Origin of the sequence: Sulfitobacter indolifex, from assembly GCF_022788655.1 — a bacterium.
In the GTDB taxonomy this organism is placed as follows: Bacteria; Pseudomonadota; Alphaproteobacteria; order Rhodobacterales; family Rhodobacteraceae; genus Sulfitobacter; species Sulfitobacter indolifex.
This window is the reverse complement of record NZ_CP084951.1, coordinates 1-113,684: the sequence shown is the minus strand read 5'-3', so window position 1 is coordinate 113,684 and position 113,684 is coordinate 1. Positions and strand designations below refer to the sequence as shown.

Annotated in this window: 105 protein-coding genes; 63 read left to right on the top strand and 42 right to left on the bottom strand. The window is 58.7% G+C overall.

What is annotated here, in order from left to right; translation table 11 throughout:
* Positions 1-33: 33 nt before the first annotated feature.
* Both ahcY and DSM14862_RS00515 read right to left on the bottom strand, forming a co-directional pair.
* Positions 34-1,425: an adenosylhomocysteinase gene (gene ahcY, locus DSM14862_RS00520; protein ID WP_007118437.1), complete on the bottom strand. Its 1,392-nt coding sequence runs from the start codon at positions 1,423-1,425 to the stop codon at positions 34-36.
* Between the two features lie 85 nt (positions 1,426-1,510).
* On the bottom strand, positions 1,511-1,813 hold the full coding sequence (locus tag DSM14862_RS00515) for an S-adenosyl-L-homocysteine hydrolase (protein WP_113075680.1): 303 nt from the start codon (positions 1,811-1,813) through the stop codon (positions 1,511-1,513).
* A 78-nt stretch (positions 1,814-1,891) separates the two neighbouring features.
* Here DSM14862_RS00515 and DSM14862_RS00510 point away from each other — a divergent pair, with 78 nt between their 5' ends.
* Together DSM14862_RS00510 and DSM14862_RS00505 are read left to right on the top strand one after the other, a co-directional pair.
* Positions 1,892-2,488: an HD domain-containing protein gene (locus DSM14862_RS00510; protein WP_007118435.1), complete on the top strand. Its 597-nt coding sequence runs from the start codon at positions 1,892-1,894 to the stop codon at positions 2,486-2,488.
* A complete protein-coding gene (locus DSM14862_RS00505) occupies positions 2,485-2,964 on the top strand; it encodes a GNAT family N-acetyltransferase (RefSeq protein WP_007118434.1) in 480 nt (159 codons plus the stop codon). The genes DSM14862_RS00510 and DSM14862_RS00505 overlap by 4 nt, the downstream gene beginning before the upstream one ends.
* Here DSM14862_RS00505 and DSM14862_RS00500 read toward each other — a convergent pair.
* Both DSM14862_RS00500 and DSM14862_RS00495 read right to left on the bottom strand, forming a co-directional pair.
* The gene (locus tag DSM14862_RS00500; protein ID WP_007118433.1) at positions 2,961-3,509 is read right to left on the bottom strand and encodes an ActR/PrrA/RegA family redox response regulator transcription factor; all 549 of its coding nucleotides are present in this window, start codon (positions 3,507-3,509) and stop codon (positions 2,961-2,963) included. The two genes, DSM14862_RS00505 and DSM14862_RS00500, sit on opposite strands and share 4 nt — an antisense overlap.
* 52 nt (positions 3,510-3,561) lie before the next feature.
* On the bottom strand, positions 3,562-4,176 hold the full coding sequence (locus tag DSM14862_RS00495) for an SCO family protein (protein WP_007118432.1): 615 nt from the start codon (positions 4,174-4,176) through the stop codon (positions 3,562-3,564).
* A 99-nt stretch (positions 4,177-4,275) separates the two neighbouring features.
* On the opposite strand from DSM14862_RS00495, the gene regB reads away from it, so the two are divergent.
* The 8 genes from regB (at position 4,276) to trxA (ending at position 16,152) form a co-directional block, all read left to right on the top strand.
* Positions 4,276-5,667: a sensor histidine kinase RegB gene (regB, locus tag DSM14862_RS00490; protein ID WP_007118431.1), complete on the top strand. Its 1,392-nt coding sequence runs from the start codon at positions 4,276-4,278 to the stop codon at positions 5,665-5,667.
* A 207-nt stretch (positions 5,668-5,874) separates the two neighbouring features.
* Positions 5,875-7,281, top strand: a complete 1,407-nt coding sequence (locus tag DSM14862_RS00485; RefSeq protein ID WP_007118430.1) for a PAS-domain containing protein — start codon at positions 5,875-5,877, stop codon at positions 7,279-7,281.
* A gap of 56 nt (positions 7,282-7,337) precedes the next feature.
* Positions 7,338-7,811 carry a tRNA (adenosine(37)-N6)-threonylcarbamoyltransferase complex ATPase subunit type 1 TsaE gene (gene tsaE, locus DSM14862_RS00480; RefSeq protein WP_007118429.1) on the top strand — a complete coding sequence of 158 codons (474 nt, stop codon included), beginning with the start codon at positions 7,338-7,340 and terminating at the stop codon, positions 7,809-7,811.
* On the top strand, positions 7,808-8,812 hold the full coding sequence (locus tag DSM14862_RS00475) for an aminoglycoside phosphotransferase family protein (protein WP_007118428.1): 1,005 nt from the start codon (positions 7,808-7,810) through the stop codon (positions 8,810-8,812). The genes tsaE and DSM14862_RS00475 overlap by 4 nt, the downstream gene beginning before the upstream one ends.
* Entirely contained in the window at positions 8,785-9,477 is a 693-nt protein-coding gene (locus DSM14862_RS00470) for a nucleotidyltransferase family protein (protein ID WP_007118427.1), read from the top strand. The genes DSM14862_RS00475 and DSM14862_RS00470 overlap by 28 nt, the downstream gene beginning before the upstream one ends.
* Complete coding sequence (gene addB, locus DSM14862_RS00465; protein ID WP_007118426.1) at positions 9,470-12,427, top strand: double-strand break repair protein AddB; 2,958 nt, start codon at positions 9,470-9,472, stop codon at positions 12,425-12,427. Before DSM14862_RS00470 ends, addB begins: the two co-directional genes overlap by 8 nt.
* Positions 12,424-15,795 carry a double-strand break repair helicase AddA gene (addA, locus tag DSM14862_RS00460; RefSeq protein WP_007118425.1) on the top strand — a complete coding sequence of 1,124 codons (3,372 nt, stop codon included), beginning with the start codon at positions 12,424-12,426 and terminating at the stop codon, positions 15,793-15,795. Before addB ends, addA begins: the two co-directional genes overlap by 4 nt.
* Positions 15,796-15,831: 36 nt before the next feature.
* Positions 15,832-16,152: a thioredoxin gene (gene trxA, locus DSM14862_RS00455; protein ID WP_007118424.1), complete on the top strand. Its 321-nt coding sequence runs from the start codon at positions 15,832-15,834 to the stop codon at positions 16,150-16,152.
* A 67-nt stretch (positions 16,153-16,219) separates the two neighbouring features.
* Here the strand turns inward: trxA and DSM14862_RS00450 are convergent, their stop codons facing one another.
* Complete coding sequence (locus DSM14862_RS00450) at positions 16,220-16,657, bottom strand: hypothetical protein (protein WP_050770327.1); 438 nt, start codon at positions 16,655-16,657, stop codon at positions 16,220-16,222.
* 566 nt (positions 16,658-17,223) lie between these two features.
* On the opposite strand from DSM14862_RS00450, the gene hslV reads away from it, so the two are divergent.
* Genes hslV through DSM14862_RS00435 form a run of 3 tightly spaced genes read left to right on the top strand, consistent with a single transcriptional unit; the run spans position 17,224 to position 20,343 of the window.
* Positions 17,224-17,784 carry an ATP-dependent protease subunit HslV gene (gene hslV, locus DSM14862_RS00445; RefSeq protein WP_007118421.1) on the top strand — a complete coding sequence of 187 codons (561 nt, stop codon included), beginning with the start codon at positions 17,224-17,226 and terminating at the stop codon, positions 17,782-17,784.
* Positions 17,781-19,088: an ATP-dependent protease ATPase subunit HslU gene (gene hslU / locus DSM14862_RS00440; RefSeq protein ID WP_007118420.1), complete on the top strand. Its 1,308-nt coding sequence runs from the start codon at positions 17,781-17,783 to the stop codon at positions 19,086-19,088. The genes hslV and hslU overlap by 4 nt, the downstream gene beginning before the upstream one ends.
* 37 nt (positions 19,089-19,125) lie before the next feature.
* Positions 19,126-20,343: an MFS transporter gene (locus DSM14862_RS00435; RefSeq protein ID WP_007118419.1), complete on the top strand. Its 1,218-nt coding sequence runs from the start codon at positions 19,126-19,128 to the stop codon at positions 20,341-20,343.
* Here DSM14862_RS00435 and DSM14862_RS00430 read toward each other — a convergent pair.
* Genes DSM14862_RS00430 through DSM14862_RS00420 form a run of 3 tightly spaced genes read right to left on the bottom strand, consistent with a single transcriptional unit; the run spans position 20,340 to position 22,614 of the window.
* On the bottom strand, positions 20,340-20,924 hold the full coding sequence (locus DSM14862_RS00430; protein ID WP_007118418.1) for a Smr/MutS family protein: 585 nt from the start codon (positions 20,922-20,924) through the stop codon (positions 20,340-20,342). The two genes, DSM14862_RS00435 and DSM14862_RS00430, sit on opposite strands and share 4 nt — an antisense overlap.
* Positions 20,921-21,913 (bottom strand): murein transglycosylase A, encoded by a 993-nt coding sequence (mltA, locus tag DSM14862_RS00425; protein WP_050770325.1) that lies wholly within the window; start codon positions 21,911-21,913, stop codon positions 20,921-20,923. Before mltA ends, DSM14862_RS00430 begins: the two co-directional genes overlap by 4 nt.
* Positions 21,914-21,954: 41 nt before the next feature.
* Entirely contained in the window at positions 21,955-22,614 is a 660-nt protein-coding gene (locus tag DSM14862_RS00420; RefSeq protein ID WP_007118416.1) for a Tim44/TimA family putative adaptor protein, read from the bottom strand.
* 103 nt (positions 22,615-22,717) lie between these two features.
* Here DSM14862_RS00420 and DSM14862_RS00415 point away from each other — a divergent pair, with 103 nt between their 5' ends.
* Both DSM14862_RS00415 and secB read left to right on the top strand, forming a co-directional pair.
* Positions 22,718-23,218: an FxsA family protein gene (locus DSM14862_RS00415; protein ID WP_007118415.1), complete on the top strand. Its 501-nt coding sequence runs from the start codon at positions 22,718-22,720 to the stop codon at positions 23,216-23,218.
* Positions 23,219-23,283: 65 nt separating this feature from the next.
* Complete coding sequence (gene secB / locus DSM14862_RS00410; RefSeq protein ID WP_007118414.1) at positions 23,284-23,766, top strand: protein-export chaperone SecB; 483 nt, start codon at positions 23,284-23,286, stop codon at positions 23,764-23,766.
* A gap of 3 nt (positions 23,767-23,769) precedes the next feature.
* On the opposite strand, the gene dnaQ is transcribed toward secB, so the two are convergent.
* Genes dnaQ through DSM14862_RS00390 form a run of 4 tightly spaced genes read right to left on the bottom strand, consistent with a single transcriptional unit; the run spans position 23,770 to position 26,471 of the window.
* Positions 23,770-24,459: a DNA polymerase III subunit epsilon gene (gene dnaQ / locus DSM14862_RS00405; protein WP_007118413.1), complete on the bottom strand. Its 690-nt coding sequence runs from the start codon at positions 24,457-24,459 to the stop codon at positions 23,770-23,772.
* Entirely contained in the window at positions 24,452-25,042 is a 591-nt protein-coding gene (gene coaE / locus DSM14862_RS00400; RefSeq protein WP_007118412.1) for a dephospho-CoA kinase, read from the bottom strand. Before coaE ends, dnaQ begins: the two co-directional genes overlap by 8 nt.
* A complete protein-coding gene (locus DSM14862_RS00395) occupies positions 25,042-25,875 on the bottom strand; it encodes a shikimate dehydrogenase (protein ID WP_007118411.1) in 834 nt (277 codons plus the stop codon). The genes coaE and DSM14862_RS00395 overlap by 1 nt, the downstream gene beginning before the upstream one ends.
* Entirely contained in the window at positions 25,872-26,471 is a 600-nt protein-coding gene (locus DSM14862_RS00390; protein WP_007118410.1) for a Maf family protein, read from the bottom strand. The genes DSM14862_RS00395 and DSM14862_RS00390 overlap by 4 nt, the downstream gene beginning before the upstream one ends.
* A 406-nt stretch (positions 26,472-26,877) precedes the next feature.
* On the opposite strand from DSM14862_RS00390, the gene DSM14862_RS00385 reads away from it, so the two are divergent.
* From DSM14862_RS00385 to DSM14862_RS00355, 7 genes are all read left to right on the top strand, one after another.
* Positions 26,878-27,327, top strand: coding sequence for a CopD family protein (locus DSM14862_RS00385; RefSeq protein WP_007118409.1), 450 nt, complete (start codon positions 26,878-26,880; stop codon positions 27,325-27,327).
* Between the two features lie 124 nt (positions 27,328-27,451).
* A complete protein-coding gene (gene rho / locus DSM14862_RS00380; RefSeq protein WP_007118408.1) occupies positions 27,452-28,723 on the top strand; it encodes a transcription termination factor Rho in 1,272 nt (423 codons plus the stop codon).
* Between the two features lie 32 nt (positions 28,724-28,755).
* Positions 28,756-30,042, top strand: a complete 1,287-nt coding sequence (gene mnmE / locus DSM14862_RS00375) for a tRNA uridine-5-carboxymethylaminomethyl(34) synthesis GTPase MnmE (protein ID WP_007118407.1) — start codon at positions 28,756-28,758, stop codon at positions 30,040-30,042.
* A gap of 13 nt (positions 30,043-30,055) precedes the next feature.
* Complete coding sequence (mnmG, locus tag DSM14862_RS00370) at positions 30,056-31,918, top strand: tRNA uridine-5-carboxymethylaminomethyl(34) synthesis enzyme MnmG (protein WP_007118406.1); 1,863 nt, start codon at positions 30,056-30,058, stop codon at positions 31,916-31,918.
* On the top strand, positions 31,915-32,520 hold the full coding sequence (gene rsmG / locus DSM14862_RS00365) for a 16S rRNA (guanine(527)-N(7))-methyltransferase RsmG (protein ID WP_007118405.1): 606 nt from the start codon (positions 31,915-31,917) through the stop codon (positions 32,518-32,520). Before mnmG ends, rsmG begins: the two co-directional genes overlap by 4 nt.
* Positions 32,513-33,310: a ParA family protein gene (locus DSM14862_RS00360; protein ID WP_040700354.1), complete on the top strand. Its 798-nt coding sequence runs from the start codon at positions 32,513-32,515 to the stop codon at positions 33,308-33,310. Before rsmG ends, DSM14862_RS00360 begins: the two co-directional genes overlap by 8 nt.
* Before the next feature lie 12 nt (positions 33,311-33,322).
* The gene (locus tag DSM14862_RS00355) at positions 33,323-34,222 is read left to right on the top strand and encodes a ParB/RepB/Spo0J family partition protein (protein WP_007118403.1); all 900 of its coding nucleotides are present in this window, start codon (positions 33,323-33,325) and stop codon (positions 34,220-34,222) included.
* Here DSM14862_RS00355 and hemW read toward each other — a convergent pair.
* Genes hemW through rph form a run of 3 tightly spaced genes read right to left on the bottom strand, consistent with a single transcriptional unit; the run spans position 34,219 to position 36,687 of the window.
* Positions 34,219-35,373: a radical SAM family heme chaperone HemW gene (gene hemW / locus DSM14862_RS00350; RefSeq protein ID WP_040700352.1), complete on the bottom strand. Its 1,155-nt coding sequence runs from the start codon at positions 35,371-35,373 to the stop codon at positions 34,219-34,221. The two genes, DSM14862_RS00355 and hemW, sit on opposite strands and share 4 nt — an antisense overlap.
* Positions 35,366-35,977 carry an RdgB/HAM1 family non-canonical purine NTP pyrophosphatase gene (gene rdgB / locus DSM14862_RS00345; protein ID WP_007118401.1) on the bottom strand — a complete coding sequence of 204 codons (612 nt, stop codon included), beginning with the start codon at positions 35,975-35,977 and terminating at the stop codon, positions 35,366-35,368. The genes hemW and rdgB overlap by 8 nt, the downstream gene beginning before the upstream one ends.
* Positions 35,974-36,687 (bottom strand): ribonuclease PH, encoded by a 714-nt coding sequence (gene rph, locus DSM14862_RS00340; RefSeq protein ID WP_007118400.1) that lies wholly within the window; start codon positions 36,685-36,687, stop codon positions 35,974-35,976. The genes rdgB and rph overlap by 4 nt, the downstream gene beginning before the upstream one ends.
* 110 nt (positions 36,688-36,797) lie before the next feature.
* Between rph and hrcA the strand changes: the two genes are divergently transcribed.
* Both hrcA and DSM14862_RS00330 read left to right on the top strand, forming a co-directional pair.
* On the top strand, positions 36,798-37,862 hold the full coding sequence (gene hrcA, locus DSM14862_RS00335) for a heat-inducible transcriptional repressor HrcA (RefSeq protein ID WP_007118399.1): 1,065 nt from the start codon (positions 36,798-36,800) through the stop codon (positions 37,860-37,862).
* A 9-nt stretch (positions 37,863-37,871) separates the two neighbouring features.
* Positions 37,872-38,435, top strand: coding sequence for a nucleotide exchange factor GrpE (locus DSM14862_RS00330; protein WP_007118398.1), 564 nt, complete (start codon positions 37,872-37,874; stop codon positions 38,433-38,435).
* 31 nt (positions 38,436-38,466) lie between these two features.
* Here DSM14862_RS00330 and mutS read toward each other — a convergent pair whose 3' ends face one another.
* Positions 38,467-41,088: a DNA mismatch repair protein MutS gene (gene mutS / locus DSM14862_RS00325; protein ID WP_007118397.1), complete on the bottom strand. Its 2,622-nt coding sequence runs from the start codon at positions 41,086-41,088 to the stop codon at positions 38,467-38,469.
* A 193-nt stretch (positions 41,089-41,281) separates the two neighbouring features.
* Between mutS and DSM14862_RS00320 the strand changes: the two genes are divergently transcribed.
* Entirely contained in the window at positions 41,282-43,540 is a 2,259-nt protein-coding gene (locus tag DSM14862_RS00320; protein ID WP_007118396.1) for an NADP-dependent malic enzyme, read from the top strand.
* Positions 43,540-44,415 (top strand): ribokinase, encoded by an 876-nt coding sequence (locus DSM14862_RS00315; RefSeq protein ID WP_007118395.1) that lies wholly within the window; start codon positions 43,540-43,542, stop codon positions 44,413-44,415. Before DSM14862_RS00320 ends, DSM14862_RS00315 begins: the two co-directional genes overlap by 1 nt.
* Before the next feature lie 16 nt (positions 44,416-44,431).
* On the opposite strand, the gene msrA is transcribed toward DSM14862_RS00315, so the two are convergent.
* A complete protein-coding gene (gene msrA / locus DSM14862_RS00310; protein WP_007118394.1) occupies positions 44,432-45,097 on the bottom strand; it encodes a peptide-methionine (S)-S-oxide reductase MsrA in 666 nt (221 codons plus the stop codon).
* A 313-nt stretch (positions 45,098-45,410) separates the two neighbouring features.
* Here msrA and DSM14862_RS00305 point away from each other — a divergent pair, with 313 nt between their 5' ends.
* Positions 45,411-45,824, top strand: coding sequence for a DUF7282 domain-containing protein (locus DSM14862_RS00305; RefSeq protein WP_007118393.1), 414 nt, complete (start codon positions 45,411-45,413; stop codon positions 45,822-45,824).
* A 146-nt stretch (positions 45,825-45,970) separates the two neighbouring features.
* Here DSM14862_RS00305 and DSM14862_RS00300 read toward each other — a convergent pair whose 3' ends face one another.
* A complete protein-coding gene (locus DSM14862_RS00300) occupies positions 45,971-47,197 on the bottom strand; it encodes an argininosuccinate synthase (RefSeq protein WP_007118392.1) in 1,227 nt (408 codons plus the stop codon).
* A 124-nt stretch (positions 47,198-47,321) separates the two neighbouring features.
* Here DSM14862_RS00300 and ilvA point away from each other — a divergent pair, with 124 nt between their 5' ends.
* Positions 47,322-48,554, top strand: a complete 1,233-nt coding sequence (gene ilvA, locus DSM14862_RS00295; protein ID WP_007118391.1) for a threonine ammonia-lyase IlvA — start codon at positions 47,322-47,324, stop codon at positions 48,552-48,554.
* 154 nt (positions 48,555-48,708) lie between these two features.
* Positions 48,709-49,977 (top strand): PP2C family protein-serine/threonine phosphatase, encoded by a 1,269-nt coding sequence (locus DSM14862_RS00290; protein WP_007118390.1) that lies wholly within the window; start codon positions 48,709-48,711, stop codon positions 49,975-49,977.
* Here the strand turns inward: DSM14862_RS00290 and DSM14862_RS00285 are convergent.
* Positions 49,974-50,411 (bottom strand): NUDIX domain-containing protein, encoded by a 438-nt coding sequence (locus DSM14862_RS00285; RefSeq protein WP_040700348.1) that lies wholly within the window; start codon positions 50,409-50,411, stop codon positions 49,974-49,976. The genes DSM14862_RS00290 and DSM14862_RS00285 overlap by 4 nt on opposite strands.
* Positions 50,412-50,487: 76 nt before the next feature.
* Between DSM14862_RS00285 and hslO the strand changes: the two genes are divergently transcribed.
* The 7 genes from hslO (at position 50,488) to DSM14862_RS00250 (ending at position 58,923) form a co-directional block, all read left to right on the top strand.
* The gene (hslO, locus tag DSM14862_RS00280; RefSeq protein WP_007118388.1) at positions 50,488-51,462 is read left to right on the top strand and encodes an Hsp33 family molecular chaperone HslO; all 975 of its coding nucleotides are present in this window, start codon (positions 50,488-50,490) and stop codon (positions 51,460-51,462) included.
* Position 51,463: 1 nt separating this feature from the next.
* Positions 51,464-52,060, top strand: a complete 597-nt coding sequence (locus tag DSM14862_RS00275; protein WP_007118387.1) for a CoA pyrophosphatase — start codon at positions 51,464-51,466, stop codon at positions 52,058-52,060.
* The gene (locus DSM14862_RS00270; protein ID WP_113075656.1) at positions 52,036-53,217 is read left to right on the top strand and encodes a CCA tRNA nucleotidyltransferase; all 1,182 of its coding nucleotides are present in this window, start codon (positions 52,036-52,038) and stop codon (positions 53,215-53,217) included. Before DSM14862_RS00275 ends, DSM14862_RS00270 begins: the two co-directional genes overlap by 25 nt.
* A gap of 166 nt (positions 53,218-53,383) precedes the next feature.
* Positions 53,384-55,222 (top strand): ABC transporter ATP-binding protein, encoded by a 1,839-nt coding sequence (locus tag DSM14862_RS00265; protein ID WP_007118385.1) that lies wholly within the window; start codon positions 53,384-53,386, stop codon positions 55,220-55,222.
* Positions 55,219-57,051: an ABC transporter ATP-binding protein gene (locus DSM14862_RS00260; protein WP_040700343.1), complete on the top strand. Its 1,833-nt coding sequence runs from the start codon at positions 55,219-55,221 to the stop codon at positions 57,049-57,051. The genes DSM14862_RS00265 and DSM14862_RS00260 overlap by 4 nt, the downstream gene beginning before the upstream one ends.
* Positions 57,052-57,088: 37 nt before the next feature.
* Positions 57,089-58,312, top strand: a complete 1,224-nt coding sequence (locus DSM14862_RS00255; RefSeq protein WP_007118383.1) for a class I SAM-dependent RNA methyltransferase — start codon at positions 57,089-57,091, stop codon at positions 58,310-58,312.
* Positions 58,313-58,425: 113 nt separating this feature from the next.
* The gene (locus tag DSM14862_RS00250; RefSeq protein WP_040700341.1) at positions 58,426-58,923 is read left to right on the top strand and encodes a L,D-transpeptidase family protein; all 498 of its coding nucleotides are present in this window, start codon (positions 58,426-58,428) and stop codon (positions 58,921-58,923) included.
* A gap of 67 nt (positions 58,924-58,990) precedes the next feature.
* Here DSM14862_RS00250 and dalA read toward each other — a convergent pair whose 3' ends face one another.
* Entirely contained in the window at positions 58,991-59,488 is a 498-nt protein-coding gene (gene dalA, locus DSM14862_RS00245) for a divisome-associated lipoprotein DalA (protein WP_007118381.1), read from the bottom strand.
* Positions 59,489-59,655: 167 nt separating this feature from the next.
* Between dalA and DSM14862_RS00240 the strand changes: the two genes are divergently transcribed.
* Together DSM14862_RS00240 and DSM14862_RS00235 are read left to right on the top strand one after the other, a co-directional pair.
* Positions 59,656-60,267 (top strand): L,D-transpeptidase, encoded by a 612-nt coding sequence (locus DSM14862_RS00240; RefSeq protein WP_040700339.1) that lies wholly within the window; start codon positions 59,656-59,658, stop codon positions 60,265-60,267.
* Positions 60,268-60,408: 141 nt separating this feature from the next.
* The gene (locus DSM14862_RS00235) at positions 60,409-60,591 is read left to right on the top strand and encodes a hypothetical protein (RefSeq protein WP_040700758.1); all 183 of its coding nucleotides are present in this window, start codon (positions 60,409-60,411) and stop codon (positions 60,589-60,591) included.
* Positions 60,592-60,695: 104 nt separating this feature from the next.
* Here the strand turns inward: DSM14862_RS00235 and hemH are convergent, their stop codons facing one another.
* Together hemH and DSM14862_RS00225 are read right to left on the bottom strand one after the other, a co-directional pair.
* Positions 60,696-61,754: a ferrochelatase gene (gene hemH, locus DSM14862_RS00230; protein ID WP_007118378.1), complete on the bottom strand. Its 1,059-nt coding sequence runs from the start codon at positions 61,752-61,754 to the stop codon at positions 60,696-60,698.
* A 52-nt stretch (positions 61,755-61,806) separates the two neighbouring features.
* The gene (locus tag DSM14862_RS00225) at positions 61,807-62,673 is read right to left on the bottom strand and encodes a methyltransferase domain-containing protein (protein WP_007118377.1); all 867 of its coding nucleotides are present in this window, start codon (positions 62,671-62,673) and stop codon (positions 61,807-61,809) included.
* On the opposite strand from DSM14862_RS00225, the gene DSM14862_RS00220 reads away from it, so the two are divergent.
* The 4 genes from DSM14862_RS00220 to DSM14862_RS00205 are packed head-to-tail and all read left to right on the top strand — an operon-like array spanning position 62,640 to position 64,948.
* Complete coding sequence (locus DSM14862_RS00220; RefSeq protein WP_040700337.1) at positions 62,640-63,371, top strand: ComF family protein; 732 nt, start codon at positions 62,640-62,642, stop codon at positions 63,369-63,371. The two genes, DSM14862_RS00225 and DSM14862_RS00220, sit on opposite strands and share 34 nt — an antisense overlap.
* 37 nt (positions 63,372-63,408) lie before the next feature.
* A complete protein-coding gene (gene grxC / locus DSM14862_RS00215) occupies positions 63,409-63,669 on the top strand; it encodes a glutaredoxin 3 (protein WP_007118375.1) in 261 nt (86 codons plus the stop codon).
* Complete coding sequence (locus DSM14862_RS00210; protein ID WP_007118374.1) at positions 63,666-64,496, top strand: carbon-nitrogen hydrolase family protein; 831 nt, start codon at positions 63,666-63,668, stop codon at positions 64,494-64,496. Before grxC ends, DSM14862_RS00210 begins: the two co-directional genes overlap by 4 nt.
* An 11-nt stretch (positions 64,497-64,507) precedes the next feature.
* Positions 64,508-64,948, top strand: coding sequence for a MarR family winged helix-turn-helix transcriptional regulator (locus DSM14862_RS00205; protein ID WP_007118373.1), 441 nt, complete (start codon positions 64,508-64,510; stop codon positions 64,946-64,948).
* Here the strand turns inward: DSM14862_RS00205 and ubiG are convergent.
* Positions 64,923-65,693 carry a bifunctional 2-polyprenyl-6-hydroxyphenol methylase/3-demethylubiquinol 3-O-methyltransferase UbiG gene (gene ubiG, locus DSM14862_RS00200; RefSeq protein WP_007118372.1) on the bottom strand — a complete coding sequence of 257 codons (771 nt, stop codon included), beginning with the start codon at positions 65,691-65,693 and terminating at the stop codon, positions 64,923-64,925. The genes DSM14862_RS00205 and ubiG overlap by 26 nt on opposite strands.
* A gap of 48 nt (positions 65,694-65,741) precedes the next feature.
* On the opposite strand from ubiG, the gene pip reads away from it, so the two are divergent.
* The 6 genes from pip (at position 65,742) to infB (ending at position 73,051) form a co-directional block, all read left to right on the top strand.
* On the top strand, positions 65,742-66,713 hold the full coding sequence (gene pip / locus DSM14862_RS00195) for a prolyl aminopeptidase (RefSeq protein ID WP_007118371.1): 972 nt from the start codon (positions 65,742-65,744) through the stop codon (positions 66,711-66,713).
* A complete protein-coding gene (locus DSM14862_RS00190) occupies positions 66,710-67,573 on the top strand; it encodes an ABC transporter substrate-binding protein (protein WP_007118370.1) in 864 nt (287 codons plus the stop codon). The genes pip and DSM14862_RS00190 overlap by 4 nt, the downstream gene beginning before the upstream one ends.
* Positions 67,574-67,725: 152 nt before the next feature.
* Entirely contained in the window at positions 67,726-68,304 is a 579-nt protein-coding gene (rimP, locus tag DSM14862_RS00185; RefSeq protein ID WP_007118369.1) for a ribosome maturation factor RimP, read from the top strand.
* Positions 68,304-69,932 carry a transcription termination factor NusA gene (gene nusA / locus DSM14862_RS00180; protein ID WP_007118368.1) on the top strand — a complete coding sequence of 543 codons (1,629 nt, stop codon included), beginning with the start codon at positions 68,304-68,306 and terminating at the stop codon, positions 69,930-69,932. Before rimP ends, nusA begins: the two co-directional genes overlap by 1 nt.
* A 20-nt stretch (positions 69,933-69,952) precedes the next feature.
* Positions 69,953-70,573: an RNA-binding protein gene (locus DSM14862_RS00175; RefSeq protein ID WP_007118367.1), complete on the top strand. Its 621-nt coding sequence runs from the start codon at positions 69,953-69,955 to the stop codon at positions 70,571-70,573.
* 9 nt (positions 70,574-70,582) lie between these two features.
* Entirely contained in the window at positions 70,583-73,051 is a 2,469-nt protein-coding gene (infB, locus tag DSM14862_RS00170; protein ID WP_007118366.1) for a translation initiation factor IF-2, read from the top strand.
* A gap of 9 nt (positions 73,052-73,060) precedes the next feature.
* Here the strand turns inward: infB and DSM14862_RS00165 are convergent, their stop codons facing one another.
* The 6 genes from DSM14862_RS00165 to DSM14862_RS00145 all read right to left on the bottom strand — a co-directional run bounded on the left by DSM14862_RS00165 (position 73,061) and on the right by DSM14862_RS00145 (position 77,582).
* Complete coding sequence (locus DSM14862_RS00165; RefSeq protein ID WP_007118365.1) at positions 73,061-73,867, bottom strand: metallophosphoesterase family protein; 807 nt, start codon at positions 73,865-73,867, stop codon at positions 73,061-73,063.
* Positions 73,864-74,781, bottom strand: a complete 918-nt coding sequence (locus DSM14862_RS00160; protein WP_007118364.1) for a diacylglycerol/lipid kinase family protein — start codon at positions 74,779-74,781, stop codon at positions 73,864-73,866. Before DSM14862_RS00160 ends, DSM14862_RS00165 begins: the two co-directional genes overlap by 4 nt.
* Before the next feature lie 81 nt (positions 74,782-74,862).
* Positions 74,863-74,985 (bottom strand): hypothetical protein, encoded by a 123-nt coding sequence (locus tag DSM14862_RS21780; protein ID WP_007118363.1) that lies wholly within the window; start codon positions 74,983-74,985, stop codon positions 74,863-74,865.
* Between the two features lie 115 nt (positions 74,986-75,100).
* Complete coding sequence (gene mutT, locus DSM14862_RS00155) at positions 75,101-75,499, bottom strand: 8-oxo-dGTP diphosphatase MutT (protein WP_007118362.1); 399 nt, start codon at positions 75,497-75,499, stop codon at positions 75,101-75,103.
* A gap of 4 nt (positions 75,500-75,503) precedes the next feature.
* Complete coding sequence (argJ, locus tag DSM14862_RS00150; RefSeq protein WP_007118361.1) at positions 75,504-76,730, bottom strand: bifunctional glutamate N-acetyltransferase/amino-acid acetyltransferase ArgJ; 1,227 nt, start codon at positions 76,728-76,730, stop codon at positions 75,504-75,506.
* A 3-nt stretch (positions 76,731-76,733) separates the two neighbouring features.
* Positions 76,734-77,582: a peptidylprolyl isomerase gene (locus DSM14862_RS00145; RefSeq protein WP_007118360.1), complete on the bottom strand. Its 849-nt coding sequence runs from the start codon at positions 77,580-77,582 to the stop codon at positions 76,734-76,736.
* A gap of 174 nt (positions 77,583-77,756) precedes the next feature.
* Between DSM14862_RS00145 and secA the strand changes: the two genes are divergently transcribed.
* The 3 genes from secA (at position 77,757) to DSM14862_RS00130 (ending at position 83,112) form a co-directional block, all read left to right on the top strand.
* On the top strand, positions 77,757-80,459 hold the full coding sequence (gene secA, locus DSM14862_RS00140; protein ID WP_007118359.1) for a preprotein translocase subunit SecA: 2,703 nt from the start codon (positions 77,757-77,759) through the stop codon (positions 80,457-80,459).
* 102 nt (positions 80,460-80,561) lie between these two features.
* On the top strand, positions 80,562-81,533 hold the full coding sequence (locus DSM14862_RS00135; protein WP_007118358.1) for a hypothetical protein: 972 nt from the start codon (positions 80,562-80,564) through the stop codon (positions 81,531-81,533).
* A 19-nt stretch (positions 81,534-81,552) separates the two neighbouring features.
* Positions 81,553-83,112: a phosphate ABC transporter substrate-binding/OmpA family protein gene (locus DSM14862_RS00130; protein WP_007118357.1), complete on the top strand. Its 1,560-nt coding sequence runs from the start codon at positions 81,553-81,555 to the stop codon at positions 83,110-83,112.
* A gap of 19 nt (positions 83,113-83,131) precedes the next feature.
* Here the strand turns inward: DSM14862_RS00130 and radC are convergent, their stop codons facing one another.
* The 3 genes from radC to dnaK all read right to left on the bottom strand — a co-directional run bounded on the left by radC (position 83,132) and on the right by dnaK (position 87,160).
* The gene (gene radC, locus DSM14862_RS00125) at positions 83,132-83,893 is read right to left on the bottom strand and encodes a RadC family protein (RefSeq protein WP_040700333.1); all 762 of its coding nucleotides are present in this window, start codon (positions 83,891-83,893) and stop codon (positions 83,132-83,134) included.
* Between the two features lie 115 nt (positions 83,894-84,008).
* The gene (dnaJ, locus tag DSM14862_RS00120) at positions 84,009-85,160 is read right to left on the bottom strand and encodes a molecular chaperone DnaJ (RefSeq protein WP_007118355.1); all 1,152 of its coding nucleotides are present in this window, start codon (positions 85,158-85,160) and stop codon (positions 84,009-84,011) included.
* A gap of 80 nt (positions 85,161-85,240) precedes the next feature.
* Positions 85,241-87,160 carry a molecular chaperone DnaK gene (gene dnaK, locus DSM14862_RS00115; RefSeq protein ID WP_007118354.1) on the bottom strand — a complete coding sequence of 640 codons (1,920 nt, stop codon included), beginning with the start codon at positions 87,158-87,160 and terminating at the stop codon, positions 85,241-85,243.
* 207 nt (positions 87,161-87,367) lie between these two features.
* On the opposite strand from dnaK, the gene DSM14862_RS00110 reads away from it, so the two are divergent.
* The gene (locus DSM14862_RS00110; RefSeq protein WP_007118353.1) at positions 87,368-87,970 is read left to right on the top strand and encodes an alpha-ketoglutarate-dependent dioxygenase AlkB family protein; all 603 of its coding nucleotides are present in this window, start codon (positions 87,368-87,370) and stop codon (positions 87,968-87,970) included.
* A 51-nt stretch (positions 87,971-88,021) separates the two neighbouring features.
* Here DSM14862_RS00110 and DSM14862_RS00105 read toward each other — a convergent pair whose 3' ends face one another.
* Entirely contained in the window at positions 88,022-88,630 is a 609-nt protein-coding gene (locus DSM14862_RS00105) for a COG3650 family protein (protein ID WP_007118352.1), read from the bottom strand.
* Positions 88,627-89,451: an ABC transporter permease gene (locus tag DSM14862_RS00100; RefSeq protein ID WP_007118351.1), complete on the bottom strand. Its 825-nt coding sequence runs from the start codon at positions 89,449-89,451 to the stop codon at positions 88,627-88,629. Before DSM14862_RS00100 ends, DSM14862_RS00105 begins: the two co-directional genes overlap by 4 nt.
* A 116-nt stretch (positions 89,452-89,567) precedes the next feature.
* On the opposite strand from DSM14862_RS00100, the gene cysQ reads away from it, so the two are divergent.
* The 11 genes from cysQ (at position 89,568) to DSM14862_RS00045 (ending at position 102,836) form a co-directional block, all read left to right on the top strand.
* Positions 89,568-90,365 carry a 3'(2'),5'-bisphosphate nucleotidase CysQ gene (cysQ, locus tag DSM14862_RS00095; RefSeq protein ID WP_007118350.1) on the top strand — a complete coding sequence of 266 codons (798 nt, stop codon included), beginning with the start codon at positions 89,568-89,570 and terminating at the stop codon, positions 90,363-90,365.
* The gene (locus tag DSM14862_RS00090; protein WP_007118349.1) at positions 90,365-91,165 is read left to right on the top strand and encodes a 3-deoxy-manno-octulosonate cytidylyltransferase; all 801 of its coding nucleotides are present in this window, start codon (positions 90,365-90,367) and stop codon (positions 91,163-91,165) included. Before cysQ ends, DSM14862_RS00090 begins: the two co-directional genes overlap by 1 nt.
* Positions 91,162-92,448 carry a glycosyltransferase family 2 protein gene (locus DSM14862_RS00085; RefSeq protein ID WP_007118348.1) on the top strand — a complete coding sequence of 429 codons (1,287 nt, stop codon included), beginning with the start codon at positions 91,162-91,164 and terminating at the stop codon, positions 92,446-92,448. Before DSM14862_RS00090 ends, DSM14862_RS00085 begins: the two co-directional genes overlap by 4 nt.
* Before the next feature lie 68 nt (positions 92,449-92,516).
* Positions 92,517-93,410 carry a UTP--glucose-1-phosphate uridylyltransferase GalU gene (gene galU / locus DSM14862_RS00080; RefSeq protein WP_007118347.1) on the top strand — a complete coding sequence of 298 codons (894 nt, stop codon included), beginning with the start codon at positions 92,517-92,519 and terminating at the stop codon, positions 93,408-93,410.
* Positions 93,411-93,427: 17 nt separating this feature from the next.
* Positions 93,428-94,411, top strand: a complete 984-nt coding sequence (gene galE / locus DSM14862_RS00075) for a UDP-glucose 4-epimerase GalE (RefSeq protein ID WP_007118346.1) — start codon at positions 93,428-93,430, stop codon at positions 94,409-94,411.
* Positions 94,412-94,473: 62 nt separating this feature from the next.
* Positions 94,474-95,451 (top strand): glycosyltransferase family 2 protein, encoded by a 978-nt coding sequence (locus DSM14862_RS00070; RefSeq protein WP_113075679.1) that lies wholly within the window; start codon positions 94,474-94,476, stop codon positions 95,449-95,451.
* Between the two features lie 180 nt (positions 95,452-95,631).
* Positions 95,632-96,618: a glycosyltransferase family 2 protein gene (locus tag DSM14862_RS00065; protein ID WP_007118344.1), complete on the top strand. Its 987-nt coding sequence runs from the start codon at positions 95,632-95,634 to the stop codon at positions 96,616-96,618.
* Positions 96,615-98,312, top strand: a complete 1,698-nt coding sequence (locus DSM14862_RS00060; RefSeq protein ID WP_007118343.1) for a DUF5927 domain-containing protein — start codon at positions 96,615-96,617, stop codon at positions 98,310-98,312. The genes DSM14862_RS00065 and DSM14862_RS00060 overlap by 4 nt, the downstream gene beginning before the upstream one ends.
* 3 nt (positions 98,313-98,315) lie before the next feature.
* On the top strand, positions 98,316-99,743 hold the full coding sequence (locus DSM14862_RS00055) for a hypothetical protein (protein ID WP_007118342.1): 1,428 nt from the start codon (positions 98,316-98,318) through the stop codon (positions 99,741-99,743).
* 84 nt (positions 99,744-99,827) lie between these two features.
* A complete protein-coding gene (yczE, locus tag DSM14862_RS00050; RefSeq protein ID WP_007118341.1) occupies positions 99,828-100,484 on the top strand; it encodes a membrane protein YczE in 657 nt (218 codons plus the stop codon).
* A gap of 162 nt (positions 100,485-100,646) precedes the next feature.
* The gene (locus DSM14862_RS00045) at positions 100,647-102,836 is read left to right on the top strand and encodes an NADP-dependent isocitrate dehydrogenase (protein ID WP_007118339.1); all 2,190 of its coding nucleotides are present in this window, start codon (positions 100,647-100,649) and stop codon (positions 102,834-102,836) included.
* A gap of 326 nt (positions 102,837-103,162) precedes the next feature.
* Here DSM14862_RS00045 and DSM14862_RS00040 read toward each other — a convergent pair whose 3' ends face one another.
* From DSM14862_RS00040 to dnaA, 8 genes are all read right to left on the bottom strand, one after another.
* On the bottom strand, positions 103,163-103,561 hold the full coding sequence (locus tag DSM14862_RS00040; RefSeq protein ID WP_007118338.1) for a response regulator: 399 nt from the start codon (positions 103,559-103,561) through the stop codon (positions 103,163-103,165).
* Positions 103,562-103,605: 44 nt separating this feature from the next.
* Entirely contained in the window at positions 103,606-104,997 is a 1,392-nt protein-coding gene (locus DSM14862_RS00035) for a sensor histidine kinase (protein ID WP_243254293.1), read from the bottom strand.
* Positions 104,998-105,047: 50 nt separating this feature from the next.
* Positions 105,048-106,568, bottom strand: a complete 1,521-nt coding sequence (locus tag DSM14862_RS00030) for an ATPase domain-containing protein (RefSeq protein ID WP_040700331.1) — start codon at positions 106,566-106,568, stop codon at positions 105,048-105,050.
* Positions 106,569-106,772: 204 nt separating this feature from the next.
* A complete protein-coding gene (gene gyrB, locus DSM14862_RS00025) occupies positions 106,773-109,187 on the bottom strand; it encodes a DNA topoisomerase (ATP-hydrolyzing) subunit B (RefSeq protein WP_007118335.1) in 2,415 nt (804 codons plus the stop codon).
* A gap of 79 nt (positions 109,188-109,266) precedes the next feature.
* Positions 109,267-109,887, bottom strand: coding sequence for a LysE family translocator (locus tag DSM14862_RS00020; RefSeq protein WP_007118334.1), 621 nt, complete (start codon positions 109,885-109,887; stop codon positions 109,267-109,269).
* Complete coding sequence (gene recF / locus DSM14862_RS00015; protein WP_007118333.1) at positions 109,884-110,981, bottom strand: DNA replication/repair protein RecF; 1,098 nt, start codon at positions 110,979-110,981, stop codon at positions 109,884-109,886. Before recF ends, DSM14862_RS00020 begins: the two co-directional genes overlap by 4 nt.
* 58 nt (positions 110,982-111,039) lie before the next feature.
* Entirely contained in the window at positions 111,040-112,158 is a 1,119-nt protein-coding gene (gene dnaN / locus DSM14862_RS00010) for a DNA polymerase III subunit beta (protein WP_007118332.1), read from the bottom strand.
* Between the two features lie 164 nt (positions 112,159-112,322).
* Entirely contained in the window at positions 112,323-113,684 is a 1,362-nt protein-coding gene (gene dnaA, locus DSM14862_RS00005; RefSeq protein ID WP_007118331.1) for a chromosomal replication initiator protein DnaA, read from the bottom strand.

Sequence of the window (113,684 nt, the reverse complement as noted above, 5' to 3'; positions counted from 1 at the left end):
AATCTCGAGAAAGGGCGGTACCCCTCTCGGGATTTAGTAGCGGTAATGCTCAGGCTTGAACGGACCTTCGGGCGAAACACCGATATAGGCGGCCTGTTCTGGGTTGAGCTTGGACAGTTTCACGCCGATCCGATCCAGATGCAGACGGGCGACTTTTTCATCCAGATGCTTGGGCAGGATGTAAACGTCATTGCCGTATTTGTCAGTGTTTTCCCACAGTTCGATCTGCGCCAAGACCTGATTGGTAAAGGACGCGGACATCACGAACGACGGGTGGCCGGTGGCATTGCCAAGGTTCAGCAGACGGCCCTCAGAGAGCAGGATCAGACGATTGCCGTTCGGCATCTCGATCATATCCACCTGTTCTTTGATGTTGGTCCACTTGTGGTTCTTCAGCGCGGCAACCTGGATTTCGTTGTCAAAGTGACCGATGTTGCCAACGATCGCCATGTCCTTCATCTCGCGCATATGCTCGATGCGGATCACGTCCTTGTTGCCGGTGGTGGTGATGAAGATGTCGGCGGTTGCCACGACATCTTCCAGCAGCACGACTTCAAAACCGTCCATTGCAGCTTGCAACGCGCAGATCGGGTCGACTTCGGTGACCTTAACGCGCGCGCCAGCACCGCTCAGCGACGCGGCAGAGCCTTTGCCCACATCGCCATAGCCCATGACGACAGCAACCTTACCGGCCATCATCGTGTCGGTCGCGCGGCGGATACCGTCGACGAGGCTTTCTTTGCAGCCGTATTTGTTGTCGAACTTCGACTTGGTGACAGAGTCGTTGACGTTGATCGCGGGGAAGGGCAGCTGGCCCTGTTTCACCAGATCGTAGAGACGGTGCACGCCGGTGGTGGTTTCCTCAGATACGCCTTTGATCTGGTCGCGCATCTTGGTGAACCAGCCGGGGCTTTGGGCCATACGCTTTTTGATCTGCGCAAAGATCGCTTCTTCTTCCTCAGATTTGGGAATGGCGATCAGGTCATCTTCGCCATTCTCGACCCGCGCGCCGAGCAGAATATAAAGCGTCGCATCGCCGCCATCATCAAGGATCAGGTTCGGGCCTTCGGGGAACATGAAGGATTTATCAAGGTAATCCCAATGCTCAACCAGCGATTGGCCCTTGATCGCGAAGACCGGAACGCCCGATTCAGCAATCGCCGCAGCAGCGTGGTCTTGGGTCGAGAAGATGTTACAGGACGCCCAACGCACGTCTGCGCCAAGGGCCACCAAAGTCTCAATCAAAACGGCTGTCTGGATGGTCATGTGCAACGAGCCGACAATCCGCGAGCCTTTCAGCGGCTTGCTCTCACCGTATTCATCGCGCAGCGCCATCAGGCCCGGCATCTCGGTCTCGGCGATGTCCAGCTCTTTGCGACCGTAGGCCGCCAGATTGATATCCTTAACAATATAGTCGTGGGCCATGCGGCGCTCCTGTGTAAAGTGTTGGAGGCCGGTTAGCAGCTTCGCTACAAATTCTCAATGTGAATGGGGCCAATGCCCCAGAGCGTCAGTCCAGAAGAGCGGCCAGTTGCTTATCGCCCGAAAGCCCAGCCATCCAGTCGTCGCCCTGCGCCATGACGCAAGCATTGCCGTCCGCCATGGATTTCACCAATGTCCATGTCCCCGATTGATCCGACGCCCAAAGCTGGTTGTTGTCTTCGCGCTGACCCGGAACAGGCTCTTCGCCGTACCAATCGATCAGGGCCGACTTCATCTCTTTCGCGGGCATGCAGACTTCTTCTGCCTGCGCGGCCCCGGCGAGGGCACCCAGCGTAACTGCAAGTATCGTACCGGAAAAAACGGGTTTCATGATCATCTCCTTCGTGGGATGAACAGGGTGTAGAGGGGAATGGTTCCCAAAGTATTACCAAGAAAGGATCGCATCGCGATGGCCCAAAAACCCCGCGCTTGGCAGAGAATGCTTTCGGGTCGACGGCTTGACCTCTTGGATCCAACGCCGATGGATGTTGAGATTGAGGACATCGCGCATGGGCTGGCCTTTGTTGCGCGCTGGAATGGGCAGACGCGGGGCGACTATGCCTATTCGGTCGCAGAACATTCGCTGTTGGTTGAGACGATCTTTGCCCGGATCGCGCCGCGCGCGCCTGCGAAGTGGCGTTTGGCCGCGCTGCTGCATGATGCGCCGGAATACGTGATCGGCGATATGATCTCGCCCGTAAAGACCGCTGTTGGGCCCGATTACCGCGCGTTAGATGACCGGCTGACCACCGCCGTTCATCTGCGTTTTGGCCTTCCCGCGAGCCTGCCCGTACGCATTAAACAGCAGATTAAGAAAGCCGATCGTGTCAGCGCATGGATGGAGGCGAGCCAGATCGCGGGATTTTCTGAGGCCGAAGCGACGCGTTTCTTTGGCCGCCCGGATACATCGCTGTTGGAAGGGCTGAACATATTGCTGCGCCCGCCCGTCGAGGTGCGAAATGAATTTACCGCACGCCACGAGGCGCTGCTCGGCGAAATGGCGTGATCCACATCCGCCGTGCCGGGGCGCTTGATACGCGCGCTTTGGCCGACCTTTTGAACACAATCATTGCCAAGGGCGGCACCACGGCAATGGTCACCCCCGTCACCCCGCGCGATTTGCAGGGGTGGATGGCCGCCTCGGACAGTGCGTGGCATCTGGCGGAGGATGAGCGCGGCGCGCTTAAAGGGTTTCAATATATCGAGCCGCACCCCGATCTGCCCGAAGGCGGCGTGGATGTCGCGACCTTTGTGCGGTTAGGAGAAACGGGTTTCGGCATCGGCTCGGCACTGTTTGAACAGACCAAACAAGCTGCCCGAGACCTGGGCTATGCCCATATTCACGCGATCATCCGCGCCGATAATCTAGGCGGATTGGCCTATTACCAAAGCCGCGGGTTCGAAGATTTCAGACGGCTGCCCAACTGCACCCTCGCCGACGGCACCCGCGTCGATAAAATCTGGAAACGGTTCGAGCTTTAGCGCGGTGAGCGTTTTGCCAAGATACGCTGCAGGGTCCGTCGGTGCATGTTCAGCCGACGCGCGGTTTCCGATACATTGCGATCACACAGTTCATAGACCCGCTGGATGTGCTCCCAACGCACACGATCCGCACTCATCGGGTTTTCAGGCGGCTCGGGGAGTTCGCCCCCGGTGGCCAGAAGCGCGTTCACGATGTCATTGGCGTCAGCGGGTTTTGAGAGGTAATCCGTAGCGCCACTTTTGACCGCCGCAACCGCCGTGGCAATCGCACCATATCCGGTTAGCACGACAACCCGCGCATCGGCGCGTTTGTCGCGCAGCACTTCGACCACATCAAGGCCGTTGCCATCCTGAAGACGCAGATCAACCACCGCAAAGGCCGGGGGACGCGCGGTTGCAATAGCTTTGCCTGCGGCAACGGAACCTGCGGTTTCTACCTCAAAACCGCGTTTTTCCATCGCCTTGGCCAAGCGGCGCAGAAACGGCTCGTCGTCATCGACCAGAAGCAAGCTGCGGTCTGGGCCTAAGTCGGAAATATCCTGCATCAATGTCCCCTCTTCTAGGCTAGTATGGGGCGGCTATGGCCGGGGGTCAATTTCAGCTTTGATCAAGAAAACAGCCGATGCTGTCGGCCATCTGCTCGGGGCGGACCTCGCGGCGGAAAAAGTCGACGACGCCTTCGCCGGGCATGACCAGATAGCTGAAGGTCGAATGATCGACGAGGTATTCGCCACTCTCATCAGCCGGATGCGCCTTGTAGTAGGTGCGGTAGGCTTGGCTGGCCGCTTTGACCTGTTCTGGCGAGCCGGTGAGGCCGACCATACGCGGGTGCATCACTTCGGCAAAGTCACCGACAACTTTGGGCGTGTCGCGTGCCGGGTCGACGGTGATGAAAACAGGCGTGATGCTTTGGCCGCGCTCTTCGAGGATCTCGGTCGCTGCGGCATTGCGGTCCACGTCCAGCGGACAGACATCGGGGCAAGAGGTATAGCCAAAATAGAGCAACGCAGGCTCGGTAATAACATCCGTATCGGTTACGGTTTCGCCTGCGCCGTTAACCAATTCAAACGGCCCGCCGATATCACCGCCCGCCACTTGGCTTGACCGGCAGGAGGCATAGGCATCATCTTCGCCGCGCAGCACCATAAATGCCGTGCCGGCCAGAAATACCGCTGCAACCCCAACCGCACCGAATGCAATCATCTGTTTCATGTCAGTCCTCTGCGCCATCGGCCGCTCTTGATCGTATTTCGCCGCAGACCTACGCTAGATCGCAGGTGATGCAAGACGCAAAGAAGTGATGGGGCTAAGATGACGCAGGCAAATATTCGGCCCCTCGATGGGCGCACCCGCGCCAGCTGGATCAGGCTGCGCACGATGATCTTGCTGCGCTGGTTTGCCATTGCCGGACAGTTGACTGCCGTGACCGTCGCGCAATGGGCGCTTGGGCTGCAACTGGCATTTGGCCTGTGTTACATGACCATCGGCGTTTCGGTCGTTGGCAACCTTGTTGCCGCCTTCGTCTTCCCACAGAACAAGCGCCTGTCTGAGCGCGAGAACCTCGCGATGGTGTCGTTCGACCTGCTGCAACTAACCATGTTGTTGGGGTTGACCGGAGGGCTGCACAACCCTTTCGCGCTGCTTCTGTTGGCGCCTGTCACGATCTCCGCCACCGCGCTCAGCCTGCGCTCTACGCTGGTCCTCGGGGCCACGGCGATTATCGCCGCGTCGGTTCTGGCGCTTTGGCATCTGCCGCTGATCACCCAATCGGGCGATGTGCTGCGCCAGCCGGGCATCTTTGTCTTTGGCCATTGGGCCGCGCTGCTGATCGCCATCGTCTTTACCAGCGCCTATTCGCGGCGGGTGACGTCTGAGGTACACTCCATGGCAGACGCGCTGTCGGCCACGCAACTGGTACTGGCGCGCGAACAGAAACTGTCGGACCTCAGCGGCGTTGTTGCCGCCGCCGCGCATGAGTTGGGCACGCCGCTGGCGACGATCAAACTGGCCAGTAGCGAATTGCTCGGCGATCTCGAAGACCGCCCGGATCTAGCCGAAGACGCGGCGCTGATCCGCGATCAAGCCGACCGCTGCCGCGATATTCTGCGCGACATGGGGCGCATCGGCAAAGACGATCTGCACATGCAGCGTGCGCCCCTGACTGCCGTGGTAAAAGAGGCTGCTGAGCCGCATTTGGAGCGCGGTAAGACGGTGATGTTCTCGGATAATCCAATGGCCCGAGATCACGCGCGCCCGCCGACGATCCCGCGCAAACCCGAGATTATTCACGGGCTGCGCAATTTGGTGCAGAACGCGGTGGATTTTGCCGAAACCACGGTTTGGATCGAAACCGAATGGTCCGCCGAAGATATCTCGGTGCGGATCATCGACAATGGGCCGGGCTTCCCTCCGCAGCATCTGGGCCGCATTGGTGACCCTTTTCTGCGCCGCCGCAGCGGTACGGCCAGCGAACCGCCACGGCCTGAATATGAGGGCATGGGGCTGGGGCTATTTATCGCCAAAACCTTTCTAGAGCGGTCCGGCGCGCGGCTGCGGTTCGCCAATGGATCAGACAGCGGTTGGCTGCGCGGGCTGCCACCTGCGGGCAGCGGCGCTGTTGTCGAAGTGGTCTGGCCGCGCCGACTGCTGGACCTCGGCCCCGACGACACGGTGATTGGAGAGAACCAGCGCCTGACCGCTTGAAAGCTAAGTCTCGGCAAATTCATTAATGATCCATTAACCTTTGCCCGGCAGGATAAGGCTTCGCATTTGCCGAAAGGGGTTTCCGTCATGGCATTGCCAGACGTTTTCATTGTGCTTTTCGCCGCAAGTTTTACGGCTCTAGCTGCGCTTTGGTGGCTATGCCTTCCCAGTACCCGTACGGCAAAGGCTCCGCCTGACATAGACGATATGAGCCTGCTTTTTGAGGACGGTCACCTGATCCACGGGTCCGACAGCGCGCTGACGCGTTTTGCGCTCGCCCCGGGATATCACCAATGGGAGGATATTCGTGAAGCGCTGTTGTCTCGGTTTCCCCAATTTCCTGTCACCCCCCGCCATGGCACCACCGGCAATCTGACCCTCGCGGCAGAGGATGGGGACAGCCCGCCAGAGCTTCGCATCACATGGCGCGATGCGCTGTGTTGGCTACATCTGCCACAAACCCGCGCCGCGGCTGAGCTTACAGAGGAAACTTTCACCAAACTTGCCGCGTTACGCCGCGCCAGTGACAGCAGCCCGAACCCCGCGTGGCAGACCGAAGCGGGCGGGCGCATTATTTGGCACAACCGGGCCTATGCCGCCCTAAAACGAAAGGCGCAATATGACCCCGAAAGCGGCGGTGCCGCCCTGTTCAGCACGCCATCGCCCGAACACCCCAATCGCGTCTGTCTACGCAGCGACGAAGGGGAAAAACCCGATTGGTATGCCCTGACCACCACGACAGAGGACCATATCCAAATCTACCACGCCACTTGCATCAATGCCGTGGTCGCCGCCGAAGAGGCGCAGCGCAACTTTGTCCAAACCCTCGCAAAAACCTTTGCGCATCTGTCCATTGGGCTGGCAATATTTGATCGCAATGGACAGTTGGCGCTGTTCAACCCGGCCTTGGTTGACCTCACCGCGTTGCCCGCCCCCTTTCTCAGCGCCCGGCCCACTATGGTTTCTTTCTTTAATCAGCTGCGCGAAAGCCGCCGCATGCCGGAACCGAAAAACTATAAGAACTGGCGTCAGGAAATAGCCGAGGTGATCGCCGCTGCGACTGATGGGCGCTATCAAGAGACATGGTCGCTTGAAAACGGTCAGACCTATAGCATTCGGGGCCGCCCGCACCCCGATGGTGCCACCGCCTTTTTGATCGAAGACATCACAGCCGAAGTCACCCTGACCCGCAATTTCCGCGCCGAGCTTGAGCAAAGCCAGAGCTTGCTTGACGCGTTGGAAGATGGTTTCGCCGTCTTTTCCGCCTCTGGCGTGCTGACATTCTGCAATGCGGCCTACCGCGAACACTGGAAACAAGACCCAGACAAAAGCTTTGCCGAAATCACCATTGACGACGCCATCCACGTCTGGCGTGGGATGTCGGCGGCCAATCCTCTTTGGCCCGACATCGCCGAATTTGTCATGTGCCGGGGGGACCGTGCGGGCTGGAATATGCCCATCTATCCGCATCAAGGCCCACCACTATCTTGCGAGGTTTCCGCCATCGCTTCGGGTGCAACGCTCGTACGCTTCCACGCGGTCCCGGTTGAGGCGGGTCGACAAGACCGTATCGCTGCCCCTTTGGCAAACGACCGGCGGCAACCCTCCAACTAAGCCATCCCGAACCGCTTTAATCTTGCGGCTGCGCGTCGGCACGCTAAGCATGGGGCATGTCCGATGATACTCTTTCTCTCTTGCTCAGCGGCTCCGATGAGACCGCTCGGCGCGCCCAGCAATTAGCTCGCCGCCTAACGCCCGGCGATGTCCTCCTGCTCAGCGGCGATGTCGGCGCGGGCAAGACGCATTTCGCCCGTGCGTTGATCTTTGAACTCCTAGAATTCCCCGAAGACATCCCCTCGCCCACCTTCACACTGGTGCAAACCTATGACGGCCAAAGCGGCGCGATTTGGCATGCAGATCTCTACCGGTTGACCTCCACTTATGAGATTGAGGAACTGGGGTTGGTTGAGGCGTTCCTCGACGCGATCTGTTTGGTGGAATGGCCGGATCGTTTGGGCCCGTTGGCGCCTGCTGGAGCGTTGCATATCAACCTCACTCCCGGCCCGGAGGAAGACAGCCGCGCGCTGACCGCCAAATGGACCGGAGCCGATTGGGACGACAAGCTGACGGATTGGCGCGCATGACCGAACGCACGCTCCTAATCAAAACCTTCCTGCAAAATGCAGGTTGGTCCGATGCCACCCAGACATTGCTGGCCGGCGACGCCTCAAACCGACGTTATGACCGCCTGCGCAGAGCGAATGGTGAAACTGCCATATTGATGGACGCCCCGCCGGAGCGTGGTGAAGATGTGCGCCCCTTCATCCAGGTTGCTGAACATCTGACAGCTATCGGTCTTAGTCCCCCCCAGATTTTTCAAGCAGACAGTGACCACGGTCTGCTGCTGATCGAAGACCTTGGCGACGCTCTTTTCGCCCGTTTGATGGCGACCGATCCTTCACAGGAAACCCCGCTTTACCGCGCAGCGGTCGACGTATTGGTCCAATTGCACGCCGCCCTGCTGCCAGAGCTGCCGGTCTGTGATGCCAATTGGCTGACCGAAATGGCGGCCCCGGCGTTCGATTTCTACGCACCCGATGGGGGGCAGGCCGCTTTCGCTCAGGCTTTCCACCCCCTCGCCACCACGTTGGACGCCGCCCCCAAAGTTGTGATCCTACGCGACTATCACGCCGAAAACCTGCTTTGGCTGCCGCAGCGCTCGGGCGCTGCGCGCGTTGGCCTGCTCGATTTTCAAGACGCGCTGCTGGGCCACCCGGCATATGACCTCGTCTCAATCCTCCAAGACGCGCGCCGCGATGTTCCGCGTGCAGTTGAGGCGCAAATGATCGACTATTACCTTGCCAAAACCGGGCAAGACGACGCCGCATTTCGCCGCGCCTATGCTCTGCTTGGGGCCCAGCGCAACTTGCGTATCCTTGGTATCTTTGCCCGCCTCTGCCTGCGCGATGGCAAGCCGCAGTATGTCGATCTGATCCCCCGCGTTTGGCAACACTTGCAACACAACTTGCGCCATCCCGCGCTCTCCGCTGTGGCTGACAGCATCGCGGGCGTACTGCCCCATCCTACACCCGATTTTCTGGAGCATTTGAAAAGCCAATGCGCGACTATCCCGACGCCATTATGATGTTCGCGGCCGGTTTCGGCACGCGTATGAAGCATCTCACCCAGAACCAACCCAAACCTATGGTGCCGCTGGCCGGTCGACCGCTGGTTGACCACGCGCTGGACCTTGCCCATGCGGTGTCGCCGGCGCGGATCGTGGCAAACCTGCATTATCTGCCCGACCAGCTTGAGGCCCATCTGCACGCGCAGGGCGTCGAAACCATTCTCGAGACCCCCCAGATTCTCGACACCGGCGGCGGGTTGCGCAATGCGCTGCGGCTGCTCGGTGAAGGTCCGGTGTTCACCATGAACAGTGACGCAATCTGGGCTGGACCGAACCCGCTGGAGATGCTGCATGCCGCGTGGGATCCTACGCAGATGGACGCGCTTTTAATGACTGTCCCGCTGGAAAACACCCTTGGCCATAGCGGTAAGGGCGATTTCACCCTGAGCGCAGATGGCCAACTTCAACGGGGGCCGGGGCAAGTCTACGGCGGGGTTCAGATCATTAAAACCGATCTTCTGGCTGAGATTGAGGCCGATGTATTCTCGCTTAACCTGTTATGGGACATGATGCTGCGCCGCGAAACGGTGTTTGGCCTTTCCTATACCGGACGCTGGTGCGATGTGGGTCACCCCGGAGGCATCGCGCTCGCCGAAGGCCTGTTGGCAGGTACGTATGTTTAAGCCGCAAGACACTCCGCGCATCTTTGGCCTCGCCCCCGGCGTCGACTTTCCGCGCGGGTTGGTGCGCGGACTTTGTGACCGGCTGGAAAATGACCCGCCGGAGGCGATGGCACGTGTTGAGCTTATCGTGAACACCAACCGCATGGCGCGCCGCCTGCGCCATGATTTTGATGCAGGTCCGGCAGGTTTCTTGCCACGGATCCGGCTGATTACCGACCTCGACGCGTTGGCGCCCGGCGTTGCCTTGCCAGCGCCGACACCGCCCTTGCAACGGCGGCTGGAACTGATTCAACTTGTCTCGCGCCTACTGGATGCCGCGCCGGATCTCGCTCCGCGCGAGTCGCTTTACGCGCTGTCCGACAGTCTTGCCGGGCTGATCGACGAAATGCAGGGCGAAGGCGTTTCGCCTGAAACCGTGGCCGGACTGGATGTGGGTCACCTCTCGGCCCATTGGGAGCGCGCGCAGCGGTTTTTGGCCATTGCGCATGACTATCTCGGCCAGACCACCACCCGCCCTGACGCCGAGGCACGGCGGCGACAATTGGTCGCCCGGATCATCGTCCGCTGGCAAGACAACCCGCCGCAGCATCCCGTGATCCTTGCAGGCTCCACCGGGTCGCGCGGCACGACCGCCTTGCTGATGGAGGCCGTGGCCCGCCTGCCCCAAGGCGCGATCATCCTGCCCGGTTTTGATTTCGAAATGCCCACCGCCGTCTGGAATGAATTGGATCAGGCGCTTTTGGCTGAGGATCATCCGCAATACCGCTTTCGCAAGCTGATGAATATGCTCGGTGTCTCGCGGGGGGCGATTGAACCGTGGTGCGATATGCCCGCCGTTTCGATGGCACGTAACACGCTGCTTTCGCTCTCGCTCCGCCCTGCGCCGGTCACCCACGCTTGGCTAAATGAGGGGCCAAAATTGAATGACCTTCACGGCGCCACGGCTGACATCACTCTAATCGAAGCGCCCACCCCCCGTGTTGAGGCGCTGGCCATCGCGCTGCGTCTGCGTCAAGCCGCCGAAGATGGCGTGAAGGCCGCGCTGATCACACCCGACCGGATGCTGACCCGGCAGGTTACGGCCGCGCTGGATCGGTGGAATATTCTTCCCGATGACAGCGCCGGGATGCCGCTGCAACTGTCCCCTCCGGGGCGATTTCTGCGACATGTGGCAGCGCTTTTTCTGCGTAAACTTGATGCCGAAGCGCTGCTGACCCTGCTGAAACACCCGCTAACCCACAGCGGCGCGGGGCGGAATTTTCACCAGCTCTATACGCAGCGACTAGAAGCCGAAATTCGCCGCCATGGGCTGCCCTACCCCGATGCCGAAGGCCTGACCGAAATCGCTGAACGCACTGCAAAACGAATGGAAGACCCCAGCGGTTTTCGCGATTGGATCGCTTGGGTGGGAGAGACATTCCCCGGTCATGACGCCCCCGGCGAGCGGCCCCTGCCCGATTGCGTCGCCGCCCATTTGGCGCTGGCCAATAGGATCGCCGCCGGTCAACCCGCCGACCCCGATCATCTGCTTTGGCAGCATGGCGCGGGCATCGCGGCGCAGGGGGTTATGGAAAACCTCACCGAACATGCTGTGCACGGCGGCGCGATGAATGCCGCAGACTACGCCGATCTGCTGGGGGCGCTGCTGTCCCAAGAAGAGGTGCGCGAGGCCGACACCCCGCATCCCGACATCATGATCTGGGGCACGATGGAGGCGCGGGTTCAGGGCGCCGATCTGGTGATCCTTGGCGGCCTTAACGAAGGCACATGGCCCGAAGCACCGCCGCCCGATCCCTGGCTGAACCGCCAAATGCGCGAGAAAGCAGGGCTGCTGCTGCCCGAACGCCGCGTCGGCCTTTCAGCACATGACTACCAACAGGCCATCGCCAGCCCAGAGGTTTGGATCACCCGCGCGATCCGCTCGGATGAGGCCGAAATGGTGCCGTCACGTTGGCTGAACCGGTTGGGCAACCTGCTGGGCGGTTTGGGGGAAACCGGTGGGCCGGAAGCATGGAAGGCAATGCAGCAACGCGGCAGCTATTGGCTGGATCAAGTGCGCGCCTTGGAGGCGGTGGAGCGGACGGCCCCCGCGCCGCGCCCCTCGCCTCGCCCGCCGCGTGCCGCGCGCCCCCGCAAGCTTTCGGTGACCGAGATCAAGACGCTGATCCGCGACCCCTATGCTGTTTACGCCAAACACAGCCTAAAGCTGCGCGCGATCAACCCGCTGGTGCAATCACCCGACGCGCCTGTGCGCGGCATCGTGCTGCACCGCATTATGGAGGATTTCGTAAAACTGGTGGCCCGAGATCCGGCACGGCTGACCCACGAAGCCCTGCTCGAAGTTGCCGCTCAGGTGTTGGAAGAAGAAGCCCCCTGGCCCGCCGCCCGCGCCATGTGGTTGGCCCGGATCGACCGGATCGCCGATTGGTTCATCGCCCGCGAACGCACCCGCGCCGAATTCTCCAGCCCCGTCGCTTTCGAGCAAGGCGCGCGCGGCAGCCATACTTTCGCGGACCTCGGTTTTACTCTCAGCGGTTTTGCTGACCGGATCGACCAGACCGATGACGGCGATGTGCTGATCTATGACTACAAGACCGGCACGCCGCCGGGCAAAAAGGAACAGCGGCTCTTCGACAAGCAACTGCTGATCGAAGCGGCGATGGTCGAACGTGGCGGTTTCCCCGAGGTGGGCGTGGCACATGTCGCCCATGCGGCCTTCATCGGCTTGGGCTCTAAACCCGTCGAAGTGCCCGCACCGTTGGACGAGGAAAGCCCCCAAGAGGTGCTCGCCGGTCTGCATGCACTGCTGTCGCGCTACCTGGACGAAGGCCAAGGGTTTACCGCCCGCCGCATGGTGCAAAGCGATGCTTTTGCTGGAAACTATGACCAACTCGCCCGGTTCGGCGAATGGGATGGCACCACTGCCGCCAAACCGGAGAATCTGGAATGATGCGCGATTTTGACGACGCCACCCGCGCACAGATCGAAGCCGCCCGGCCCGATGCTTCCACGTGGCTGACCGCGAATGCGGGCTCTGGCAAGACCCGCGTGCTGACCGACCGTGTGGCGCGGCTGTTGCTTGATGATGTCGAGCCGCAGCACATCCTTTGCCTGACTTATACTAAAGCAGCCGCGTCTGAGATGCAGAACCGCCTGTTCAAACGTCTGGGCGAATGGGCGATGCTGAAAGACGACGCACTGCGCAGTGCGCTCGCCGATCTTGGTGTGCAGGGGGAGCTGACGCCTGAGCAATTGCGCAACGCACGTACCCTATTCGCCCGCGCGATTGAGACGCCGGGCGGGCTAAAAATCCAGACCATCCACTCCTTCTGCGCCGCCCTATTGCGCCGCTTCCCGCTGGAAGCACAGGTCAGCCCGCAGTTCACCGAGATCGAAGACCGCGCCGCCGATCTGCTGCGCGCCGAGATTGTTGACGAGATGGCCGAGGGCGAAGATGCGCCCTTGGTGGCAGATATAGCGCGGCATTACACCGGCGAAGATTTCGCCAGTCTCACCCGAAGCATCGTCGGCCAACGTGACGCCTTTACTGAGCCGTGTTCGTGGTCCGAGATCCTAGCGCTTTTCGCACAGCCCGACGACCTGACCGAGGACAAGATCGCCGGTTCGGTCTTCCTCGGCAGCGAGGCGACGATGGTGGCCGAGATCATTCCGCATCTGCTGGCTAAGGGTGGGAACGATGGCAAAGCAGGCGCGGCCTTGCAAGAGATCGAACGCTACGATCTCTCCGCTCTGCCGCAGTTGGAGAACATCCTGCTGACCGGCAGCGGCGCCAAAGCGCCATTCACCGCCAAGATCGGCAGTTTCCCGACGAAACCGACCCAAAAAGTCATTGCGGAGCAAATGCCGCAGCTTGAACAGCTGATGCAGCGTGTCGAAGACGCCCGCGAGGCACGTTTGGCGCTGAAGGCCGCGCGAAAATCTTATGTGCTGCACCGTTTTGCCAGCCGCTTCCTCGCCCGCTATGCGGATGAAAAGCAAAAACGCGGCTGGCTTGATTTCGACGATCTGATCCTCAAAGCCCGCGCCCTGCTGACCGACAAGGCCGTGGCCGCATGGGTGCTGTTCCGGATCGACGGTGGCATTGATCACATTTTGGTGGACGAGGCGCAGGACACCTCTCCGCGGCAATGGGACGTGATCGAACGGCTGACGGATGAGTTTTACTCCGGTGCCGGGGCGCGCAATGAGGTGGACCGGACACTGTTTGTCGTGGGCGACAAGAAACAGTCGATCTATTCCTTCCAGGGCGCGGACCCCGAAGAGTTGGACCGCAAAGGTGCCACCTTTGAACAGAAAATCGGCGAAGCGGGGCAGTTTTTCCAGCGCCGCAGCCTTGCCTATTCTTTCCGGTCTTCCTCGGCGATCCTGCGAGCGGTCGACGGGGTCTTTGACCCGGCGATCCAGACCGGGTTTACAAATGACGGGCATTTGGCCTTCAAGGACCGCCTGCCGGGCCGCGTAGACCTATGGCCGTTTATCGAAAAAGCCGGGCCCGATGAAGAGGGCGACTGGACGGACCCCGTTGACCGACGCAGCGCGCGGCATCACACGGTGCAACTGGCCGAACGCATCGCGCGGCGCATCAAGGAGCTGACGACTGAGGAACATTACCTCCCCGACGACAGCAAAGGCGGATTGGCACGGCGGCGCATCCAACCGGGAGATTTTCTGATCCTCGTACAGCGTCGCTCGGCCCTGTTTTCCGAGATCATCCGCGCTTGTAAGGCGGCGGAACTGCCCATCGCCGGGGCGGATCGGCTCAAGGTCGGGGCCGAGCTTGCAGTGCGTGATCTGGCGGCGATCCTGTCGTTCTTGGCGACGCCGGATGACGATCTCTCCCTCGCAACCGCGCTGAAATCGCCGCTTTTTGGTTGGTCGGAGCAAGATCTTTTCACCCTCGCCCATTACCGGAAAGAGGATCACCTCTGGCAGGCTTTGCGCAACCAGACCGAAGCCCATGCTGCCACGCTCGCGGTTCTGCGCGACCTGCGCGCGCAGGTGGATTACCTGCGCCCCTATGACCTGATTGAGCGTATCCTCACCCGCCACGATGGCCGCCGTAAACTGCTGGCGCGGCTGGGGCCAGAGGCGGAAGACGGCATCAATGCGATGCTAAGCCAAGCGCTCGCTTATGAGCGTGGCGCGGTGCCGAGCTTGACCGGTTTCTTACAATGGATGCAGACCGACGATCTGGAAATCAAACGCCAGATCGACAGCGCGTCGAACCAGATCCGGGTGATGACGGTGCATGGCGCCAAGGGGTTGGAAGCGCCCATCGTCATCCTACCCGACACCGGGCGGCGCGATGTGACGATCAAAGATGAGATCATCACCGTCGATGGCACACCCGTGTGGAAAGCCTCAGCCGATGACACGCCGCAACCGATACGCGCGCGGCTGGATGAGATGAAAGAGGCCGCACTGCAAGAACGGCTTAGGCTGTTTTACGTCGCTATGACGCGGGCCGAGAAATGGCTGATCGTGGCGGCTGCAGGGGAATTGTCTAAGGATGAATCCTCTTGGTATCAGATCACCGCTGCCGCACTGGCCCGACTGCAAGCTGAGCCCTTAGGAGACGACGGCACGCTGCGCTATCAGCAGGGCGATTGGGATGCACTCAACATCGTTGAGACACCCGAGGAAATCGTCACAACGCCCCAGTTAGACCCTATTTTTGCGCGCCCTGCCCCCGCGCCAAGTGGTGAAGCTAAGACCCTTTCGCCTTCTGATCTTGGCGGCGCGAAGGCGCTGGCCGGTGAAGCGGGTTTTGATATGGATACAGCGCTGAGCTACGGCACTTTGGTGCATGAATTGCTCGAACATTTGCCGCTAATGGACGCGGAAGCGCGGGAGATTTTCCTTAACCGTTTGGCCCGTAGTCATTCGGTTGAGATGATCGCCCGCGCGCAGGAAGAAGCGGAAGCCGTATTACGCACCCCTGCCCTCGCCCCGCTTTTCGCCGACACGACGCTCGCTGAAGTGCCTGTCACTGGCAGCTTGGGCGCACAGCGTCTGCATGGCACGATCGACCGGTTGGTGATCGCAGAGGATCATATCCTTGCGGTTGATTTTAAAACCAACCGCGTGGTTCCCAACGCGCCTGATGCCTGCCCGGACGGTCTGCTGCGCCAAATGGGCGCCTATGCGCATATGCTGCGGCAGATCTACCCGCAGCGACGAATTGAAACGGCAATTCTATGGACTGCGAAACCAGCGCTTATGGTGCTGCCCAACGAAATCGTGACAAATGCGATGCGTGCCCTGCCATATCTTGACGCCAGTGCCCCGCGTTCATAGGTTCAGGCCTTAACCCATTCCTGTCAGGAGAGCATCATGGCAACCGTCGCAGTCACCGACGACACTTTCGACGCCGAAGTCAAAAATTCGGACATTCCGGTTCTGGTCGATTTCTGGGCCGAATGGTGCGGCCCGTGCAAACAGATCGGCCCTTCGCTGGAAGAGCTTTCGGATGAAATGAACGGTCGTGTGAAGATCGTCAAAGTCAACGTTGACGAAAACCCGAACTCGCCCGCTCAGGTCGGCGTGCGTGGTATTCCGGCGCTGTTCATCTTTAAGGACGGTCAGGTCGTATCGAACCTTGCTGGCGCACGCCCCAAGGCGGCCCTGCAAAGCTGGATCGAAGAATCCATCTAATTTCAGTACCTTACTGAATTTGAGTTACGAAAACGGGCGCCTTTCGGGGCGCCCTTTTCATTGCCGGCTACACCGGCCAGCCAAATCGCCTCAACCGCGCGGCAATCTTTTCCTCGGCCTCCGCTCGACCTGCGTTGATGCAGTTTGCCTGCCAGAACCACCACAGATAGGCTGCAAAATCCGGCTCTGCCCGTTCGGCTGCGGCGAAACATTGGCTGAGATCTGCCAGATCTGCCCTAACTCCAATATGGTGAAAGTCGATCTGGCCAAAGAACAAGGCAGGTTTGCCGAAGAAATAGCCGGAAAATGCGGCCGCTGAATTTTGGGTCACGACGAAGGCGCAGTTCTGAAGATGGCGCTCCATCTGGCCCATGGTCAGGGTCAAACGAGGGTGCTGCGCCGCGAGACGTTCAAGCACGGTAAGCTCCTCTGCGCTATAGATCTCTTTTGGATGCAGCGCGGCCACAATGGGGCAGGTGGACTGGGCAAGTGTATGCTCCAGCATCTCTATGGGGCTGCAAGATTGGAAGGATCGCCGCTGCAACAAGCGGCCCTGCAGGGGAACATAGATTGGCCTGTCTCTGCGCGTTTGCTCTGGTGCACTGCCAAACAGGCGCTTCTGCCAGAAACGGTAAAAAACGCTGCGCTTTAAAGGGGTCAATAAGCGCCGGATCGAACTCACCCAAAGCGACATCCCACGACCAACGTTCAGGCCGCGCCTCGATCTGCCAAAAGGGGTAGTGATAGCAACGGCGGAAAATCAAACCACGCGTGGTTGGGGCAGGGGACATGTGGCTCAACGACAGCGCATCCGGGGCACGGACCGATCCGCCAATATCGCGATATGTGACCCTAAACTGCGCTTTTTCGAGTACACGCGCAACTTTACCGATGAAGTCATGCGCGCCGGTCTCTTCGCTCTCCCGCAGCGGGGGTTCAAGATAGATATCAACTTCGGCGCGATCCTGCATGAGGCAGAGGCTAGCCCGCCGCCCAATAGTCCACAAGCGCCGCCGCCCTTGTCCTGCCCTGCCACGGGGGCCATATAGACGCCAAGCGACAGGAGGCCCCATGGCACAGAACGACGATTTCCCCGGTTGGCACGGGACTACGATTATTGGCGTCAAAAAAGGCGGCGAAGTGGTGATTGCCGGTGACGGACAGGTCAGCCTTGGCCAGACCGTGATCAAAGGCACAGCCCGCAAGGTGCGCAAACTCAGCCCCGGCGGCTATGACGTGGTGGCGGGGTTTGCTGGCTCTACCGCGGATGCTTTCACGCTGCTGGAACGGCTTGAAGCCAAGCTGGAAGCGACACCGGGGCAATTGGCCCGTGCGAGTGTTGAGCTGGCGAAGGACTGGCGCACAGACAAATACCTGCAAAAGCTCGAAGCGATGTTGATCGTGACGGATGGCAAAGACTTGCTGGTCATTACCGGCGCAGGCGATGTGCTGGAGCCGGAGCATGAAGTCGCCGCGATTGGCTCGGGTGGGAACTACGCCCTCGCTGCGGCGCGCGCCATGATGGACAGCGACCGTGACGCCGAAACCATCGCCCGTGACGCGATGGCGATCGCCGCCGACATCTGCGTCTACACCAACGGCAAACTCACCGTGGAGAAAATCACCGCATGACTGACCTAACCCCCCGCGAGATCGTATCCGAGCTTGATCGTTACATCATCGGCCAGAACGACGCCAAACGCGCCGTGGCCGTGGCGCTGCGCAACCGTTGGCGGCGCAAGCAGTTGGCGGACGATCTGCGCGACGAAGTGTACCCCAAGAACATCCTGATGATCGGCCCCACCGGTGTTGGTAAGACCGAGATCAGCCGCCGTCTGGCCAAGCTGGCCCGTGCTCCGTTCATCAAAATCGAAGCCACGAAGTTCACCGAGGTCGGCTATGTTGGCCGTGATGTGGAGCAAATCATCCGCGATTTGCTAGACAGTTCCATCGTCATGACCCGCGAGTTTATGCGTGAAGACGTTAAGACAAAAGCCGAGCAGGCCGCTGAGGAGCGCGTGATTGACGCCATCGCCGGAACCGATGCCCGCGATGGCACCCGCGAGATGTTCCGCAAAAAACTGCGCAGCGGCGAATTGGACGACACAATGATCGAGCTTGAGGTCGCCGACACCTCTAGCCCCTTTCCAATGATGGACATTCCCGGCCAACCCGGCGGCGGCGCAGGGATGATGAACCTCGGCGATCTATTCGGCAAAGCCATGGGCGGGCGTACCACTAAGAAACGCCTTGCGGTTGCTGACAGCTATGAAGTGCTGCTGGGCGAAGAGGCCGACAAACTGCTCGATGATGAAGCCGTGAACCGCGCTGCGATTGAAGCGGTGGAGCAGAACGGCATCGTCTTTTTAGACGAGATCGACAAGGTCTGCGCCCGGTCTGATGCGCGTGGTGGTGATGTTTCACGTGAAGGCGTGCAGCGCGACCTGCTGCCGCTGATCGAAGGCACCGTTGTTTCCACGAAATATGGGGCGGTCAAAACCGACCATATCCTCTTCATCGCCTCGGGTGCCTTTCATATTGCCAAACCGTCGGACTTGCTGCCCGAACTGCAAGGCCGTCTGCCTATCCGCGTTGAGCTACGGGCGCTGACCGAAGGCGATTTCGTCCGCATCCTGACCGAAACCGACAATGCATTGACGCGTCAGTACACCGCGCTGTTGCGCACCGAAGAGTTGACCGTCACCTTTACCGAAGAGGGCATCGCGGCGCTGGCCAAGATCGCGGCGGATGTGAACACCTCGGTCGAGAATATCGGGGCACGGCGGCTCTATACCGTGATGGAACGGGTGTTCGAGGAAGTCTCTTTCGATGCGCCGGATCGCTCGGGGCAGGAGATCACCGTCGATGCGGACTTTGTTGAGAAGAACTTGGGCGAATTGACTCGGTCAACCGATCTAAGCCGCTACGTTCTTTAGGGCTTTCCTTTTCTCCATGCCCCGGTGATCAAGGGGCATGGAGTACCTAAATTTTTTGCGGCGTAACTGGCTGTTTCTACTGGCCGGTTTCTTGCTCACCTTTACCTCGTCCTACGGGCAAACCTATTTCATCTCGTTGTTTGCGGGGGTGATTAAGGGTGACTTTGGGTTGAGCGACGGCCAGTGGGGCGGCATCTATACCATCGGCACCACACTTTCGGCGATCACCATGGTTTGGGCCGGGGTGCTGACGGATCGGTTCCGCGTGCGGGCGCTGGCCTTTGGCGTGATGGTAGCGCTGGCCGGGGCATGTTTGGCGATGGCGGCGGTGCCGAATTGGGTCGCGCTGATCTTTGTCATCTATGCCCTGCGGCTGACCGGGCAGGGGATGATGTCGCAGCTGGGACAAGTCGCCATGGTGCGCTGGTTTGAAGCCTCGCGCGGCAAGGCGCTTTCGCTTTCTTCGATGGGCTTTGCTGCCGGGCAGGCGTTTCTGCCGATAATCTTTGTGGCGCTGTTCGCGAGCTTTCATTGGCGCAGCCTGTGGGTGCTGGCGGCGGTTCTGGTCTTGCTGACGATCCCTGTCATTTTGATGCTGCTGCGGCAGGAACGCACACCACAAAGCATGGCGGATCAAGCGCAGCGGGCTGGCATGAACGGGCGGCATTGGACGCGTGGGGAACTGCTGCGCTCTGGCCTGTTCTGGATGATGATTCCAATGGCAATTGGCCCCGCAGCATGGGGAACGGCGCTGTTCTTTCAACAGGTGCACCTGACCGAGGTGAAGGGTTGGGAGCTGGTCGAATTTGTGGCGTTAATGCCGGTTTATACTCTGTCGGCCGTGGCCTCTACGTTCCTTTCTGGCTGGGCGATCGACCGCTTTGGTGTCAGCAGTGTGCTGCGTATCCAGATGCTGCCCTTTGCGCTGTCTTTCATCGTGCTCGCCTATGCCGATACGCTGTTGGTGGCTGGGATCGCGCTGGTGATCTTTGGCGCCGGGCAGGGAATGCAATCAACTGCACCGGCAGCCTTTTGGGCGGAATATTACGGTACACGCCATGTGGGTTCGATCAAAGCGGTTGCGGCGGCGCTGATGGTTTTCGGGTCAGCTATTGGGCCGGGGGTCACGGGGCTTTTCATCGATCTTGGGGTCAATTTTCCACAGCAAATGCTGCCGATTGCGGTGTACTATCTGATCGCCGCCGCCCTCGCGACATGGGCGATCCACCGCTACAGACCTTGGCTGCCGAATTAACGATTGCGGCGCAGATAGACGTAATAAGCGCCGCCACCGCCGTGGCTGACATGGGCCTGCGTGATCTGTAGCACCAGCGCGCTCAGCGGCGGCATCGACAGCCATTGCGGCACCTGATGGCGCAGCACGCCGTCGCGCACGGGGATCGGGCCGCCTTCGTCGCGGCGTTTGCCCTTGCCGGTGATGACCAACACCAGCCGTTTGCCACGGGCATGGGCGTCCATGATAAACCTGTTCAGCGCGGGATGGGCGCGGTCGAGCGTCATGCCGTGCAGGTCAATCCGGCCTTCGGGGCGCAGTTTGCCGCGCTTCAGCTTGCCGAACGCTTTGTGATCCATCTGGACCGGCGCGGTTTTCATCTGCTCACTTAATGTAGGGCGCAGATCATTGCTCCGCTTTTTCACGCTCGGCTGAGGCTTGTTTCCTTGCAGCGTGATCTTGGCCCGGCGGATCTGCGGCGGGGCGGGCGCCGGCGCGTCGATTTCGGGCGTGAAAAGCTTGTTCAACTCTAGCTTCTCGGTCCGCTCGGTCACCCTGCGCCACAGGGCGAGGTCGTCGTCATTCAGCCGCCGGCGCCTCATATCGCGCTCTCAGGTAGGAAGGCATAGGCGCGTTGGATCGGCATGAGCACCATCATCCGGCCCGGATCACGCAAGCGCCCGGCGGCGCGGCCTGCCTTGTCGCCGGTGCCGAAAAACACATCAGCCCGTTGCGTACCCTTGATGGCCGAACCGGTGTCTTGCGCCACCATCAATCGACGCATCGGCTTCTTGCCGTCTTTCTCTAACCAAACCGGCGCTCCCAACGGCACATAGGCCGGGTCCACCGCAACGCTGCGCAGCGTGGTGATGGAACGGTTCATCGCCCCCAGTGGCCCTTTGTCAGCAGGCACGCGGCTGACCTCACGGAAAAACACATATGATGGGTTGTGATACAGCAATTCGCGGCCATCCTCGGGGTTACGGCGCACCCAATTCTTGATGACATCGGCGCTAACCTGATGCGCCTCATAGACACCACGCCGCACCAATTCGACCCCGACCGACCGGTAATCGTGCCCATTGGCACCGCGATAGCCCACGCGCAGATAGCTGCCATCGGGCAGGCGAATGCGGCCAGAGCCTTGAATTTGAAGGAAGAAAAGTTCTACCGGGTCATCGACCCAAGCAATCTCTAGCCCGCGGTCGCGCATCACTTCGCCATCTAGGATCTCGCGCCGGGTCAGCCACGGGCGAATCTCCTCGGCCTCGGGGGGCATGGCGTAGATCGGGTATTGGAAACGCGCGGAAGGGTAGAGATCGCCATCAAGCTCCGGCTCAAAATAACCGGTAAAGAGCGGGTCTTGCCCGTCTTCCATCAGGACAGGACGAAAGAATAGTTCGAAAAACTGGCGGGGGTCCGGCCCATCTTTCGCAAGCTTACACAGCGCGCGCCAGTCGACATCTTTCATATCCCCGCAGGTGTTGGTGAACACCTCGAACGCGGCGGCGTGGTCATCCTCGGCCCAGCCGTCAAGCTGGTCGAAATCCATGACCGTATAATGCACTTCCGCTGCGGCCGGTGTAATCATTGATACACCGCCCAACAGCGCAAATGCGCAAAGGGCACGCGCTACCCGTCTGTGGAAACCAGCAGCCAATTCGGATCATCCGAGCCCATGACACGGGCGAAGACCCATGTATCTTTTTGGCGTTTGATTTCGTTGATGCTGCCTTCGACGATCTCCCCTTCACGGTTGCGCACCGCCGAGGTCAATTCGCCGACAAAGCGGATGGTAAGTTCGGCTTCTTTCGTGGCCTCATCCATTCTGGCGTCGATCAGTTCCAACTCACGCACACCGATGAAATTAGCCTCAATCGTCAGACCTTGGTCTTCGCGGGCGGCCACACCATCAACGAAACTCTCGTATACATCCTCAGCCAAGAACGGCTGAATTTCAGCCAGATCGCCGCGCTCATAGCCCATAACGATCATCTCATAGGCACCGCGTGCGCCTTGCAAGAAATCGTTCACGCCGAAAGACGGCTCAACGCGCTTCATCTCGGCAAGCGCTTTGCCCGAAGTGCTGTCTTCTGGAACGTGATCGGTAATATCGAGATCCGGGCCGCCTTCGATCACCTCGAACGACGGGCCACTGCGGGCGCTCGGCGTTTGATCGCTGACGGGAGGCTTTTCAAAGCCCTCGCGCGTGCCCAGCACGTTTTTCAGCCGCAAGATCAGAAATACGGCGATACCGGCAAGCACCAGAAGCTGTATCAGGGGAGAATTCATCGAAACCTCATTCAGGGTGGCATGGAAACATGCAAGTTAAGCTCTTATGTAGGTGTTCGACCGGGGCAAGTCCACTCTGCCCCCAGCGAAAGGACCCTGCCGCATGTGGCTATTGATCGCATTTATCGCCGTGCCTCTGATCGAGATCACGCTTTTTATTCAAGTTGGCGGGGCCATCGGCCTTGGCTGGACCCTCGCCGTTGTGGTGCTAACAGCCATTCTGGGCACGTGGTTGGTGCGCTCTCAGGGGGCGATTGCGATGGGGCAGCTGCGCAGTTCTTTTTCAGACCTTCGCGACCCGACCGAACCTTTGGTGCACGGTGCGATGATCCTTTTTTCCGGCGCACTTTTGCTGACGCCCGGGTTTTTCACCGACGCGGTTGGCTTTGCCTTCCTGATTCCACGCTTTCGGGCGGCGGCCTATCGCGCCATTCGGGACCGTGTGAACATCCAAAGCTTTGGCACACCCGGCGGCGGTATGGGCCCGCGTCCCGGCCCTCAAGGCGGACGTGATCCGCGTGGCGACGTGATTGACGGTGATTTTCACGAGATTCCCGAACAGCCACGCCAGACCAAAGGCCCGTCCGGCTGGACAAAGGATTGAGCGGCCCGTGCCGACCTGCTAAGCCCGGCTGGATTTAAAAAATTAACCACAACAGGACACAGACCATGGCAGAAAACGAAACTCCGCAACCCACACAGCCGCAGATGCGCGTGCTGGGCCAATTCATCCGCGACATGTCCTTTGAGAACATCATGGCGCAAAAGGGCGCGCCTGCCGATGTGCAGCCTGACGTGCAGGTTCAGGTGAACCTCGACGCGAAAAAACGTGCCGGGGACAGCCAATATGAGACAGCGATCAAGCTGAACATCACTTCCAAGGCGAAAGACGGCGACGCGACGCTTTTTGTTCTGGAAATCGACTACGTCGGTATTTTTCAGGTCGAAAACGTGCCCGAGGAGCAGATGCACCCCTATCTGCTGATCGAATGCCCGCGCATGATCTTCCCGTTCCTGCGCCGCATCGTCAGCGATGTGACACGTGACGGTGGCTTCCCACCGCTGAACCTTGAAAACATCGACTTCCTGTCGCTGTACCGCAACGAAGTTGCGCGCCGTCAGGCAGAAAACCCGCCAAAAGCTGACGCCTAAGCGTTAGCCTAGCTGTTTCCACAGCACGTCGTCGCCCAGTTTACCGATGAAATCGGCATGGGCGGCGGCTTCGGCCTCTGTCAGACGTGAGGGCAGGGGATTGGGCCGCGCTTTCGGGGTCCAGCGCGTGTCCGGCTCCCCGGACTTCCGCTCAGGGGCAGATGACAGCGCAAAGTCGGGCTGTCGCCCACCGATCAACTCCAGATAGACTTCGGCCAGAATTTCACTGTCGAGCAGGGCGCCGTGCAGGGTCCGCGATGTGTTGTCGATGCCGAAACGACGGCAGAGCGCGTCGAGGGACGCGGGCGATCCGGGGAACCGTTTGCGCGCAATCTCTAGCGTATCAAGTGCCTGCTCCCACGGGATTTGCGGCAGACCCATCCAGCGCAGTTCGGCATTCAGGAATTTAATGTCGAAGGCGGCGTTGTGAATGATCAGCTTGGACGTGCCGATAAAGTCGAGGAACGACTTGCCGATCTGGGCAAACTTGGGTTTGTCGCGCAGGAAATCATCGCCCAGCCCATGCACCTGAAACGCCTCTTCCGGCATTCCGCGTTCGGGGTTGATATATTGGTGATAGGTCTCGCCCGTAGCCATATGGTTCATCAGCTCGACCGCCCCGATCTCAACGATACGGTCGCCGCTTTCGGGGTCAAAGCCGGTGGTTTCGGTATCGAGCACGATTTCACGCATGACGTAGCTTTTCCTTAATGTCGCGGATCACCTCCCGGACCTGCGCGCGGGCATGGTCGGGCGTGTCGGTGACTATCACATAGTCTGAGCGGGCGCACTTCTCTTTGGCGGGCATCTGCTTGGCCCGGATGGCGTCGAACTGGGCCTCGGTCATGGTGCCGCGGGCGAGCACGCGGTCGCGTTGGACGCCGTCGGGGATCGCCACGCAAACCACAGCGTCCATCGCCGCATCGCCGCCCGTTTCAAACAACAAGGGGATGTCGAGCACGGCAATGTCGCTCGTGGCGCTGGCAAGGAAAGTCGCGCGGTCTTGGGCCACAAGCGGATGCACGATGGCTTCGATCCGGGTCAGGGCGGTGGGATCAGTCGCGATGATCTCTTTCAACGCAGCGCGCGAAACGGCCCCTGCCTCTATCGCAGTCGGAAAAGCCTCCTGCATTGGGGCCACAGCCGCGCCCCCTTTCGCATAGAGCCGGTGCACCGCCGCATCGGCGTCCCAAACCGCACAGCCTTCCTCAGCAAACATCTTTGCCGTGGTCGATTTGCCCATGCCTATCGACCCAGTCAGCCCAAGGTGGAACATCAGCGCAACACCGCCGTTCGGGTGGCTCGGTCAACCTCTGGCCGCTTGCCAAACCAGCGCTCAAACGCAGGAACCGCTTGGTGCAGCAGCATGCCAAGGCCATCGACGGTCACACAGCCCATTTCCTCTGCCGTTTCCAGAAGATGCGTGCGAAGTGGCGCATAAACGAGGTCTGTCACCACGGTGCCGGGGCGCAGACCATCAAGCGGGACACGCAACGCGCCCTTGCCGATCATCCCAAGCGAGGTGGTGTTCACCACCAAATTCGCATGATCCAGCATGTCGCCCGCCTGCACCCAATCAACAACCTTTATCCGATTGCCAAAGTCGCGCTGCAGCTGTTCCGCCCGGACACGGGTGCGGTTTGACAGGCAGATCTCGGGCACGCCCGCGTCGATCAGCGATGAAATCACTGCCCGCGCGGCTCCCCCAGCACCGAGCACCGCCGCCGGTCCGGCTTTGGGATTCCAATCCGGCGCGCCGGCTTTCAGGTTTTCGATAAATCCGTAGCCATCGGTGTTATCCGCGTGGATTTTTCCGTCTGCGCGAAAGATCAGCGTGTTGGCTGCCCCGATCAACGTGGCGCGGTCGCTGATGAGGTCCGCGATCTCCATCACTGCTTCTTTATGCGGAATGGTCAGGTTTACCCCGACGAAACCCATCTTGGGCAGCGTTTTCAGCACCTCTTTCAAATCGCCCGGTGCCACATCAAGCGGGACATAGTGCCCCGCGATGCCATAGGTCTCGAGCCAATGGCGGTGCAGTTGCGGGGATTTGGAATGGGCTATGGGCGATCCGATCACACCGGCAAGGGGGATTTTGGCCAGGCTCATGTCTCGAGGTCTCCGCGCAGCGTCAGATAGTTCAACAACTCAAGAAATGGCATACCGAGGACATGAAAGTAATCCCCCTCAATTTGACTGAACAGCCGCACACCTTCTTCTTCTAGTTTATAGCAGCCCACGGCGTGACGTATGCTCTCCCAATTCCGCTCAACGTAATCGGCAATATAGGCGTCGCTGGCCTCGCGCATCCGCAGCCGCACTTGGCCAACATGCCGCCAGAGCGGTTCACCATCTTCATAAAGCACGGCGGCAGAGAGCAGCGAATGCCGATCCCCGCGCAGCTGATGCAATTGGGCGATGGCCTCTTCCCGGTTAGCCGGTTTGTGCAGCATCTCTCCGCGATGCTCCAAGACCTGATCGCAGCCCAGCACCAAAGCGCCGGGGTGCTTTTCACTCACCTTACGGGCCTTCATCTCGGCCAATGTGTCGGCAATATCACGCGGCTTGGCGTCTTCGGCCCGCAGGGCGGCGGTTATCATCTCTTCATCTATGCGCGCGGGGATCACCTCATGCGGGATCGCGGCCTGCCGCAAGAGCTGAGCCCGGATCTCCGAGCCGGAGGCGAGGATGATTTTTTGCGGCATGTGGATAACCCTGTGATGAACTGGCGCAAATCTTGAGGATTTGTTCTGCGAGATAAACGTTGACAGCACAAGCCCGCAGATCTCGCCCCGAGTCGCGGTTTTTGTCGCCGATTCCCACCCCGAGGGATAGGGATAAGCCGCTTGTGCGTATAACCACTCTACTTCACTGGTTATCCCCGCATCGATACATTTTGTCCCCCGGAAAATACGCTGGCAAGATATTGAGATGTTTCGATATTCGAGAATCACAGCGGTTTTTTCCACAGGGGGCCGTGAAGTTTACTCACCTGTTGATAACCGGCGGTATAAATCATTAATCCACAGGAATCCGGTTCCCTACAATCAACTACATCTTTTCTCTTTTCTTAATTATTAAGAAAGAAGCACGCACACCGGAGCTTTCCCCATGTTCGATCTTCTCAGTCTGGCCTATCCGTGGATCAAAGCGCTCCATATCGTGTCCGTCATCAGTTGGATGGCCGCGCTGTTCTATCTGCCGCGTCTCTTCGTACACCATGTGGAGCAGGCGGGCTCCGCCGGCCGGATGCACGAGACTTTCGCGATGATGGAATACAAGCTCGCTCAGTTCATCATGCGGCCCGCGATGATGGCCACATGGCTATTTGGCCTCGCCCTCGTTCTAACGCCCGGAATCGTAGACTGGACGATGATCTGGCCTTGGACCAAGGGGGCGAGCGTGATCGCCATGACGGTTTTCCATGTTTGGTTAAAAAAACAGGTAAAATCCGTTGAGCAGGGCGAGAGCACCGTCACAGGCCGTCAGTTCAGGCTTTTAAACGAAGTCCCAACGCTGCTGATGATCGTGATCGTCTTCTCTGTCGTCGTGAAATTCTGAAGCAATTGACTCAAGCGGCCCTGTTGCCTATATCTGCGCCACTGTCCCGTCCGGGGCGGTTTCTGCCTGCCACATTCAAATAATCGACCAGCCCGCATTCTGCTGCGGCTGAACAGGATGCTTCATGACAACCGAAACGCTGAACCTCGCTGATCTCAAGGCGCAGACGCCGAAAAACCTGCTCGCCATGGCCGAAGAGCTGGAGATCGAAAACGCATCGACCATGCGCAAAGGCGAAATGATGTTCCAAATTCTCCGCGAACGCGCGGATGACGGTTGGGAGATCTCAGGCGACGGCGTGCTCGAAGTGTTGCAGGACGGATTCGGTTTCCTCCGCTCGCCCGAAGCGAACTACCTGCCCGGCCCCGATGACATCTATGTCTCGCCCGACATGATCCGCAAATGGTCGCTGCGCACCGGGGACACCATTGAAGGGCTGATCAAGGCGCCTGACGACACGGAGCGCTATTTTGCGCTAACCGAAGTGACCAAGATCAACTTTGAAGCGCCTGAGAAGGCCCGCCACAAAGTTGCCTTCGAAAACTTGACGCCGCTATACCCTGATGAGCGCCTGACGATGGAGGTCGACGACCCCACGATCAAGGACCGCTCCGCCCGGATTATCGACCTTGTGTCGCCTATTGGTAAAGGCCAGCGTTCGCTGATCGTGGCCCCGCCGCGTACGGGTAAAACCGTGCTATTGCAGAACATCGCTAACAGCATCGAGAAGAACCACCCTGAGTGTTATCTAATCGTGCTGCTGATCGACGAACGGCCCGAAGAAGTCACGGACATGCAGCGCTCGGTAAAGGGAGAGGTTGTCTCTTCTACCTTCGATGAGCCAGCAACCCGCCACGTGGCCGTCTCTGAGATGGTGATTGAGAAAGCTAAGCGTCTGGTTGAGCATAAGCGTGACGTGGTCATCCTGCTCGACTCAATCACCCGGTTGGGCCGCGCGTTCAACACCGTGGTCCCGTCCTCCGGTAAGGTTTTGACCGGTGGTGTCGATGCGAATGCCCTTCAGCGCCCCAAGCGTTTCTTTGGTGCGGCGCGGAATATCGAAGAAGGCGGTTCGTTGACCATTATCGCGACTGCCTTGATCGACACTGGCAGCCGGATGGACGAGGTGATCTTTGAAGAGTTCAAAGGGACCGGTAACTCCGAGATCGTGCTCGACCGCAAGATTGCCGACAAGCGCGTCTTCCCTGCGATCGACATTCTCAAATCCGGCACACGAAAAGAAGATCTGCTCATCGATAAGATCGACTTGCAGAAAACCTTTGTTTTGCGCCGTATTCTCAACCCGATGGGCACCACAGATGCCATTGAGTTCCTGCTCGGAAAACTCAAGCAAACCAAGTCAAACTCTGACTTCTTTGACTCCATGAACACCTGAGTTATTTAACAATAACAATAGGTTAGTGAAATATGGATACGATCTTTGCCCAAGCGTCTGCGCCGGGTCGAGCCGGGGTTGCGGTCATCCGTATTTCTGGCCCGCAGGCTTTTGCGATCGCGCATAAGATTTCCGGCAAACAGCCAGAAGGACGGACGAGCGTTCTGCGCAATCTGCAGAACGCTGCAGGTGAGGTGATTGATCAGGCTCTTGTATTGAGCTTTCCCGGGCCGAATTCATTCACCGGCGAAGATGTGATAGAATTCCAACTGCATGGGTCTATCGCTGTGGTCCGGGCAATGCTTGCAACGCTCAGCGAGTTTCCTGATACGCGAATCGCCGAGGCAGGCGAATTCACGCGACGGGCGTTGGAAAACGAAAAACTCGATCTCGCACAGGTCGAAGGTCTCGCGGATCTAATCGAAGCGGAAACAGAAGCCCAGCGAAAGCAAGCCGTTCGCGTTTTGTCAGGGCATCTTGGTGCGCGCGTCGAAGACTGGCGAAAAGATTTGATTAGGGCGGCAGCGCTGCTTGAGGCGACGATCGATTTCGCAGATGAAGAAGTTCCGATCGATGTTACCCCTGAGGTAAATGATCTGCTGACGAAGGTCGGTGCTGAACTGAAAGCTGAAATTCGTGGTACGCATGTAGCGGAACGTGTTCGAAGTGGTTTCGAGGTCGCAATCATTGGTCCGCCAAACGCTGGTAAATCTACGCTTTTGAACGCTCTCGCCGGGAGAGATGCGGCGATCACCTCTGAACTGGCAGGAACGACCCGGGATGTTATTGAGGTTCGAATGGACCTTGGCGGTTTGCCCGTAACGCTTCTTGATACAGCTGGCTTGAGGGATAGCGAAGATCAAATCGAGGCAATCGGCATTGAACGCGCTATCGAACGGTCAAAGCTGGCAGATCTGCGGGTCTTTCTTGCCGCCCCGGGCGAATCGCTCATGGTTTCGCCGGAGGCTGAGGACATTGTGTTAGTCCCAAAGGCGGATCTCGTTTCCGACAGTGAGAATGGGGTCTCCGGAAAAACCGGGCAGGGCGTCTCTGACCTTATCGCGCGTATCCAAACCACCCTGTCAAAGCGCAGCTCGGGCGTCGGGTTGGCGACGCATGAGCGGCATCGTGTCGCTTTGGAGCAAGCCGTCTCGTGTTTGGCTGAGGTAGATGCTATCTTAACGCGCGGGCCGGATTTTTACGATTTGGCGGCTGAAGAACTTCGATTCGCAATACGTGCGCTTGAATCTCTGGTCGGTCGGATTGACGTTGAGAATCTGTTGGATGAAATTTTCACCAGCTTTTGCGTTGGTAAATGATGGAGTGTTTCACGTGAAACATTTTGATGTGATCGTGATCGGCGGAGGCCATGCGGGGGCGGAGGCTGCGCATGCATCTGCCCGTATGGGCGCTCAGACGGCCCTTGTTACGATGAGCCGCGATGGCATTGGTGTTATGTCTTGCAACCCGGCTATTGGCGGTCTGGGCAAAGGGCACCTGGTCCGCGAAATAGATGCGATGGACGGGGTCATGGGCCGCGTTGCTGACAAGGCAGGGATCCAATTCCGATTGCTGAACCGCCGCAAAGGACCAGCGGTTCAGGGTCCGCGTGCACAGGCCGATAGAAAAATTTACCGCACTGAAATGCTCCGAGAGACTGAAGGTCAGGACAACCTCCAGATCGTCGAAGGTGAAGTGGTTGATTTCTTGATGGACGGCCCAGCCGTTTCCGGTGTCTTACTGGCAGACGGCACCACCCTTAATGCAGCCTCAGTAGTTCTGACCACAGGGACTTTCCTACGCGGCGTTATCCATATCGGTGATGAATCGCACCAGGGCGGCAGGATGGGCGATAGAGCGTCGGTCAAGCTTGCAGAGCGCATTGATTCCTTCGGTCTGCCGATGGGCCGCTTGAAAACAGGTACGCCACCGCGCTTGGATGGCCGTACGATCAACTGGGATATTTTGGAAGGACAGCCGGGCGATGATGAGCCGGTGCTGTTCTCATTCTTGTCTGATGAAATTTCTGCCCCGCAGGTCGCCTGTGGTATTACCCATACAAATGAGGCAACTCATAAGATCATCCGAGAAAACCTTGGTCGCTCTGCCATGTACGGAGGTCATATTGACGGAGTGGGGCCGCGCTACTGCCCATCGATCGAAGACAAAGTCGTGCGTTTTGCAGATAAGGAATCCCATCAGGTGTTCTTGGAGCCTGAGGGTGTTGACGACCATACGGTATATCCAAACGGCATTTCGACATCCCTTCCAGCGGATGTTCAAGAGGCCTATGTTCGCAGTATGGTTGGATTAGAAAATGCAGTGATACTTCAGCCAGGTTACGCGATCGAGTATGACTATATTGATCCAAGAGCGCTTTCCTCGACATTAGGGGTTCGGACTGTAGGGGGGCTGTTCCTGGCCGGACAAATCAACGGTACCACTGGTTACGAAGAAGCAGCCGCGCAAGGTCTTGTCGCTGGATTAAACGCGGCTCTTTCTGCTCAGGGCAAAGAGCCGGTGATCTTTAGCCGTTCGGACAGCTATATCGGTGTGATGATCGACGATCTAACGACGCGGGGTGTAACTGAGCCTTATCGCATGTTTACCTCGCGGGCCGAATTCCGATTGTCGCTTCGGGCGGATAACGCTGACCAGCGGTTGACTCCGTTAGCAATTGAACTTGGTTGTGCGTCAGGTGAGCGTATTGAAACGTTCCAGCGTAAGCTCAATGCTCTAACCTTGGTCAAGGAACAGCTTTCATCTGAACTGTACACGCCTAAGGAACTCCAAGCCGCCGGTCTGAGCGTCAATCAAGATGGCTCAAAACGCACGGGGTTTCAGGTTCTGGCATTTCCAGACATCAGCTTCGAAGACCTGATCCCGCTTGATCCGAGGCTTACGGATACGCCAATAGAAGTACGCCGGCAGGTTGAACGGGACGCTCTATATGCTACCTATATTGAGCGTCAGAAGAAAGAAATCGATCTATTGAAGAAGGACGAGGGCCTTCGGATCCCTGGCGATTTCGACTTTGCTTCTCTTTCTGGACTTTCGAATGAGCTCAAAACAAAGATATCGGCGGCTCGTCCCGAAACCATGGCCCAGGCCGCTCGTATCGACGGGATGACCCCGGCTGCGCTCACCTTGATACTGGCAAGGGTAAAACGGGGCGCGGGGAAGAAATCCGCATGAACGAGTTTGACGTAAAAGATGTTTCACGTGAAACATTGCAGAAATTAGAAGCGTTCGCAGAACTGGTACGAAAATGGAATCCAAAGATAAATTTGGTTTCCAAGTCGAGTCTGGATGACCTTTGGGACCGCCATATTCTCGATTCAGTCCAAGTTTTCCGCCTTGTCGAACAAGGCGGCAACTGGGTAGATATCGGGAGCGGTGGCGGTTTTCCTGGGATCGTAATTGCTATACTCAATCAAAAAGAGCAGAAGTTCCGCGTTAGATTGGTCGAGAGTGATCAGCGGAAATGCGCATTTTTACGGACTGCTATCCGGGAACTAGGGCTCACTGCGACAGTAGATAACGAGCGGATTGAAAACGCTCAAAATCTTGAGGCCGATATTCTGTCCGCGCGGGCGCTAAGCGATCTCAGTCAACTTCTTGCCTACGCCGAAATGCACCTTAAACCCGGCGGCGTGGCAATCTTTCCGAAAGGCCAGAACTGGCAACAGGAGGTTGAAGAAACGCAACATTTATGGTCTTACCAATTCGAAGCGGTTACAAGCAAGACGAATTCTGCGGCGGCAGTCTTGATGATCAAGGATATCACTCGTGCCTGACCTATCTCGTCCAGCTGGACCGAAAATTATTGCAGTTGCAAACCAGAAGGGTGGAGTGGGTAAAACCACAACGACGATCAATCTGGCGGCGGCGTTGGCAGAAACGGGGAAGCGTATCCTTGTTGTTGATCTTGATCCGCAAGGGAACGCTTCAACCGGTCTTGGGATCGAAGTCGAAGATCGCGAGTTCACCACTTACGAACTCTTGCTTGACGATGTTGAACCTCAACAAGTCATTCAGAAAACAGAGACAGAAGGTCTGATGATTATTCCGGCAACGGTTGATCTTAGTTCGGCTGATATCGAGCTTTTCTCTAACGAGAAGCGCAGCTTTCTTTTGCATGATGCGCTGCGCCAGACACAGATGGACGCATTCGAGCTGGATTACATTCTTATCGATTGCCCACCTTCGCTTAATCTTCTGACTGTAAACGCGATGATTGCCGCGCATTCTGTGCTGGTGCCCCTACAAAGTGAGTTTTTCGCGCTTGAAGGGCTCTCCCAGCTGATGTTGACAATTCGGGAAGTACGCCAAAGCGGGAACAAGGATTTGCGGATCGAGGGGGTGCTGCTGACAATGTATGACAAGCGCAACAATCTTTCTCAACAAGTCGAAAATGACGCGCGTGCAAACTTGGGCGAGCTGGTGTTCCAAACCGTCATTCCGCGGAACGTTCGGGTGAGCGAAGCGCCTAGCTTTGCCATGCCGGTGATAAGTTACGATCCAACCTCTAAAGGAGCTGTAGCTTACCGAGATTTGGCGGCTGAGCTAACAAGAAACAATGGTTAATAAGGTGGCAGTATGGCGGACAAACAAGAGCGTAAACGAGGTCTCGGCCGGGGGCTTTCGGCGCTGATGGCTGACGTAGCAGAGACAGAAAGCGTCGCCGCTAAGGGCGCCGGGGCTGCGGAGCAGTTCGTTCCGATTGAGCGGATCAAACCGAACCCTGATCAGCCGCGCAAGCGCTTTGAGCAGGAGAACCTCGACGATCTGGCGGCTTCGATCCGTGAAAAGGGCGTTATCCAGCCGTTGATCGTACGGGCAATGAGCGATGGTAACTTTGAGATTGTGGCCGGTGAACGCCGTTGGCGTGCGTCACAGATCGCTAAGATTCATAGCCTTCCGGTCATTGTGCGCGAGTTCACTGATGTCGAAGTACTAGAAGTTGCGATCATCGAGAACATTCAGCGTGCCGACCTTAACTCTGTCGAAGAGGCGGCGGGCTATCGTCAGTTGATGGACAAGTTTGGTCATACGCAGGAAAAAATGGCAGAAGCTTTGGGCAAAAGCCGGAGCCATATTGCGAACCTGCTTCGTCTGCTGAACCTGCCTGAACCTGTGCAGGAGATGGTGCGTCAGAGTGAGCTGAGCGCTGGACATGCACGTGCGTTGATCCCAGCAAAGGATCCGATGAAGCTTGCACAGCAAGTCATCAAAGGCGGCCTTTCTGTGCGTGCGACAGAGGCTCTGGTCAAGAAAGACCACGCCGGTGAGCGCGATAATATGGTAAATAATGCACGCCTCTCGCAGCGCAAAGAGAAGGATGCTGATACTCAGGCGCTTGAAGGCGACCTGTCAGCTAACCTTGGATTGAAGGTCGAATTGGACCACAAGCCCGGCCAAGAAGCAGGTAAGGTGACACTGCATTACACCTCGCTTGATCAGTTAGATGAGATTTGTCGCTTGTTGGGTGGGGCTTAAGGAAGAAGCGTTTCGATCACTGCGTTCAATACGATAACGCCTTGATCTGAAACGATTAAACGATCTCCTTGACGTTCTGCCATGCCGATATCTTGTAGGTGAGCCACGGCATTTTCGTCAATCGCATGCCCAGAGATGGCAGCATAACGCGCAAGGTCGACACCTTCTTTTAGGCGCAGACCCATCAAGAGAAACTCCGTCGCCTGTTCGCCTCGGCTAATGGCAACACGGGGTTTCTCTGCTTCGTTTTTCGCCACGCCATCCAACCAGCGTTGTGGATTACTGTAGGCGACGGTGGCTAGCTTTTGACCGTTAAGTGTTAACCGCCCATGTGCGCCGGGACCGATCCCAATGTAATCACCATAGCGCCAATAGATCAGATTATGCCGGGATTGCGCGCCATCACGGGCGTGGTTAGAGACCTCGTATGCCGGCATGCCCATCTCATTGCAGATCTCTTGGGTCATCATGAACATATCTGCACCCAGATCTTCGTCTGGCAATCCACCCAACTTACCGCGGGCATAACGATCACCGAATGCGGTGCCTTGTTCGATGGTAAGTTGATAGAGAGAAATATGATCGATCGCGAGGGACAGAGCCTGTTTTAATTCAGCTTCCCATTGAGCGGCGGTCTGATCCTGTCGCCCATAGATGAGATCAAAGCTGACGCGCTCAAAGGTGTTGCGTGCGATATCAAAGGCAGTCATCGCCTCATCGGCGGAATGTAGACGGCCAAGGCGTTTGAGATCTGCGTCGTTTAGAGCCTGTATCCCCATCGAGACACGGGAAACCCCTGCCTGCCGATAGGCAGCGAAACGGCCAGCCTCGACAGAACCGGGGTTGGCTTCGAGCGTGATTTCCAGATCATTGGCGGTGGGCCAATGGCGGCGAATAGCGGCGATGATATCTGCGACCACATCAGGGTCCATCAAGCTGGGCGTACCCCCACCGAAAAAGACGGCGTTGAGGATACGACCTGGCGTTTCGTCTGCAGCACGTTGCAATTCAGCGAGATATGCATCGCGCCATGCGGATTGGTCTATTTGACGGCTGACGTGGCTATTGAAGTCGCAATAGGGGCACTTTGCCTCGCAAAATGGCCAATGGATATAGAGACCGAAGCCGCCTTGTCGCCAATCTTCACCCAAAACAGCCTGCAATCAATTTAGCAAATGCATCGGCGCGGTGGCTGATGCTGTTTTTCTGCGCTGCGTCCATTTCAGCAAAGGTGACATCATGGCCGTCTGGTTGAAACATGGGATCGTAGCCGTGCCCTTGTTCGCCGCGCATGGGCCAGACCAAAGTGCCGTTAACCTTGCCCACAAAGACTTCGTCATGGCCGTCGGGCCATGCCAGAACCAGCGTCGCGCAGAAACGGGCGCGGCGGGGGTGGGGGGCGTTCTTTTCTTCCAGTAGATCGCGTGTCTTGGTCATGGCCATAACAAAGTCGCGGCCATTCTCGGTTTCGGCCCAATCGGCGGTATAGACACCGGGTGCGTTGTCCAACGCCTCGACTTCGATGCCTGAATCGTCGGCCAGCGCGGGCATTCCGGTGGCTTTGGCCGCTGCGTGTGCTTTGATACGCGCATTGCCGACAAAGGTGGTTTCAGTCTCTTCTGGCTCGGGCAGGTTCATCTCAGCCGCGCCAAAGACGGACACCCCATGGGGCGCAAACAGTTGGCTCATTTCGGCCAACTTGCCCGCGTTATGCGTGGCGATCAGGATCCGGCTTTCGGTGAACTTACGGGTCATGCGGTGACCGATTTTTGGATCGCGGCCAGCTCTCCGACGCCTTTTTCAGCCAGGTCCATCAGTTGGTTCATCTGGTCGCGGGTATAGGTAGAGCCTTCGGCGCTCATCTGGATCTCGATCAACTTGCCGGAACCGGTCATGATGAAGTTACCATCGACGCCTGCTTCGGAATCCTCGGGGTAATCGAGGTCCAACAGCGGTTGGCCCGCGTAAATGCCACAGCTTACCGCGGCGACCGGATCAACCAGCGGATCAGAAACGACATCACCCGCTTTCATTAGCTTGTTCACTGCCAAACGCAGGGCGATCCAACCACCCGTGATCGAAGCGCAACGGGTGCCGCCGTCAGCTTGCAACACGTCACAGTCAACGGTGATCTGCCGCTCTCCAAGGGCGGAGCGGTCAACGCCAGCGCGCAGGGCGCGGCCAATCAGGCGCTGGATCTCAACCGTGCGGCCGCCTTGCTTGCCCAAAGCGGCCTCACGGCGCATCCGCGTGTTGGTGGCGCGGGGCAGCATGCCGTATTCGGCGGTCACCCAACCCAGACCCGAGCCTTTGATAAACGGCGGTACGCGGTCTTCGATTGTCGCGGTGCACAGTACATGGGTGTCGCCCATTTTGATCAGGGCCGACCCCTCGGCATGTTTGGTGAAACCTGTCTCGATCGAGACGGCGCGCATTTCATCGAGTTTCCGGCCAGAGGGACGCATGACATATCCTTTTTAATGTTGCCCGGGGATACCGCCCCACAAGGCTTTGATGCAACCCCGATTGACGTTTGCCCGGCTTGTACCTTTATTAGAGATGAGAGCGAGCATAGATGAAAAACACGCCTGAACTGCTGAAAGACATGAATGACCGATCCCGCGAAGTGTTTCGCCGGGTGGTCGAAGGCTATCTGGAAAACGGTGATCCGGTGGGATCGCGGACGCTGACGCGGGATTTTAGTGAGAAGGTTTCAGCGGCGACGATCCGAAACGTGATGCAGGATCTTGAGTATATGGGCCTGTTGGACAGCCCACATGTCTCGGCCGGGCGTATTCCGACGCAGATGGGCTTGCGGATGTTTGTCGATAGCATGATCGAAATCGGCGACCCTACCGAGCTGGACCGCGAGAAGATCGACGCGACGTTGGGAAATAATTCCTCTGATGTCGGTGGGTTGCTGGACCGTATCGGTTCGGCCTTGTCTGGTGTGACGCATGGTGCGTCCTTGGTTTTGACGCCAAAGCACGAAGCGCCGATCAAGCACATTGAGTTTGTCTCACTATCGCCGGATCGGGCGCTGGTGGTGTTGGTCTTCTCGGATGGGCATGTGGAGAACCGGCTGTTCACCCCGCCGCCGGGGCAAACCCCAAGCTCAATGCGCGAGGCCGCGAATTTCCTGAACGCCTTTGTAGAAGGCAAGACGATCAGCGAGTTGCAGCGCAGCATCAAACGAGAAATCGCCAAGCGCCGTCAAGAGATTGACGTTCTGGCGCAGCAACTGGTCGAAAGCGGCGCGGTGCTATGGGACGGAGACGGCGAACATTCCGAGCGACTGATCGTGCGCGGGCGGTCGAATCTGCTGGGCGGAGAGGGTGAGGCGGAGGATCTGGACCGCATCCGGAGCCTGTTTGACGACCTAGAGCGCAAGCGGGACATTGCCGAATTCCTCGAACTTGCCGAAGATGGCGAGGGTGTGCGCATTTTTATCGGCTCAGAAAACAAACTTTTCTCACTTTCGGGTTCCTCTCTGGTGGTTTCCCCTTATATGAACGCTGATCGTAAGGTGATCGGGGCCGTGGGTGTCATTGGCCCGACACGCTTAAATTATGGACGTATCGTGCCGATCGTGAATTACACGGCACAACTGGTGGGAAAGCTGATTTCCGACCGGAACTAGAGGTGGAACATGGCAGAGCCGAAAGAAAACGACTTTTTGGACGAGATCGACAGCGCCGAAGCTGAAGAATACGCCGAAGACATGGCCGAGATCGACGAAGAAGCCCTCGCGGTAGAAGAGTTGCGCGCCGAGCGCGACCAATATCGCGACCGTTTCATGCGCGCACTGGCCGATGCAGAGAACGCGCGCAAGCGGTCCGACAAGGACCGTCGTGAAGCCGAAAACTATGGCGGCTCAAAGCTCGCCCGTGACATGCTGCCGGTCTACGACAACATGAAACGCGCCCTGGAAACCACGACGGACGAACAGCGCGAAGCCTTGGGTCCGTTGTTGGAGGGTATCCAGCTGACAATGCGTGAGCTGCTGAGCGTTTTCAAAAAGCACGGCATCGAAGTGATCGCACCTGAAGTGGGTGACAAATTCGACCCTAAGCACCACGAAGCGATGTTTGAGGCCCCTGTGCCGGGCACCGTTGCGGGTGAGATCATTCAGGTCGCCGCTGAGGGTTTCATGCTGCACGACCGTCTGCTGCGCCCCGCGCAGGTTGGGGTGTCTTCAACCCCGGCAAGCTGACGCTTATTCAGTTAGGTTTTGGAAGAGGCGGTCAGGAATTGGCCGCCTCTTTCAGTTTGTAGATCAGTTCAAGCGCTTCGCGGGGGGAGAGTTCATCGGGGATGATCTCTTTCAGCTTTTCCTCAACGGCGGAGGATTTGGCCGCTTTGGGCTGTGGGGCAGGGCTGACCGCAAAGAGCGGTAGGTCGTCAATCAGCGTTTTCTGGGTGGTGCCGCCTTCGCGCTCGCCCTTCTCCAACGCTTCGAGCACCACACGAGCCCGTGCAATCACCGGCGCGGGCAGGCCTGCCAATTGCGCGACCTGTACGCCGTAAGACCGATCTGCGGCCCCCTTGCGGACCTCGTGCAAAAAGACGACTTCGCCCTCCCATTCCTTGACCGCCACGGTGGCATTATCGACCCCCGGCAGTTTCCCAGCCAGCGCCGTCATTTCGTGGTAGTGCGTGGCAAAGAGTGCGCGGGCACGGTTCACATCGTGCAGATGCTCCAAAGTGGCCCATGCGATCGACAGACCGTCATAGGTCGCCGTGCCGCGGCCGATCTCATCCAAAATCACCAGTGCCCGATCATCGGCCTGGTTCAGGATCGCGGCGGTTTCGACCATTTCGACCATAAAGGTCGAGCGGCCCCGCGCCAGATCATCCGACGCGCCGACACGGCTGAAAAGCTGGCTCACGATGCCGATATGTGCCGACGTCGCGGGGACGAAACTGCCCATCTGCGCCATCAACGCAATTAGCGCGTTCTGCCGCAGAAAGGTCGATTTACCCGCCATGTTCGGACCGGTCAGCAGCCAGATATTGGCGGCGTCATTCTCGGCCCCCAGATTGCAGTCATTTGCGATAAAGGGCTCGCCCGATTTCTGCGCCAGTGCGCGCTCGACGACAGGATGCCGCCCGCCTTCGATCTCAAACGCGCGGGACATATCAACGCGGGGGCGGGTCCAGTTTTCACTGCGGGCGAGGTCAGCCAGCGCGGATGCCAGATCGATTTCGGCCAGCCCGGAAGACGCTTGGCCAATCTCGGCGGCTTGGTCCAAGATCGCGCTGCGCAGACGTTCATAGAGCCGTTTTTCAATCTCCTGCGCATGGTTGCCAGCGTTAAGGATTTTCGTCTCCAACTCTGAGAGTTCGACCGTGGTAAAACGCACTTGATTGGCGGTTGTTTGACGGTGGATGAATGTCTCTGACAGCGGGGCAGAAAGCATTTTTTCCGCGTGGGTGGCGGTACATTCGATGAAATAACCTAGCACATTGTTGTGCTTGATCTTAAGCGACGAAATCCCCGTATCAGAGACAAATTGCTGCTGCATGCCAGCGATGACCCCACGCCCTTCGTCGCGAAGCTCTCGGGCGGAATCAAGGTCTTCGTCGTAGCCAGGCGCTATGAACCCCCCATCACGGACCATCAGAGGCGGCTCTGCCACCAGTGCCTGATCTAGCAGGTCAATCAGATCGCCATGGCCTTGCAGCCCTTCGGCGGCGCTGCGCAACAGATCTGGCAGTTCATGCTGGGTTAGAGACTGATGAAGTGCTTCGGCCTCAATCAACCCATTGCGGATTGCAGCAAGGTCGCGTGGGCCGCCCCGGTCCAGCGAAAGCCGTGACAGCGCGCGGTCGAGGTCTGGGACATTGCGCAGACGCTCACGGATATCCTGCGCCACGCGAGGGGTGTCAAAAGCAAAGCTGATCGCATCTGCGCGGGCGTTGACCACCTCGATCACCCGCGAGGGGCTTGAGATCCGCCGTTCCAACAGACGCGCGCCGCCTGCGGTTGCAGTGTTGTCCATGATCGACAGCAATGACCCGGTGCGGCCCCCGTTGAGGGAGTGGGTCAGTTCCAGATTGCGCCGTGTCGCCGCGTCGATTTGAACCGTGCGCGCTTCGGCCTCTTTCTGTGGCGGGCGCAGCAATGGCAGATTGCCGCGTTGTGTGATCGTGAGGTATTCTATTACCGCGCCCATGGCCGAAACCTCGGCGCGGGTGAAGGTGCCAAATGCTTCAAGTGTGGCGATATCAAACAGGTCGCAAATTCGTTTCTCGGCACTGGTGCTGTCGAAGGCGGACCGCGCCAGCCCAGTCAGCGCGATGCCGAAATCAGAGACAACTTCTTGCAATTCGCTCTCTTTAGCCTCGGATACGATCAACTCAGACGGTGCAAGCCGCGCCAGTTCCGGCCCCAGTCGGACCTGCGCCAGGGGCATCACGTGAAACGCTCCGGTAGAGATATCAACCCACGCCATCGCGCAAGCATCACGCACTTCGGCAAAGGCGGCGAGGTAGTTGTGGCGGCGTGCTTCTAACAAGGATTCTTCGGTCAGCGTGCCGGGCGTGACAAGCCGCACCACATCGCGTTTCACGACCGATTTATGGCCCCGCTTTTTTGCTTCTGCCGGGCTTTCCATTTGCTCGCAGACGGCCACGCGAAACCCTTTGCGGATCAGCGTCAGCAAATAGCCTTCGGCGGCATGGACCGGCACGCCGCACATGGCGATGTCTTTGCCCTGATGCTTGCCGCGTTTGGTCAGCGCGATATCCAGCGCCTCGGCCGCAGCGACGGCATCGTCAAAGAACATCTCATAGAAATCGCCCATGCGGTAGAACAGCAGCGCATCCGCGTGGTCCGCTTTAAGCTCGAGATATTGCGCCATCATCGGCGTTACTTTTTCTGTCTGCACGGCTGCCCCCTGTTGCAGCGCGGACCCTACAAAACCCCCCGGCGCAGCGAAAGGGGGGTGCGGCGACTTGAGCGGTCTTTGTCGTGCGATTTGCCCTGACGTAGGGCATGCGTTGTGCTGAACTCTGATCGTGGCTAAGAAGATTCCAAAGCAGAAAAAGGGTTATGTCGTGACGAGAAAGAACCGTATCACCTCTGAAGAGGCACTTGCCTTTCACCTTGAACCGACGCCCGGCAAGTTCGAGATCTCGGCCACGGTGCCGATGACCACGCAGCGGGACCTTAGCCTTGCCTATTCCCCCGGTGTTGCCGTGCCCTGTGAGGCGATCGCGGCGAACCCCGAAACAGCTTATGACTATACCAACAAAGGCAATCTGGTCGCCGTGATTTCCAACGGGACGGCGGTTCTGGGGCTGGGGAACTTGGGCGCGCTGGCGTCAAAACCGGTGATGGAAGGCAAGGCGGTGCTGTTCAAACGCTTCGCCGATGTGAACTCAATCGACATCGAACTGGACACCGAAGACACCGAAGCCTTTATCAATGCCTGCAAGCTGATGGGGCCGACCTTTGGCGGTATCAACCTTGAGGATATTAAAGCACCCGAATGTTTCATCATTGAGCAGCGGCTCAAAGAAGAAATGGATATTCCCGTTTTCCATGACGACCAACACGGCACGGCGGTGATCTGTGCCGCCGGGCTGATCAACGCGCTGCATCTGTCGGGCAAAAAGATCGAGGATGTGCGCATTGTGTTGAATGGTGCGGGTGCTGCCGGGATTGCCTGCTTGGAGCTGCTCAAATCGATGGGCGCGCGGCATGACAATTGCATCATGTGCGACACCAAAGGCGTGATTTATCAAGGCCGCACCGAGGGGATGAACCAGTGGAAGTCGGCCCATGCTGCGAACACCGAGCTTCGCAGCTTGGAGGAGGCGATGAAGGGCGCGGATGTCTTCCTTGGGGTGTCGGTCAAGGGTGCTGTGACCCCTGACATGGTCGCCTCTATGGCTGACAATCCGGTGATCTTCGCCATGGCGAACCCCGACCCTGAGATTACACCCGAAGAAGCGCATGAGGTGCGCATGGACGCCATCGTCGCCACCGGGCGTTCGGATTACCCCAATCAGGTCAATAACGTGCTTGGCTTTCCCTACCTCTTCCGTGGAGCGCTGGATATTCACGCACGCGCCATCAATGACGAGATGAAGATCGCTTGCGCCCATGCCTTGGCGCAGCTGGCGCGAGAGGATGTGCCGGATGAGGTTGCACTGGCTTACGGCAAAGCACTGACTTTCGGGCGCGATTATATCATTCCCACGCCTTTTGATCCGCGTCTGATCCACCGCATCCCGCCCGCCGTGGCGAAAGCGGGGATGGACACCGGGGCCGCGCGCCGTCCGATCATCGACATGGACGCCTATGAACTGGGCCTGAAATCGCGGATGGACCCGACCGCAAGTATTCTGCGCGGTATCAACGCGCGGGCACGGGCAAACCAAGCGCGGATGATCTTTGCCGAAGGCGATGATCCCAAAGTGCTGCGCGCGGCGGTCATGTACCAGCGCGCCGGGCTGGGCAAAGCCTTGGTCGTGGGCCGCGAGGACGATGTGCGTGCCAAACTGGAAGCCAGCGGCATGGAAGACGCGGTGCGCGAGTTGGAAGTGGTGAATGCCGCCAATACGCAGCATTTGGAAACGTACAAAGATTTCCTATACGGTCGTTTGCAGCGCAAAGGGTTTGACCGCAAAGATATCCACCGCCTCGCCTCGCGTGACCGTCATGTTTATGCAGCGTTAATGCTTGCCCACGGGCACGGCGACGGTCTGGTGACAGGGGCCACCCGCAAATCGGCGCATGTGTTGGAGCGGTTGAACCATGTCTTTGAGGCCAATGCCGAAGCGGGTGCCGCTGGGATCACGGCGCTGCTGCATAAGGGACGGATCGTCTTTATCGCCGATACGCTGGTGCATGAGTGGCCGGACGAGAATGATCTGGCCAATATCGCTGAAAGCGGTGCGCGCGTGGCACGGCATCTGGGGCTAGAGCCGCGCGTGGCTTTTGTGAGTTTCTCGACCTTTGGGTATCCGGTATCTGAACGGGCCGAGAAGATGCATCTGGCGCCCGAAGTGCTTGATCGGCGCGGCGTAGACTTTGAATATGAAGGCGAGATGACCGTCGATGTGGCGCTGAACGCTGCAAGCCAAGCCAATTATCCGTTCTCACGCCTAACGGGCCCTGCGAATATTCTTGTGGTGCCAGCGCGACACTCGGCCAGCATTTCGGTCAAGCTGATGCAGGAAATGGCAGGGGCCACAGTTATTGGGCCAATCCTGACGGGCTTGGATAAATCGATCCAAATTTGCTCTTCAACATCAACGGCAAACGACATCCTCAACATGGCCATCCTCGCGGCCTGCAAGGTGGGCTGATGATCTGGAACCTCGGCTCTATCAACGCGGATAACTTCTATCTGCTGCCCCATCTGCCGGGGCCGGGAGAGACCATTTCGGCCCGGGATTTCCGGCAAGGGCTGGGCGGCAAGGGGGCCAATATGTCGGTCGCCGCCGCGCGAGCCGGGACGCGGGTCATGCATGTTGGCGCGCTTGGTGCCGATGGCGGTTGGGCGCTGGAGCGCCTTTTGGAATACGGGGTCGAGACGGCGCATATCACTTTGATGGAAGGCGTGACCGGCCACGCCAATATCGCCGTCGATCTCGAGGGGGAGAACAACATCGTCATCTTTCCCGGCACCAACCACGAGATCACCGAAGAGATGATCGGCGCGGCACTCAGCGAAGCGTCCTCTGGTGATTGGCTGATGATGCAAAATGAAACCAACGGCCAACGTTTCGCGGCACAAACGGCCAAAACCTTGGGCCTAAAGCTTGCCTACGCGGCTGCCCCATTTGATGCCGAGGCAGTAAAGGCGATCATTGAACAGATTGATCTACTGGTGTTGAACGAGGTTGAAGCGGCGCAGCTTCGGGCCGCCACCGGGGGCGAATTGCGCCAGCTGCCTGTCGACGACATCGTTGTGACCTTGGGCGCGGGAGGCTGTGAATGGGTCTCTAACAAGGCGCATCGGATCGAAAGTTATCCTGCCTATCACGCCCAAGCGGTAGATACGACGGGGGCGGGTGACACGTTCACCGGCTATCTTGTTGCGGGTCTGGACAGGGGGATGACAATGCCACAGGCAATTGATCTTGCGATGCGTGCCGGCGCCCTCATGGTTACGCGCCACGGCACGGCAGATGTGATCCCCGACCTTAAAGAGATCAGGGACCACGATTTTCAGCGCTGAGCATAAATCTTAGAGCTTATTTTACAAAAGGCGCCGCGCCGCCCCAAAGCTGTTTCACACGTGCGTCACGCCCACAGCCACTGCGGTAGCGTTTGTAGGCTACTGATTTCTTTACCCCGACACCGACGCTGCTGAACGCCAGCCGTTCGCTGCTTTTATAGTAATCTTGGTGGTAATTCTCGGCTGGATAGAAGGTCGCATTGCCGAGAACCGGCGTCACGATCTTGGTGCCAAGAGCGGCCTGCGCCTCGGCTTTCGCTTGTTCTGCCGCACTCTTTTGGGCGGGGCTGCCGGCGAAAATCGCGGTGCGATAGCTTTCTCCGCGGTCGCAGAATTGGCCGCCAGCATCCGTGGGGTCAATCGAGCGGAAAAAGAGATTAAGCAGTGTATCGCGGCTGACCACTGCAGGGTCGAATTGGATTTGCACGGCCTCATAGTGACCCGTGTTGCTGCTTGTGACTTGTTTGTACGTCGGGTTTTTCGTGCGACCGCCAGCAAAACCTGACACGGCCTCTTTCACACCTTTGACGGATTCGAAATCCGCCTCGACACACCAAAAGCAGCCACCGGCAACGGTCAGCACTTCGGTTTCCGCCGCAGCCGCGGGACGGTTCTGTGCCGCAAATCCCAGCGTGATCGCGAGGGTAAGTATGGCGGGTTTGAACATTGATTTTCGGAACATGTCTGTCCTCCTCTGCCTTAGGGTTGCCGCTGGATAGAAGTTAACACAAGGGCGGGATGGGGAAAGTCACGCTGTGGTGAAAGTAGTTTACCGGTTGGCCCATTGGTCCGTCCTTTGGGCTATTTGCACACCATCTTGGCGATCTCACTGGGGTGCTATCCAGGAATAACCGTGCGAATTTAATGACTTCCGTTGGCGATGCCCCGGTCAAGAGTGGCAAAATGCAAAACGTCTGGAAAATCTCTCAGGATATTGAAACTTATCCCCGAGCCCTTTCGTGACTTCGTCACATTTCAAACGGAGGGAAAACCAAATGAAAAAAATTGCAAGCACTGTAGCCGCACTTTCCATGATTGCCGGTGGCGCTTGGGCTGATGCTCATGCCATGGCGATGGTCGAAGCATCGGGTCAAGATATGTCTAATGGCGTCGTTAGCGCCGATAAAGTTATGGCTGGCGAGAACGGTTGGTTGGTTGTGCACCGCACGGACGCCGACATGAAGCCAGGCCCGGTTGTCGGCTACGCGCCCTTGCGTGCTGGCGAAAACACCGACGTTGCCGCGATCCTGCAAGAGGAAGTGGCATCTGGCGATATGCTGATGCTGATGGTGCATTCCGAAGACGGCGGCATGAAAACTGGTGTGTTTGAATACACACTGGGTGCCACCGAAGATGGCCCCATCAAGCCGAATGGCGAGTTGGTAATGACGGTCGTCACTGCCGATTAATCCGACTGGTTTAGATGTGAAAAGGCCCGGGCGGGAACGTCCGGGCCTTTTCTGTTTGGGGTGGTTGGGGCGAGCCGCCGGGGGCGCTGCCCCCGGACCCCCGCGGGTATTTAAGAAAGGATGAAGGGGAAGGGGGCTTCCGTGCTTCAGCCTTTGAGACGTTTGTCGCGGGCAGCGAGCAGTTTGAGACGCAGGGCGTTCAATTGGATGAAGCCTGCGGCGTCTTTTTGGTCGTAGGCACCAGCGTCATCTTCGAAGGTCACATGGGCTTCTGAATAAAGGCTGTGATCTGACCAGCGGCCCACGGTGCGTACGTGGCCTTTGTAGAGTTTGAGGCGCACGGTGCCGGTGACATGCGTTTGGCTTGCATCGATCGCGGCTTGCAGCATGATCCGTTCGGGGCTGTACCAGAAGCCGTTGTAGATCAGTTCGGCGTATTTCGGCATCAACTCGTCTTTGAGGTGCATGGCGCCGCGGTCGAGGGTGATGGATTCAATGCCGCGGTGGGCCTCAAGCAGCAGCGTGCCGCCCGGGGTCTCGTAGATGCCGCGTGATTTCATGCCGACGAAGCGGCCTTCGACGAGGTCGAGACGACCGCAACCGTGTTTGCCGCCGAGTTCGTTGAGCTTAGTCAGGATCGTCGCTGGGGACATGGCCTCGCCATTGATGCTGACGGCGTCGCCGCGCTCGAAACCAATTTCGACATATTCGGGCGTGTCAGGCGCTTCTTCGGGGCTGACTGTGCGCTGGTAAACGTAGTCGGGGGCGTCGACGGCGGGGTCTTCGAGGACTTTGCCTTCGGAGGAAGTGTGCAGCAGGTTGGCATCAACCGAAAAGGGCGCTTCGCCGCGTTTGTCTTTGGCGATCGGAATTTGGTTTTCTTCTGCGAAGGCCAGCAGTTTGGTGCGGCTCGACAGATCCCATTCGCGCCAGGGGGCGATAACCTTGATGTCGGGGTTGAGTGCGTAGGCGGCCAGCTCAAAACGGACCTGATCGTTCCCCTTGCCGGTGGCGCCGTGGGCGACTGCGTCGGCGCCGGTTTCTTCGGCGATTTCCACGAGGCGTTTGGAGATCAGTGGGCGGGCGATTGAGGTGCCCAGCAGGTAGAGACCTTCATAAACCGCGTTGGCGCGGAACATCGGGAAGACGAAATCGCGAACGAATTCTTCGCGGACGTCTTCGATGTAGATATTTTCTGGGGCGATGCCCATCATCTCGGCCTTTTTACGGGCCGGTTCGAGCTCTTCGCCTTGGCCGAGGTCGGCGGTGAAGGTCACCACTTCGCAGCCATATTCGGTTTGCAGCCATTTCAGGATGATCGAGGTATCGAGGCCGCCGGAATAGGCAAGCACGACTTTCTTGGGCGCGGACATGACGGGGTTCCTTTCAAGTTCGCTCTGCGAGGTAGCGGTTTTCGGAGGCGCGGGCAAGATTGAAGCCTGCGTTGACCTGCGCAGGCTGCGCGCCTATCGACGAATGACAGCAAGGAGAGCACAGATGGCGGAAGATTTTGCACATAAAGCACAGGCGGCGGCAGAGGCGTTGCGGGTGTTGTTTCCGGCCACGCCGCTGTTGCGCAACGAGCATCTGTCGGAACGCTTCGATGCGGATATCTGGTTGAAGCGTGAGGATTTAAGCCCGGTCCGCTCTTACAAGTTGCGTGGGGCGTTCAATGCGATGCGAAAAGTGATCCCTGAGCAGGGCGTTTTTGTTTGCGCCTCAGCGGGGAACCATGCACAGGGGGTGGCCTTTGCTTGCAGTCATTTCGGAGTGCGCGGGGTGGTCTTTATGCCGGTGACGACGCCCCAGCAGAAGGTGCAAAAGACACGTATCTTTGGCGGGGACAATGTCGAGATCCGGTTGGTGGGGGATTATTTTGATGCCACATTGGCCGCGGCGCAGAGTTTCTGCCGGGATGAGGGTGCACATTTTCTGTCACCCTTTGATGATGAGGATGTGATCGAAGGGCAGGCGTCAGTCGCAGTAGAGATCGCTGAGCAGTTGGGTAAGGTGCCGGACCGGGTGATTTTGCCAGTAGGTGGCGGCGGATTGTCCTCGGGAGTGGTTAGCTATTTTGGCGACGCCTGTGACTATACCTTTGTTGAGCCTGCTGGCGCGCCGAGCTTTGCGCGGGCGTTGGAGGCCGGTGCACCAGTTGATGTCTCTCCGATTGATAATTTCGTAGATGGGGCGGCGGTTGCCAAGATAGGTGCACGCACCTTTGCGCGCTTGCGGGGGGTGAACCCCGGGGATGTGGTGCATTTGCCGGAGGACCGGATCTGCGTAACGATCAATGAAATGCTGAACGTCGAAGGAATCGTATTGGAACCTGCGGGCGCACTTTCGATAGACGCACTAAGTGAGGTGGCGGATCAGATTGTGGGCAAGACGGTGGTCTGTGTGGCATCGGGTGGCAATTTCGATTTTGAGCGCTTGCCAGAGGTTAAAGAGCGGGCGCAGCGCTATTCTGGGGTAAAAAAGTATTTCATATTACGGCTTCCGCAACGGCCCGGGGCGCTGAAAGAATTCTTGATGCTGCTTGGGCCTGAGGATGACATTTGCCGCTTTGAGTATCTTAAAAAATCAGCGCGCAATTTTGGATCGGTTCTGATTGGGATCGAGACCCGTCAGCCCGAGAATTTCAGACCCTTCTTAGAGCAATTGGACCAGTCAGGGTTTACCTATACGGACATCACGAACGACGAAACGCTGGCGCAATTTGTTCTTTAAGCTGGAAGGGCGTTCCGGTGCCTTGTGAATATTTCTTTGGACCTCCTTTTCGGTAACTTGCCTCAGGAAGCTCAACAAACGCTTTCCTTTAGCGATTCACCGCCTGTTAAGGCGCCATGGGTTAGACCATGGGCGCCTGTCAGGATTGTGTCGCATGAAATTGGATATTCCCAGCCTATCCCCGGCGATGGCGACCCCTGCGGTCGCACCATTGGTTCTTGTGGTTGAGGACAATGACATTCAACTGGATCTCTTGTCGTCTTCGCTGGGGCGTTGGGGGTATGAGGTGATCACAGCCACCTCCGGTGGTGCGGCATTGGCGCTTTGCGCTGACCGTTTGCCTGATCTCGTCCTGTGCAGTTGGATCATGCCGGGGATGTCCGCGCTGGATTTCTGCCGCGCGTTTCGAGAGCTTTCAGAGGATCAGTACGGCTATTTCATTTTGCTGACGACGGAACAAGAGAGGGGAGAAGTGGCCCGTGCGCTCAATGCTGGCGCTGATGATTTCTTGATATGTCCTGTCAGTGATCCGGAACTGCGGGCCCGGATCATGGTGGGCGAGCGTATCCTTGCCATGCAGCGGGAATTGACCCAAAAAAACCGGCTGATCAGTGAGACATTGGGCGTGTTGCAAAAGGTGCAGGGCCTGATCGACAAGGATCTACTAGAAGCCAAGAAGTTACAGCAATCCCTGCTGCGCGAACGCTACCGGGCGATGCCGGGCGGGACCCTTTCGATGATGCTGCGTTCTGCTGGTCATGTTGGGGGTGACCTGGTGGGTTATTTTCCCGTGCGGCCGGGGGTGGTCGGGCTTTTTGGATTAGATGTTTCGGGCCACGGCATTAGTTCGGCCCTGATGACGGCGCGGCTTGCCGGGTATCTTTCAGCTACGACACCAGATCAAAATCTAGCGCTCACGCTGCTGCCCGATGGCAGCTATGCGGCCCGCCCGCCGGGAGAGGTGATAGAAGAGCTTAATGACCTCGTCCTAAATGAGATGGATACGGAGCATTATTTTACGCTGATGCTGGCAATTGCCGACCTTACGACGGGAGAGGTAACTGTTGCTCAGGCCGGGCATCCGCATCCGGCCTTGTTGCGCAGCGATGGTATGGTGGAGCAGGCCGGTGCGGGGGGCTTTCCTGTCGGGCTGCTCGCAGGGGTAAGATTTGAGCAATACAAGCTCCAGCTCGCTCCGGGGGATCGGTTATTAATCCTATCTGATGGCGTGACGGAATGCCCTGATCCGGGGGGGGAGATGTTGGGCGAAGATGGGCTGGCGCGCATGTTAGATGAGTTGCGGCGGTTTAGCGGCCCAGCTTTGTTGAGCGCGTTGGTCTGGAAGCTATCGGAGTTCGCAGGCAGGCGCGATTTTCCCGATGATGTTTCAGGGATACTGCTTGAATACCTTGGCGATAGCTAGCGGAGGTGACGTTGCAGAAACAGCCGGTCACCCTCATTCGCGAGGATGGCGAGGGCCTCGCTCGCTGATAGCACCAATGTGGCGTGGTGCGGCTCGGTCGGTTCAGCGATCTGGCGTACGGGGTGGGCGACATAGATATGGCAGATTTTCTGCGCCCAAAGGTCGTAATCCTTCATATAGGTGAAGCGGCGGAACGCACCCAGACGACGTGGCCGGGCGATACGCCAACCGGTTTCTTCCAGCACTTCGCGGTGGAGCGCTTGAAGCGGGGATTCACCGGCCTCAACGCCGCCACCGGGCAGCTGCACTTCGGTTTGATCGCCCATCTCAAGCGTCATTAAGAAGCGGCTTTGCAGCGGCAAAATGGCGTAGACACCGGGGCGTGGTGTATACGTTTGACCGGGCTGTGGTGCGTGGCCTGTACATCGGATCATTTGTTGCCCCTTTTTCCATGGGTTGCTGCGCCTATATAGACGCGGTATGCCAAGCGGCCCCCGGTAAGGAAACCCAATGACCCAAGGAACTAAAATCGCGTGGGACGATACCGTTCTGCCCTTCCAGCTTGATAATGTCGACATGCGCGGCCGCGTCGCGCGGCTTGATGGCGTGTTGGAAGGCATTCTGAAGCAGCACGACTACCCGCCGCAGGTTGAAGCCTTGGTGGCCGAGATGGCCTTGCTGACCGCTTTGATCGGTCAAACGATCAAGCTGCGCTGGAAACTGTCGCTGCAGGTGCAGTCCAAAGGTGCCGTTCGGATGATCGCAACCGACTATTATGGCCCCACGAAGGAAGGCGAACCTGCACGCATTCGCGCTTATGCCAGCTATGACGCAGACCGGTTGACCGATGATGCGCCCTTTGAACAGGTTGGCGAAGGTTATTTCGCCATTATGATCGATCAGGGCCAGGGCATGACCCCCTATCAGGGCATCACGCCGCTGGCCGGTGGGTCATTGGCATCCTGTGCAGAGGCGTATTTCGCCCAGTCCGAGCAGTTGCCGACCCGCTTCTCGCTGAGCTTTGGCAAATCGTCGGGGCCGGGTGAGCCGGAGCACTGGCGCGCTGGGGGGATCATGTTGCAGCACATGCCCAAAGCCTCGCCATTGGCTGCATCGGGCGAGGGGACTGGTGATGTTCTTAAGGCGGATGACCTGGTTGAGGGTGATGAGGCCGAGAACTGGAACCGTGTGAATATTCTGCTCGGCACAGTTGAGGATTTGGAGCTGATCGGCCCCAGCGTGCCACCGACCGACCTGCTGTTGCGATTGTTTCACGAGGAACAACCGCGGGTCTATGACGCCCAACCGGTGCGTTTTGGTTGTACCTGTTCAGAAGATCGCGTGCGCCAAAGCCTGTCGATCTATTCGGCGCGCGACATCGAAAAGATGACAACCGATGATGGCCGAGTGACCGCCGATTGCCAGTTCTGTGGTGCGCACTATGACCTTGATCCGGCTGCGGTCGGTTTCGACGCTAAGGCATAAAGTGAGCGACCGGTTCCAGTCTTTCCGCGAAGCGCTTGCGCAGACAGGGGTGGAATCCTCTGACTTTGACTTGAACCCAGAGGTCACTTTGCCTGAAGGCCGCAGCTTGCGACCAGCGGGTGTGCTGGCGCCGGTGATCGATACAGGGAACCGACTGGAACTGATCCTAACAAAACGCTCTTCGGCGTTGAAACATCACCCCGGACAGATTGCCTTTCCGGGGGGCAAGCAAGACGGCGGCGACGCGGATGTGATCGCCGCCGCCCTGCGCGAAGCGCGTGAAGAGATCGGTCTGCCGAGCGAGATCGTGGACGTGCTCGGCGTGCTGCCTGCGCATGAAACGGTAACCGGCTTCAGTGTCACCCCGGTAATCGGCTATGTGTCTCAGGACTTCAGGGTGGTTCCCGAACCGGGAGAAGTCGAAGAGGTGTTTCGCGTGCCTCTTGACCATGTGCTGAACCCCAGCAACTACATCGTCCATTCCCGGCGTTGGCGCGGCCAGCGGCGGTATTATTATGCCGTTCCCTACGGGCCCTATTACATCTGGGGCGCGACCGCGCGTATGTTGCGGGCATGGGCGACACGCATGAACAAATGATTCCAGCCGACACGCGATGGTTACATGATGAAGACGCGCAGCAGGTTTGCCGCGTCGTGCAGGATGGGGGATATCGCATCTATTTTGTCGGCGGCTGCGTGCGTGATGCGCTGCTAGGCCTGCCGGACAGCGATGTAGATCTCTCCACGGACGCCCCCCCTGAAACGGTGATGGCGCTGGCCAGGGCGGCCGGGGTCAAGGCCGTGCCGACCGGGATTGATCATGGCACGGTGACGCTTGTCGCGGGGGGTAAGCCCTTTGAGATCACCACTTTTCGCCGTGATGTCGAGACGGATGGCCGCCGGGCTGTTGTTGCCTTCTCATCCGATATTGCAGAAGACGCGCGGCGCCGTGATTTCACAATGAACGCGCTTTACGCCACGCCGGACGGACAGGTGCTTGACCCGCTGGGGGGGCTGCCTGACCTTCATGCGCGGAGGTTGCGCTTTATCGAGAATGCAGAGCAGCGTATTCGCGAAGATTATCTGCGTACCCTGCGCTATTTTCGTTTCATGGCTTGGTATGGCAGCCCGCAAGTGGGGCCAGAGCCTGATGCACTCGACGCAATCGCGTCGAATTTGGACGGGTTAGAGACACTTTCGGCAGAGCGTGTGGGGCAGGAATTTAGAAAGCTGCTGCGCGCGTCTGATCCTGCCCCGGCGTTGGCGTTAATGCGCCAAACTGGCGCTTTGCCAGTGCTCCTGCCGGGCAGCGATGACCGCTGGATATCTATGCTGGTTCATTTTGAGCATGCACTGGGTCTTACCCCAGATTGGCTGGTCCGTCTGGCTGCGTTGGGCGGCGAAGGACTGACTGACCGTTTGCGGCTGAGCAAGGTTGAGGTGAAGCGGCTCGCGTTGCTGCAGGAACATGGATTTGCGGGACCGCCACTCTCAGAGCTTGCGTATCGGCATGGGGCAGAAGTGGCACAGGCCGCGGCGCTATTGCGGGGATGTATGGCAGAGCAGATGCCCGAAAATGCGGTGTTAGAGACGATCAGTCGCACGGCACAAGCGCGGTTTCCCGTATCGGCCAAAGATTTGATGCCGAAATTTAAGGGTCCGGAATTGGGGTGTGAGCTTGCCCGGTTAGAGCAACTTTGGATCGCCTCTGGTTTCACCCTGTCTCGCGCAGAATTGCTAAGCGAATCCAGCTAGATCGACATTTCGATAAATTTCAGCTATTTAGGCTGCACGTCATGGGGGATGTGCGAAATGTACCGCGGGGTCTGGTTCAGCTAAGCTAACTTAACCACCACCCAATTGCGGCTATGCCACCAGGCGCAGTCGGTCATTTTGCTTGTTTATATTTCAAGGTCTCCCCATGTTCCGCTTTTTTGAGAACCTCATTGATCCCTATGTTTCGTACCACGAAAAGGATCATCCCCCGCAGGGGCTTTGGACCTTTTTATGGGACTACGCGCAGCCCTTCAAAAAGGTCTTTGTCCTTGCCGGGGTGATGGCGATCTTCGTGGCTGCGATCGAAATCGGTCTGATCTACTACATGGGGCGCGTGGTCGATCTGCTGGGCAGTGACCCTGCGCAGATGTGGGAAACCTACGGGACTGAGTTGATCCTCGTCGCGCTTGCTGTGCTAATTGTACGACCCTTGGTGCAGGCGTTTGACGTCATGCTGCTAAACAACGCGATCCTGCCGAACTTTGGCACCCTGATCCGCTGGCGGGCCCATCGGCATGTGTTGCGTCAGTCTGTCGGCTGGTTTGAGAATGATTTCGCCGGACGTATCGCCAACCGCATCATGCAAACACCCCCCGCAGCGGGAGAGGTTGTGTTTCAGGCATTCGACGCGATCTCCTACTCGCTTGCCTATATGATTGGCGCGGCGATCTTGCTTTCTACATCGGATATCCGTTTGTTAGTGCCGCTTTTGGGGTGGTTCTTTCTCTATGGTGCTTTGGTGGCGTGGACGATCAAGCGGGTCGGTCCGGCGTCCAAAGCGGCGTCGGATGCGCGTTCGCAAGTGACCGGGCGGGTGGTGGATGCCTATACGAACATCCACTCGGTCAAGATGTTCGCGCATCACGATCTAGAAGTGGATTTCGCTGGTGAGGCTATTGAGGAAGCCCGGCGCACCTTTCAGGGCGAAATGCGGATTTTCACCATCATGGACGTGGTGCTGACTTTCCTGAACGGCATGTTGATCGTCGGCGTAGTCGGCTGGGCGCTGGCGCTTTGGATGGGCGGGGAGGCGAGTGTCGGTGTCGTCGCCGCAGCCGCCGCGCTGGCGTTGAGGCTCAACTCAATGACCGGTTGGATCATGTGGGCGCTGTCGAGTTTCTTCCGCGAATTGGGCGTTGTGGCCGAAGGGATGGAAACCATCGCCCAGCCGCTCGCTTTAACCGACAGACGCGATGCACAGCCCTTAAAACTTACCGAAGGCCGGATTGAAATGGTAGGGCTAAGCCACCATTACGGACGTGAAAGCGGCGGAGTTCACGGTATCGATGTCACTGTCCAGCCGGGCGAGAAGATTGGCCTTGTTGGCCGCTCTGGCGCGGGCAAATCGACCCTCGTGAAGCTGATACTGCGGTTCTATGACGCCGAAGCAGGCGAAATCCGGATCGATGGACAAGACATCTCGCAGGTCCGGCAGGACAGTCTGCGGCGGCATATCGGCGTGGTGCAGCAAGATTCTTCTTTGTTGCATCGGTCGGTGCGAGAAAACATTCTCTATGGCCGTCCCGACGCCAGCGAAGCTGAGATGATCGCAGCTGCTAAGCAGGCTCAGGCGCATGAGTTTATCCTTGATCTGACCGATCCCGAAGGGAGGTCGGGCTATGATGCACGCGTTGGTGAGCGGGGGGTGAAACTCTCCGGTGGGCAACGGCAACGCATCACTTTAGCGCGGGTGATCCTGAAGGACGCGCCCATTCTATTGCTGGATGAGGCGACCAGCGCACTCGACAGCGAAGTAGAGGCGGTTATCCAGGAAACGCTTTATGGGATGATGGCCGGGAAGACGGTCATCGCCATCGCGCACCGCCTTTCGACCATTGCTGAAATGGACCGAATTTTGGTTCTGGATCAGGGGCGTATCGTCGAAGAAGGCCCCCATGACGCGCTTTTGCAGAAATCTGGCCTATATGCAGCCCTCTGGCACCGTCAGACGGGCGGTTTCTTGGCATTGGATGACAAGACTTGAGTATTTCAGACTGGATTAACCCGTTTCACCCCGCTGATGGACCACCGCCGCAAACGCTCGGCGCGTTCATGCGTTGGTGCCTGTCGGGTGCTTGGCCGGTGCTGTGGCTCGCTGCTTTTCTCTCCGCCGCCGCTGGCGCGATGGAGGCCGGCACGGCGTGGATATTGGGCAAGGTCATCGACGCGACGGTGAGCGCCGGGCCCGAGCGGTTCTTTGAAGGCAGCAGTTTGGCGCTCGTGCTAGGCGCTGTGGCGTTTTTCCTGGTTGCGCGACCGGTGCTGTTTGGTCTGTCTTCGGCGTCGAATGCGATCATGGTGCAGCCCAATGTGAACCCGCTGGTGTTGTCACGTCTGCACCGTTGGACGTTGGGGCAAAACGTTAATTTCTTTGAAGATGATTTCGCTGGGCGCATCGCGCAAAAGCAGATGCAGGCCGCGCGGGCGGTGACGGATGTGGCCGCTGAGGTGATCAACGTGGTGGCCTTTGCGCTGGCCTCTCTCGTCGGGTCGGTGGTGCTGCTCTTGGCGATCGATTGGCGTGTGGCGCTTGGGTTCTCGATCTGGCTGGTGATGTATCTGGCGCTGATCAACTGGTTTCTGCCACGCGTGCGCAAACGGGCGGCGGGCCGTGCTGGGGCGCGGGCGATGGTTTCGGGGCAGGTGGTCGATACCATCACCAACATTAAAACGGTAAAACTGTTCGCCCATGCCGACCACGAAGACCGCGCAGCACTGAATGCCATGCAGAGTTTCCGCAGCCGCGCGTTAGAGTTTGGCTATCTTGCCGCCGGGTTCCGTTTGGCGCTGATGAGCCTTGCCGGGCTGTTGCCCGTGCTGCTGATGGGTGGGACAATCCTGCTCTGGCAGCGCGGTATGGCGAGCGAGGGGGACATCGTCGCCTCTGGTGCTATTGCGATCCGCATTGCCCAGATGACCGGTTGGGTCTCGTTCACGTTGATGGCGATCTATTCTAACATTGGTGAGATTGAAGACGGGATGCGGACCCTCACGTCGCGCGTCCGGCTTGACGATGGGCCGGAAGCGCAGGCGTTGTCTGTAGACACAGGGCAGATCGAACTGCGTGATGTCGGCTTTGCTTATGGCCGTCAGACCGGGGGCATCGACCAAATCTCGCTGACCATTCAGCCGGGGGAAAAGCTGGGGATCGTCGGTGCGTCGGGTGCCGGGAAATCGACCCTCGTGGCACTGCTTTTGCGGCTCTATGAACCGGAACAGGGCAAGATTATCATCGACGGGATGGACACTTCCGAGGTCACCCAAGAGAGCCTGCGGCGCAATATCGGTATGGTCACGCAGGAGACGGCGATGTTCAACCGCTCGGCGCGGGACAACATCCTTTATGGACGACCAGACGCGACAGAGGCCGAGGTCATCGCGGCAGCCAAGCGCGCCGAGGCGCATGAGTTCGTTCAAGACCTTGAGGACTATAAGGGCCGTCGTGGCTATGACGCGCATCTGGGCGAGCGGGGGGTGAAGCTTTCGGGCGGGCAGCGCCAGCGCATTGCCTTGGCGCGCGCCATCCTCAAGGACGCCCCCATTCTGGTGCTGGATGAGGCGACAAGCGCGCTTGATAGCGAAGTGGAAGCCGCCATTCAGCAGACCCTGGACCGGGTGATGGAGGGCAAAACCGTGCTGGCCATCGCGCACCGGCTGTCGACCCTGACAGAGATGGACCGGATCATGGTGCTGGACGCGGGGCGCATTGCAGAGATAGGCAGCCACGCTGATCTGCTTGCGCAAGACGGGCTCTATGCGCGCTATTGGCACCGGCAGTCGGGCGGGTTTCTGAATATGAAGGCGGCGGAATAGGCTTTCGCTGTGGCCTTCGCCGCGCTATGGGCAGGCTATGACAGAACATAAAATCTTGCGTTTGGGCCACCACGGCGACGGCATTGCCGAGGGACCGATCTTTGCCCCCATGACCTTGCCGGGGGAAACCGTCAGCGGTGAGGTCCAAGGCCAACAGCTGTGTGACGTTCGTATTATCACGCCGTCCGAGCAGCGCGTCGCGCCGCCGTGCCGTCATTTCAAATCTTGCGGCGGTTGCCAGCTTCAGCATGCCGCGGATGATTTCGTGGCCACGTGGAAGGTTGATGTCGTTCGCAATGCGCTGTCGGCGCATGGGTTAGAGACTGAGTTTCGGCCCATCCAAACCTCACCTGCGCAGTCGCGCCGCCGGGCCACCTTTGCCGCGCGCCGCACGAAAAAGGGCGCGATGGCCGGGTTCCATGGCCGCGCTTCTGATGTGCTAATTGAAGTGCCAGGATGTCAGTTGGTCGATCCTGCATTGCTTCCGGGTTTGAAAGTGGCCGAGGAGCTGGCCCTGATCGGCACCAGTCGAAAGGCTGAACTGGCCGTGACGGTAACGCTTTCCGACGAAGGGCTCGACGTGTCGGTAACCAAGGGAAAACCCCTTGATGGGCCGCTCCGGCAGCAATTGGCGCAGACTTGCGAGGCGCTGGCGTTGGCGCGGTTAACGTGGGACGGCGAAGTGATCGCCATGCGCGCGCCACCGGCGCAGACCTTTGGGACAGCGCCGGTCACACCGCCGCCGGGCGCTTTCCTTCAGGCCACGCGTCACGGTGAAGCGGCGTTGCTTGCTGCGGTGACAGAGGCCGTGGGAGAGGCGGACTTTGTCGTCGACCTATTTGCAGGTTGCGGCACCTTTTCGCTGCCATTGGCGCAAAAGGCACGGGTTCATGCGGTCGAAGGCGATGCCGAGATGATTGCGGCGTTGGAAGGGGGCTGGCGTCGGGCGAAAGGTGCCAAACCTCTGACGACTGAGACGCGCGATCTATTTCGCCGTCCGCTGTTGCCGGACGAACTGGCCAAGGTCGATGCTGTGGTACTTGATCCCCCCCGCGCTGGCGCCGAGGCGCAGGTCGCTGAGATCATCCGCGCGCAGGTGCCGCGTTTGGCCTATGTATCCTGCAGCCCGGTCAGCTTTGCCCGGGATGTGCAAAAATTGGTCGCGTCGGGCTATCGTCTCGACTGGATTCAAGTCGTGGATCAGTTCCGCTGGTCTTCACATGTGGAACTTGCAGCCTGCCTAACCGCGCCGGAAAGCTAAGCGTTTGTATCGTATTTCCAGTGTCTCATCACCTCTTTTTGAATGAAATATGTCCCTCAATATGCTACCGCAGGTAAAAAGGCCGGAATGGCCGGGGCATTGAGGGCACAGTGATGAAACGCAGGACAATGATACTTGGCGGCACTGCTATGGTGGCGCTTGGCGCGTGCAGCAGCAGTAAATTTAAACGCTACAATGGGCCCGAAGTGACCTATGTGGTTGTGAACAAAAGCCAACGTCGCATGATGTTGTTGCATCATAACCGCGTGTTGGAAGATTACCCGATCAAGTTGGGCTTCGCTCCGGTGGGCCATAAAACGGTCGAAGGTGACGGGCGCACGCCCGAGGGGCTGTATCGAATCGACCGTCGCAATCCGAACAGCCGCTTCCATCTTTCCATTGGTATCGATTACCCGAACCAACTCGATGTCGAATACGCGCGCTCGATGGGAAAAAGTCCCGGCGGTGATATCTTTATACACGGGCAAAAAGACCCGCGGCAAAAAGAAAAGAACGATTGGACATGGGGCTGTATCGCGGTCACCAACAAGGAGATCGAAGATGTCTATGCGATGGTGCGCGATGGCACACCGATCCTGATTACGCCCTAATAATCATATAGGCAGAAACGAAACCGGCCCCCGCAGGGGCCGGAAGTACGTCTAAATCAGTGCAAGATCAGTTGCCGACAACCAGTGTCCACCAGATCTTGCCGCCGTTTTCCTGATACCAAGAGAAACCCATTTGACGGCCATCGGGTGCCATCAAGATGCGGCGCGTATCTGGCTGTTCCATCCACGCGGCGAGGGTTTCCAGCTCAGTCTCGTAAGTTTCCGAAATGACTTCGCCGACCAGACCGCCGGTATAGCCCACGCGCTGAATGCGATCGATTGGCGAAGACCCGTCAGATCCGAAGTGCCAAGGGCGGTTTTGCACCGACATATCGCGCGCATGGGTGGCGGCGGCAGCGTTCAGCTTCGCGTCAAGCGCCAGCGGCGTGACCCCGGCAGAGCTGCGCAGCGCATTCACCGAGTCGAGCATGCGGAATTGGATTGTCCCGGTGTCCGAGTTGCTGATGCGGTAAGAACCGCCGGCTTTGCCACCGGTGGTGCTGGCAGGGACACAGGCAGATAGCGCAACCGTCAGCGCCAGCAGGATAGACAGGATACGGATCATGAAAGCGCTCCACGCAATGAAATTTTTCCTGCCTTACATCGGGGGGCGTTGCAGTTCAAACGCACATAGGCGTGAGTCTGCCATCGTGCAGCGGTTTCAATTGAAACTGCGTCTTTCAAGCCATATATGTGGCATTAATTAGCATAATTTCAGTTTGGAGACGCTCCATGTCCGCTCACCGTTTTTCGATAAAGAGCCGCCGTGGCTTCCTCGCTGGCAGTGCTGCGATGCTTGCCACACCGGCGCTGGCGCAGAATAGCTCTTCTTTCAACTCCGACGCGACCACAGAAGCAGAGCGCGACTTGACTGATGCGGTCAAACGCAACGTCTCAAGTTTCCGCATGCTGGACTGGCGCCCCTACTTCAGCAACACACGCAATGGCGCGGTGCTGGTCGATATCGACAGCCGCGCGGTACATTACTGGTCCGAAGATCAAAGCGTCTACAAGCTCTACCCCTCGTCAGTGCCCCTGACCGAAGACCTGACCCGCCGTGGCCGTACCAGCATCATCAAAAAGGTCGAGGGGCCAAGCTGGCGCCCGACACCTTCAATGCTCAAGCGCAATCCAGAGTGGCCGCCTTACGTTGGCCCCGGCCCAGACAACCCTCTGGGCACCCATGCACTCTACCTCAGCTGGACCTATTACCGGATCCACGGTACCCACGACACAAGAAAAATTGGTCGTAAGTCTTCCAATGGTTGCATTGGGCTCTATAACGAACATATCGCCGAACTTTTTGCCTTCACGAAGGTCGGTACTCAAGTGTTGCTTATTTGACGACATCCCCCTGATTCCTCATTGCAAGACCTGATTCCGGGTTTGCAAACTTTTGCCGATACTGTTTAGAACAGGATTACGAGGTAAGTCTTGGGTGCGTGTATGTATATGATACAGCACGCCTATTCTGGAGGTTATGTTATGAAGAAACTCGTTCTCGCCGCTGCTCTGTCCGCTGCTGCATCGACTGCTTTTGCTGGTTCGCTGGCCGAGCCAATCGTCGAAGCACCGGTCATCGTGGAAGAAACAACAGGTTCGTCCGCGGGCATCCTGGTTCCCCTGATCCTGTTGGCACTGGTTGCCGCAGCTGTTGCTTCCGACTAATCGGAACTGACGATCAAACGGAAAAGGCGGTGCAATGCACCGCCTTTTTTGTATTCTAGGGCAGGCTTTGAAATAGGGGCCGCCGCAGCGACCCCAAGTTCAGCTCAGACCCAGCCAGCCAGATTCTCGCTGATGATCGTGGTTAGCGCGTCGATATGCGCATCATCATCGTTTAGGCAGGGGATATAGGTGAAATCCTCTCCGCCGGCCTCTTCAAAGCTTTCTTTGATCTCTTCGTTGATCTCTTCCAGCGTTTCAATGCAATCGGATGAGAAGGCAGGCGCACAGACGGCGATGCTCTTGTTGCCAGCTTTGGCCTGACGGGCGACCTCTTCAACCGTGTAGGGTTGCAGCCATTCCTCGGGGCCAAATTGGGATTGGAAAGTCGTCATGATCTCACTGTCGGCCCAGCCCAGCCGCTCTTTCAGCAGGCGCGTCGTTTTCTGACATTGGCAGTGGTAGGGATCACCCTCCATCAAATAGCGCTGCGGCAGGCCGTGGTAGGAGCAGACCAGCAAGTCGGGCTTTTTGTCTTTCGCGGCATAGGCGCGCTCAACCGATTGTGCCAGCGCATCGATATAGTCAGGCCGGTCGAAGTAAGGGGCAACGGTGCGCGCGGCGGGTTGCCATTTCTCTTTCGCCAATGCGGCAAAGAATGCGTCATTCGCCGTGGCGGTCGTGGCTCCGGCATACTGAGGATAAAGTGGGAAAAATAGGATCTTCTGGCATCCTGCCGCGACCATCGCTTCGACCTTGGACCGGGTCGATGGATTGCCGTAGCGCATGGCATAATCCACCATCACATCCGCCCCATAGCGCGCCTGCAACGCCGCTTTGATCTTTGCGGTCTGTGCTTTGGTGATCGTCGCCAAGGGGCTTTCGTTCTCGGCTTCATTCCAAATAGACTTATAGGCCGCACCGCTGGTGAAGGGGCGCTTGGTCAGGATCACCGTTTGCAGCAGAGGCTGCCATTTCCATGGGCTATAGTCGATCACCCGGCGATCTGAGAGGAACTCGCTTAGATAGCGGCGCATCGACCAATAGTCATAGCCGTCCGGCGTGCCGAGGTTGGCAAGTAGAACGCCGACCTTGGGCCGTTTAACTTTGGGGTGATCGGCAGGGCCGTGTTCTGGCTGGGCGGTCTCGGGCTGGGTGGCCTGCATGGGGGTTCCTCGCACATGGGTCCGCGCAGAGATAGCCGCTCTGCAGTTTTGGTCAATCAGGGAGAGGCTCTTCGCGACTATTCAGCGCATCCGCAAGCCGTTGTTGTGCGGAGCCGGGGCGCAGTGGTTTTTGCTGACTTTCGTCCGGCGCCCAACCGGCAAGAAAGATCATGTCGAAGGTCGCAGTGATCCGCCCCGAGGGGGCTGTGAAATGCGCGGCATAAAGTTCCGTGGCCCGTTGCAGCACCGCGCGGCGGGTTGGGCGGCGCAGGCGTGCTTCAAGCGCATTGCCTTCGCCCATCTCGCGCAGGTCGCGCATCAACGCCCATGCGTCGGTATATTCTACGGTCAAAGGCTGGCTGTCGGCCACCGGCAGCGCCATCCCGGCCCGTTGCAGCAGTGCACCCAGATCGCGCAACTCGCCCATCGGCGCGATGCGTGGTGACAGGCCGCCGGTCACTTCGGCCTCTGCTTGGCCCAGACAGGCGCGTAACTCATTCAGGGTCTGCCCGCCCAGTGCCACGGCTTGCAACAGCCCGTCCGGGCGCAGCGCACGGCGGCATTGGATCAGCTGACCAATCGGATCATTGGCCCAGTGCAGCCCCATGGCGTGGATCACCAGATCATGCGCCTGCGGTTCTAGCGCCAGCACCTCGGCTTCAGGGATGATCTTGGCCTCAGGAAAGGACGCCGCCCAGATCTGCGGGAAAGCGGTCACAATTGCCGGCGCGGTAAACGCCTTTTTAACCAGTCCCACGCGATCCTGAACGTCTTCCGCAGCTGCTTGCTGCAGGAACATGCCCCGCTCGGTCGCGCGGGCGCGACGATGGGCAAGGGCCGTAGGGTCGATCAGGGGGGGCTGTGCTGTCATGAGGAACACATAGAATGCCGCTACGGGGACTTCAAACAGCGGTGTCATTAATTTACCCGCCGCGCTGTCTGGGGTGTGGCGGTTTGGTCGATGCGGATTTCGGGCTGTGCGGCACCTGTTGGCGCGATACGGGTTTTATCGGCGGCACGGTGTGCGATGCTTGCGGGGTGCCACTGCCGGGCGGTGGTGATCTTGCTTCACCGCATTGTGATGCCTGTCTTGTCACGCCGCGCCCTTGGACGCAGGGGCGCGCGGCGCTGATTTACCGGGATATGGGGCGCAAGCTGGTGCTGGCGCTGAAACATGGCGACCGTCAGGAGATTGCCCGCCCCGCTGCACGCTGGTTGGTGCATGCGGCGCAGGACATCTTGCCAGAACAAGCGCTAATCGCACCGGTACCCTTGCATTGGCGGCGGCTGCTCAAACGGCGCTACAATCAATCGGCGCTGCTGGCCAAAGCTTTAGCGGGGCAAACTGGCCATAGCTGGTGCCCCGACCTGTTGCAGCGCACCCGGCACACGCCGTCGCTGGACGGGTTAAGCCGGGCGGAACGGTTTAGCGTGCTGCAGAAGGCGATCTGTGTTCACCCGCGACGGCGGCACCGTATCATGAGGCGACCGGTAATTCTGGTGGATGATGTCTTAACCTCCGGGGCCACGCTGACATCCTGTACAGAGGCCTGTATCGAAGCCGGTTCTGGCCCCGTTTTTGTGCTGGCACTGGCGCGCGTGGCCAAAGAGACCTAGATCACTGTGCAACGTTAACTGTTCAAAGGGTGATCCTATGCAACCTGTCGAAATCTATACGTCTCCGCTCTGCGGCTTTTGCCATTCCGCCAAACGTTTGCTGACCCAAAAGGGTGCAGCTTTTGATGAGGTCGATGTTCTGTCAGAGCCAGAGCGCAAGAAAGAGATGATTCAACGCGCCGGCGGCGCCCGTACCGTGCCACAAATCTTTATCGGTGACGTGCATGTGGGCGGCTGTGATGAGCTTTACGCGCTTGACCGCGCAGGCAAGCTCGACGCGCTTTTGCAAGACACATGAAAACCGCGCTGCTGCAACTCAACGCCTCGGACGATCCCGCCGCCAATCTAATCGAGACCCGCGCCCTGCTGCGCGAGGCGGTGGCGGGCGGGGCGGAGTTTGTTCTGACGCCCGAGGTGACGAATTGCGTCAGCACCAGCCGGAGCCACCAGCAGGCCGTACTGGCCTATGAGGAAGACGACGTCACCCTTGCTGCCCTGCGCGAAGAGGCGGCGAAGGCGGGCATCTGGCTGCTGATCGGCTCGCTCGCGCTTAAGACGCGCGGCGGCGACGGACGCTTTGCCAACCGGTCTTTCGTGATTTCTCCGCAGGGAGAGATCGTGGCGCGTTACGACAAGATTCACATGTTCGATGTGGATATCAGCGCGACCGAGACCTACCGCGAGTCCGCAGGCTATCGCCCCGGCGATAAGGCGGTTGCGGCGGAGACACCCTTTGCCAAGATCGGCATGTCGGTCTGCTACGACATGCGCTTTCCCGCGCTTTATCAAGCGCTTGCCGAGGCGGGGGCGCGTATCCTCACGATGCCTGCGGCTTTCTCTCCCGTCACAGGCGCCGCGCATTGGCACAGCCTGCTGCGGGCCCGCGCGATCGAAAACGGCTGCTATGTACTGGCCCCGGCCCAGACCGGCACCCATGCCAGCGCCGACCATAAGACCCGCGACACCTATGGGCATTCGCTGGTGGTGGCCCCGTGGGGTGAGGTGGTGCTGGACGCCGGAACGGCCCCCGGCGTTTACTTTTGCGACTTGGACATGGAAGAATGTGACAAGGCCCGCGCCAAGGTGCCCAGCCTTGCCAACCGCCGCCCCTTTGCCGCGCCCTGACCGGACCCGAGATGACCGACGATAAAAACACACTTGCGATCATGCTGTTCGGCGAATTGCTGGCCGCCGATCAATCGGTGCGCAGTCGGCTCACACGGGTTCTGCCGCGCGGGATGGAGATTTCGCATTTCTCGGTGCTGAACTCCCTGTCATGGCACGGCGGCGAACGCTCACCCGCGCAGCTGGCCGAGACCTTCAACGTGACCCGTGGCGCGATGACCAACACGCTGAGCAAGCTGGAATGGGCGGGCTACGTCCATATCCGCCCCGATTGGGACGATGCGCGGCGCAAAATGGTCGCGATCAGCCCCGCCGGACGGCAGGCGCGGGACGCGGCGGTAAATGCGATCACGCCGATGATCTCCAACGTGGTGGATGATCTGGGCGAAGAGCAGGTCCGCGCGACCCTGCCAATCCTTCGCGCCCTTAGGCGTCAGTTGAACCAGGATTGAGGCCCGGATTAAGGCTGGCGGTCACGTAGTTGACGCTCAGATCCCGATCCGACAGACGCCAAGACCACGCGACGGGATTAAAGACAAACCCCTTGCGGTCCACAGGCTCCAACCCGGCGCGGTTCAGCAGATCATAAAGCTCATCCGGCGTGATGAACTTGTTCCAATCATGGGTGCCCTTGGGCAGCCAGCGCATCACATGTTCCGCCCCGACAATTGCCATCATAAAGGACTTCGGGTTCCGGTTCAGGGTCGAGCAAATGTGCAGCCCGCCCGGTTTTAGCAAGCGGCGGCAGGCGATCAGATAGTCGATGGGGGAGGCGACATGTTCGACAACCTCCATGTTGAGCACAATGTCGAATTTCTCACCCGCTTCGGCCATCGCCTCGGCTGTGGTGTGGCGGTAATCAATCTCTAATCCTGATTGCTGAGCATGAACCTGCGCGACCGGGATATTGCCGGCAGCAGCATCCGCGCCCACAACATCGGCCCCAAGACGCGCCATGGGTTCCGACAGCAGCCCGCCGCCGCAGCCGATGTCGAGGATACGCAGACCTTCAAAGGGGGCAGACACCGTCAAATCGCGGTCAAATTCACCGGCGATTTGGCTGGTGATGTAATCCAGCCGGCAGGGGTTCAGCATATGCAGGGGTTTGAACTTACCGTTCAGATCCCACCATTCAGCGGCCATCGCCTCGAATTTGGCGATCTCGGCGGGGTCGATGGTTGATTGATCCGCTTGCATTCTGATCTCCCTGTGCTCTTTTGGGTTCAGTGACTATATAGGGCGGCAATGGACAAGTATCCCGACCAAAAACGCAGCACGCCAAATCTTTATCCGCCGGTTGAGCCTTTCGACCAGCGGATGCTGTCGGTTGGGCAGGGCCATCAAGTCTATGTCGAGCAATGCGGCATCCCGGATGGTATTCCCGTTGTGGTGCTGCATGGCGGGCCGGGCGGTGGCTGTAGCCCGTCAATGCGGCGATATTTTGATCCTAAGGTTTACCGCATCGTGCTGTTTGATCAGCGCGGCTGTGGGCGCTCGCGGCCTCATGCCTCGGTCGAGGACAATACGACATGGCATCTGGTGGCCGATATCGAGCTGATTCGCACCACGCTCAGCATCGATAAATGGATGGTCTTTGGTGGCTCTTGGGGGGCGACGCTGGCCCTGATCTATGCTCAAGCGCACCCCGAAGCGGTTCGCCATCTGATCCTACGCGGCGTGTTCCTTATGACGCAGGCCGAGCTTGATTGGTTCTATGGCGGCGGGGCCGGGCGGTTCTGGCCTGAGCTTTGGGCGCGGTTCGTGAACCTGATCCCCGAAGACGAGCGCGATGATCTGATCGCGGCCTATCACCGGCGGCTGTTCTCGGGCGATCTGGGGGTCGAACAAGACTACGGTCGCGCTTGGGCGGCGTGGGAGAATGCGCTGGCCTCGGTGCAGTCTGACGGTGTGTCACATGGCGGTCCTTCGGCCTATGCACGGGCATTTTCGCGGTTGGAGAACCATTATTTCACCAACAACGGCTTTCTGGAGTTCGACGGTCAGATCCTCGACCATATGGGCCGCATCGCGCATATCCCCGGTGTCATTGTGCAGGGGCGCTATGACATGATCTGCCCCCCTGCAGGCGCTTATGCGCTGGCCGAACGCTGGCCGAATGCTGATCTGCGGATGATCCGCGACGCGGGTCATGCGCTGTCAGAGCCGGGGATCAGCGCCGAATTGGTGCGCACGATGGACAGGATTGGTCAGCGATGAGCGGGCGCAACTCTCTTCTGGATCGCCGGGCGCTGTTCACCACCGGTGCAGCGGCGGCATTGCTGGCCGCAACGGGCGCTGGCGCGGGAGAGCCGCCGCGACGCGGTGGTCGGCTGCGGCTCGCGCTTTCCGGCGCGACGCGGCAGGACGATTGGCTGCAAGGTGACGGGCTTTTCATGCAGGTCGCGCGGCAGGGGCTGATCTTTGACACACTGACCGAAGTGGCGGGCAACGGAATTCTGAAGGGTGAGCTGGCGTCGGGCTGGCAAGCAAGCGAGGGCGCGCGGCAGTGGCAGTTTGATCTGCGGCCCGATGTGCGGTTTCACGACGGCAGCGCGCTGACCGCCAGCGATGTGGTGGCGAGTCTGCAAAGAGTATTGCCTCAAGCTGAGATTTCCGCGCGCAGTGCCCTTCAAGTGCAGATCACTTTACCTCAAGCGAATCCTGGTCTGCCGCTGCTGTTGTCAGAGCCGCATTTCGTGATCCGCCCCGCCCATGCCCCTGAGGCGGGGATCGGCACTGGGCTTTACCGTCTGCGGCGCTTTTCCGCCGGGCGTCAGGTTTTGGCCGAGCGGGTAGAGACGCATTACAAAGACGGCACCGCCGGATGGTTCGATACGGTTGAACTCGTCTCGATCCCGGCACGGGAGGTGCGGGCGCAGGCGCTGAGCGAAGGGCTTGTTGATGCAGCGGATTTGCCCGCGCGGCCCCGTTATCGCGAGCGGGGCGATGTGACGCTTCAGACCGACAGCGCCGGTGGGGTCAGTGCCCTGTCGGGCGATCTGCGCCAGCCACCCAACACCGGACGCCAAGCCCCGATGGACAACCTGCGCGCGCCCGAGCGGTGGTGGTTCGGCTAACAGGGGTTGCAGTTTCGGGCTTTCCGGCCTATATCCCATTTCAACAGCGGCGCTTTCGGGTCCAAACCGAAGGCTCCACCGATCTTGAACACGGGCCGCGCGCCCGTTTTTTTATGCCTGAGCGAAATTGCCAGATTCAAATTGGATGTCTCATGTCGAATGACCTGATTGCCAAAGCCGCCATTGACCGCCGCCTGGCCGAGATCATCACCCCGGTGATCGAGGACATGGGGTTTGAATTGGTGCGCGTCCGCCTGATGTCGGGCAAATCCACCATCCTCCAAGTCATGGCCGACCGGCCCGACGGCGGGATCGAAGTGGACGAATGCGCCAAGATCTCGCAGGCCATTGGCGCGGTCTTGGATGTCGAAGACCCGATCCTCGACGAATACGCGCTCGAAGTCTCCAGCCCGGGCATCGACCGCCCTTTGACACGGCTTAAGGATTTCGATGCTTTCGAAGGCTATGAAGCTAAGATCGAAACAACCGAGCTGATCGACGGCCGCCGCCGCTTTAAGGGCGAGCTGGCCGGTGTTGAGGGTGGTGAAGTGTTGATCAACGTCGAAGAAGGCACCATCGGTCTGCAGTTCGACTGGCTCAGCGACGCCAAACTGTTGCTGACCGACGACCTGATCAAAGAAATGCTCCGTCAGCGCAAAGCGTCTGGCGCGATCGACGAAAACGAATTTGATGATATCGAGACTGAAGAGTCTGCTGAGGGAGACACCTAATGGCCATTACATCTGCAAACCAGCTTGAGCTGTTGCAAACCGCCGAGGCAGTTGCGCGCGAAAAGATGATCGACCCCGGTCTGGTCGTCGAAGCGATGGAAGAATCCCTCGCCCGCGCCGCCAAGTCCCGCTACGGCGCCGAGATGGACATCCGGGTTGATATCAACCGCAAGACCGGCAAGGCGACATTCACCCGCGTCCGCACCGTGGTCGCGGATGAAGACCTTGAGAACTATCAGGCTGAGTTCACCGTAGACCAAGCCAAGCAATACATGGCCGAGCCTAAGGTCGGTGATACTTACGTTGAAGAAGTCCCCCCAGTTGAGATGGGCCGGATCGCCGCGCAGTCGGCCAAGCAGGTAATTCTGCAAAAGGTCCGCGAAGCGGAACGTGACCGCCAGTTCGAAGAGTTCAAAGACCGCGCCGGCACGATCATCAACGGTCTGGTCAAGCGCGAAGAATATGGCAACGTCATCGTCGATGTGGGCGCTGGCGAAGCGATCCTGCGTCGCAATGAGAAGATCGGCCGCGAAAGCTATCGCCCGAACGACCGTATCCGCGTCTACATCAAAGACGTGCGCCGCGAACAGCGTGGCCCGCAGATTTTCCTGAGCCGCACCGCGCCCGAATTCATGGCCGAGCTGTTCAAGATGGAAGTGCCAGAGATCTATGATGGCATCATCGAGATCAAAGCCGTCGCCCGTGACCCCGGTTCGCGCGCCAAGATCGCCGTGATTTCGCATGACGGCTCCATCGACCCTGTCGGTGCTTGTGTCGGTATGCGCGGTAGCCGCGTTCAGGCCGTCGTGAACGAGCTTCAGGGCGAAAAGATCGACATCATTCCGTGGAATGAAGACCAGCCGACGTTCCTTGTGAACGCGCTGCAGCCTGCTGAAGTGTCGAAAGTGGTTCTGGACGAAGAAGCCGGCAAGATCGAAGTGGTCGTGCCCGAAGAGCAGCTGTCGCTGGCGATTGGCCGTCGTGGTCAAAACGTGCGTCTGGCCAGCCAGCTGACCGGCCTCGATATCGACATCATGACAGAAGAGCAGGAAAGCCAGCGCCGTCAGGCCGAGTTTGAACTGCGCACCAAACTGTTCATGGACAACCTTGATCTGGACGAGTTCTTTGCCCAGCTTCTGGTTTCCGAAGGCTTCTCCAACCTCGAAGAAGTGGCCTATGTCGAAGTTGACGAGCTGCTGGTCATCGACGGTGTGGACGAAGACACCGCTGGCGAGTTGCAGGCCCGTGCCCGTGACGTGCTTGAAGCGCAGAACAAAGCGGCGCTTGATAATGCCCGTGCCTTGGGTGTCGAAGACAGCCTAGTTGAATTTGAGGGTCTGACCCCCCAAATGTTAGAAGCCTTGGCCAAAGACGACGTAAAGACCCTGGAAGATTTCGCCACCTGTGCCGATTGGGAACTGGCTGGCGGTTGGACCACGGTTAACGGTGAGCGTGTTAAGGACGATGGCGCGCTTGAGCCCTTTGAGGTCAGCCTTGAAGATGCGCAGGCTATGATCATGACCGCCCGTGTCATGCTGGGCTGGGTCGATCCGACCGAGCTTGAAGGCGACGCGGATGAAGACGACGTAGAAACAGACGGCGAGACCGCCGAGGAGGCCGAGGCCTAATCGGGCCTCGGGGGTTGCACATGGGACGCGGTGGCGCTTCGAATGACCAGCAAGATGGTCCAGAACGCAAGTGCATTGCCACGGGTGATGTGCAGCCAAAACACGGGTTGATCCGTTTTGTGATCGGCCCGGACAATCAGGTTTACCCAGACATCTTGGGTAAACTGCCGGGTCGGGGCATCTATGTCTCGGCTGACCGTGCCGCGCTGGAACTTGCGGTAAAGAAAAAGGCCTTTGCTCGGTCGGCGAAACAGCCGGTCACGCTGCCAGACGGGTTGGTCGACGAAGTCGAACAGCAGTTGGCGCGCCGGGTGGTGGACTTGATCTCGCTCCAGCGTAAAGCAGGCAAGGCGGTCGCCGGCTACGAAAAGGTCAAGGGTTGGTTGCAATCCGAAGAGGCCGAAGTATTGATACAGGCCGTAGACGGGTCAGGGCGCGGTAAGTCCAAGCTGAGCACCCCACACTATGGTCATTACATCGGCTGGTTAACCGCCGATGAATTGGGTTTGGCATTCGGTCGCCAAACTGTGATACATGGGGCGCTCGCCTCTGGCGGACTCACGCAACGTGTTGTAGAGGAAGCCGGACGACTTAAAGGCGTGCGCGTAAACGAGGGTGGCAGCGGCCATCCGAAAGGATAGACGAGCTTCATGAGCGATAGTGACGGCAAGAAAACATTGGGTCTGCGCGGCGGCGCACGTCCGGGGAATGTAAAGCAAAGCTTTAGCCACGGGCGGACCAAAAACGTTGTGGTCGAAACCAAGCGCAAGCGTGTTGTGGTGCCCAAGCCGGGTGGCCAGAAACCAACCGGGCCGGGTGCCGGGCCGATTGGGGATCCCAAGAAACGTCCCGCAGGCATCACCGATGCCGAGATGGAGCGTCGTCTGAAGGCTGTTCAGGCCGCCAAAGCCCGCGAGGTTGAGGAAGCCGCAGCACGTGAGGCCGATGAAAAGGCCCGCGCAGAAGATCGTGAGCGCCGTCGGGCCGAGATCGAAGCCAAAGAACGCGAAGAGCGTGAGCGCGAGGAAAGCCTCAAGGCGAAAGCCGAGGAAGACGCGCGCCGCAAAGCGGAGGCCGAAGCGGCCGCTGCTGCCCCCGCGCCAGAGCCTGCCGCCGCGCGTGAGCAGAGCAACAAGCCTTTGCCCGCCGCAACGCCGCGCAAAACGACAGATCGTGACCGCGACGAGACCAAAAAACGCAGCAAGGGTGCCGATAGCCGCCGTTCTGGCAAGCTGACAGTGAACCAAGCCCTCACCGGTGGTGAAGGTGGCCGTCAGCGTTCCATGGCGCAGATGAAACGCAAGCAAGAGCGTGCGCGTCAGAAAGCTATGGGCGGTCAGGTCGAGCGCGAAAAGATCGTGCGCAACGTCAATCTGCCCCCGGCGATTGTCGTGTCCGAGCTTGCCAACCGTATGGCCGAGAAGACCGGCGCCGTTGTGAAGGCGTTGATGCAGAACGGCATGATGGTCACGCAGAACGAATCCATCGACGCGGATACTGCAGAACTCATCATCGAAGAGTTCGGCCACAAGGTTGTGCGCGTCAGCGACTCTGACGTTGAAGACGTGATCAAAGAGATCGTAGACAAGCCCGAAGACCTGCAGGGTCGTCCGCCTGTCATCACGATCATGGGCCACGTTGACCACGGTAAAACATCGCTGCTTGATGCGATCCGGAATGCGAAAGTTGTTGCTGGCGAAGCCGGTGGTATCACCCAGCACATCGGTGCCTATCAGGTCACGACCGACACTGGCGCGGTTTTGTCCTTCCTCGACACGCCCGGCCACGCGGCCTTTACCTCCATGCGTTCGCGCGGTGCTCAGGTGACGGATATTGTGGTTTTGGTGGTCGCGGCAGATGACGCCGTGATGCCGCAGACGATCGAAGCGATTGCTCACGCGAAAGCGGCCAAAGTGCCGATGATCGTGGCGATCAACAAGATCGATAAACCTGCTGCGAACCCCGATAAGGTCCGTACAGACCTGCTGCAGCACGAAGTTATCGTCGAAAAGATGTCTGGCGATGTGCAGGACGTCGAAGTTTCGGCGGCCACGGGCCAAGGTCTGGACGAGCTACTCGAAGCGATTGCACTGCAGTCTGAGATCCTCGAACTGAAAGCGAACCCAGATCGGGCCGCTGTAGGTGCGGTGATCGAAGCGCAGCTTGACGTGGGCCGTGGCCCTGTTGCGACAGTTCTGGTTCAGAACGGCACGCTGCGTCAGGGTGATATCTTTGTTGTGGGTGAGCAGTACGGTAAGGTCCGTGCGCTGATCAACGACCAAGGCGAACGCGTCAAAGAAGCCGGTCCTTCGGTTCCTGTCGAAGTGCTTGGCATCAACGGCACGCCCGAAGCCGGTGACGTATTGAACGTGACCGAAACCGAAGCGCAGGCCCGCGAGATTGCTGAATACCGCGCCAATGCCGCCAAGGACAAACGTGCCGCTGCCGGTGCTGCCACGACGCTGGAACAGCTGATGGCCAACGCCAAGGCGAACGAAGACGTCAGCGAGCTGCCGATCTTGGTCAAAGCCGACGTGCAAGGTTCTGCCGAAGCCATCGTTCAGGCGATGGAGAAAATCGGCAACGACGAAGTCCGCGTTCGGGTTCTGCACTCCGGTGTGGGCGCGATCACCGAGACGGATGTCGGTCTGGCAGAGGCCTCCGGCGCCCCGATCATGGGTTTCAACGTGCGTGCCAATGCTTCGGCGCGGAACACTGCGAACCAAAAGGGCGTGGAAATCCGCTACTACTCGGTCATCTATGACCTTGTGGATGACGTGAAAGCGGCTGCTTCTGGTCTGCTCAGCAACGAGATCAAAGAAAACTTCATCGGGTATGCGAATATCAAAGAAGTCTTCAAGGTCACGGGCGTTGGCAAAGTTGCGGGCTGCTTGGTTACCGAAGGTGTGGCACGCCGCTCCGCCGGTGTCCGTCTGCTGCGCGACAACGTGGTGATCCACGAAGGCACGCTGAAAACGCTCAAGCGCTTCAAGGACGAAGTGCCCGAGGTTCAGTCCGGTCAGGAATGCGGCATGGCGTTTGAAAACTACGATGACATCCGTCCTGACGATGTGATCGAGATTTTCGAGCGCGAAGAAGTGACCCGCACCTTGGCTTAAGCTGAACGCTTAGACTACGAATTCCCCAGAGGCCCGGTCAAATTGCCGGGCCTCTGCTTTTGTGAAGGCTCCTTTTGCGTCGTCAAAGCTGATCCGTGAAAGATTGACGTGGAGGGGCGAAATATCGATCAAGTTGAAATCATTCGGTTCCCCCCTCTGGCGGGAGGAAAGGCTGGTGCCCGCGTGCAACTGAATCGCGAGATGCCCGTCATGTTCAGGCGCTGGATGCGCAAAAGTCCCTGCGTGCCAGATGTGCAAATGACCCGATAGAATGAGATCAGCACCGCAGTCGAGCAGGCGGCGCAATGCGCGCTTGGCACCGGGGATCGGGCGTTTCTGTGTTTCCGTGGGGTGGTCCAAAGGGTGATGACAGACCGCAATCCGCAAGGTGTTCTCGCCCCCTCTTGAAAGGGCGCGGCATGCGCGCCGCAGACGGCGGAGACCCAATTTGCCTGTCTGCCATTTAAATCGGTCCACCGTGTTGATCCCGACAGCGATAAAATCCGGCCCCTCGTGTACCGGGGTCAGATCACGGTCAATCCAGTGCCGATAATAGCGCCACGGCGTCAGAAAGCGCGTAAAGGGCCGATGCAGCGGGATGTCATGGTTGCCTGGCACGCTAAGGACCGGCGCATTTATCCGGTCAATAAACGCCCGCGCCGCGCGGTATTCTTTCTCGCGTGCGCGTTGCGTGAGATCGCCTGAAATGATCACGAGATCAGGGTCATAGCCGTTCACAGCACTGAGTAGAGGAGCCAAAAGGTCAGGCCGGTCCTTGCCAAAGTGGAGGTCAGAAAGGTGAATCAAACGGCTCATCTCACGCTCTCCTTCGCAGCATCCGGTACGAAAATCTGGATGGGAGAAGTTGCACGGGCAAGCCGGTAGGGGCCGGCCATCACAGCAACTTCCCCATCCCGTGCGACATAGCGTTTACGCTGTTTCATGTGGATCTCGATTTCGGACCCACAGAGCATTTCATAGTCGGTATGAGGTTTGGCGGTACCGATCGCCAGTGCCACGGCATGGCGCAGCAGGCCAAAACGGTAGGTGTCAGGGGCGACAAGCAACACCATGTCACCACGTGCGATGCAGTCTTGCCCATCCAGGCCCATCTGGTCGAGTTGAAAGGCATTGTTCACCGCAAAGACGAGGGACGTATGTAATGTGCGTTGTTTACCGTCCACTGCGATGGTCAGCTTGAGTGTCGTACGAAACCCCATGAGCGCTTTGATGACGGACCAATAGGCTGCAATCCTGCTGCGGCCCCAACGTCGATAGATCCCTTCCCGTGTTTTCAAGATCGCGGGATACGCGCCAATGCTGGCGTTATTAAGAAAGGTCTCGCCGTTGATGGTGGCCACATGTATCGGACGGCTTTGGCCCGTAGCGATAAGGTCTACCGCCTTTTCAAGATCCTCGGGGATGCCCATTGAACGCGCAAAGTAATTAAACGTGCCCTGAGGGATAATCCCAAGCGGCCGATCTTGGCCGACCATCGCCGAAGATACCCCCGAGATCGTGCCATCCCCGCCAGCCACAGCAATTAGGCCATCGCCCGACGACAAAGCCTCCCGCGCGGCATCGGCGGGGACATTCCGTTTGTCGATGTAGATAAATTTTGCCGTTACCCCGTGCCGCGCAAAGGCGTTTCGGATAGTGGCTTCAGCTTGTTCACCGTCTTGGCGGCCTGAACCATGGTTCAGGATGACGATTGCGCGTTTCGGTGACATAATATTCCCTACCAAATGGTATGGGAAAACGCGCCGGAACGCCTAATTGTTCACATAAATAGGCGTTCCGCCAAGATTTTCTTAGACTGGTTTGCCTTCGAAAATCTTACCGTCAACTTGAACGGCCATGCGGCCACCGGCCAGCATTTTTACAAAGATACCCTGAACGTAGATGGAACTTCCGGTCGTGATGGTTCTCAGCATGTCGGCACTTTCATACAGATGTTATAACTCTGCCTCAGGATGATGCGCTAATGGTTAAATTATACGCAAGATGCTGAGCGTTTGCCGATAACTAGTGCAATTTAGCCACTGTGCGCTAGAGCCAATCACGTAAAATTGAAATGAGTGGCACATCTGCTTCGGGCATCGGATAGGCGCGCATTTCGTTTGGACGCACCCATTTCAGCGTTTGCCCTTCACGCGACACCGGGGTGCCGCCCCATTTGCGACAGGCGAACAGCGGCATCAGCAGATGAAAATCGCTGTAGCTGTGGCTGGCAAAGGTCAGTGGGGCGAGACAGGATTCCCATGTCTCGATCCCCAGTTCTTCGTGCAGCTCACGGATCAATGCCTGCTCTGGCGTTTCTCCGGGTTCGATTTTGCCGCCCGGAAATTCCCAGAGGCCAGCCATTGCCTTGCCTTCTGGCCGCTGCGCCAAAAGTACGCGACCGTCGATATCGATCAACGCAGCGGCAGACACGAGCACTGTCTTCATAAGATCAGGACCGATAGTCGGCGTTGATGTCGATGTAGCCGTGCGTCAGGTCACAGGTCCAAACCGTGCAAGCGCCTTCACCGAGCCCAAGATCGACACCAATGACGATGTTCTGGCCCTTCATATGCGCGGCCGCATCCTCTTCGGAATAGTCTGGGCTGCGCCAGCCATCGCGGGCAACTTCGACATCGCCAAACCGGATCGATAGGCGGTCTCGGTCTGCTGCAGCGCCGGATTTACCGATCGCCATAACGACGCGGCCCCAGTTGGGGTCTTGGCCTGCGATGGCGGTTTTGATCAGTGGCGAATTGCCGATGGCCATGGCATGAACCTTGGCTTCGGTATCGTTTGAGGCACCAGTCACCGCTACTTCGACGAATTTCTGCGCGCCTTCGCCGTCTTTAACCACTTGATGTGCCAGATCCAGCATAAGGTTGCGCAGCGTTGCGTCGAAATCTTCGTTATCCGAAACATCAACCCCAGAGGCACCCGTCGCGGCCATGATCAGCGCGTCCGAGGTGGAGGTGTCGCTATCCACGGTAATGCAGTTGAACGTGGTCTCTGTGTGGGTCGATAGGCGCTGCTGGAGCTTGTCTTGCGCAATGACGGCATCGGTAAAGATGTAGACCAGCATCGTCGCCATATCAGGTGCGATCATGCCGGACCCTTTGGCGATACCGGCGATAGAGACGGTTTTGCCGTCGATTTCCACCGTCGCGCTGGCGCCTTTGGGAAAGGTGTCTGTCGTCATGATCGCCCGTGCGGCGTCTTCGATGCCCGCAGGGTCTAGCTTTCCGTTTAGATCGCCAAGTACAGCGGTGATGCGCTCATGGGGCAGCGGTTCGCCGATAACCCCAGTGGAGGAAGTGAACACCCGCGACTGCGGCACGCCGCAGGTCTCGGCGGCGGCGGCGGTGATTGCCTCAACCGCGTCGGTGCCGCCACGCCCGGTAAAGGCGTTGGCATTGCCAGAGTTCACGACAATGGCGGCGCCCTCGTCAGAGGCGCCGCCGATTTTTGCCTGGCAGTCCAGCACCGGGGCCGCGCGGGTGGCGGAGCGTGTGAACGCCCCCGCCACAGCGCTGCCTGCTGCTAGCTTCGCCAACATCACATCGGTGCGGCCTTGATAGCGCACGCCAGCGGCGATGGTGGCGAATGTCACGCCGTCAATGACCGGAAGGTCGGGAAAACGGGCCGGGGCGAGCGGCGAGACAGCCAGTGATTTACCCATGGATCAGTTCAGCCATTCTGTGTTTTTGAGAACAGTGGGGTCGATGCCTTCTGCGGCGCTGCGGTCAACCTTGGCGGCCTCAGTCAGGCTTTCGATGGCTGTCTGCACCTTGGTTTGGCGCACTTGGGTTTCAAGCTCTTCGCGCACGTCTTCAAGCGCGGGCGCTTCACCGGTGCGGGTCTCGTTCAGCTTGATAACATGCCAGCCAAACTGAGTTTCCACCGGCTCAGACACGCCACCTGCTTCCATGCCGGCGACGGCTTCTTCAAACTCGGGAACCATCATGCCGGGGCCAAACCAGCCCAATGAGCCGCCACCGGGGCCGGAGGGGCCGGTCGACTTTTCTTTGGCAACTTCGGCAAAGTCCGCACCGCCTTCGAGTTCAGCCTTGATCGCGTCGGCTTCTTCCTTGGTCTCAACAAGGATATGCGAGGCGTTGAATTCCTGCTCAGGCTCGGCGTCTTTGTACTGCGCGTCATAGGCGGCTTGCAGTTCTTCGTCGCTGACATCTTCGGCCATAACGCCTTCGATTGCCTCGCCCGCGGTGAGCGAGCGGGTCTCGTTTTCGATCGACAGTGTCACGCGCGGCGGCAATTCGCCGGTAAAGCTGTCGGCAAGGGCTGTCTGCTGCACAAGCTGATCAAGGATGCCTTGGAACAGCACGTCATCAGGCAACTGCTGATACTGCTGGGGCAGAGTGGCACGCGCCACGAGCATATGCCCAAGCGTGATTTCGGTGTCGTTGACTGTGGCAACAACCGTGTCGACACCCGGCTCGTCTTGGGCAGCTACAGGCAGCGCCACAGCGGCGGCAAGCGCCAAAGACGACAGAAAAGTGAGGGGTTTTTGCATGGTTGGGGTCCAATCGCTTCGTTCGTAGCAAGGCTGCTACATTGACAGTGTATGGCACGCCCCTTACATCGCCTTATGGCGCTAAGAGGCGCGGGCTCATCCACTATCTATGGGCTGCTATGGCGCTCGGCAAGCAGGTCGGCGCAAGACATCATAACTTCGGCGGGAGATTACATGCTGGGTATCGGAACAATCGCCAAAAAGGTCTTTGGCACGCCAAACGACCGGAAGATCAAGGCGACCCGTCCACTTGTGGCACAGATCAATGCGCTGGAGCCCGAGTTCGAAAAGCTGAGCGATGACGAGATCAAGATGCGCACAGCCGAGCTTGGCAAGCGCGCCGATGCGGGCGAAAGCCTTGATGATCTGCTGCCCGAAGCTTTTGCAAACTGCCGGGAGGCTGCGCGCCGCACATTGGGCCTGCGCGCCTTTGACACGCAGCTTTTGGGCGGGATTTTCTTGCACCAGGGCAATATCGCCGAACAGAAAACCGGTGAGGGCAAGACCCTAACCGCGACCTTTGCCGCCTATCTGAACGGGCTGACCCATAAGGGCGTGCATATCGTCACCGTTAACGAATACCTCGCCCAGCGTGACGCTGAGTGGATGGGCAAAGTCTTTGGCGCTTTGGGGCTGACCACAGGTGTCGCCTATTCCGGCATGCCCGAAGACCAGAAACGCGCGGCTTATGCTTGCGACATCACCTATGCCACCAACAACGAGTTGGGTTTCGACTATCTGCGCGACAACATGAAGTCGAGCCTGTCGGACATGCTGCAACGCGGGCATAACTTTGCTGTTGTGGATGAAGTTGACAGCATCCTGATCGACGAGGCGCGGACGCCGCTGATCATCTCCGGTCCCTCGCAGGACCGTTCCGAGATGTATCAGATCATTGACGCGCTGATCCCTTCGCTGACAGAAGAGCATTACGAGCTGGATGAGAAAACCCGCAACGTCACCTTCACCGATGACGGCAACGAGTTCCTTGAAGAGCAGTTGCGCGCCCGAGATCTGATCGAAGAGGGCATGACCCTTTATGATCCCGAAAGCACAACCATCGTGCATCACGTCAACCAAGGTCTGCGCGCGCATAAGCTGTTCCAGCGCGACAAGGATTACATCGTTCGCGATGGTTCCGTGACGTTGATTGACGAATTTACGGGCCGCATGATGCCGGGCCGCCGTCTTTCGGACGGCCTGCACCAGGCGATCGAGGCCAAAGAAGGCGTCGAGATTCAGCCAGAGAACATCACGCTCGCCTCTGTCACCTTCCAAAACTACTTCCGCCTTTACGACAAGCTGGGCGGTATGACCGGTACGGCCCTGACCGAAGCCGAGGAGTTTGCCGAGATCTACGGCCTTGGCGTGGTCGAAGTGCCGACCAACGTGCCAATTGCACGTGTGGACGAGGACGATGCCGTCTACCGCACCGCGCGTGAAAAATACGAGGCGATGATCGAAAAGGTGAAGGAAGCCCACGCCAAGGGTCAGCCTTGCCTTGTCGGCACCACCTCAATCGAAAAGTCCGAACAGCTGAGCACCATGCTGACCGCCGACGGGGTCGCGCATAACGTGCTTAACGCCCGTCAGCACGAGCAAGAAGCACAGATCATCGCCGATGCCGGCAAGTTGGGTGCAGTTACCATCGCCACCAACATGGCAGGCCGTGGCACCGACATTCAGCTGGGCGGCAACGTCGAGTTGAAAGTGCTTGAAGCGCTGGACGCCGACCCAGATGCGGACCCGGCGAACATCCGTGCGCAGATCGAAGCACAGCACGCCGAGGAAAAGCAAAAGGTGCTAGAGGCCGGTGGCCTTTATGTACTGGCGTCTGAGCGTCACGAGAGCCGCCGGATCGACAACCAGCTGCGCGGCCGTTCGGGCCGTCAGGGTGATCCGGGCCGCACTTCTTTCTTCCTGTCGCTCGAAGACGACCTGATGCGCATTTTTGGCTCTGAGCGGCTTGAGAAAGTTCTGACCACGCTGGGCCTGAAAGAAGGCGAAGCGATTGTGCACCCTTGGGTGAACAAATCGCTGGAGCGTGCGCAGGCGAAGGTCGAAGGCCGCAACTTTGACATCCGTAAGCAGCTGTTGAAGTTCGACGACGTGATGAACGAGCAGCGCAAAGTGATCTTTGGCCAGCGTCGCGAGATCATGGAAGCCGACAACCTCAATGAGATCGTCACCGATATGCGCGAGCAGGTGATCGACGATCTGATCGACACATATATGCCGCCCAAGACCTACGCCGATCAGTGGGACACCCAAGGGTTTTATGCTGCGGTGATCGAGCAGTTGAACGTCGACGTGCCGATCATCGCGTGGTGCGAAGAAGACGGCGTGGATGATGAGGTGATCCGCGAACGTCTGATGAAGGCCACGGATGAGCTTATGGCCAAAAAGGCTGCCGCCTTTGGCGAAGAAAACATGCGCAACATTGAAAAGCAGCTGTTGTTGCAGGCCATCGATACCAAATGGCGCGACCACCTGCTGACGTTGGAGCATCTGCGGTCGGTCGTCGGGTTCCGCAGCTACGCGCAGCGTGATCCGCTGAACGAGTACAAGAACGAAGCTTTCCAGCTGTTTGAGACGATGCTTGATAGTCTGCGGCAGGACGTGACCCAAAAGCTGGGTCAGATCCAACCGATGAGCGAAGAGCAGCGCCGCGAGATGATGCAGGAAATGGCCGACCGTCAGGCCGCCATGCAAGCCGCCGCGACCGAGGCTGCCGATGAGGCCTCTGAGCAGGCCGAAGCGGCTGCGCCGGGCTTTGATGAGAACGACCCCGCCACATGGGGCAACCCAGGGCGGAACGATCTCTGCCCCTGTGGCTCTGGCAAAAAGTTCAAACATTGCCACGGCGAGATCAAATAAGCGGCGCCACCTTTTCGCCCATAACTTGGCTTGTCAGGGCCATACCTCGGCCCTGATCTCCGCGCATAAAGTCTCCAACGAATCCGTTGAAGGGGACTTGTTATGCGGCGCACTAAAGAAATTCTGACGGCTGTCGGCACTTTGGCCTGTGCCGTGGGTATCGGCTTTGTCATGCAAAGCTCCGACACGGCGCAACAACGCTATGGGTCGGCTGAAGCGGCACACCCCGTGGCCGACAATGGCGCTTTGTTAGAGGTTGAGGGCATCACCCTGACCTCGGCAGCACTCGACAGTCCCATTGCACTTCCCGCGCTGGATAATCAGGTGATCAAGGCTGCGGCGCCACAAAGCCTGCCGCCCGCGCCAGATAGCCACAGCACGGCAATCACCGCGGCTTGCGATATCACCGCCGAGGCCGAAGCCGTGGCTGCAGCGATGGTAAAACTGACGCTAGACGCCGCGTGCTTGCCCAATGAGCGGCTGACCGTGCATCATAACGGGATGATCTTTACCGAAGTGACCGACGACAAAGGCCAGTTGAACGTCACCGTGCCCGCCTTGGCCGAAGAGGCTGTCTTCATCCTTGCCTTTGGCAATGGCGACGGCGCTGTGGCGCAAACTTCGGTGTCAGAATTGTCTGGCTTCAACCGTATCGTGCTGCAGTGGAAAGGTGCTGCGGGCTTTGAGCTTCATGCCCGTGAGTTTGGCGCCGATTACGGCGATGCGGGCCATGTCTGGTCCGGCGCGCCGCGCGATATGACGGCAGCCGTGCTTGGCGAAGGGGGCTTCATGACGCGTAACGGTGACACCGACACTTCCGACCCTCTGATGGCCGAGGTCTATAGTTTCCCGGTCGCCGCAGCGGGGCAGGAAGGCGATGTCGCGCTCAGTGTTGAGGCTGAGGTCAGCGAGGCCAATTGCGGCCTTGAGATCGAAGCGCAAGCGCTGGAATTGCGCGGCAGCGATCAGGTGAAAACTCAGAACCTGACCCTCGCCGTGCCGGACTGTGATGCGGTTGGCAACTTTCTGGTGTTGAATAATTTGCTCCAAGACCTGAAAGTCGCGCAGAACTAACGCAACCGGGTAGGTCTTGATGAACGGGTTAAAACGTGCGGCGATCAGCGCCGCACTTTTGCTTTTTACTGCGGGAACGCTGGCGGCACAGGATGTCGCGCTCACCTCACGCGATGGCAGTGTCGAGATTAGCGGCACTATGCTGGGCTTTGATGGCGAATTCTATCGGGTCGACACCGACTATGGTGAGCTGACCGTCGACAGCAGCGGCGTGTCCTGCACCGGGCCGGGATGCCCCAACCTTGAGGACTTCGTCGCCGAAGTACGCTTTTCGGGTTCCGCCACGATGGGGGCCTTGTTGATGCCCGCGCTGATCGACGCCTTCGCAGAGCGGCAAGGCTATTCGGTCGGCCGCGAAGAGGGTGAAGGCGGGCGTTTCGCGCTGCTGCTTACACGTAAGGACGACAGCAAGCTGGCTGCGCGTTTTGACTTTCGGGCGACCAACACCAACGAGGGTTTTGCCGATCTTTTGGCGGACGAAGCTGATGTGGTTATGGCCTTGCGCGAGGTGCGCCGGGAAGAGCGGATCAACGCACGAGAGGCCGGTTTGGGCGATTTGACAGGGGCCAACCGCAGCCGGGTTCTGGCCTTGGATGCCGTGGTACCGGTGGTGGCACCGTCCAACCCGGTGAAACAAATTTCCCCGCTCACTTTGGCGCGGGTCTTTGCGGGTGAGATTAAGAACTGGCAGCGTCTTGGCGGGCCGGATGCCCCCATTGAGCTGCACATGCCGACAGCGAATGGCGGGCTTAGCCAAGCCATCGTCGATCAGGTGTTGACCCCTGCGGGACTGGAACTGAGCGCGGATGTAATCCGTCACGCGATGCCCGAAAGCCTTGCCGATGCCGTGGCGCAGGATGTCTTTGCCCTTGGCATCACCAGCTATGCCGAGCAGGGCGGAACAGAGGTGCTGACCCTCGGCGGCGACTGCGGATTTGCGCTGGATGCCGCGCGGCGCACGATCAAAACCGAAGATTACCCGCTGACCGCGCCGATGTTCCTTTACTTCCCCGCCCGCCGATTGCCCCTCATCACGCGAGAGTTTCTGGCCTTTACCCGCAGCCCTTCGGCGCAGATTGTTATTCGGCGTGCCGGTTTTGTGGATCAAACACCCGAAGAAATACCGGTGGAGGAGCAGGGCAACCGTTTTGCCAATGCGATCATCACCGCCGGTATCGAAACGCCATTGGGAGAGTTGCAGCGCATGACGGCGACGTTGGTGCCCATGGCCCGGCTGACGACTTCGTTCCGGTTTGAGGCAGGCTCGATCCGGCTGGATGCGCAGTCACGGTCCAACGTTCAACAGTTGGCGCGCGCGCTTGAGCAGGGGCAGTATGACGCGCGGAGGCTGATGTTTGTAGGGTTTAGCGATGGTGAGGGCGCAGCAAGGGCTAATCGCGAGATCGCCCTGCGCCGTGCCGAGGCTGTGCAACGCGCCGTAAGTGCCGCTGCGGTAACCGCCAATCTGTCGCGCATCGATCTGCGGGTGGATGCCTTTGGTGAGGCCATGCCGATTGCCTGTGATGACAGTGAGTGGGGCCGTCAGGCCAACCGTCGGGTAGAGGTTTGGGTGCGTTAAGGGGATGCAGCGCGCCGTCCTAAAGATGACCCTCGTTCCGAAAGCTCAACTCGCGTGATTTGCCGATGATTAGGTGGTCATGCAGTGTAAGCCCCAATGCGTCGCAGGCAGTGGCGACCTGATGTGTCATGTCGATATCCGAACGTGACGGGCTGGGATCCCCAGACGGGTGGTTATGCACGAGGATAATCGCGCTGGCATTCAATTCTAGCGCGCGTTTGGCAACTTCGCGGGGGTAGACCGGCACATGGTCGACCGTGCCTTTGGCCTGTTCTTCATCCGCGATGAGAATGTTTTTCCGGTCGAGATATAGAACGCGAAACTGCTCTGTCTCCAGATGGGCCATGGTGGTGTGACAGTAGTCCAGCAAGGCGTCCCAAGAGGCCACGACATGCCGCTTGAGAACCTTGGCGCGGGCCAGCCTTTGGGCCGCGGCCTCAACGATCTTAAGCTCGACGATTACCGCCTCTCCGATGCCTTTGACATCCCGCAAGCGCGCGGCAGGGGCTGTGATAACGCGGTTAAAATCGCCGAACCTGTCCAGCAATTCGCGCGCGAGCGGTTTGACGTCCCGGCGCGGAATCGCGCGGAAAAGAACGAGTTCCAGCATCTCATAATCCGGCATGGCCGCTGCGCCGCCGTCGATGAAACGGCTGCGCAGACGCTGTCGATGATCTGCGATATAAGAGGGTTGCTTGCCCGTGTTGGACGGCGGTTTGCGCGCTTCGTCCATGAGGAAGGGAAGGGGCTGATCAGCAAGGGTTCTCGGAATACGGGTCATGCCCAGAATTTTGCGCGAAGGTGGTTAGGATTCGGTTAACAGCGTTTTCACGTGCTATTTACCTTCTCCATCCATGGTTGCGGGCAAGGCGCGCGACACGCCTTGCCCGACGGATTTAGCCCTTCATCGAATCCCAGAAGGATTTGACAGAAGAGAAGAAATTGCTGCTTTCGGGATTGTTGTTCTGGGCTTCGCCCGCAAACTCCTGAAGCAGTTCTTTCTGACGGCTGGTCAAGTTCACTGGGGTTTCAACCGCCAGTTCGATGATCATATCACCGACCCCACCGCCACGCAGCGGCGGCATGCCCTTGCCACGCAGGCGCATCTGGCGACCCGATTGGCTGCCTGCGGGGATCTGCACGCGGCCACGGCCACCGTCGATGGTGGGCACTTCGATATTACCACCCAAGGCGGCGGTGCTCATCGACACGGGGACACGGCAGAACAGGTTCGGCCCGTCACGCTCAAAGAGCTCATGATCAGCCACCTCGATAAAGATATAGAGGTCGCCCGACGGTCCGCCGCGCATGCCCGCTTCGCCCTCACCGGCAAGCCGGATACGGGTGCCGGTCTCAACGCCTGCGGGGATATTAACCGAGAGCGTGCGCTCTTTCTCAACACGGCCCGCGCCGCGGCATTTCTTGCAAGGATTCTTGACGATCTGACCCATGCCGGAACAGGTGGGACAGGTGCGTTCAACAGTGAAGAAACCCTGCTGGGCGCGCACCTTGCCCATGCCCGAACAGGTCGGACAGGTTGAAGGCTCTGCGCCGCCCTCGGCGCCGCTGCCGTCACATGAATCGCACTGGACAGAGGCCGGAACGGTGATCGACTTTTGCATGCCCGAAAAGGCATCTTCGAGGGAGATGCGCAGATTGTAGCGCAAATCAGCGCCGCGCGCGGCACGGCGGCCACCGCCGCCACCCCCGCGCTGACCCATAAAGTCACCGAAGAGATCGTCGAATACATCGGAAAAGGCCGAAGAGAAATCGCCCTGACCGCCGCCCATGCCGCCGCCGGGACGACCGCCGCCCATACCACCTTCAAAGGCGGCGTGGCCGTAGCGATCATAAGCCGCTTTCTTGTCGTCGGTTTTCAACACGTCATACGCTTCGCCCACTTCTTTAAACTGGGCTTCGGCGTTTGGGTTGTCTTTGTTGCGGTCGGGGTGAAGGTCTTTGACCTTGCTGCGGTAGGCCTTCTTAATCTCGTCGGCAGAGGCCCCTTTGGCAACGCCAAGCACCTCGTAGTAGTCACGTTTTGCCATGGGTTATCATGCTCCTGCGCTGGAACGTGATGGGCCGGCCCGTCTGACGGACCGGCCCTTTCACAGGTTCCGTTTCACGCTTACGCGCGCTTGTCGTCGTCCAGATCTTCGAACTCGGCGTCGAGGATGTCGTCGTCGCCACCCTGCGATTGCTGAGCGTCCGAAGGCCGTGCGGTGTCGTCGTTGCCTTCATCCTGAGCGTTTTTGTAGATCGCTTCGCCCAGTTTCATGGCCGCTTCGGTGACGTTCTGGATGCCGGATTTGATCTTGTCGGCGTTGTCGGTTTCCAGTTCGTCTTTCAGCGCGGCAATGGCCAGCTCGATCGCTTCGACGGTGGTTGGGTCAACCTTGTCGGAATGCTCTTCCAGCGACTTTTCGGTCGAGTGGATCAGCGATTCCGCTTGGTTTTTCGCTTCGATCAGCTCGCGACGGGATTTGTCCGCCTCGGCATTCTCTTCCGCGTCCTTGACCATCTTGTCGATATCCGCATCCGACAGACCACCCGACGCTTGGATCGTGATCTTCTGCTCTTTGCCGGTGCCTTTGTCGAGCGCGCCCACGGACACGATGCCGTTGGCGTCGATGTCAAAGGTCACTTCGATCTGTGGCATGCCGCGCGGGGCAGGCGGGATGTTCTCAAGATTGAAAGCACCGAGCATCTTGTTGTCGGCAGCCATCTCACGCTCACCTTGGAAAACCCGAATGGTCACAGCGTTCTGGTTGTCTTCGGCGGTCGAGAAGACCTGAGACTTCTTCGTCGGGATCGTGGTGTTACGGTCGATCAAGCGGGTGAAGACGCCACCAAGGGTTTCAATACCCAAGGACAGCGGTGTCACGTCCAGCAGAACCACGTCTTTCACGTCGCCTTGCAGAACACCGGCCTGAATGGCAGCACCAAGGGCCACAACTTCGTCAGGGTTCACACCCTTGTGTGGCTCCTTACCGAAGAACTTCGTCACTTCTTCTGCGACTTTCGGCATACGGGTCATACCACCGACCAGCACGACTTCGTCGATGTCGGAAGCCGAGAGGCCCGCATCCTTCAGCGCTGCGGCGCAGGGCTTCATGGAGGCTTTGATCAGATCACCCACAAGGCTTTCCAGCTTGGCGCGGGTCAGCTTCATGACCATGTGCAGCGGCGAGCCGTCCTTGCCCATCGAGATGAAGGGCTGGTTGATCTCGGTCTGGCTGGACGAGGAAAGCTCAATCTTGGCTTTCTCGGCAGCTTCTTTCAGACGCTGCAGCGCCATCTTGTCTTGCGTCAGGTCAACGCCGTTGGCCTTTTTGAACTCATCCGCAAGGTAGTTGACGATGCGCATGTCAAAGTCTTCACCGCCAAGGAACGTGTCGCCGTTGGTGGATTTCACTTCGAACAGGCCGTCGTCGATCTCAAGGATGGTCACGTCGAATGTACCGCCGCCGAGGTCATAGACCGCGATGGTTTGCGTGTTCTCTTTGTCGAGACCATAGGCCAGCGCGGCGGCTGTCGGCTCGTTGATGATCCGCAGAACTTCGAGGCCGGCAATTTTGCCTGCATCTTTGGTGGCCTGACGCTGGGCGTCGTTGAAATATGCGGGCACGGTGATAACCGCCTGCGTGACTTCCTCACCCAGATAGCTTTCTGCGGTTTCTTTCATCTTACCGAGGATGAAGGCCGAGATTTGGCTGGGGGAGTATTTCTCACCACGGGCTTGCACCCATGCGTCGCCGTTGCCGCCATCAATGACGTTGAACGGCATGTTCTTTTTGTCTTTGGCCAGATCCGCATCGTCGTTGCGGCGGCCGATCAGGCGCTTAACACCAAAGACAGTGTTTTCTGGGTTGGTGACCGCCTGGCGTTTCGCCGGCTGGCCGACAAGGCGCTCATCGTCGGTGAAAGCAACGATCGACGGCGTTGTGCGCGCGCCTTCGGCGTTTTCGATCACACGAGGCTGACTGCCATCCATGATGGCGATACAGCTGTTGGTGGTGCCAAGGTCAATACCGATTACTTTGGACATATTTCGATCCCTCTTTGAATCTAAGGCGATGACACGAGGCGCGGACCCGTTTCGGCATCCTGCCCCGATCTGATGACATCGAAGACCACGTGCCTTCGACGGTTCGGAGCGTATATAGGGAGGGTATTTGCACCCTGCAACCATTGGCTGGTCAGGATGGTCGCGATTCCGTGATGTTTTTGCCAAACGAGTGAGGAAGAACGAAGAATGACTGCTTTGCGCCTGCGCGGCTTTAATATTCACAAGGAGTTTCTGGGAAGGGCCGCCCAGCAGGAGGTGCTGGAGGCGGTGCGCGGCGTGGTGCGACAAGCGCCGTTCTTTCGCCCTGAGGTGCCGCGCGGTGGGCGTATGTCTGTCCGTATGACAGCCGCCGGGCGCTATGGCTGGTTTTCGGATCGGCGCGGCTATCGCTATGTTGCCGAACACCCTGACGGTCAGACTTGGCCAGAGATCCCCGCGCCGATACTGGCGATCTGGGATCAATTGACGGGTCTAGAGCGGCGGCCCGAATGTTGTCTGATCAACTACTATGACGCAGATGCGCGCATGGGGCTGCATCAGGACCGGGATGAGGCCGATTTTCAGTGGCCCGTGGTGTCGGTGTCTTTAGGGGACGACGGGCTGTTCCGCATTGGCAACCTGACCCGAGGCGGCAAGACGGAATCGATCTGGCTGCAATCGGGGGATGTGGTGGTGATGGGCGGCGACGCGCGGCTGACCTATCATGGGGTCGATCGGATCAAGTCCGGCACATCGACGCTGCTGCCCAAAGGGGGGCGGATCAATCTGACGCTGCGGGTGGTGGAGTGACGTTTTCTTTAAAAGAAAACGGTTGCGGACTTTTTTAAAAAAGTCCGGGCATTAGCGGCCGAGCGAACAGCACCCCGTCTGATGTTGCCAACCGTCACCCCCCTGCAAAAGGAGATCGACCGCCAACCCATAGGCGCGGTCTGACATGCCATCGCTACAGGCGCGGGCCGACACTGTGGCGATGGCCGTGCCGTTTGGTCCCTCTGCAATCAAGTGAAAACTGTCCCGCCGCCCCTGTGCGGGACCAGATTGCGTATGGCGATAGTCTCGCGCAGTATCAGAAATCGCGGTGTAAATCAGCGCCTCACCTGCCACCTCCAGCGACCAAAACGGCTCTGTCCCGGCGCATCGTGCCACAGCAGGCATCGCGCCCTGCCATTGACCGGGGGTCCGCGCCAGATAGCGCAGAGAGACCCAGCCGCTGCCCTCACTGGTGTTCACCAATCCCCAGACATAACGGTCATCAGGGCGGATCACTTCGATGTCTTCGGCATCAGGCGCGAAGCTGCCAATGATTGGCGCGCCGGCATCGGGGGCTTGGCGAACGTTCAGTACATCATCAGTCGCCACATCGCTTACGTCATAAAGTGCGGGCCATGCATCCTGTGTCGCTAAAGCGGGAAGCGCCCAGAAACAAAAGAGGACTGCGAGCAGCCTCACCGCCGAGCATTCCAGCTGATAGAGGCATGTCGGCGGGTATAGAATTCACCCATCAACCCGATCATCAACAGGACAAGCCCCACCCAAAGCGGATACTCCCAATTGCTGAAGCGTGGGTTGTAGTTGATGAAGGCAAAGCCGCGCGCTTGGTCAATGCTGTGAAACAGCGGATTCCAGTCGAACATCGCCAGCATATAGCCGGGCAGGGAGTTGGCCAGAAACATCTTGCCCGAGGCGATCATATTGGCCCGCTGATAGATTGTCGAAAAGATCGTCACGAAAGAGGGAAACCACGGTTTAATCGCCAGCATCACCAGCCCAAGCGCGCAACCGGTAAACCACGCCGTCAGCAACATGCCAAAGGCAGCGATTGGCTGGTCAATGGTTATTGGGGTGACAGCGACATGGTAGATGAAAAGGATCGCAAAGAGCGACAGCACCTGAATATAAAGCGACCCAACCGCTGCCGAGGCGATGGCGATGATCGTATTCATAGGGGCGTGCTGCATCATCGGGCTTGCTGGCCCTTCTGAAGCTGCAACCGCGCCCAGGGCTTTCACATGCGTCAGATAAAGGAAGATCCCCGACATTAGATAAACAAGGAAATCACCCCGCACGGCAGACCCGCGCATACCAAGGATTGAGAACATCACATAGAACGCGACCACAAACATCACCGTCTGCAACATGTTCATGGCGATGGCGATCAGGGCATTGTTGTGCTGCTTGCGCACATTGCGCACGACGGAGTGATAGATAAGCTCCGCCATAGCAATGGCGGTCCCGATGCCGGATTTCGGCTTTCTATTAGATTGGAACATGCGCGCGTCCTTGACGAAGCCCTAACGTGGCACGGAATTCTTGCTGTTCCGTTAGCTGCAAAGCATAAGGGAAATGATTAATTGAAGCAACGACAGCCCGCAGGGCCGGAGGCGAAATGGATTACGAGAACTTGGTCGTAGAAATGCGGCGGCTGGCATTGGAAGCCGGGGACAAGATCATGGAGATCTACGGTCAAGACGATTTTGAGGTGAAATCAAAGTCTGACGATAGCCCCGTTACTGCTGCTGACGAAGCCGCCGACGCGATCATTTCCGAAGGACTGCGCGCCGCATTCCCCGACATGATGTTGGTGACAGAAGAGCAATCTGCGACCCATTCTGCCAAGGGCGACACATTCCTGATCGTCGATCCGTTGGACGGGACGAAAGAGTTTGTCCACCGCCGGGGTGATTTCACGGTGAACATCGCACTGGTTGAAAAGGGCATCCCGACCCGCGGTGTTGTCTACGCCCCTGCCAAATCGCGGATGTTCTTTACCCAAGCCGATGGGCAATCGGTTGAGGAAATTGGCGATTTCGCCAAGGATCAACTGGGTGAGACCAAGGCGATTTCCGTCTCTAACCCAGACAATTCGGCCCTTATGGTTGTCGCCTCCAAATCGCACCGCGATCAGGCGACCGACGACTACATTGGCAAATACGGCGTCCGCGACATGACCTCCGCAGGGTCTTCGCTGAAGTTCTGTCTTGTGGCCACGGGCGAGGCTGATCTCTACCCGCGTCTGGGCCGCACGATGGAATGGGACACTGCCGCAGGTCATGCCGTATTGAATGGCGCTGGGGGCGCGGTGGTGCGTTTTGACGACCTTACACCGCTGACCTACGGCAAAGAAGATTTCGCCAACCCTTACTTTATCGCCCATGCGCCGGGCGTTGATCTGAAAGCGGGCTGATGTCAGTACTTATTGTTATTCCCGCCCGCTACGCCTCGACCCGTTATCCAGGCAAGCCGCTTGTCGCGCTGACCGGTGCGTCAGGCAAGAAACAGACCCTAATCGAACGCAGTTGGCGTGCGGCCTGCGCCGTATCAGGTGTGGACCGCGTTGTCGTGGCCACCGATGATGCCCGCATCCGCGAAGCTGCCGAAGGTTTTGGTGCCGAGGTGGTGATGACTTCGGAGGCCTGCGCCAATGGCACCGAGCGCTGCGCTGAGGCCCATGCCGCGCTGGGCGGGGGGTATGACATCGTGGTGAACCTGCAAGGCGACGCGCCATTGACGCCGCATTGGTTTGTCGAAGGGCTGGTACAGGGGCTAAAAGACAAATCTGACGCCGAGATCGCCACCCCGGTGCTGCGCTGTGATGGCGCCACGCTGAACAGTCTGTTGGGCGACCGCAAAGCAGGCCGGGTCGGCGGCACCACGGCGGTTTTTGGTGCCGACAATCAGGCGCTCTATTTCTCGAAAGAGGTCGTTCCTTACACTGGCAAGACCTATGGTGACACAGATGCGACCCCGGTTTTCCACCATGTCGGTGTCTATGCCTATCGCCCCGAAGCCTTGGCGGAATATCCAAGCTGGCCTGTGGGCCCGCTGGAGCAATTGGAAGGATTGGAGCAGCTTCGCTTCCTTGAGAATGGCCGTTCGGTGCTCTGTGCCGAGGTTGAGGCCAAGGGGCGCGAATTCTGGGAGCTGAACAACCCCGAAGACGTTCCAAAGCTCGAAGCTATGATGGCGAAAATGGGATTGGAATGACAACCACCCCCGGCAGTGCTGCACCGGAAAGCGCTGCACTGGAAAGCGGCGTGCCTGTAAGCATCGTGATTGTCAGCCGAAATCGACCTGAAGCATTGCGGCGTTGCCTGACGGGGGTGGGGCAGCTTCAATATGCGCCTTTTGAAGTTATCGTCGTGGCCGATCCTACGGGGGCGGCTGTGGCCCGCGACATGCCTTTTGCGGATGCATTGAAATTGGTGGCGTTTGACACGCCCAATATCTCTGCCGCGCGCAACCTTGGGGTCGCTCAGGCGGCGGGAGAGGTGGTGGCCTTCATCGACGATGATGCGGTGCCAGAGCCGCAGTGGTTGCGCCATTTAATGGCGCCAGCGCAGCAGCTCGAAGTCGCGGCCATGACTGGCTTTGTCCGGGGGCGAAATGGAATATCCTTCCAGTATCGCGCGCGCCAACTAAACGCACAAGGTACGCCGGAAAAGTTGGACGTTGACCCTGAAAACTTCAGCGTTCTGCTGCCCCCGCAAGGCGGAGCGATCAAGACTGAAGGCACGAATATGGCCTTTCGCCGTGAGGTCTTGGTCAGCTTAGGCGGCTTTGATCCTGCCTTTCACTACTACTTAGACGAAACCGATTTAAACATGCGTCTCGCGCGGGCGGGCCATGCTACCGCGATTGCCCCCTTGGCCGAGGTCCATCATGGCTTTGCCGCCAACCACATGCGCAGTGCCAACCGGGTCCCCCGTGACCTTTTTGACATCGGCGCCAGCTGGGCGGTGTTTCACCGCAAACATTTGCCCCAGACAGAGCGCGCTGCCCAGTGGGCGCGTTTGCGCGCAGATGAACGCCGACGGTTATTGCGTCATATGGTGAGTGGCGGACTGGAGCCGCGTGATGTTGCCCGGCTGCTGCACAGGCTGGATCAGGGACACGCAAAAGGAGTTGAGCGCCCCCTCGGCGCAGGAATGATCGCGCAAGAGCCTGCCAGTGCATTTCGCATATTTCCGGCCCGTCCGCGCCGCAGCGTGGCGATGTTCACGCGGCCCATAAAGCTGGCCAAAGACCGCGCCAATGCTGCAAAGCGCGTCGATTCCGGCGAAATCGTAACTTTAATCAGTCTTTCGCCTACGGCTTTGTATCACCATGTTGTCTTCGACCCCGCTAACGCTATCTGGCTGCAAACTGGTGGAATATATGGAAAATCTGCGCGGAATGAGGCGGTTTTTCGCTTAAACCGGCGGCGGGATAGGCTGAAAACCGAAGTCAGGCGAGTTGCCAGGCAGCGTGGTTTCAGCGATGATTGTTAGCGGTAGAAAAGCGTCGGTAAGATTGACCGTGGCGCTCTGTATATTTCGAATAATTTGTAAGGATTAACATGCGCAAGAAGGTAACAAAGGCGATCTTCCCCGTTGCTGGATTAGGAACACGCTTTCTGCCTGCCACCAAGTCGGTGCCGAAGGAGATTATGACTCTCGTAGATCGGCCGCTGGTTCAATATGCAATTGACGAAGCGCGGGCTGCTGGGATCAAGGAATTCATTTTCGTGACCTCGCGCGGCAAAGGCGCGTTGGAGGATTATTTCGACCATGCGCCGCAGCTTGAACAGGAGTTGCGCAAGAAGGGGAAAACCGAGCTTCTTCAGATTCTACAAGACACCAATATGGACAGTGGTGCGATTGCCTATATCCGTCAGCACAAAGCACTTGGTCTTGGTCACGCAGTTTGGTGCGCCCGCCGTCTAATCGGCAACGAACCCTTTGCCGTGATGCTGCCCGATGACGTTATCGCGGCTGAGAAACCCTGCTTGCAGCAGATGGTCGAAGCCTATGAGGAAACCGGCGGCAGCATGGTCGCCGCGATGGAAGTTGAACCGTCTCGTGCCTCCTCCTACGGCATCCTCGATACAAGTGAAGAGCGCGGCGATCTGGTGAAGGTCAAAGGCATGGTTGAGAAACCAGCCGCTGATGAGGCACCTTCGAACCTTGCGGTGATCGGGCGTTATATTCTGTCGCCAAATGTCCTGAAAAATCTCAATAAGCTGAAATCTGGCTCCGGTGGAGAGATCCAGCTGACCGATGCGATTGCCCAAGAAATTGAGCAAGACCGCGAGGTTTATGGGTTCCGCTTCCGTGGTCAACGGTTTGATTGTGGCTCTAAAGCTGGATTTTTGCAGGCGACTGTGGCCTTTGGGCTTGCCCGTGAGGAACTGCGCGACGACCTATCGGCCTACCTGCAAAGCATCGCTCAAATCGATCGGGCGGCGCAGTAAGTTCAGGAAGGCGCGACATGGAAAACGTACTGGTAACCGGGGGTGCGGGCTATATCGGCTCGCATGCCTGTAAGGCGTTGAAGACGGCGGGTTTCACACCCGTGACTTTCGATAATCTTGCGACCGGCTGGCGCGATGCGGTTAAATTCGGCCCGTTTGAGCAAGGCGATTTGCAAGATCGGGCGCGGCTTGATGAGGTCTTTGACAAATATCGTCCCATTGGCGTCATGCATTTCGCGGCGCTCAGCCAAGTGGGTGAGAGCATGGCAGAGCCTGGTCTCTACTGGCGTAACAACGTCAGCGGTTCACTTACCCTCATTGAGGCGGCGGTGGCTGCAGGCTGCAAGCGGTTCGTCTTTTCGTCCACCTGCGCGACCTACGGTGATCAGGACAATGTTGTTTTAAACGAAAGCAGCGCGCAATATCCAATTAACGCCTATGGGGCATCCAAGCGTGCGATCGAAGACATTCTGCGCGATTTCGAAGCGGCGCACGGTCTGCAGCACGTCATTTTCCGCTATTTCAACGTGGCTGGTGCAGATCCTGAAGGTGAGGTGGGCGAATTCCATCAACCGGAAACGCATTTGATCCCCCTCATGCTTGACGCAATCTCCGGGAAACGGGCGGCGCTGACCGTCTTTGGCGATGACTATCCAACCCCGGACGGCACCTGCATTCGAGACTATGTGCATGTCTGCGATCTGGTCGATGCCCATGTTTTGGGTCTGAAATGGCTGCAGGCCGACAAGGGCAGCCGGGTGTTCAACCTTGGCACTGGCAGCGGGTTTTCGGTGCGCGAGGTGCTGGACCACAGTCGCGCCGTGACCAACCAGAGAGTCCCGCATGAGATCGGCCCACGCCGGCCGGGTGATTGTACCAAGCTGGTTTCGGGCTCTTCCCGCGCGGTTGAGGAATTGGGCTGGCGGCCCGAACGCTCGACCCTGCAACAGATGATTTCCGACGCTTGGAACTGGCACCAAACCGGCCATTACGCAAAGTGAGCACGAAGGCACAGCCCCCCAAACCCGGCCGAAAGCCGCGTGGTTTGATGGGGGCCTTTCGGATGCGCTGGAAACGTCGGCGGCTGTTGTGGCGTGCGTGGCGTGCGCGTCACAAGCTGACCCTTCAGCAAGACGGCGGCCCGCAAATCCCCGATCAGGGCGTGTTGGCCTTTGTGGTGCTGCGCAACGAAGCCGCGCGGTTGCCGTACTTTCTAGACCACTACCGCAAGATGGGCGTGGCGCATTTTCTGGTCGTGGACAATGGCAGTGATGACGGCAGCGTAGAGATGCTATCGGCGGCGCCAGATGTCACCCTGTGGCACACGCGCGCCAGTTACCGCGAGGCCCGTTTTGGGTTGGATTGGCTGGGGTGGCTGTTGATCCGCTATGGGCACGGGCGCTGGTGCCTGACAGTGGATGCAGACGAATTGCTGGTCTATACCGGGATGAAAGAGCACGGACTGGGGGCGCTGACCCGCCAATTGGAGCAAAAGGGCCGCAGGGGGTTTGGCGCGCTGATGCTCGATATCTATCCCAAAGGGCCGCTGGGGGCGCAGGACTATGCGCCGGGACAAGACCCCAGCACCGTGCTGCCCTGGTTCGATCCCGGCCCCTATCGCGCGCAGCGGCAGGACCCGATGGGCAATCTTTGGGTGCAGGGCGGGGCACGAGAACGGGTGTTTTTTGCCGACAGGCCGGAGCGTTCTCCGACCCTGAACAAGATCCCGCTGATCCGCTGGAACCGGCGCTACGTCTATGTCAATTCGACCCATTCGCTGTTGCCGCCGAGCCTAAACAGGCTCTATGACGGGCCGGGCGGGGCGGCGCCCTCGGGCGTCTTGCTGCATACGAAATTCCTGCCAGAGATAATCGTAAAGTCGCGCGAAGAAAAGACCCGCCAGCAGCATTTTCACACGCCCGAACAGTTCGACAGCTATTACGACCAAATCGGCGCGGCGCCTGATATGTGGCACGACGGCTCGGAACGCTACACTGGGCCCGAGCGACTGGTCGAGATCGGGTTGATGCGCCCGCTTTGAAATTAGGGGGGCGGTAGCGCTTTGAACGCGCCTAACGCTTTCTAAATGCGTTGTTCGTAAACACCACCCATGACATATTGACCAAAAAAGTGGCGAGGAAGACAGAGGCCCATCCGAGCCTCACCAGCGCTTCCTTGGGCAGGATATGGAGTAGACGTGAGGCTTTGGGACTCTTACCGGATGCGGTTGCGGCGCAAGAGGCTCTTGATCCGGGCCGTGCGCAAATCCACCGAGCTGACGTCGGTGCAGGACCACACCCGTGCCATCGCCCGCGATGATATTCTTTTGGTCTGCACAATGCGCAACGAGCAGATCCGGCTGCCCTTTTTCTTGCAGTATTACCGCGACATGGGGATCGGCCATTTTCTCTTTGTGGACAATGGGTCAGACGATGGCAGTGTCGACTACTTGCGCGGCATGAAGGATGTGTCGATCTGGCAGACCAATGCCAGCTATCGGCGGGCTGGTTTCGGCGTCGACTGGATGAATTACCTCAAACGCAAATACGCCCATGGCCATTGGGTGCTGGTAGCCGACCCGGACGAATTCTTTGTCTACCCGTTCAGCGACACAAGACCGATCCGCGCGCTGACGGACTGGCTCGACAACAGCGAAATCCGCAGCTTTGGCGCGATGCTGATTGATGTCTATCCCAAGGGGCGGATCGATGCGGAACCGTATCAGGCAGGGCAAGACCCGCTTGAGATCGCGCATTGGTTTGACAGCGGCAACTACACGATCACGCGCAATCAAAAATATACCAACCTTTGGATCCAAGGCGGGCCGCGGTCGCGGGGCTTCTTTCCCGATGAGCCTGAAAAGGCGCCTGCTTTGAACAAGATCCCCTTGGTCAAATGGGACCGGCGCTATGCCTATGTCAGTTCCACCCACATGCTTTTGCCGCGCGGGCTGAACCGCGTTTACGAAGAAGGCGGCGGAGAGAAAGCCTCGGGCGTGCTGCTCCATGCCAAGTTCCTAGACACTTTTGGCGCCAAAGCGGCAGAGGAATTGCAGCGCAGCGAGCATTACGCGGCGTCGGTTGAATACAAAGCCTACGCCGACCGCTTAAAGGACGACCCCCAACTGTGGTGCAAATGGTCGGAGCGGTACATCAACTGGCGCCAGCTTGAGATTCTCGGGCTCATGTCAAAAGGGAACTGGGCATGAGCATCGGGATCGTCATGTTGGTGCACAACGCATGGGACCGCGCCGAGCAGGTCGCCCGGCATTGGGCCGCGGCGGGCTGCCCGGTGGTGATCCATATCGACAAGGCCGTGCCCCGGCGCGCGCATGATGCCTTTGTGGCGTCATTATCCGACCTGAAAGATGTACGGTTTTGCCCGCGCAAGCGTTGCGAGTGGGGCACTTGGGGCATAGTCGCCGCCTCCCAAGGCGCGGCGGAGGTCATGCTGTCGAGCTTTCCCAAAGTGCGCCATGTCTATCTGGCCTCCGGCTCTTGTCTGCCGCTGCGCCCGGTGCAGGAATTGATCGACTATCTCGAGGCGCGCCCCCAGACCGATTTCATCGAAAGCGCCACCACGGGAGATGTGCCTTGGACCGTAGGCGGGCTGGATGAAGAGCGGTTCACCCTGCGCTTCCCTTTCTCGTGGCGGCGCAATCGCTATTTGTTTGACCGCGCGGTAGAGGTACAGCGCCTGCTGCCCCTTAAACGCCGAATGCCGCGTGGAATTGTGCCGCATATGGGGTCGCAGTGGTGGTGCCTGACCCGGCGCACCCTGTCGGCAATCCTGCAAGACCCTGACCGGCCAACATATGACAAGTTCTTTCGCCGTGTCTGGATTCCTGATGAGAGCTATTTCCAGACCCTTGCGCGGCTCTATTCCAGCAAGATCGAAAGCCGGTCGCTGACCCTATCGAAGTTCGATTTTCAGGGTAAACCGCATATCTTTTACGACGATCACCTCCAGCTTTTGCGCCGCTCAGACTGTTTTGTCGCCCGCAAGATTTGGCCGCACGCAGACCGGCTCTATGATGCGTTTTTGACTGACTCTGCCGGTGCGATGAAAAGGACCGAACCGAACCCCGGTAAGATCGACCGCATTTTTGCCAAGGCGGTGGAACGGCGGACGCGTGGCCGCGCCGGGCTCTATATGCAAAGCCGCTTTCCCAATGAAGATTGGGAGAATGGTGTCACCGCCGCGCCCTATTCGATGTTTCAGGGCTTTGCCGAGATCTTTGAAGATTTCGAGCATTGGCTGAGCCGCGCCACCGAAGCGCGGGTGCATGGCCATCTCTTTGCGCCCGATCGTGCGCATTTCGCTGATGGGCAGACGGCGTTGAGCGGGGCGTTGTCGGATAATCCGGTGCTGCGGGATCATAATAGCAGCGCATTTCTAGCCAATCTGATCTGGAACACGCGTGGCGAGCGTCAGTGTTTCCAATTCGGCCCGATGGACAATCAAGACATCAACTGGCGCGTCGCCAAAGACCCTAATGCGCAGATTTCGGTCATCACTGGCGCTTGGGCGGTGCCGCTGTTCCGCTCAAACCTCGATTTTGCCGATATCCGCCGCCGGGCCGCGAAACTGCAGCAGGTTGAAAGCAAGCATATGGATATTCTGCGGTCACCCTACGCCAAGGCGCGGGTGCGGATCTGGACCATGGCCGAATTTATCGAAGCACCGATGGAGCCTTTGCAGTTGATATTGGATGAGATTGGCCCCACCCGCCTGCGCCGCCTGTCAGAGGCGCCGCGCATGGTGGACCTGAACGGTTTCGGCCAGTTTCTGCAAAACCTCAAGAACCAAGGCATGCACCCCTATCTGATGGGTGATTTTCCGGTCGCCCAAGGTGTGACTGGTGATGCCAAGCCTTCCCCGAAACCCTATCTGGTGAAATAACCCATGAGCGACAAATTCGACAGTTTCGTGGTCTTCGCCGAGATGCGGACCGGGTCTAACTTTCTCGAAGCAAACCTGAATGCTTTTGCGGGGATCGCCTGTCATGGAGAGGCGTTTAACCCTTTCTTCATGGGCTACCCCAAGAGCGAACCGATCCTTGGCGTCGATCAGGCCACGCGGGACGAAAACCCCAAAAAGCTGCTGGCTGTAATCCGGGGGCAGCGGGATGCTCTGGGCGGTTTTCGCTATTTCCACGATCATGATCCGCGCGTCTTTGATACCATCATCAAGGATCAGCGCTGCGCCAAGATCGTGCTCACGCGTAATCCGGTCGACAGCTACGTCAGCTGGAAGATCGCGCAGGCGACGGGCCAGTGGAAGCTGACTGATATGAAAGCGCAGAAGGTGGCACAGGTGGTTTTTAACGCTGATGAGTTTAGCGCGCATTTGGACGCCTTGCAGCGCTTTCAGATCACCCTGCTTAACCGTTTGCAGACCTCGGGGCAGACGGCATTTTATGTAGCTTACGAAGACCTGCAAAGCGTTGAGGTGATGAACGGGCTTGCGCACTACCTTGGTGTGGATGAGCAGTTAGAGGCGCTGGATAAGAACCTTAAGAAACAGAATCCCAGCCCGATCTCCGCCAAGGTCAGCAACTATAACGAGATGTTGGAGGCGCTGGCCCGGCTGGACCGCTTTGATCTGACCCGAACCCCGAATTTTGAGCCGCGGCGCGGGCCGAATGTGCCCTCCTATGTGGCCGCCGCGACGAGTGGGTTAATCTACCTACCGATCAAATCCGGGCCGCAGGATCAGGTGCTGGATTGGCTTGCCGCCCTCGATGGGGTGCCACGCGAAGCGCTGCGCGATAAGATGACCCAAAAGGAATTGCGGCAGTGGAAACGCAAAGCGCCCGGCCATCGCGGCTTCACCGTGCTGCGCCATCCGGCGTTGCGGGCGCATGACGCTTTCTGCCGCCATATCCTCACAACGGGCGAGGGCAGCTATCGTCAACTGCGCAACACGCTGATGCGCCGTTACAAAATGCCGTTGCCGAAGGACGGGCCCGACGCAGAGTATGACCGTGCCGCGCATCGCACCGCCTTTGTGTCTTTTCTAAAGTTTCTCAAAGGTAATCTGGCCGGCCAAACCTCAATCCGGGTGGATGCGGCATGGTGCTCTCAGGCCCAAGCCATTGCAGGATTTGGGGAGTTCTGCCTGCCGGATCGCATCATCCGCGAAGAGGATTTGGCCGCTGAGTTGACTGCACTGGCCGCGACCCAGGGGCATGCCACCAGTCCTGCTGTGTCAGCGGGCTCAGAACCCGGCCCTTTCACGCTCAACGACATTTATGACGATGAGATCGAAGCCCTCGCCGCGGATGCCTATCAGAAAGATTACATGACTTTCGGTTTCTCCCGTTGGCGCTGAGCCTGTGGGTGGATTGATCTTGCCGGGTCTGGCGTAAACTGGAACAACTACTCATCTAGATTGCATCGTCAGAGGTCGCGCCCCGTGAGTTTCCTGTCTGTCACCTCTGTCCCCACGCTGCGTTGGAGTTCGCCCAAGGCGTTCACCCTCAAGCCGCCTTTTGCCTCGATGATGTTTTTGATCCTCGGGTTGGTCATGTTCGGCTTGGGCGAAGCGCTTTTGGTCAATGCGGGCGTGGGTGTCAGCCCTTGGACCGTCTTTGCCGAAGGCGTGACCAAGATCACAGGGTGGAGCCTTGGGCTTGCGACTTTTCTGATCAGTGCGACGGTGCTGCTGCTGTGGATCCCGCTGCGCCAGACGCCGGGTATCGGCACCATCCTCAACGCGGTGATCGTGGCGCTGGTGCTGGAATACGCATTGCCGATCTTGCCACGGTTTGACAGCTATCTGGCGAATGCCCTGCTGGCGTTAACAGGGGTCTTCGTGACAGGTTTTGGCGGCGCGATCTATCTGGTGGCAAACCTCGGCCCCGGCCCGCGGGATGGGCTGATGACGGGGCTGCAGCGGGTCACGGGAAAACCCATCGCGCTGGTGCGTATGAGCATTGAGTTGACCGTGGTCGCGATTGGCTGGGCGTTGGGGGGCACCTTGGGCCTTGGCACGTTACTGTTTGCGGTGGGCATTGGCCCGGCCATGGCGATTGGGATGCAGATCCTACAGCTGCGCAGCGTGACCCGCTGAAGAAAGCGCTGCCCTTCCCGGTCGCACCGCACGCCCGAAGGCTAAAATCCGCTAGATCGCTGCATTTTCCCGGGCCGACCCCACCGCATACTGCGGTATACCGTCGACCTTCGCTGTCTCTTCAGCTATCAGGGCTGCAAATGCAGCAATTTGGAGCATATCATGTCCGACATCATTTATACTAAAGTTGACGAAGCGCCGGAGCTGGCCTCTGCGTCCCTGTTGCCGATCATCCAGAAATTCGCCAAAGCTGCTGGTGTAAGCGTCGGTACGAAAGACATCAGCCTTGCCGGGCGTATTTTGGCAACCTTCCCAGAGCACCTGAGCGAAGATCAGCGCCAGTCCGACGATCTGGCCGAACTGGGCCGTCTGGTAAAGACGCCCGAGGCGAATGTGATTAAGCTGCCCAACATCTCTGCCTCTGTGCCGCAATTGGTCGGTGCCATCAAAGAGCTGCAATCCCAAGGCTTTGCCCTGCCTGATTATCCTGATTCCCCCAGCACCGACGAAGAGAAAGCCGTTCGTGCTAAGTATGACACCATCAAAGGCTCGGCTGTGAACCCGGTTCTGCGCGAAGGCAACTCTGACCGTCGCGCCGCCAAGGCGGTGAAAAGCTTTGCGCAAGCGAACCCGCACCGGATGGGCGATTGGGCATCCGACAGCAAGACGCATGTGTCGTCGATGTCTGGCAACGACTTCTTCTCGAACGAAGTTTCGGCCACGCTCGACAAAGCTTCTGGCGCGAAAATCGTGGTAGAGACCGCGGATGGTGAAAAGGTGCTGAAAGACGGCCTTGATTACCCTGCAGGCACTGTCGTTGATGCGACCTTTATGAGCGCTGCGGCCCTCAAAGAATTCCTCGCCACTCAGATTGAAAAGAGCAAAGAAGACGGCGTTCTTTTCTCGCTGCACCTCAAAGCGACGATGATGAAGGTCTCTGACCCGATCCTTTTTGGCCACGCGGTCGAAGCCTTCCTGAAGCCCGTGTTTGAAAAGCACGGTGAGACGCTGAAAGAGCTGGGTGTAAACCCGAACTCCGGCCTCGGCGATCTGTTGGCGCGTGTGAAGGGCAATGACGAGATCATGGCCGACATCAACGCCTGCATGGACGCGCGTCCGCCGATGTATATGGTCGATTCCGACAAGGGCATCACCAACCTGCATGTGTCTTCGGACGTGATCATCGACGCCTCTATGCCCGCGCTGATCCGCGCTGGTGGCAAGGGCTGGGGCCCGGACGGCAAAGAGCATGACGCGAATTGCGTGATCCCCGATAATTCCTATGCGCCGGTTTATGACGAGGCGATTAACTTCTTCAAAGAGAACGGCAAGTTGAACCCGGCGACCGCTGGCACCGTGCAAAACATCGGCCTGATGGCGCAAAAGGCCGAGGAATACGGCTCCCACCCGACTACATTTGAAATGTCGGAGGCGGGCACCGTTAAGATGATCCTCGACGACGGCACCGTGCTACACCAGCACAAGGTCGAAGCCGGTGACATCTGGCGGTCGTCCTCAGCGCGCAAAGCGCCGATTGAGGACTGGGTCAACCTCGCCATCTCGCGTCAAAAGGCCGAAGGCTGCCGCGCGATTTTCTGGCTCGACGAAACCCGCGCCCATGACGCTGAGCTGATCTCTTATGTGAAGCCGATCTTGGAGGCCCAAGGCGTGGCCGACAAGTTCGAGATCATGGCACCCCGCGAAGCCACACGTGCCTCGCTGGAAACCATCACCAAAGGCGAGAACACCATCGCCATCACCGGCAACGTGCTGCGCGATTATCTTACCGATCTCTTCCCCATCCTCGAACTGGCGACCTCTGCCAAAATGCTGTCGATCGTCAAGCTGATGAACGGCGGCGGTCTGTTTGAAACAGGTGCGGGCGGTTCGGCGCCAAAGCACGTGCAGCAGCTGGTCGAGCAGAACCACCTGCGGTGGGACAGCCTTGGGGAATTTTGCGCGCTTGGGGAAAGCCTGATGTTCTTGGCCGATGCCAAGGGCAACGAAAAGGCCCGTATCTTGGGCGAAGCGGTTGAGGTGGCAACGCAGGGCATTCTCGACAATGGCCGTTCCCCCTCGCGCAAAGTGGGTGAGCCGGACAACCGCGACAGCCACTATTGGTTCGCGCGCTATTGGGCCGAAGCGGTCGCCGCTCAAGGCAAGGATGCAGAGCTCGCCGCTCAGTTTGCGCCGATTGCAGAAGCATTGGCGACCAACGAAGCGGACATCCTTGCCGAGCTTGCTGCGGTTCAGGGCCCTGCGGCTGATCTGGGCGGTTACTATCGCACGGATGAGGCCAAGACAGACGCCGTAATGCGCCCGTCTAAAACGCTGAATAGCATTATCGGCTAAACTGCCGAATATGCATTGATACGCCGCGTAGATATTCCAACTACGCGGCGTATTTTGTCCCGCGTTTGGGGCGACCAAACCAGCGCAGAAGCGGAATAGTTCGCGACCTCTTGGGGTTTAGTTGGTGGCGATCAAAAGGCTTTGGCATTCCAGAACCCGCGTCGACAAGCGGAGGGAAGCTGAATGCAGAAACGACTTCAGATTGACACAAAGACCGACGCGCAGCGAATGCTTCGCCTCGCAACTGTCTGGCAGTTAAACCTCAATCGCATGGGAACCCACCCCCCTTCCAGCAACCTTTGGCGTGGCGCTTACTGCACCTCGCGTCATAACCTGCTGTTGATCTCGTCCTGTGCAATTAAGGTGCGCAGATCGTCTATGATCAAACTCGTCGCATAGGGCTTGGCATAGAATTTCGATCCTTCGGGCATTTCCTCATCCCCGACACCGATCACACCTGACGCGATCAATATTTTCACCGAAGGCCACCCGGCGCGCACATATTCGGCAAGCTTTAGTCCGTCCATCGATCCCGGCATGTCGATGTCGGTAAATAGAATGCCGATGTCATCGTGAGAGCCGATGATTTCTATCGCCGCATCGGCGGAGGGGGCGTCATAGGTCTTGAACCCGGCGTCTTGTATCATGTCGACCGCATCCATGCGCAACAACGGCTCGTCTTCGACGATCAGAACGGCGGGCCTTTTGGTGTCTTTGGCGTGCATATCAATGCGCTTTCATTGAATAAAAGAGAGGGTGTCAGGCGGTTTTAAAGCAGACCGGACATGGGTGCGTTAAGTGTGAAACACAAGCCTTTCGGCTTGAACGATAGCTCTACGTTCCCGTGGAAATAGCTGGCCAGTGCCTGTTCGATCATTCGACTGCCAAAGCCACGCCTTGTGGGGGCATCGACCTGAGGACCGCCGGTTTCCTCCCATGTGAAAGTAAAGGTATCATCGGTGACACCCCAACGGATGAGAACCTTTCCCGCATTGTTCGATAACGCACCGTATTTCGCAGCGTTTGTCGATAACTCATGAAGGGCCATCGTTACCGCGAGGGCCTGTTTCGATCCCACCTCTACCTCTGGCCCATCAATGATAAAACGGCTCTCGCCAGTGCGGTGCGGCGCCAGTGCAGCATCAACCACAGCTGGTATTTGGGCCTCGGCCCAGGACGCCGCGATCAGCCGATCATGGGCTTGCGCCATCATAGCAATGCGCGATTGCAGCGCGGTTTGTGCGTCAGGCAAGTTGTCCGCCAGTCGCAGCGTTTGCGAGACCATGACGTTCACCATAGCCAGCGTGTTCTTTACCCGGTGGTTCATCTCGCCCAGCATCAACTGGCGTTGTTCTTGGGCAACCTTGATCTCGTGGATGTCCGTGCAACTGCCATACCAGCGCAGAATGGTGCCAGACCTGTCCAACACCGGCTGCGCCCGCCCCAAGACCCATCTGTAGTCGCCCGAATGATGGCGCAGACGGTATTCGATTTCGTAGATTTCGCCGGTCGTAAGACTGTGAGACCAGAGATCCCAAGCCCGTGCTTGATCATCTGGGTGGAACACACCGTTCCACGATTCACCATCGGTGCTGCCGTGTGGCACGCCGGTAAACTCGTACCAGCGGTTGTTGTAATAATCGTGGTACCCATCTGGCAAAGTCGACCAGATCATCTGATCCACCGAATTCGCGATTGCCTGAAACTTCGCTTCGCTTTCGAAAAGCTGCCGTTCACGCCACTGAAGCTCCTCAAGCTGCTTGCGGGCTTCATGCTGCCGAACGCGGGCGGCAAGGGCTGAACGGACCGCGCGGATAAGCTCTTCGGCGTGCAGGGGGCGCGAGAGCAAGACGGCGTTGCTCAGCGTATCGATCTTTTGGGTGGCGCGCTCGCTGCGGTCGCGTGACGTGCCATTGGCCAACACGATGAAAGGCACGTCAGACCAAGCCGCCTGTGACGTCAGCACATGGTCGAGTTCTTGGGCCCCCGCGCTGTTCAGCGCTTCTTCGGTGATGAGCACGGCCCCGACATGCTGCGCGATAAGGTCCGATAGTGTCGTGAGCGTTGGCGCGGAAACAGTCGCGATCCCGTCCTTCGCCAAAAGCTGACGTGCGACCGCATCGTCGCGCCCACGCGGTGCCACCACTGCGACGGCTGACAAGATATCTGTCCCAGGTCCTGTCGTGGTGTCAGCAAGTGCGGCGAGGCCAGTCACGATTGGCGATCCTCAGCATCATCTGCGGACAATGGCATCAGATCACCTTTTGACGGCGTATATACCGGACTGCCCGAGAGAATAGCAGAGAAATTGCGAATTGGCGCGCCGACGGTCAAGCCGTCCCGATCAATCTTGAACTCGCGAATGCTGCGCTCGTGGTCAGAGGTCCGTGTCTTGATGACCGAGATGGATTTGCGAATTTCGCCCTCCGCCTCGAAAAACCGAAGCATCATTACGGTATCTGCGAGGTAACTGATGTCGATGTCTGAACGCAGTTCGCCGGTGATGCCGTGCTGACCGAGGACCATCATCGAAATCACACCCTGCTGTGACAGGTAGCTAAGCAACTCATGCATTTGCAGCACGAGGAAGTTGTCGCTGGGCATGGCATGCAGATAAGCGTTTAGGCTGTCGATCACCACGATGCTTGCATCATTGTCCTCAACCGCCCCGCGCACAGCATAGGCGAATTGACCGGGCGAGAGTTCGGCCGGGTCGATCTGGCGGATCTGCAAAGAGCCATCGTCGATATAGGGTTGCAGGTCCATCCCAAGTGCCTTGGAACGGATCATCAACGTCGCGAGCCGTTCGTCGAACAAGAAATACGCGGCTTTCTGACCCCGCTCGAGCGCTGCAATCATGCAACGTACCGCCGTCGTGGTCTTGCCTACGCCAGCGGGGCCGGCCAGCAGTGCGTTGGTTCCTGGAAACAGCCCATCGCCCAAAAGGGCGTCCAGTTCCTTTAGGCCGGTGGTCACAGGTTCGGTGGAATGCACACGGTGGTGCTCTGCCGCGATCAGGCGCGGGTAAACACAAATGCCGCCCTTTTCGATGGAAAAGTCATGATAGCCCCCGTGGTATTTCAAACCACGCATCTTGATCACCCTCAAGCGCCGTCGCTCCGAGCCGAAGTCATTCGCCAGATGCTCCAGAGAAATGACGCCATGCGCAATGGAATGGAGCTGCAGATCACCCGGCTCGGCGGTGCGGTCGTCGAGCATCAGCACAGTGCATTTGCGCCGCGCAAAAAAGTGTTTCAGGGCTAGGATTTGCCGGCGGTAGCGCAGGGGGTTCTGGGCCAAGAGGCGCAGTTCGGAGAGGCTGTCGAGCACGACCCGGTCGGGATTGGTTTTTTCCACAAGTTCAATGATGCCGCGCACCGTTTCGCCCAACTCTACCTCGCTTGGATGTAGAAGGGACTGTTCGTGATCCGCACTGAAATCGTCTTCGGCGACCATCTCGTACAAAGCGATGTCATCCAACGTCCAACCATGTGACTGGGCGACGGCGGTTAGCTCATTCACCGTCTCGGAGAGAGTGATGTAGAGCCCTTTGCTCCCTGCGGCGCGACCATCCATAAGGAACTTTAAAGCAAGCGTTGTCTTGCCCGAACCCGGCGTGCCTTCGACCAAATAAAGTCTCTCCGGGGTCAGGCCGCCACAGAGCACTGAGTCTAGGCCTGATGTTCCGGTGGATATTCTTTGCTTAGCTTCAGTCGTAATTGTTCTATTCATTATGGTTTCTTCGCTCGAAAAATCGTCGTTTAGGTAATCCGAACGCAGAAGAAGTAAATAACGTGCTTGGGATTTTCTTGCCACGACGCAGGGTAGAATGCGGCGTCGAATATCAGCCGCAAGGGCTTTCGTATCACGAAACCTATCGTGCAATTCGCGGCACTAATGCCGCGAATAATAGGCTAAAGGCAGCCGAACAAACCTTTAAAAATCGAGGTTCTCGACGCTCAATGCGTTTTGTTGGATGAACTCGCGCCGTGGTTCAACAACATCGCCCATCAGCTTGGTAAAGAGGTCATCCGCCTCGGCCATGTCCTCAACCCGGACCTGCAGCAGGGTACGCGCATCGGGGTCGAGAGTGGTTTCCCAAAGTTGATCGGGGTTCATTTCCCCCAGACCTTTGTAGCGTTGCAACGACAGACCCTTTTCGCCTTCTGCAAATATCGCATCAAGCAGGTCCATTGGACCGTGGATCAGCTGGCTGCGGTCTTTGCGCACGAGGGTCGCGGGCTGGTCGTAGACCTCTTGCAGGTGTTTGGTGAAGGTGCCGGATTTTCTGGCTTCGCCCGAGCGCATCATGCGGCCATCCAGCGTGCGCACCTCTTCGACACCGCGCAGGATGCGGGCAAGGCGGATGCCGTGGTCTTGGGTGATGCGGCCTTGCCAGCCGCGCTCATATTCCAGCGCGATCAAGTTCAGACGGTCGGCCACCTTGTCGGCCACGCCCTGCAGATCACTGTCCACCACGCCATCGACAAAGGCGCCAGCGATAGCGGCCTGTTCAACGATGTGGCGCGGGTAATGGGTCGGGAATGCCTCCAACACGCGGCGCAATTGACGGGCCATATCGACCACACGGGTCAGGTCCTGGCCGCTGATCTCTTCGCCGTTGCCCTGGCGCAGCATCGCGCCGTCGACGCCCTGCTGAATCAGGTAGTCTTCCATCGCGGCTTGGTCCTTGAGGTAAACCTCGGACTTGCCACGCGACACTTTGTAGAGCGGTGGCTGTGCGATGTAGAGGTGGCCGTGCTCAATCAGCTCGGGCATCTGACGGAAGAAGAAGGTCAGCAGCAGGGTACGGATGTGCGCCCCGTCGACGTCAGCGTCGGTCATGATGACGATCTTGTGGTAACGCAGTTTGGAGAGATTGAATTCATCCCGCCCGATCCCGGTGCCAAGCGCCATGACGAGGTTGCCGATCTCTTGGCTCCCCAACATCCGGTCAAACCGCGCGCGTTCGACGTTGAGAATTTTACCCTTCAGCGGCAAGATCGCCTGCGTCTGACGGTCGCGGCCCGTCTGGGCAGAGCCGCCAGCGCTGTCACCCTCGACGAGGAAGACTTCGGTCTTGGATGGGTCTTTTTCCGAGCAATCCTTGAGCTTACCAGCAAGGAAGTTTACATCCATCGCGGATTTGCGGCGGGTCAGTTCGCGCGCCTTGCGGGCCGCTTCGCGGGCCTGCGCTGCCTCGACAATCTTGCCAACGATCTGCTTGGCCTCGGCGGGGTTCTCTTCGAACCATTCGGCCAGCTTCTCGTTCACCAGACCTTCGACTGCGGGGCGCACCTCTGAAGACACCAGTTTGTCTTTGGTCTGCGAGGAGAACTTCGGATCCGGCACTTTGACCGAGAGCACGCAGGTCAGACCCTCACGAGCGTCATCCCCGGTGAAGTTAATCTTTTCGCGCTTCGCGATGCCGCTGGATTGCGCATAGCCGTTGATCGTGCGGGTCAGCGCGCCACGGAAGCCCGCCATATGGGTGCCGCCATCGCGCTGCGGGATGTTGTTGGTGAAGGGCAGTACGTTCTCGTGGTAGCTGTCGTTCCACCACATCGCCACTTCGATGCCGATGTCGTCGCGCTCGCCGGTGATAAAGATCGGCTCGGGCATGACAGAGGTCTTGTGACGGTCGAGGTATTTGACGAATTCCTTCACGCCGCCGTCGTAGTAAAGCTCGGTCCGCAGCGGCTCAACAGGGCGTTCGTCGGTCAGGATGATCCGCACACCGGAGTTCAAGAAGGCCAGTTCGCGCAGGCGCTTTTCCAACGTCTCAAAGATATATTCGCGGTTCGAGAACGTGTCTGTCGAGGCCATGAAGCGGACTTCGGTGCCGGTGCGGTCGGTGTCGCCCAGCACTTCGAGGTGCTTGGTCGTGAAACCGCCCTCAAACCGTGCGATATGCTCTTTCCCCTCGCGCCAGATGCGCAGTTCCAGCCAGTCAGACAGCGCGTTCACGACTGAAACGCCAACCCCGTGCAGACCGCCCGAGACCTTGTAGGAGTTGCTGTCGAACTTACCGCCCGCGTGTAGTTGGGTCATGATGACCTCAGCGGCGGACACGCCCTCTTCCTCGTGGATGCCAACGGGAATCCCACGGCCATTGTCACTCACGGAAACCGAGGAATCTTCGTGGATCGTGACCGTAACCGCGTCAGCATGACCGGCCAGTGCCTCGTCAATACCGTTGTCCACAACCTCATAGACCATATGGTGCAAGCCAGAGCCATCATCGGTGTCCCCGATATACATGCCGGGGCGTTTGCGAACGGCCTCCAACCCTTTGAGAACCTTGATGGAATCGGCACCGTATTCCTGTGGTGTCTGCGCGGTATCGGACATGCGGAAAAAACCCTTCTCGTTTGCCCGATTTATAGTGTTTTCGACCGGCATTGTCACGCGAATGACACAAGATTTTGTGTCAGGCGAAGGGGATCACAAGACCCACGAAAATCAGCAAGGCGCCAGAGATCAGATTGATCCGCCGCAGGGTGCGCGGGGCGGTGAGAAAGCCGCGGATATGGCCTACCAAAACTGCGATTGTGAGGTTCCCGATCAGCGGAACGATGACCGAGGCCGCAAGGATCAAGCCAATGTCAGGTGCGGTGACAGTACGCAGATCAAAGAACCCTGGAAGCACGCCGATATAGAACAGAACCGCTTTCGGATTGCCGAGGATCGCAATGATCCCTGCCACGAAACCGGACCACATGCCGGGGCGGGTCAGGCGGCTGTCGGTGTTGATCTTCTCGCCTGCCTGCCGGATCAGAGCCACGCCCATCAGAATAAACACCCCACTGGCAATCCAGCGCAGCACTTCCATCATCGTGTCAAAGACCGAGAGGATCCATGTGATCCCCAACACCGCCACGAGGGGCCAGAGCACATCCCCGATCGCCACGCCCAAGGCCAGCGGCCAGGCGGCCTGAAACCCGCCCGACAGCGCGCGGGCCATCATCGCAAGCCAGACCGGGCCGGGGGTAAGGAACAAGATCAGCAAAGCGCCACAGTAGAGCAGCAGGTCGGCGGCGGTGATGGTCATGCGATGGTCTTCACGCGCGAAAGGCCGTCTTCTTCGGTCACTTCGACATATTGCGCGCGGTCGCCGAGGCTTTCAAACAGCTCAGGCCCGGTGCCAGTCATCCAAGCCTGCGCGCCAAGGGCGCAGATTTCATCGTAAAGCGCCGCGCGGCGGGTGGCATCAAGATGGGCTGCTACCTCATCCAGCAGCAGCAGCGGCGGCGCCCCGAAATCGGCTGCGATGGCGCGGGCATTGGCAAGGATCAGTGAGACAAGAAGCGCCTTTTGCTCTCCGGTTGAGCAGTCCCGCGCAGCCACGCCCTTGGCTGCATAGGTGCCTTCCAGATCGGCGCGGTGCGGGCCAATCAGCGTGCGCCCCGCGGAAAGATCACGCATCCGATTGTCCGATAGGGCTCGGCGGAGGGCTTCAACGTCACTCGGCATTGCGCATTGAAGCTCCAGCGTGGCGACGGGGAAGGCGGTCTGCGCCTCTTCCTGTGCGGCCTCAAGTGCTGCAAGCGCCTGGAGGCGGTTGGCGTGGATCTGCGCACCGGTCTCGGCCATGCGAGCCTCTAATGCGGCGTACCACGCAGGTTCGCGGACCATATCCTTGAGCAGCCGATTGCGCTCGCGCATGGCTTTTTCATAGCTCAGTGACAGTTCGGCGTGGTCGGGCAACATGCTGAGCGTCACACGGTCCAGAAACCGCCGCCGCCCTTCGGCCCCTTCGATCCACAGCCGGTCCATCGCCGGGATCAGCCACAGCACCCGCGCCACACGGCCAAGAGCGGTCTGCGCTGCCGCCTTGCCGTCGATTTTGGTTTGCCGTGCGGCACCGGCCTCGGACCAAACTTCGATCTCATGGAGCACTGACGGGCCATGCAGCAGCCCGGACATTTTCCAGCCCAACGCTTCGGGCCTACGGGCCATGTCTTGTGCGCTGGTCCGGCGTAACCCGCGGCCCGGTGACAGCAGCGAGATCGCCTCGATGATATTGGTCTTGCCCGCGCCGTTTGGGCCGTAAAGGGCCACGGGGCGCACATCGACATCGATGACCGCCCGCCTGTGCGAGCGGAAATGCGAAAGGCTTAGGTTGGAGAGATACAACTGCGTCATTGAAAGCCGTTTTCTTTGCAAGAAAACGGTCCGGGAATTTTAAAAATTCCCGGCTGCGTCACACGCGCATCGGCATGACGACATAGACCGCCGATGTGTCATTGCCTTCGCGCATCAAGGTCGGATCGCCTGAAGAGTTGAACAGGAACACAGCGTTTTCGCGGTCCACCTGGCTGGCAATCTCCAGCAGGTATTTCGCGTTAAAGCCGATCTCAAGCCGCTCATCGGCGTAGGCCACGGCAAGCTCTTCTTCCGCGGCGCCGCTGTCAGGCGCATTGACCGAAAGCACCAGACGGTCTTCGTCGAGTTGCAATTTCACGGCGCGCGAACGCTCCGAAGAAACGGTCGCGACACGGTCCACCGCGCGGGCGAAATCGGCGGCGTCGACTTCCATCTTGCGGGTGTTCCCTTGGGGAATCACGCGGGTGTAGTCAGGGAAGGTGCCGTCGATCACCTTTGAGGTCAGCGTGATGCCGGGGGTGGCGAAGCGGATCTTAGTTTCCGACACCGACACTGCAATTTCCATCTCGTCATCGTCCAACAGCTTGCGCAACTCGCCCACGGTCTTGCGCGGCACGATCACGCCGGGCATCTCGGCCGCACCCTCGGGCATTTCGGCGTCGATCCGCGCCAGACGGTGGCCGTCTGTGGCCACACAGCGCAGCGCCTTGCCGCTTTCAGCATCCGCGATGTGCAGGTAAACGCCGTTGAGGTAATAGCGCGTCTCTTCTGTAGAAATCGCAAACTTCGACTTGTCGAACAAGCGGCGCAGCACTGGGGCAGGGGCCGAGAAGTTCGAGGCGTATTCCGACGACGCCATAACCGGGAAGTCTTCGCGCGGCAGGGTCGCCAGCGAGAAGTTCGACCGGCCCGCTTCGACCGTAAGGCGGCCCGCAGCGGTATCGGCGGTGAGGTTGATCAGCGCGCCATCGGGCAGCTTGCGCACAATCTCGTGCAGCAGCGTGGCTGAAACGGTGGTGGCACCAGCGCGCTCAACCTGAGCGGCGACCTTATCGACCACTTCAATGTCCAGATCGGTGGCGCGGAAGGAAACATCGCTGCCTTCGGCCTCAATCAGCACGTTGGCGAGAATCGGAATGGTGTTGCGGCGCTCGACCACGGATTGGGCTTGCGAAACGGCCTTGAGCAGTGCCGCGCGTTCGATGCTGAATTTCATATGCCTTCTCCCAATACCGATTGCCGGGAGAGGCAAACTACCCGGTTCCCACGCTTACACAAGAACTTTTGTGGCTTTGTTGCTGCGATTGCAAGAGGGGCGCAAGCTGCGCCCCTGATCGCTGTTTAACCGTGTCTTCAACACAACCCATCAGGGGCTTCAGATCAAGATTCGAGCGCCCGGCGCAGCAGTTCCAGATCCTCGGCGATCTGACCGTCCGAAACCTTGAGCTCTTCGATGCGGCGCACTCCGTGCATGACGGTGGTGTGATCGCGCCCGCCAAAGCGACGGCCAATCTCGGGCAGAGAGCGGCTGGTCATCTGTTTGCACAGATACATCGCCACCTGACGCGGGCGCGCATAGCTGCGCAGACGCTTGGGGCCGATCATATCGCTCAGACGGATGTTGTAATGATCCGACACTTTCCGCTGGATTTCCTCGACCGAGATTTTGCGCTCAGATGCGCGCAGCACGTCGGCCAGACAATCCTGGGTCAGGCCCATGTCGATCTCACGACCGACGAGCGAGGCGAACGCAAACAGACGGGTCAACGCGCCTTCAAGAACACGCACGTTGGAGGTGATGCGGTGGGCCAGAAATTCCAACACGCCATCGGCGACTTCGAGGTCAGGGTAGGTCTTGCGCTGCACTTCGACCTTGCTCTGCAAGATGCCGAGGCGAAGTTCATAGTCTGTCGGGTGCAGGTCAACGATTAAGCCGCACTGCAGACGCGACTTCACGCGGTCTTCGAGGTCTTTGATCTCACCCGGTGCGCGGTCGGCCGAAATGATGATCTGTTTGTGCTGATCAACCAGCGCATTGAACGTGTGGAAGAACTCTTCCTGAGTCGAATCCTTGCCGGCGATGAACTGCACGTCATCGACCATCAGCACGTCGACCGAACGGAAGATCTCTTTGAAGTCCATCATCTTGCGGTCACGCAGCGCTTGCACGAAGCGGTACATGAATTGTTCTGCCGAAAGGTACAGCACATTCATATCCGGGCGGCGCTCATGCAGCTCGCGGGCAATGGCGTGCATCAAGTGGGTCTTACCCAAACCAACGCCACCATAAAGGAACAGCGGGTTAAAGGTGACCGGACCACCTTCGGCGACACGGCGCGCGGCGGCATGGGCCAGTTCGTTGGGCTTACCAACGACGAAATTGTCAAAGCTAAAGCGCGGGTCGAGCGGGGCGGTGCTTAGCTGGCTGTTGGCGGTGGGTTTCACGGCCGCCGTGGTCTGTCGCGCAGCCGGGGCGGGCTTGTCGGCGGCATTGGCGGGCTGCTGGTTCAGCGCAAAGTTCAATCGCGTGGCATCGGTGCCGGCCGCGTTGATCTCATGCAGAATCAGATCCGAGAAATTCTGACTGACGTAATTGCCGAAGAAGTTCGTGGGCACCTTGAGTGTCACGATTCCGTCTTCGACATCGCCGGGCACAAGCGGCTCAATCCAGGTGGTGTAGTTGTTCTGCCCCACTGTCTTCAACAGCCGCTCTTTGATCTCGCCCCAGTGATCTAATGTCAT

What these genes read in the sequence shown, in the direction of transcription:
- ahcY (WP_007118437.1), bottom strand. Translation starts at nt 1,425, where the DNA reads ATGGCCCACGACTATATTGTTAAGGATATCAATCTGGCGGCCTACGGT.
- DSM14862_RS00515 (WP_113075680.1), bottom strand. Translation starts at nt 1,813, where the DNA reads ATGAAACCCGTTTTTTCCGGTACGATACTTGCAGTTACGCTGGGTGCC.
- DSM14862_RS00510 (WP_007118435.1), top strand. Translation starts at nt 1,892, where the DNA reads ATGGCCCAAAAACCCCGCGCTTGGCAGAGAATGCTTTCGGGTCGACGG.
- DSM14862_RS00500 (WP_007118433.1), bottom strand. Translation starts at nt 3,509, where the DNA reads ATGCAGGATATTTCCGACTTAGGCCCAGACCGCAGCTTGCTTCTGGTC.
- DSM14862_RS00495 (WP_007118432.1), bottom strand. Translation starts at nt 4,176, where the DNA reads ATGAAACAGATGATTGCATTCGGTGCGGTTGGGGTTGCAGCGGTATTT.
- regB (WP_007118431.1), top strand. Translation starts at nt 4,276, where the DNA reads ATGACGCAGGCAAATATTCGGCCCCTCGATGGGCGCACCCGCGCCAGC.
- DSM14862_RS00485 (WP_007118430.1), top strand. Translation starts at nt 5,875, where the DNA reads ATGAGCCTGCTTTTTGAGGACGGTCACCTGATCCACGGGTCCGACAGC.
- tsaE (WP_007118429.1), top strand. Translation starts at nt 7,338, where the DNA reads ATGTCCGATGATACTCTTTCTCTCTTGCTCAGCGGCTCCGATGAGACC.
- DSM14862_RS00475 (WP_007118428.1), top strand. Translation starts at nt 7,808, where the DNA reads ATGACCGAACGCACGCTCCTAATCAAAACCTTCCTGCAAAATGCAGGT.
- DSM14862_RS00470 (WP_007118427.1), top strand. Translation starts at nt 8,785, where the DNA reads ATGCGCGACTATCCCGACGCCATTATGATGTTCGCGGCCGGTTTCGGC.
- addB (WP_007118426.1), top strand. Translation starts at nt 9,470, where the DNA reads ATGTTTAAGCCGCAAGACACTCCGCGCATCTTTGGCCTCGCCCCCGGC.
- addA (WP_007118425.1), top strand. Translation starts at nt 12,424, where the DNA reads ATGATGCGCGATTTTGACGACGCCACCCGCGCACAGATCGAAGCCGCC.
- trxA (WP_007118424.1), top strand. Translation starts at nt 15,832, where the DNA reads ATGGCAACCGTCGCAGTCACCGACGACACTTTCGACGCCGAAGTCAAA.
- DSM14862_RS00450 (WP_050770327.1), bottom strand. Translation starts at nt 16,657, where the DNA reads ATGCTGGAGCATACACTTGCCCAGTCCACCTGCCCCATTGTGGCCGCG.
- hslV (WP_007118421.1), top strand. Translation starts at nt 17,224, where the DNA reads ATGGCACAGAACGACGATTTCCCCGGTTGGCACGGGACTACGATTATT.
- hslU (WP_007118420.1), top strand. Translation starts at nt 17,781, where the DNA reads ATGACTGACCTAACCCCCCGCGAGATCGTATCCGAGCTTGATCGTTAC.
- DSM14862_RS00435 (WP_007118419.1), top strand. Translation starts at nt 19,126, where the DNA reads ATGGAGTACCTAAATTTTTTGCGGCGTAACTGGCTGTTTCTACTGGCC.
- DSM14862_RS00430 (WP_007118418.1), bottom strand. Translation starts at nt 20,924, where the DNA reads ATGAGGCGCCGGCGGCTGAATGACGACGACCTCGCCCTGTGGCGCAGG.
- mltA (WP_050770325.1), bottom strand. Translation starts at nt 21,913, where the DNA reads ATGATTACACCGGCCGCAGCGGAAGTGCATTATACGGTCATGGATTTC.
- DSM14862_RS00420 (WP_007118416.1), bottom strand. Translation starts at nt 22,614, where the DNA reads ATGAATTCTCCCCTGATACAGCTTCTGGTGCTTGCCGGTATCGCCGTA.
- DSM14862_RS00415 (WP_007118415.1), top strand. Translation starts at nt 22,718, where the DNA reads ATGTGGCTATTGATCGCATTTATCGCCGTGCCTCTGATCGAGATCACG.
- secB (WP_007118414.1), top strand. Translation starts at nt 23,284, where the DNA reads ATGGCAGAAAACGAAACTCCGCAACCCACACAGCCGCAGATGCGCGTG.
- dnaQ (WP_007118413.1), bottom strand. Translation starts at nt 24,459, where the DNA reads ATGCGTGAAATCGTGCTCGATACCGAAACCACCGGCTTTGACCCCGAA.
- coaE (WP_007118412.1), bottom strand. Translation starts at nt 25,042, where the DNA reads ATGTTCCACCTTGGGCTGACTGGGTCGATAGGCATGGGCAAATCGACC.
- DSM14862_RS00395 (WP_007118411.1), bottom strand. Translation starts at nt 25,875, where the DNA reads ATGAGCCTGGCCAAAATCCCCCTTGCCGGTGTGATCGGATCGCCCATA.
- DSM14862_RS00390 (WP_007118410.1), bottom strand. Translation starts at nt 26,471, where the DNA reads ATGCCGCAAAAAATCATCCTCGCCTCCGGCTCGGAGATCCGGGCTCAG.
- DSM14862_RS00385 (WP_007118409.1), top strand. Translation starts at nt 26,878, where the DNA reads ATGTTCGATCTTCTCAGTCTGGCCTATCCGTGGATCAAAGCGCTCCAT.
- rho (WP_007118408.1), top strand. Translation starts at nt 27,452, where the DNA reads ATGACAACCGAAACGCTGAACCTCGCTGATCTCAAGGCGCAGACGCCG.
- mnmE (WP_007118407.1), top strand. Translation starts at nt 28,756, where the DNA reads ATGGATACGATCTTTGCCCAAGCGTCTGCGCCGGGTCGAGCCGGGGTT.
- rsmG (WP_007118405.1), top strand. Translation starts at nt 31,915, where the DNA reads ATGAACGAGTTTGACGTAAAAGATGTTTCACGTGAAACATTGCAGAAA.
- DSM14862_RS00355 (WP_007118403.1), top strand. Translation starts at nt 33,323, where the DNA reads ATGGCGGACAAACAAGAGCGTAAACGAGGTCTCGGCCGGGGGCTTTCG.
- rdgB (WP_007118401.1), bottom strand. Translation starts at nt 35,977, where the DNA reads ATGACCCGTAAGTTCACCGAAAGCCGGATCCTGATCGCCACGCATAAC.
- rph (WP_007118400.1), bottom strand. Translation starts at nt 36,687, where the DNA reads ATGCGTCCCTCTGGCCGGAAACTCGATGAAATGCGCGCCGTCTCGATC.
- hrcA (WP_007118399.1), top strand. Translation starts at nt 36,798, where the DNA reads ATGAAAAACACGCCTGAACTGCTGAAAGACATGAATGACCGATCCCGC.
- DSM14862_RS00330 (WP_007118398.1), top strand. Translation starts at nt 37,872, where the DNA reads ATGGCAGAGCCGAAAGAAAACGACTTTTTGGACGAGATCGACAGCGCC.
- mutS (WP_007118397.1), bottom strand. Translation starts at nt 41,088, where the DNA reads ATGATGGCGCAATATCTCGAGCTTAAAGCGGACCACGCGGATGCGCTG.
- DSM14862_RS00315 (WP_007118395.1), top strand. Translation starts at nt 43,540, where the DNA reads ATGATCTGGAACCTCGGCTCTATCAACGCGGATAACTTCTATCTGCTG.
- msrA (WP_007118394.1), bottom strand. Translation starts at nt 45,097, where the DNA reads ATGTTCCGAAAATCAATGTTCAAACCCGCCATACTTACCCTCGCGATC.
- DSM14862_RS00305 (WP_007118393.1), top strand. Translation starts at nt 45,411, where the DNA reads ATGAAAAAAATTGCAAGCACTGTAGCCGCACTTTCCATGATTGCCGGT.
- DSM14862_RS00300 (WP_007118392.1), bottom strand. Translation starts at nt 47,197, where the DNA reads ATGTCCGCGCCCAAGAAAGTCGTGCTTGCCTATTCCGGCGGCCTCGAT.
- ilvA (WP_007118391.1), top strand. Translation starts at nt 47,322, where the DNA reads ATGGCGGAAGATTTTGCACATAAAGCACAGGCGGCGGCAGAGGCGTTG.
- DSM14862_RS00290 (WP_007118390.1), top strand. Translation starts at nt 48,709, where the DNA reads ATGAAATTGGATATTCCCAGCCTATCCCCGGCGATGGCGACCCCTGCG.
- DSM14862_RS00285 (WP_040700348.1), bottom strand. Translation starts at nt 50,411, where the DNA reads ATGATCCGATGTACAGGCCACGCACCACAGCCCGGTCAAACGTATACA.
- hslO (WP_007118388.1), top strand. Translation starts at nt 50,488, where the DNA reads ATGACCCAAGGAACTAAAATCGCGTGGGACGATACCGTTCTGCCCTTC.
- DSM14862_RS00270 (WP_113075656.1), top strand. Translation starts at nt 52,036, where the DNA reads ATGGGCGACACGCATGAACAAATGATTCCAGCCGACACGCGATGGTTA.
- DSM14862_RS00265 (WP_007118385.1), top strand. Translation starts at nt 53,384, where the DNA reads ATGTTCCGCTTTTTTGAGAACCTCATTGATCCCTATGTTTCGTACCAC.
- DSM14862_RS00255 (WP_007118383.1), top strand. Translation starts at nt 57,089, where the DNA reads ATGACAGAACATAAAATCTTGCGTTTGGGCCACCACGGCGACGGCATT.
- DSM14862_RS00250 (WP_040700341.1), top strand. Translation starts at nt 58,426, where the DNA reads ATGAAACGCAGGACAATGATACTTGGCGGCACTGCTATGGTGGCGCTT.
- dalA (WP_007118381.1), bottom strand. Translation starts at nt 59,488, where the DNA reads ATGATCCGTATCCTGTCTATCCTGCTGGCGCTGACGGTTGCGCTATCT.
- DSM14862_RS00240 (WP_040700339.1), top strand. Translation starts at nt 59,656, where the DNA reads ATGTCCGCTCACCGTTTTTCGATAAAGAGCCGCCGTGGCTTCCTCGCT.
- DSM14862_RS00235 (WP_040700758.1), top strand. Translation starts at nt 60,409, where the DNA reads ATGAAGAAACTCGTTCTCGCCGCTGCTCTGTCCGCTGCTGCATCGACT.
- hemH (WP_007118378.1), bottom strand. Translation starts at nt 61,754, where the DNA reads ATGCAGGCCACCCAGCCCGAGACCGCCCAGCCAGAACACGGCCCTGCC.
- DSM14862_RS00220 (WP_040700337.1), top strand. Translation starts at nt 62,640, where the DNA reads ATGCCGCTACGGGGACTTCAAACAGCGGTGTCATTAATTTACCCGCCG.
- DSM14862_RS00225 (WP_007118377.1), bottom strand. Translation starts at nt 62,673, where the DNA reads ATGACACCGCTGTTTGAAGTCCCCGTAGCGGCATTCTATGTGTTCCTC.
- grxC (WP_007118375.1), top strand. Translation starts at nt 63,409, where the DNA reads ATGCAACCTGTCGAAATCTATACGTCTCCGCTCTGCGGCTTTTGCCAT.
- DSM14862_RS00210 (WP_007118374.1), top strand. Translation starts at nt 63,666, where the DNA reads ATGAAAACCGCGCTGCTGCAACTCAACGCCTCGGACGATCCCGCCGCC.
- DSM14862_RS00205 (WP_007118373.1), top strand. Translation starts at nt 64,508, where the DNA reads ATGACCGACGATAAAAACACACTTGCGATCATGCTGTTCGGCGAATTG.
- ubiG (WP_007118372.1), bottom strand. Translation starts at nt 65,693, where the DNA reads ATGCAAGCGGATCAATCAACCATCGACCCCGCCGAGATCGCCAAATTC.
- pip (WP_007118371.1), top strand. Translation starts at nt 65,742, where the DNA reads ATGGACAAGTATCCCGACCAAAAACGCAGCACGCCAAATCTTTATCCG.
- DSM14862_RS00190 (WP_007118370.1), top strand. Translation starts at nt 66,710, where the DNA reads ATGAGCGGGCGCAACTCTCTTCTGGATCGCCGGGCGCTGTTCACCACC.
- rimP (WP_007118369.1), top strand. Translation starts at nt 67,726, where the DNA reads ATGTCGAATGACCTGATTGCCAAAGCCGCCATTGACCGCCGCCTGGCC.
- nusA (WP_007118368.1), top strand. Translation starts at nt 68,304, where the DNA reads ATGGCCATTACATCTGCAAACCAGCTTGAGCTGTTGCAAACCGCCGAG.
- DSM14862_RS00175 (WP_007118367.1), top strand. Translation starts at nt 69,953, where the DNA reads ATGGGACGCGGTGGCGCTTCGAATGACCAGCAAGATGGTCCAGAACGC.
- infB (WP_007118366.1), top strand. Translation starts at nt 70,583, where the DNA reads ATGAGCGATAGTGACGGCAAGAAAACATTGGGTCTGCGCGGCGGCGCA.
- DSM14862_RS00165 (WP_007118365.1), bottom strand. Translation starts at nt 73,867, where the DNA reads ATGAGCCGTTTGATTCACCTTTCTGACCTCCACTTTGGCAAGGACCGG.
- DSM14862_RS00160 (WP_007118364.1), bottom strand. Translation starts at nt 74,781, where the DNA reads ATGTCACCGAAACGCGCAATCGTCATCCTGAACCATGGTTCAGGCCGC.
- DSM14862_RS21780 (WP_007118363.1), bottom strand. Translation starts at nt 74,985, where the DNA reads ATGCTGAGAACCATCACGACCGGAAGTTCCATCTACGTTCAGGGTATC.
- mutT (WP_007118362.1), bottom strand. Translation starts at nt 75,499, where the DNA reads ATGAAGACAGTGCTCGTGTCTGCCGCTGCGTTGATCGATATCGACGGT.
- argJ (WP_007118361.1), bottom strand. Translation starts at nt 76,730, where the DNA reads ATGGGTAAATCACTGGCTGTCTCGCCGCTCGCCCCGGCCCGTTTTCCC.
- DSM14862_RS00145 (WP_007118360.1), bottom strand. Translation starts at nt 77,582, where the DNA reads ATGCAAAAACCCCTCACTTTTCTGTCGTCTTTGGCGCTTGCCGCCGCT.
- secA (WP_007118359.1), top strand. Translation starts at nt 77,757, where the DNA reads ATGCTGGGTATCGGAACAATCGCCAAAAAGGTCTTTGGCACGCCAAAC.
- DSM14862_RS00135 (WP_007118358.1), top strand. Translation starts at nt 80,562, where the DNA reads ATGCGGCGCACTAAAGAAATTCTGACGGCTGTCGGCACTTTGGCCTGT.
- DSM14862_RS00130 (WP_007118357.1), top strand. Translation starts at nt 81,553, where the DNA reads ATGAACGGGTTAAAACGTGCGGCGATCAGCGCCGCACTTTTGCTTTTT.
- radC (WP_040700333.1), bottom strand. Translation starts at nt 83,893, where the DNA reads ATGACCCGTATTCCGAGAACCCTTGCTGATCAGCCCCTTCCCTTCCTC.
- dnaJ (WP_007118355.1), bottom strand. Translation starts at nt 85,160, where the DNA reads ATGGCAAAACGTGACTACTACGAGGTGCTTGGCGTTGCCAAAGGGGCC.
- dnaK (WP_007118354.1), bottom strand. Translation starts at nt 87,160, where the DNA reads ATGTCCAAAGTAATCGGTATTGACCTTGGCACCACCAACAGCTGTATC.
- DSM14862_RS00110 (WP_007118353.1), top strand. Translation starts at nt 87,368, where the DNA reads ATGACTGCTTTGCGCCTGCGCGGCTTTAATATTCACAAGGAGTTTCTG.
- DSM14862_RS00100 (WP_007118351.1), bottom strand. Translation starts at nt 89,451, where the DNA reads ATGTTCCAATCTAATAGAAAGCCGAAATCCGGCATCGGGACCGCCATT.
- cysQ (WP_007118350.1), top strand. Translation starts at nt 89,568, where the DNA reads ATGGATTACGAGAACTTGGTCGTAGAAATGCGGCGGCTGGCATTGGAA.
- DSM14862_RS00090 (WP_007118349.1), top strand. Translation starts at nt 90,365, where the DNA reads ATGTCAGTACTTATTGTTATTCCCGCCCGCTACGCCTCGACCCGTTAT.
- DSM14862_RS00085 (WP_007118348.1), top strand. Translation starts at nt 91,162, where the DNA reads ATGACAACCACCCCCGGCAGTGCTGCACCGGAAAGCGCTGCACTGGAA.
- galU (WP_007118347.1), top strand. Translation starts at nt 92,517, where the DNA reads ATGCGCAAGAAGGTAACAAAGGCGATCTTCCCCGTTGCTGGATTAGGA.
- galE (WP_007118346.1), top strand. Translation starts at nt 93,428, where the DNA reads ATGGAAAACGTACTGGTAACCGGGGGTGCGGGCTATATCGGCTCGCAT.
- DSM14862_RS00070 (WP_113075679.1), top strand. Translation starts at nt 94,474, where the DNA reads ATGCGCTGGAAACGTCGGCGGCTGTTGTGGCGTGCGTGGCGTGCGCGT.
- DSM14862_RS00065 (WP_007118344.1), top strand. Translation starts at nt 95,632, where the DNA reads ATGCGGTTGCGGCGCAAGAGGCTCTTGATCCGGGCCGTGCGCAAATCC.
- DSM14862_RS00060 (WP_007118343.1), top strand. Translation starts at nt 96,615, where the DNA reads ATGAGCATCGGGATCGTCATGTTGGTGCACAACGCATGGGACCGCGCC.
- DSM14862_RS00055 (WP_007118342.1), top strand. Translation starts at nt 98,316, where the DNA reads ATGAGCGACAAATTCGACAGTTTCGTGGTCTTCGCCGAGATGCGGACC.
- DSM14862_RS00045 (WP_007118339.1), top strand. Translation starts at nt 100,647, where the DNA reads ATGTCCGACATCATTTATACTAAAGTTGACGAAGCGCCGGAGCTGGCC.
- DSM14862_RS00040 (WP_007118338.1), bottom strand. Translation starts at nt 103,561, where the DNA reads ATGCACGCCAAAGACACCAAAAGGCCCGCCGTTCTGATCGTCGAAGAC.
- DSM14862_RS00030 (WP_040700331.1), bottom strand. Translation starts at nt 106,568, where the DNA reads ATGAATAGAACAATTACGACTGAAGCTAAGCAAAGAATATCCACCGGA.
- gyrB (WP_007118335.1), bottom strand. Translation starts at nt 109,187, where the DNA reads ATGTCCGATACCGCGCAGACACCACAGGAATACGGTGCCGATTCCATC.
- DSM14862_RS00020 (WP_007118334.1), bottom strand. Translation starts at nt 109,887, where the DNA reads ATGACCATCACCGCCGCCGACCTGCTGCTCTACTGTGGCGCTTTGCTG.
- recF (WP_007118333.1), bottom strand. Translation starts at nt 110,981, where the DNA reads ATGACGCAGTTGTATCTCTCCAACCTAAGCCTTTCGCATTTCCGCTCG.
- dnaN (WP_007118332.1), bottom strand. Translation starts at nt 112,158, where the DNA reads ATGAAATTCAGCATCGAACGCGCGGCACTGCTCAAGGCCGTTTCGCAA.
- dnaA (WP_007118331.1), bottom strand. Translation starts at nt 113,684, where the DNA reads ATGACATTAGATCACTGGGGCGAGATCAAAGAGCGGCTGTTGAAGACA.